Annotated in this window: 108 protein-coding genes, 1 tRNA gene and 2 pseudogenes (1 of these 111 running past the window's edge); 53 read left to right on the top strand and 58 right to left on the bottom strand. The window is 62.5% G+C overall.

The window, feature by feature from the left end; all coding sequences use genetic code 11:
* Nucleotides 1-578, bottom strand: partial view of a dihydrodipicolinate synthase family protein gene (locus tag CQ12_RS19415; protein WP_057836902.1) — the 5' portion only. Its footprint begins 298 nt before the window's first position; 578 of the gene's 876 nt are visible here — the first part of the coding sequence; the start codon lies at nt 576-578; its stop codon lies off the left edge, out of view.
* Between the two features lie 381 nt (nt 579-959).
* Here CQ12_RS19415 and CQ12_RS19405 point away from each other — a divergent pair, with 381 nt between their 5' ends.
* Together CQ12_RS19405 and CQ12_RS19400 are read left to right on the top strand one after the other, a co-directional pair.
* The gene (locus CQ12_RS19405) at nt 960-2,702 is read left to right on the top strand and encodes a peroxidase family protein (RefSeq protein WP_057836900.1); all 1,743 of its coding nucleotides are present in this window, start codon (nt 960-962) and stop codon (nt 2,700-2,702) included.
* A 43-nt stretch (nt 2,703-2,745) separates the two neighbouring features.
* Complete coding sequence (locus CQ12_RS19400; RefSeq protein ID WP_157088338.1) at nt 2,746-3,156, top strand: hypothetical protein; 411 nt, start codon at nt 2,746-2,748, stop codon at nt 3,154-3,156.
* A gap of 11 nt (nt 3,157-3,167) precedes the next feature.
* Here CQ12_RS19400 and CQ12_RS19395 read toward each other — a convergent pair whose 3' ends face one another.
* On the bottom strand, nt 3,168-5,276 hold the full coding sequence (locus CQ12_RS19395) for a BTAD domain-containing putative transcriptional regulator (protein WP_083519373.1): 2,109 nt from the start codon (nt 5,274-5,276) through the stop codon (nt 3,168-3,170).
* A gap of 40 nt (nt 5,277-5,316) precedes the next feature.
* Nucleotides 5,317-6,657, bottom strand: coding sequence for a YcaO-like family protein (locus CQ12_RS19390; protein ID WP_057836898.1), 1,341 nt, complete (start codon nt 6,655-6,657; stop codon nt 5,317-5,319).
* Between the two features lie 90 nt (nt 6,658-6,747).
* On the opposite strand from CQ12_RS19390, the gene CQ12_RS19385 reads away from it, so the two are divergent.
* On the top strand, nt 6,748-7,302 hold the full coding sequence (locus tag CQ12_RS19385) for a hypothetical protein (protein WP_157088337.1): 555 nt from the start codon (nt 6,748-6,750) through the stop codon (nt 7,300-7,302).
* Nucleotides 7,303-7,358: 56 nt separating this feature from the next.
* Here CQ12_RS19385 and CQ12_RS19380 read toward each other — a convergent pair whose 3' ends face one another.
* From CQ12_RS19380 to CQ12_RS19365, 5 genes are all read right to left on the bottom strand, one after another.
* Nucleotides 7,359-7,808: a helix-turn-helix domain-containing protein gene (locus CQ12_RS19380; RefSeq protein WP_057836896.1), complete on the bottom strand. Its 450-nt coding sequence runs from the start codon at nt 7,806-7,808 to the stop codon at nt 7,359-7,361.
* A 66-nt stretch (nt 7,809-7,874) separates the two neighbouring features.
* Complete coding sequence (locus CQ12_RS19375; protein WP_057836895.1) at nt 7,875-8,201, bottom strand: hypothetical protein; 327 nt, start codon at nt 8,199-8,201, stop codon at nt 7,875-7,877.
* A gap of 237 nt (nt 8,202-8,438) precedes the next feature.
* Nucleotides 8,439-10,079 carry a phosphoglucomutase (alpha-D-glucose-1,6-bisphosphate-dependent) gene (gene pgm, locus CQ12_RS19370; RefSeq protein WP_057836894.1) on the bottom strand — a complete coding sequence of 547 codons (1,641 nt, stop codon included), beginning with the start codon at nt 10,077-10,079 and terminating at the stop codon, nt 8,439-8,441.
* Between the two features lie 92 nt (nt 10,080-10,171).
* The gene (locus CQ12_RS42505; RefSeq protein ID WP_083519372.1) at nt 10,172-10,426 is read right to left on the bottom strand and encodes a DUF3551 domain-containing protein; all 255 of its coding nucleotides are present in this window, start codon (nt 10,424-10,426) and stop codon (nt 10,172-10,174) included.
* A 67-nt stretch (nt 10,427-10,493) separates the two neighbouring features.
* Nucleotides 10,494-11,012: an acyl-CoA thioesterase gene (locus CQ12_RS19365; RefSeq protein WP_057836893.1), complete on the bottom strand. Its 519-nt coding sequence runs from the start codon at nt 11,010-11,012 to the stop codon at nt 10,494-10,496.
* A 275-nt stretch (nt 11,013-11,287) separates the two neighbouring features.
* Here CQ12_RS19365 and CQ12_RS19360 point away from each other — a divergent pair, with 275 nt between their 5' ends.
* Nucleotides 11,288-11,797: a MarR family winged helix-turn-helix transcriptional regulator gene (locus tag CQ12_RS19360; protein WP_057836892.1), complete on the top strand. Its 510-nt coding sequence runs from the start codon at nt 11,288-11,290 to the stop codon at nt 11,795-11,797.
* Here the strand turns inward: CQ12_RS19360 and CQ12_RS19355 are convergent.
* Nucleotides 11,794-13,428, bottom strand: a complete 1,635-nt coding sequence (locus tag CQ12_RS19355; RefSeq protein ID WP_057836891.1) for an ATP-dependent acyl-CoA ligase — start codon at nt 13,426-13,428, stop codon at nt 11,794-11,796. The two genes, CQ12_RS19360 and CQ12_RS19355, sit on opposite strands and share 4 nt — an antisense overlap.
* Before the next feature lie 160 nt (nt 13,429-13,588).
* On the opposite strand from CQ12_RS19355, the gene CQ12_RS19350 reads away from it, so the two are divergent.
* A complete protein-coding gene (locus tag CQ12_RS19350; protein WP_057836890.1) occupies nt 13,589-15,211 on the top strand; it encodes an AMP-binding protein in 1,623 nt (540 codons plus the stop codon).
* A gap of 20 nt (nt 15,212-15,231) precedes the next feature.
* Here CQ12_RS19350 and CQ12_RS19345 read toward each other — a convergent pair whose 3' ends face one another.
* The 7 genes from CQ12_RS19345 to CQ12_RS19315 form a co-directional block, all read right to left on the bottom strand.
* The gene (locus CQ12_RS19345) at nt 15,232-16,389 is read right to left on the bottom strand and encodes an ABC transporter substrate-binding protein (protein WP_057836889.1); all 1,158 of its coding nucleotides are present in this window, start codon (nt 16,387-16,389) and stop codon (nt 15,232-15,234) included.
* Between the two features lie 27 nt (nt 16,390-16,416).
* Nucleotides 16,417-17,202, bottom strand: a complete 786-nt coding sequence (locus CQ12_RS19340; RefSeq protein WP_057836888.1) for a cyclase family protein — start codon at nt 17,200-17,202, stop codon at nt 16,417-16,419.
* 29 nt (nt 17,203-17,231) lie between these two features.
* On the bottom strand, nt 17,232-18,473 hold the full coding sequence (locus CQ12_RS19335) for an SDR family NAD(P)-dependent oxidoreductase (protein ID WP_083519371.1): 1,242 nt from the start codon (nt 18,471-18,473) through the stop codon (nt 17,232-17,234).
* Nucleotides 18,470-19,648, bottom strand: coding sequence for a thiolase family protein (locus CQ12_RS19330; RefSeq protein ID WP_057836887.1), 1,179 nt, complete (start codon nt 19,646-19,648; stop codon nt 18,470-18,472). The genes CQ12_RS19335 and CQ12_RS19330 overlap by 4 nt, the downstream gene beginning before the upstream one ends.
* Before the next feature lie 25 nt (nt 19,649-19,673).
* Nucleotides 19,674-20,102: an organic hydroperoxide resistance protein gene (locus CQ12_RS19325; RefSeq protein ID WP_057836886.1), complete on the bottom strand. Its 429-nt coding sequence runs from the start codon at nt 20,100-20,102 to the stop codon at nt 19,674-19,676.
* A 3-nt stretch (nt 20,103-20,105) separates the two neighbouring features.
* Nucleotides 20,106-20,903: an aspartate/glutamate racemase family protein gene (locus CQ12_RS19320; RefSeq protein ID WP_057836931.1), complete on the bottom strand. Its 798-nt coding sequence runs from the start codon at nt 20,901-20,903 to the stop codon at nt 20,106-20,108.
* 541 nt (nt 20,904-21,444) lie between these two features.
* Nucleotides 21,445-22,269 carry an alpha/beta fold hydrolase gene (locus CQ12_RS19315; RefSeq protein WP_057836885.1) on the bottom strand — a complete coding sequence of 275 codons (825 nt, stop codon included), beginning with the start codon at nt 22,267-22,269 and terminating at the stop codon, nt 21,445-21,447.
* A 140-nt stretch (nt 22,270-22,409) separates the two neighbouring features.
* Between CQ12_RS19315 and CQ12_RS19310 the strand changes: the two genes are divergently transcribed.
* The 4 genes from CQ12_RS19310 to CQ12_RS19295 are packed head-to-tail and all read left to right on the top strand — an operon-like array spanning nt 22,410 to nt 27,116.
* On the top strand, nt 22,410-23,558 hold the full coding sequence (locus tag CQ12_RS19310; protein ID WP_057836884.1) for an ABC transporter substrate-binding protein: 1,149 nt from the start codon (nt 22,410-22,412) through the stop codon (nt 23,556-23,558).
* 38 nt (nt 23,559-23,596) lie between these two features.
* Nucleotides 23,597-24,640 carry a branched-chain amino acid ABC transporter permease gene (locus CQ12_RS19305; RefSeq protein ID WP_057836883.1) on the top strand — a complete coding sequence of 348 codons (1,044 nt, stop codon included), beginning with the start codon at nt 23,597-23,599 and terminating at the stop codon, nt 24,638-24,640.
* Nucleotides 24,637-26,406, top strand: a complete 1,770-nt coding sequence (locus CQ12_RS19300; RefSeq protein ID WP_057836882.1) for a branched-chain amino acid ABC transporter ATP-binding protein/permease — start codon at nt 24,637-24,639, stop codon at nt 26,404-26,406. The genes CQ12_RS19305 and CQ12_RS19300 overlap by 4 nt, the downstream gene beginning before the upstream one ends.
* Nucleotides 26,403-27,116 carry an ABC transporter ATP-binding protein gene (locus CQ12_RS19295; protein WP_156434967.1) on the top strand — a complete coding sequence of 238 codons (714 nt, stop codon included), beginning with the start codon at nt 26,403-26,405 and terminating at the stop codon, nt 27,114-27,116. Before CQ12_RS19300 ends, CQ12_RS19295 begins: the two co-directional genes overlap by 4 nt.
* Before the next feature lie 105 nt (nt 27,117-27,221).
* Here CQ12_RS19295 and CQ12_RS19290 read toward each other — a convergent pair.
* The 7 genes and pseudogenes from CQ12_RS19290 to CQ12_RS19260 all read right to left on the bottom strand — a co-directional run bounded on the left by CQ12_RS19290 (nt 27,222) and on the right by CQ12_RS19260 (nt 33,697).
* Nucleotides 27,222-28,161 (bottom strand): annotated as a pseudogene (locus tag CQ12_RS19290) (3-hydroxybutyryl-CoA dehydrogenase).
* A gap of 32 nt (nt 28,162-28,193) precedes the next feature.
* Entirely contained in the window at nt 28,194-29,285 is a 1,092-nt protein-coding gene (locus CQ12_RS19285) for an NAD/NADP-dependent octopine/nopaline dehydrogenase family protein (protein ID WP_057836930.1), read from the bottom strand.
* Nucleotides 29,286-29,325: 40 nt separating this feature from the next.
* Nucleotides 29,326-29,973 carry a flavin reductase family protein gene (locus CQ12_RS19280; RefSeq protein WP_057836880.1) on the bottom strand — a complete coding sequence of 216 codons (648 nt, stop codon included), beginning with the start codon at nt 29,971-29,973 and terminating at the stop codon, nt 29,326-29,328.
* 9 nt (nt 29,974-29,982) lie between these two features.
* Nucleotides 29,983-30,894: a fumarylacetoacetate hydrolase family protein gene (locus CQ12_RS19275; RefSeq protein ID WP_057836879.1), complete on the bottom strand. Its 912-nt coding sequence runs from the start codon at nt 30,892-30,894 to the stop codon at nt 29,983-29,985.
* Nucleotides 30,895-30,904: 10 nt separating this feature from the next.
* Nucleotides 30,905-32,032, bottom strand: a complete 1,128-nt coding sequence (locus CQ12_RS19270) for a cupin domain-containing protein (RefSeq protein WP_057836929.1) — start codon at nt 32,030-32,032, stop codon at nt 30,905-30,907.
* A 50-nt stretch (nt 32,033-32,082) separates the two neighbouring features.
* Nucleotides 32,083-32,478, bottom strand: a complete 396-nt coding sequence (locus CQ12_RS19265) for a RidA family protein (RefSeq protein ID WP_057836878.1) — start codon at nt 32,476-32,478, stop codon at nt 32,083-32,085.
* Between the two features lie 43 nt (nt 32,479-32,521).
* Nucleotides 32,522-33,697 carry an acyl-CoA dehydrogenase family protein gene (locus CQ12_RS19260; RefSeq protein WP_057836877.1) on the bottom strand — a complete coding sequence of 392 codons (1,176 nt, stop codon included), beginning with the start codon at nt 33,695-33,697 and terminating at the stop codon, nt 32,522-32,524.
* 281 nt (nt 33,698-33,978) lie between these two features.
* On the opposite strand from CQ12_RS19260, the gene CQ12_RS19255 reads away from it, so the two are divergent.
* The 7 genes from CQ12_RS19255 to CQ12_RS19225 are packed head-to-tail and all read left to right on the top strand — an operon-like array spanning nt 33,979 to nt 41,774.
* Nucleotides 33,979-36,141, top strand: coding sequence for a thiamine pyrophosphate-dependent enzyme (locus tag CQ12_RS19255; RefSeq protein ID WP_057836928.1), 2,163 nt, complete (start codon nt 33,979-33,981; stop codon nt 36,139-36,141).
* On the top strand, nt 36,138-37,682 hold the full coding sequence (locus CQ12_RS19250) for an indolepyruvate oxidoreductase subunit beta family protein (protein WP_057836876.1): 1,545 nt from the start codon (nt 36,138-36,140) through the stop codon (nt 37,680-37,682). Before CQ12_RS19255 ends, CQ12_RS19250 begins: the two co-directional genes overlap by 4 nt.
* Nucleotides 37,683-37,684: 2 nt before the next feature.
* Nucleotides 37,685-38,647 (top strand): PDR/VanB family oxidoreductase, encoded by a 963-nt coding sequence (locus CQ12_RS19245; protein WP_057836875.1) that lies wholly within the window; start codon nt 37,685-37,687, stop codon nt 38,645-38,647.
* An 11-nt stretch (nt 38,648-38,658) separates the two neighbouring features.
* A complete protein-coding gene (locus CQ12_RS19240; RefSeq protein WP_057836927.1) occupies nt 38,659-39,972 on the top strand; it encodes an aromatic ring-hydroxylating dioxygenase subunit alpha in 1,314 nt (437 codons plus the stop codon).
* Nucleotide 39,973: 1 nt separating this feature from the next.
* Complete coding sequence (locus CQ12_RS19235) at nt 39,974-40,486, top strand: aromatic-ring-hydroxylating dioxygenase subunit beta (RefSeq protein WP_083519370.1); 513 nt, start codon at nt 39,974-39,976, stop codon at nt 40,484-40,486.
* Nucleotides 40,487-40,492: 6 nt separating this feature from the next.
* Nucleotides 40,493-41,227, top strand: a complete 735-nt coding sequence (locus CQ12_RS19230; protein WP_198164199.1) for an SDR family NAD(P)-dependent oxidoreductase — start codon at nt 40,493-40,495, stop codon at nt 41,225-41,227.
* A gap of 19 nt (nt 41,228-41,246) precedes the next feature.
* Entirely contained in the window at nt 41,247-41,774 is a 528-nt protein-coding gene (locus tag CQ12_RS19225; RefSeq protein WP_057836873.1) for a MarR family winged helix-turn-helix transcriptional regulator, read from the top strand.
* 17 nt (nt 41,775-41,791) lie between these two features.
* On the opposite strand, the gene CQ12_RS19220 is transcribed toward CQ12_RS19225, so the two are convergent.
* Complete coding sequence (locus tag CQ12_RS19220) at nt 41,792-42,631, bottom strand: dienelactone hydrolase family protein (protein ID WP_057836925.1); 840 nt, start codon at nt 42,629-42,631, stop codon at nt 41,792-41,794.
* A gap of 97 nt (nt 42,632-42,728) precedes the next feature.
* On the opposite strand from CQ12_RS19220, the gene CQ12_RS19215 reads away from it, so the two are divergent.
* Nucleotides 42,729-43,658 carry a GlxA family transcriptional regulator gene (locus CQ12_RS19215; protein ID WP_057836872.1) on the top strand — a complete coding sequence of 310 codons (930 nt, stop codon included), beginning with the start codon at nt 42,729-42,731 and terminating at the stop codon, nt 43,656-43,658.
* A gap of 2 nt (nt 43,659-43,660) precedes the next feature.
* Here CQ12_RS19215 and CQ12_RS19210 read toward each other — a convergent pair whose 3' ends face one another.
* The 7 genes from CQ12_RS19210 to CQ12_RS19180 all read right to left on the bottom strand — a co-directional run bounded on the left by CQ12_RS19210 (nt 43,661) and on the right by CQ12_RS19180 (nt 50,757).
* The gene (locus CQ12_RS19210; protein WP_057836871.1) at nt 43,661-45,079 is read right to left on the bottom strand and encodes an aldehyde dehydrogenase family protein; all 1,419 of its coding nucleotides are present in this window, start codon (nt 45,077-45,079) and stop codon (nt 43,661-43,663) included.
* Between the two features lie 31 nt (nt 45,080-45,110).
* Entirely contained in the window at nt 45,111-45,872 is a 762-nt protein-coding gene (locus CQ12_RS19205; RefSeq protein ID WP_057836870.1) for an SDR family NAD(P)-dependent oxidoreductase, read from the bottom strand.
* Between the two features lie 16 nt (nt 45,873-45,888).
* The gene (locus CQ12_RS19200) at nt 45,889-46,860 is read right to left on the bottom strand and encodes a Bug family tripartite tricarboxylate transporter substrate binding protein (RefSeq protein WP_063799775.1); all 972 of its coding nucleotides are present in this window, start codon (nt 46,858-46,860) and stop codon (nt 45,889-45,891) included.
* Between the two features lie 33 nt (nt 46,861-46,893).
* On the bottom strand, nt 46,894-47,925 hold the full coding sequence (locus tag CQ12_RS19195; protein WP_198164198.1) for an alpha/beta hydrolase: 1,032 nt from the start codon (nt 47,923-47,925) through the stop codon (nt 46,894-46,896).
* 97 nt (nt 47,926-48,022) lie between these two features.
* Nucleotides 48,023-48,994 (bottom strand): DUF6282 family protein, encoded by a 972-nt coding sequence (locus tag CQ12_RS19190; protein WP_057836867.1) that lies wholly within the window; start codon nt 48,992-48,994, stop codon nt 48,023-48,025.
* 28 nt (nt 48,995-49,022) lie between these two features.
* Complete coding sequence (locus tag CQ12_RS19185) at nt 49,023-49,955, bottom strand: cupin domain-containing protein (protein ID WP_057836866.1); 933 nt, start codon at nt 49,953-49,955, stop codon at nt 49,023-49,025.
* Nucleotides 49,939-50,757 (bottom strand): HpcH/HpaI aldolase family protein, encoded by an 819-nt coding sequence (locus tag CQ12_RS19180; RefSeq protein ID WP_245310004.1) that lies wholly within the window; start codon nt 50,755-50,757, stop codon nt 49,939-49,941. The genes CQ12_RS19185 and CQ12_RS19180 overlap by 17 nt, the downstream gene beginning before the upstream one ends.
* 142 nt (nt 50,758-50,899) lie before the next feature.
* On the opposite strand from CQ12_RS19180, the gene CQ12_RS19175 reads away from it, so the two are divergent.
* Nucleotides 50,900-51,679: a DNA-binding transcriptional regulator gene (locus CQ12_RS19175; protein WP_057836865.1), complete on the top strand. Its 780-nt coding sequence runs from the start codon at nt 50,900-50,902 to the stop codon at nt 51,677-51,679.
* Between the two features lie 53 nt (nt 51,680-51,732).
* Here CQ12_RS19175 and CQ12_RS19170 read toward each other — a convergent pair whose 3' ends face one another.
* On the bottom strand, nt 51,733-52,665 hold the full coding sequence (locus CQ12_RS19170) for a CobW family GTP-binding protein (RefSeq protein ID WP_057836864.1): 933 nt from the start codon (nt 52,663-52,665) through the stop codon (nt 51,733-51,735).
* A 2-nt stretch (nt 52,666-52,667) separates the two neighbouring features.
* Nucleotides 52,668-54,158, bottom strand: coding sequence for an amidohydrolase family protein (locus tag CQ12_RS19165; RefSeq protein ID WP_057836863.1), 1,491 nt, complete (start codon nt 54,156-54,158; stop codon nt 52,668-52,670).
* A gap of 470 nt (nt 54,159-54,628) precedes the next feature.
* On the opposite strand from CQ12_RS19165, the gene CQ12_RS43955 reads away from it, so the two are divergent.
* On the top strand, nt 54,629-54,814 hold the full coding sequence (locus tag CQ12_RS43955) for a hypothetical protein (RefSeq protein WP_157088336.1): 186 nt from the start codon (nt 54,629-54,631) through the stop codon (nt 54,812-54,814).
* Nucleotides 54,815-54,993: 179 nt separating this feature from the next.
* The gene (locus CQ12_RS19160; RefSeq protein ID WP_057836862.1) at nt 54,994-55,902 is read left to right on the top strand and encodes a PaaI family thioesterase; all 909 of its coding nucleotides are present in this window, start codon (nt 54,994-54,996) and stop codon (nt 55,900-55,902) included.
* A gap of 66 nt (nt 55,903-55,968) precedes the next feature.
* On the opposite strand, the gene CQ12_RS19155 is transcribed toward CQ12_RS19160, so the two are convergent.
* From CQ12_RS19155 to CQ12_RS19135, 5 genes are all read right to left on the bottom strand, one after another.
* Nucleotides 55,969-56,937 (bottom strand): Bug family tripartite tricarboxylate transporter substrate binding protein, encoded by a 969-nt coding sequence (locus tag CQ12_RS19155; protein WP_057836861.1) that lies wholly within the window; start codon nt 56,935-56,937, stop codon nt 55,969-55,971.
* 61 nt (nt 56,938-56,998) lie between these two features.
* Nucleotides 56,999-58,204, bottom strand: coding sequence for a CaiB/BaiF CoA transferase family protein (locus tag CQ12_RS19150; RefSeq protein ID WP_057836860.1), 1,206 nt, complete (start codon nt 58,202-58,204; stop codon nt 56,999-57,001).
* Between the two features lie 11 nt (nt 58,205-58,215).
* Nucleotides 58,216-60,447, bottom strand: coding sequence for an acyl-CoA dehydrogenase family protein (locus tag CQ12_RS19145; RefSeq protein WP_057836859.1), 2,232 nt, complete (start codon nt 60,445-60,447; stop codon nt 58,216-58,218).
* Nucleotides 60,448-60,453: 6 nt separating this feature from the next.
* Nucleotides 60,454-61,263, bottom strand: coding sequence for an enoyl-CoA hydratase/isomerase family protein (locus tag CQ12_RS19140; RefSeq protein WP_245310002.1), 810 nt, complete (start codon nt 61,261-61,263; stop codon nt 60,454-60,456).
* Between the two features lie 50 nt (nt 61,264-61,313).
* Nucleotides 61,314-62,180 carry a FadR/GntR family transcriptional regulator gene (locus tag CQ12_RS19135; RefSeq protein WP_057836857.1) on the bottom strand — a complete coding sequence of 289 codons (867 nt, stop codon included), beginning with the start codon at nt 62,178-62,180 and terminating at the stop codon, nt 61,314-61,316.
* Nucleotides 62,181-62,263: 83 nt separating this feature from the next.
* Here CQ12_RS19135 and CQ12_RS19130 point away from each other — a divergent pair, with 83 nt between their 5' ends.
* Nucleotides 62,264-63,403: an acyl-CoA dehydrogenase family protein gene (locus CQ12_RS19130; protein ID WP_057836856.1), complete on the top strand. Its 1,140-nt coding sequence runs from the start codon at nt 62,264-62,266 to the stop codon at nt 63,401-63,403.
* A 172-nt stretch (nt 63,404-63,575) separates the two neighbouring features.
* Here CQ12_RS19130 and CQ12_RS19125 read toward each other — a convergent pair whose 3' ends face one another.
* The 3 genes and pseudogenes from CQ12_RS19125 to CQ12_RS46450 all read right to left on the bottom strand — a co-directional run.
* Nucleotides 63,576-63,974 (bottom strand): hypothetical protein, encoded by a 399-nt coding sequence (locus tag CQ12_RS19125; RefSeq protein WP_157088335.1) that lies wholly within the window; start codon nt 63,972-63,974, stop codon nt 63,576-63,578.
* Nucleotides 63,975-63,994: 20 nt separating this feature from the next.
* Entirely contained in the window at nt 63,995-65,497 is a 1,503-nt protein-coding gene (locus CQ12_RS19120; protein ID WP_245310000.1) for a DEAD/DEAH box helicase, read from the bottom strand.
* An 83-nt stretch (nt 65,498-65,580) separates the two neighbouring features.
* Nucleotides 65,581-65,811 (bottom strand): annotated as a pseudogene (locus CQ12_RS46450) (nuclease-related domain-containing protein); the annotation flags it as partial.
* A 271-nt stretch (nt 65,812-66,082) separates the two neighbouring features.
* Here CQ12_RS46450 and CQ12_RS19115 point away from each other — a divergent pair.
* The 5 genes from CQ12_RS19115 to CQ12_RS19095 all read left to right on the top strand — a co-directional run bounded on the left by CQ12_RS19115 (nt 66,083) and on the right by CQ12_RS19095 (nt 70,564).
* Entirely contained in the window at nt 66,083-66,304 is a 222-nt protein-coding gene (locus CQ12_RS19115; RefSeq protein ID WP_057836854.1) for a hypothetical protein, read from the top strand.
* Between the two features lie 156 nt (nt 66,305-66,460).
* Nucleotides 66,461-67,531 (top strand): YeiH family protein, encoded by a 1,071-nt coding sequence (locus CQ12_RS19110; RefSeq protein ID WP_057836853.1) that lies wholly within the window; start codon nt 66,461-66,463, stop codon nt 67,529-67,531.
* Between the two features lie 310 nt (nt 67,532-67,841).
* On the top strand, nt 67,842-68,504 hold the full coding sequence (locus CQ12_RS19105; protein ID WP_057836852.1) for a hypothetical protein: 663 nt from the start codon (nt 67,842-67,844) through the stop codon (nt 68,502-68,504).
* Complete coding sequence (locus CQ12_RS19100; protein ID WP_057836851.1) at nt 68,501-68,767, top strand: HGGxSTG domain-containing protein; 267 nt, start codon at nt 68,501-68,503, stop codon at nt 68,765-68,767. Before CQ12_RS19105 ends, CQ12_RS19100 begins: the two co-directional genes overlap by 4 nt.
* A gap of 243 nt (nt 68,768-69,010) precedes the next feature.
* The gene (locus tag CQ12_RS19095) at nt 69,011-70,564 is read left to right on the top strand and encodes a winged helix-turn-helix domain-containing tetratricopeptide repeat protein (protein WP_057836850.1); all 1,554 of its coding nucleotides are present in this window, start codon (nt 69,011-69,013) and stop codon (nt 70,562-70,564) included.
* Between the two features lie 324 nt (nt 70,565-70,888).
* Here the strand turns inward: CQ12_RS19095 and CQ12_RS19090 are convergent, their stop codons facing one another.
* The gene (locus CQ12_RS19090) at nt 70,889-72,754 is read right to left on the bottom strand and encodes an adenylate/guanylate cyclase domain-containing protein (protein WP_057836849.1); all 1,866 of its coding nucleotides are present in this window, start codon (nt 72,752-72,754) and stop codon (nt 70,889-70,891) included.
* Nucleotides 72,755-73,685: 931 nt separating this feature from the next.
* Between CQ12_RS19090 and CQ12_RS19080 the strand changes: the two genes are divergently transcribed.
* The 13 genes from CQ12_RS19080 to CQ12_RS19010 all read left to right on the top strand — a co-directional run bounded on the left by CQ12_RS19080 (nt 73,686) and on the right by CQ12_RS19010 (nt 85,721).
* Nucleotides 73,686-74,540 (top strand): hypothetical protein, encoded by an 855-nt coding sequence (locus tag CQ12_RS19080; protein ID WP_157088334.1) that lies wholly within the window; start codon nt 73,686-73,688, stop codon nt 74,538-74,540.
* Nucleotides 74,541-74,803: 263 nt separating this feature from the next.
* A complete protein-coding gene (locus tag CQ12_RS19075) occupies nt 74,804-76,105 on the top strand; it encodes a DUF3754 domain-containing protein (RefSeq protein ID WP_057836847.1) in 1,302 nt (433 codons plus the stop codon).
* Nucleotides 76,106-77,093: 988 nt separating this feature from the next.
* Complete coding sequence (locus CQ12_RS19065) at nt 77,094-78,359, top strand: tyrosine-type recombinase/integrase (protein ID WP_057836845.1); 1,266 nt, start codon at nt 77,094-77,096, stop codon at nt 78,357-78,359.
* Between the two features lie 91 nt (nt 78,360-78,450).
* Nucleotides 78,451-79,299: a hypothetical protein gene (locus CQ12_RS19060; protein WP_057836844.1), complete on the top strand. Its 849-nt coding sequence runs from the start codon at nt 78,451-78,453 to the stop codon at nt 79,297-79,299.
* Nucleotides 79,300-79,447: 148 nt separating this feature from the next.
* A complete protein-coding gene (locus CQ12_RS19055; protein ID WP_057836843.1) occupies nt 79,448-79,699 on the top strand; it encodes a hypothetical protein in 252 nt (83 codons plus the stop codon).
* Between the two features lie 274 nt (nt 79,700-79,973).
* Nucleotides 79,974-80,246 (top strand): winged helix domain-containing protein, encoded by a 273-nt coding sequence (locus CQ12_RS19050; protein WP_057836842.1) that lies wholly within the window; start codon nt 79,974-79,976, stop codon nt 80,244-80,246.
* Nucleotides 80,246-81,844 carry an AAA family ATPase gene (locus tag CQ12_RS19045; RefSeq protein WP_057836841.1) on the top strand — a complete coding sequence of 533 codons (1,599 nt, stop codon included), beginning with the start codon at nt 80,246-80,248 and terminating at the stop codon, nt 81,842-81,844. The genes CQ12_RS19050 and CQ12_RS19045 overlap by 1 nt, the downstream gene beginning before the upstream one ends.
* A gap of 292 nt (nt 81,845-82,136) precedes the next feature.
* The gene (locus tag CQ12_RS19035) at nt 82,137-82,445 is read left to right on the top strand and encodes a hypothetical protein (RefSeq protein ID WP_057836839.1); all 309 of its coding nucleotides are present in this window, start codon (nt 82,137-82,139) and stop codon (nt 82,443-82,445) included.
* Between the two features lie 223 nt (nt 82,446-82,668).
* Nucleotides 82,669-83,322: a DUF1353 domain-containing protein gene (locus CQ12_RS41460; RefSeq protein ID WP_063799772.1), complete on the top strand. Its 654-nt coding sequence runs from the start codon at nt 82,669-82,671 to the stop codon at nt 83,320-83,322.
* Nucleotides 83,323-83,354: 32 nt separating this feature from the next.
* Nucleotides 83,355-84,458, top strand: coding sequence for an NfeD family protein (locus CQ12_RS19025; protein ID WP_157088333.1), 1,104 nt, complete (start codon nt 83,355-83,357; stop codon nt 84,456-84,458).
* Nucleotides 84,459-84,673: 215 nt separating this feature from the next.
* Entirely contained in the window at nt 84,674-85,120 is a 447-nt protein-coding gene (locus tag CQ12_RS19020; RefSeq protein ID WP_057836836.1) for a DUF5681 domain-containing protein, read from the top strand.
* Nucleotides 85,117-85,335 carry a hypothetical protein gene (locus CQ12_RS19015; RefSeq protein WP_057836835.1) on the top strand — a complete coding sequence of 73 codons (219 nt, stop codon included), beginning with the start codon at nt 85,117-85,119 and terminating at the stop codon, nt 85,333-85,335. The genes CQ12_RS19020 and CQ12_RS19015 overlap by 4 nt, the downstream gene beginning before the upstream one ends.
* Nucleotides 85,332-85,721 (top strand): hypothetical protein, encoded by a 390-nt coding sequence (locus CQ12_RS19010; RefSeq protein ID WP_057836834.1) that lies wholly within the window; start codon nt 85,332-85,334, stop codon nt 85,719-85,721. The genes CQ12_RS19015 and CQ12_RS19010 overlap by 4 nt, the downstream gene beginning before the upstream one ends.
* Before the next feature lie 395 nt (nt 85,722-86,116).
* Here CQ12_RS19010 and CQ12_RS19005 read toward each other — a convergent pair whose 3' ends face one another.
* On the bottom strand, nt 86,117-88,450 hold the full coding sequence (locus CQ12_RS19005) for a hypothetical protein (protein WP_057836833.1): 2,334 nt from the start codon (nt 88,448-88,450) through the stop codon (nt 86,117-86,119).
* Nucleotides 88,451-89,106: 656 nt separating this feature from the next.
* On the opposite strand from CQ12_RS19005, the gene CQ12_RS19000 reads away from it, so the two are divergent.
* From CQ12_RS19000 to CQ12_RS18970, 7 genes are all read left to right on the top strand, one after another.
* Nucleotides 89,107-89,607 (top strand): hypothetical protein, encoded by a 501-nt coding sequence (locus tag CQ12_RS19000; protein WP_157088332.1) that lies wholly within the window; start codon nt 89,107-89,109, stop codon nt 89,605-89,607.
* Nucleotides 89,608-89,627: 20 nt separating this feature from the next.
* Complete coding sequence (locus CQ12_RS18995) at nt 89,628-90,545, top strand: hypothetical protein (protein ID WP_057836831.1); 918 nt, start codon at nt 89,628-89,630, stop codon at nt 90,543-90,545.
* A gap of 163 nt (nt 90,546-90,708) precedes the next feature.
* Complete coding sequence (locus tag CQ12_RS43950; RefSeq protein ID WP_157088331.1) at nt 90,709-91,005, top strand: hypothetical protein; 297 nt, start codon at nt 90,709-90,711, stop codon at nt 91,003-91,005.
* Nucleotides 91,006-91,174: 169 nt separating this feature from the next.
* Complete coding sequence (locus tag CQ12_RS18985) at nt 91,175-91,909, top strand: DUF2569 domain-containing protein (protein WP_057836829.1); 735 nt, start codon at nt 91,175-91,177, stop codon at nt 91,907-91,909.
* An 85-nt stretch (nt 91,910-91,994) separates the two neighbouring features.
* Nucleotides 91,995-92,759: a hypothetical protein gene (locus CQ12_RS18980; protein WP_057836828.1), complete on the top strand. Its 765-nt coding sequence runs from the start codon at nt 91,995-91,997 to the stop codon at nt 92,757-92,759.
* Nucleotides 92,760-92,891: 132 nt separating this feature from the next.
* Complete coding sequence (locus CQ12_RS18975; RefSeq protein ID WP_157088330.1) at nt 92,892-93,341, top strand: hypothetical protein; 450 nt, start codon at nt 92,892-92,894, stop codon at nt 93,339-93,341.
* Between the two features lie 124 nt (nt 93,342-93,465).
* On the top strand, nt 93,466-94,023 hold the full coding sequence (locus tag CQ12_RS18970) for a thermonuclease family protein (RefSeq protein ID WP_347337437.1): 558 nt from the start codon (nt 93,466-93,468) through the stop codon (nt 94,021-94,023).
* On the opposite strand, the gene CQ12_RS18965 is transcribed toward CQ12_RS18970, so the two are convergent.
* From CQ12_RS18965 to CQ12_RS18955, 3 genes are all read right to left on the bottom strand, one after another.
* Nucleotides 93,995-94,570 (bottom strand): hypothetical protein, encoded by a 576-nt coding sequence (locus CQ12_RS18965; RefSeq protein WP_057836826.1) that lies wholly within the window; start codon nt 94,568-94,570, stop codon nt 93,995-93,997. The two genes, CQ12_RS18970 and CQ12_RS18965, sit on opposite strands and share 29 nt — an antisense overlap.
* A 222-nt stretch (nt 94,571-94,792) precedes the next feature.
* Nucleotides 94,793-94,867 (bottom strand) — tRNA-Glu (locus CQ12_RS18960).
* 131 nt (nt 94,868-94,998) lie between these two features.
* Nucleotides 94,999-95,337 carry a hypothetical protein gene (locus CQ12_RS18955; protein ID WP_057836825.1) on the bottom strand — a complete coding sequence of 113 codons (339 nt, stop codon included), beginning with the start codon at nt 95,335-95,337 and terminating at the stop codon, nt 94,999-95,001.
* A gap of 58 nt (nt 95,338-95,395) precedes the next feature.
* Here CQ12_RS18955 and CQ12_RS18950 point away from each other — a divergent pair, with 58 nt between their 5' ends.
* Both CQ12_RS18950 and rpoH read left to right on the top strand, forming a co-directional pair.
* Entirely contained in the window at nt 95,396-96,376 is a 981-nt protein-coding gene (locus CQ12_RS18950) for an RluA family pseudouridine synthase (RefSeq protein WP_057836922.1), read from the top strand.
* A 214-nt stretch (nt 96,377-96,590) separates the two neighbouring features.
* A complete protein-coding gene (gene rpoH / locus CQ12_RS18945; protein ID WP_057836824.1) occupies nt 96,591-97,487 on the top strand; it encodes an RNA polymerase sigma factor RpoH in 897 nt (298 codons plus the stop codon).
* Between the two features lie 15 nt (nt 97,488-97,502).
* On the opposite strand, the gene CQ12_RS18940 is transcribed toward rpoH, so the two are convergent.
* From CQ12_RS18940 to CQ12_RS18920, 5 genes are all read right to left on the bottom strand, one after another.
* The gene (locus tag CQ12_RS18940; protein ID WP_057836823.1) at nt 97,503-97,694 is read right to left on the bottom strand and encodes a hypothetical protein; all 192 of its coding nucleotides are present in this window, start codon (nt 97,692-97,694) and stop codon (nt 97,503-97,505) included.
* Nucleotide 97,695: 1 nt separating this feature from the next.
* On the bottom strand, nt 97,696-98,319 hold the full coding sequence (locus CQ12_RS18935) for a peptidoglycan recognition protein family protein (protein WP_057836822.1): 624 nt from the start codon (nt 98,317-98,319) through the stop codon (nt 97,696-97,698).
* Complete coding sequence (locus CQ12_RS18930; protein ID WP_083519368.1) at nt 98,316-99,578, bottom strand: GGDEF domain-containing protein; 1,263 nt, start codon at nt 99,576-99,578, stop codon at nt 98,316-98,318. The genes CQ12_RS18935 and CQ12_RS18930 overlap by 4 nt, the downstream gene beginning before the upstream one ends.
* Before the next feature lie 712 nt (nt 99,579-100,290).
* Nucleotides 100,291-100,908, bottom strand: coding sequence for a LysE family translocator (locus CQ12_RS18925; RefSeq protein WP_057836821.1), 618 nt, complete (start codon nt 100,906-100,908; stop codon nt 100,291-100,293).
* 47 nt (nt 100,909-100,955) lie between these two features.
* Nucleotides 100,956-101,381, bottom strand: a complete 426-nt coding sequence (locus CQ12_RS18920) for a response regulator (RefSeq protein WP_057836820.1) — start codon at nt 101,379-101,381, stop codon at nt 100,956-100,958.
* A 149-nt stretch (nt 101,382-101,530) separates the two neighbouring features.
* Here CQ12_RS18920 and CQ12_RS18915 point away from each other — a divergent pair, with 149 nt between their 5' ends.
* On the top strand, nt 101,531-102,379 hold the full coding sequence (locus CQ12_RS18915; RefSeq protein WP_057836819.1) for an SDR family NAD(P)-dependent oxidoreductase: 849 nt from the start codon (nt 101,531-101,533) through the stop codon (nt 102,377-102,379).
* Nucleotides 102,380-102,607: 228 nt separating this feature from the next.
* Nucleotides 102,608-103,531: a YwqG family protein gene (locus CQ12_RS18910; RefSeq protein WP_057836818.1), complete on the top strand. Its 924-nt coding sequence runs from the start codon at nt 102,608-102,610 to the stop codon at nt 103,529-103,531.
* A gap of 98 nt (nt 103,532-103,629) precedes the next feature.
* Here the strand turns inward: CQ12_RS18910 and CQ12_RS18905 are convergent, their stop codons facing one another.
* Both CQ12_RS18905 and CQ12_RS18900 read right to left on the bottom strand, forming a co-directional pair.
* The gene (locus CQ12_RS18905; protein ID WP_057836817.1) at nt 103,630-104,436 is read right to left on the bottom strand and encodes a lytic murein transglycosylase; all 807 of its coding nucleotides are present in this window, start codon (nt 104,434-104,436) and stop codon (nt 103,630-103,632) included.
* A gap of 189 nt (nt 104,437-104,625) precedes the next feature.
* Nucleotides 104,626-105,378, bottom strand: coding sequence for a lytic murein transglycosylase (locus CQ12_RS18900; protein WP_245310013.1), 753 nt, complete (start codon nt 105,376-105,378; stop codon nt 104,626-104,628).
* A 258-nt stretch (nt 105,379-105,636) separates the two neighbouring features.
* Between CQ12_RS18900 and CQ12_RS18895 the strand changes: the two genes are divergently transcribed.
* Both CQ12_RS18895 and CQ12_RS18890 read left to right on the top strand, forming a co-directional pair.
* Nucleotides 105,637-106,581, top strand: coding sequence for an OmpA family protein (locus CQ12_RS18895; RefSeq protein WP_057836815.1), 945 nt, complete (start codon nt 105,637-105,639; stop codon nt 106,579-106,581).
* A gap of 48 nt (nt 106,582-106,629) precedes the next feature.
* The gene (locus tag CQ12_RS18890; RefSeq protein WP_057836814.1) at nt 106,630-108,204 is read left to right on the top strand and encodes a glycosyl hydrolase family 79 N-terminal domain-containing protein; all 1,575 of its coding nucleotides are present in this window, start codon (nt 106,630-106,632) and stop codon (nt 108,202-108,204) included.
* A 71-nt stretch (nt 108,205-108,275) separates the two neighbouring features.
* On the opposite strand, the gene CQ12_RS18885 is transcribed toward CQ12_RS18890, so the two are convergent.
* From CQ12_RS18885 to CQ12_RS18870, 4 genes are all read right to left on the bottom strand, one after another.
* Nucleotides 108,276-108,584, bottom strand: a complete 309-nt coding sequence (locus CQ12_RS18885) for a hypothetical protein (protein WP_157088328.1) — start codon at nt 108,582-108,584, stop codon at nt 108,276-108,278.
* A 92-nt stretch (nt 108,585-108,676) separates the two neighbouring features.
* Nucleotides 108,677-109,705, bottom strand: a complete 1,029-nt coding sequence (locus CQ12_RS18880) for a DUF817 domain-containing protein (protein ID WP_245309999.1) — start codon at nt 109,703-109,705, stop codon at nt 108,677-108,679.
* A gap of 75 nt (nt 109,706-109,780) precedes the next feature.
* Nucleotides 109,781-111,127, bottom strand: a complete 1,347-nt coding sequence (locus CQ12_RS18875; protein ID WP_057836812.1) for an MFS transporter — start codon at nt 111,125-111,127, stop codon at nt 109,781-109,783.
* Nucleotides 111,127-111,504 (bottom strand): thiol-disulfide oxidoreductase DCC family protein, encoded by a 378-nt coding sequence (locus tag CQ12_RS18870; RefSeq protein WP_057836811.1) that lies wholly within the window; start codon nt 111,502-111,504, stop codon nt 111,127-111,129. The genes CQ12_RS18875 and CQ12_RS18870 overlap by 1 nt, the downstream gene beginning before the upstream one ends.
* A 162-nt stretch (nt 111,505-111,666) precedes the next feature.
* On the opposite strand from CQ12_RS18870, the gene CQ12_RS18865 reads away from it, so the two are divergent.
* Nucleotides 111,667-111,903, top strand: a complete 237-nt coding sequence (locus CQ12_RS18865) for a hypothetical protein (RefSeq protein WP_057836810.1) — start codon at nt 111,667-111,669, stop codon at nt 111,901-111,903.
* 98 nt (nt 111,904-112,001) lie between these two features.
* On the opposite strand, the gene rpoD is transcribed toward CQ12_RS18865, so the two are convergent.
* On the bottom strand, nt 112,002-113,411 hold a 1,410-nt coding region (gene rpoD / locus CQ12_RS18860; RefSeq protein WP_057836809.1), incomplete at its 5' end, for an RNA polymerase sigma factor RpoD.

The raw sequence follows: 113,411 nt of genomic DNA, 5'->3' as shown, positions 1-113,411 counted from the left end.
GGAATATGGGCGGATGCGGAGAAGACCTTGATGCTGTCGCCGGAGCGATTCATGATCGACAGCAAGCGGCCGGTATTGGTGGAGGCATCCTTGATGTAGCCGATGCGCGGATGTGTCGCGAGCCGTTCGATGACGTCGAGCGTGAGATCGGATCGCTGGAATTGCGGATTGGTGTAGATCACGACGGGAATGTCGACGGCGTCGGCAATGGCGCGGAAATAGGACTCGACCTGCGGATCGGCGACCGGGAAGTACGCCTCCATGATCGCGAGGATGCCGTCGGCGCCGAGCTTTTGGTGCGCCCTCGCCTGCGCCACCGCGTCCGCCGTCGACGTCGAGGCGACGCCGGCGATGACAGGTACGCGGCCCTTGGCGGCCTCGATCGTGGCTCGCACCACGCTCGCGCGCTGCGCCTGATCGAGATATGCGAACTCGCCGGTCGAGCCGAGCGGCGTCAGCCCGTGCACGCCTGCCTTGATGAGATCGTCGCACAGCCGGCCCAGCACATTCGTGCGAACTTCGCCTGACGCATCGAGAGGTGACACCAGATAGGGGAAGACGCCGTGGAAATCAGCCATGAAAGGAAAACGCCTCAAGCGGGAAGTTGCATGCCATGTCTACTCGCCATCATCAGCCGTAACGCACGCGGCGTGGCGTCGAATGAGAAAACCGGCTTGGCTCGCGCGGCCTCGGATACTAGTCATCACCGCGAGCATCGCGCCGAAACGACGCGCCAAGGGTGCCGTCTCAATAAGCTCCACACGCGCTCCTATGTCAGCCGCCGTTACGAGATGGCAAATCATACCGCCGTGTCGCCAATCGTGAAATAGCCGTGAGCGGCCCTGACAATGACTAAAAGATGTCCACAGATGTTCACAGGTTCTAACGATTTAACTCACGATTATTTCACGACTTTCTTCCCAATCTCGCCGCCTTGACCAAGCGCGAGAGCAGTTTTGATGGCTGTGCAGAAGGTCGCCGACGCATCCCCCTTCCGAATTTCAGAACTCAATCCGCGCGACTCTATTTCGGCAACACCGACTCCGGGCTTTCGTCACTTCCTCGGCACGCCAACTCACTCGCAGCGCTTCCGCGCGTTCGGCGTCGATCCGCTCGCTTCGTCGTCGGATCATGCAAAGCTGCGCGGATTGATGCAGCGCCTGTCGCGGCGAATGGATGCTGACATCAAATGGCCGCCGCACCAGGTTCGCTCGGCGGAACGCTGGGAAAATCCTTTCATCCCCTCAGGTTACACCTATCTGCTGCAGTTCATTGCGCATGACTTGGTGCACTCGGCGATTCCGCTTTCGGTGGCGGGAGGGCTCGGCCGCGGAACGAGCAACGCGCGGCGCACGCCGCTTCGGCTCGAGACACTATACGGCAGCGGCCCTGTCGGCTCCCCGCACATCTATGCGCTCGACGCGCCGAACGACGACCGCCGTACCAAGCTTCGGCTCGGCCGCATGCGCTGGAAGGAGAACGAGGCCGCGACCGGTTGCCCGTTCCGCGACATCGCCCGCGCGCAGGCGGAGAACGTGACGGGGATCGACCGCAGCATCGCAGGTGTTCGCGTTGCCCTCACCGAAGCCCTGGTCGCTGATCCGCGCAACGACGACCATGCCGTCATGTCGCAGCTCACGGCGCTATTCGCGCTGCTGCACAACGGACTCGTCGACATCATTCGCCGCCATGAAGGCCACGCCGGACCAAACGCCCGGTTCGGCGCCGCCTACAAGCGCTTTCTGTGCGCCCGCGGCGCATTGACGGCGATCTATCACAATATCATCCGCAACGACTTGATGCGGCGGGTGCTCCATCCGGCGATTCATGCAAGCTACTGCAGCCTTGGCCCGCAGTTCATCGACCGCGCCGAACCCGCTGGGAATGCAGCGAGCGGCGACTGGGAAATTCCACTCGAGTTCTCGCATGGCGCATTCCGCTTCGGTCACGCCATGGTGCGTCCGGAGTACCAGATCAACGACCAATCGCTCCACGATCTCAACAACACGCTCGAAAAGAGCTCGATGAACGATCCTGCGAACATGCCGCTCGACGAGACCTGGATGGTGCAATGGTCGCGTTTCTTCGAGATCCACGGCTCGACCCCGAACTTCAGCCGCCGCATTGGACCCCATCTCAGCGACGGGCTCGGCAATGACCAGATCTTCCCGGCGTTCGACGAAACGCAACGCGTCGGCCTGCTCTATCGCGACCTGCTCGGCGCGAGTCTCGCCGGCATGTGGTCGGTAGACGCCTTGATCGCCGAGATCGCCAGCAGGCGACCAGATTTCATCGCCATGTCGCGCCTGCTTTCCGACCGCGCCTACCGTGTCGAGCAGCTTCGTGGATGGCTCGTCTCCGGACGGGCCTACGGCGCCCTGACGGACGAGGACATCGAAACGCTTTCCAACGATCCGCCGCTGCCGTTCTTCATCCTGTTCGAGGCAATGCAGCAGACGGAGGGCCTGCGACTTGGGCTGCTCGGATCGATCATCGTCTCGGAAGTGATATTCGGAGCGCTCGCGAGCGCCCCGCAATCGGTCTCCGGCAGCTCGCTCGCCGATCAGCTGGATCTTGTGTCCCGCGAATTTTACCTGGCGAACGTACTTCAGGACATTCCAGACATCTCAAGCATGGCGCAGCTGGTGGAGTTCACCACCGAAATTGCCGAGCTGCGGCAGGCCGTACCGGCATTTCTGTGAAAGCGGGATAATCCGCTTCACGCAACGCGGAGGAGTAACGACGATGGCACTCGAGAGAATGCAAGTCACCAATCATGAGCGCTGGGGCAACCTGGTGAAGACCTGGTCGACGGGCAAGAACTATCTCGATGACGACAACGAGTATCCGATCCCGACCAGCATCGACGAATTCAAGGAGCAACTCGCCAAGGCGCAGGTGTTCATGACGGTGCCGGATCGCTACACGAAGGTCCAGTTCGTCGAGCAGCATCTGGATACGATCGTGGTGCGCTTGCCACCCGCCTTCGCAATCGCCGATTCCGAAGAGAAGCTCAGCAAGCCGGGCGCAACCTATCCGCTTCCGCCCTTCTACAAGCGCCTGTTCAACGGCATGGACCCGGTGATCCCGGAAGCCGACAAGTTCAAGGTGCACGCCGAGCGCATCGGCGACTACACGCTCAGCCTTTGTGCCTGAACCAATCCAGCTCAAGCGGATAGCTGGACGATACCGTCGACTGGAAGCCCTGCGCCGCGCAAGCCGTGGCGGAGGGCGTCCCATCGCTCACCGACGCTGATCGGATGGGCCTGCAGGACCCAGCGCGTTACCGCCTCGTCGGTGGGGACCAATTCACTGACCCAGAACGAACGCAGTCCGTTCACGAAGCGCTGCGCCTGCTCCTGCGCCATTTGCCGCTCTCCCAGATAGTACAGCGCCGCTGCCCGCCACGCGGGCAGGATCGGCACGACGCCATGCGCTCTGTCAAAGGCCTCCAGCGCGCCCGCATAGTCGCCGGCCAGGAAGCGGATGATGCAGTGGTAACTCCATTCGAGATAGGAAGGCGCCGGCGAGAGACTCAGCGACTGCTCGGCCCGCAGCCGGGCCTGCTCGATCGATCCGCAGAAAGCTTCATAGTGGGCGCTGGAGAGCAAGGTCCACGGATCGTTGTCGTTAAGCTCGCAGGCAAGCTGCATGTGTGGCGCGGCTTCGGCTTCCCGCAGCGCCATCATATACGACCATCCGCAGCAAAGATGTGCCCTTGAATCGACGGGATCGAGTTGAACAGCGGTCTTTGCCAGTTCGAGCGTGGCCCGCGCCTTGCCCAAATCCCGAAAAAGTCCCGGATGCACGAAATGCTCGATGTTGTTGATCTGCACGAGGCTGCTGTAGCAGGGCGAGAATCCCGGATTGTCGCGGATCGCGTCACGGAAAATCGCGACCGCCCGCCGCCAGCTTTCCGGGTCGAATTTCGACATGAGATTCTGTCCGCGCAGCCAGCGGTCGTGCAGATCGAGCGACACGTCCGGCTCGCCGGCGAGCCGCATCAGCCGTTCCGTCGACAACTGCACGTTCAACGAAGTCGCGATCCGGCGGATGATGCGCTGCTGGGTTTCGAACCAGTTGCCGAGGCCGAGGCGGAAGCTCTCGCTCCAGATATAGATGCCCGTGGTGTCGTCCCGGAGCACCATCACGATATTGATCTCGGCGCCGGCCTGATAGGCTGTGGTCTCGATGCAGTATTGGGGCGCGGAGTCCGGCGCAGGAAGCACCACCGTGGCCGGCGGACGGTCGACCACGCTCCATTCGCGGAAGCGTACGAGACAGGCAGCGAGATGCTGGGAGAACCCCTGCACCAGATGGCTGTGATCCTCATCGACGCCGTGCATCGCAAAGGGCCGCAGCACGAGGCGCGTCTTGGCGGATGCGTTGACCGCTGATGACATCGGGACTGCCGGCTGAACGGCGGTCCCTCTGATCATTCTGACGGCGAATTCGTCGTTCGCCGCCGACGCGGCCCGATCGGCCGGCGCGCGTTCCAGAATGCCGAGCTTGATGTTGGCGACGAGTTCTTCGGTGGCCGACGACGGCTCCATCGCGTAGTCGCGATCCAGGAGATCCCACAGCGCCTTGTAGATGCGCAACGCTCCGGCCGTATCGCCTTCCTCCGCATGCGCCCGCATCAGATAGCGGCAGGCATATTCATGGGTCGGATCGAGATTGACGATCGCGGCCGCGATCCTCTTTTTGGCATCGGCGGGTACGCTCGCGGAGGTCAGGCCTTCGTCGAGACTGCGCATCAACCGTTCATGGATGGTCTGTCGCTTGGCCAGCACCCAGACCCGGAACGAGGGGTCGAGATCGTCCATCCCTTCGAGCAACTGGCCGTCGAGCTGCGGCGTATCGAGCAGCAGCGGGTGAACGCGCCCGGTTTCGGCGAGCCGAATCACGCTTTCGATGTCGACTTCAATTCGCCTGGTGTCGAGGCCGACCAGCAGCCGCTCCGCGACGAAGCCGTCATAGCCGGCCTGCTCGAGCGTGGACCGCAGTTCACGCACGACCTGACGCAGCGAGGCACGCGCCTTTTCCTCGTCCGAACGGCTCCAGAGCAGACCGACCAGCCGCTCGCGGCTCTCCTTCTTCGCCTCCGATAGCGCCAGGTAACTCAAAACGGCGCCGGCCTTGCGAGTTCGCAGTTCAATCGCACGGCCGTTGAACCGGACGCCGAACCGACCGACCAGAGATACCGACAGACGCGGCGCGCTTTCGGGCGCCGCCGCTGCGGCGTCTGATGTCATGGCGTTGGCAATGGCCGGCATGCAACGGTTTTCCGGAACCGGTTCGTTAATACCTGCCACTCTATATCAAAGCGACGCCTCCGGTATAGGTTGCGCCGCCGCCGGTTCGGGCCATCGCATCCTGCAGCCTCGCCGTGACGATTTCGGATGGCTCGAGTTGCAGGCCGGGAGCAATCACGCGGATCACCGGAACGGCAAAGCGCCCGCGCGTGAGGTCGATACAAAACGTCTCGATTCCCAGCTTTTCCAAACGCTCAACGATCAATCCAAATATAACGCTCGCTTCAGTTGCCGGAAGGGGCAGATGGGCTGCGTGCTCGGCCACCGGCTGCAGCAGTTTGCACTGGCCGGCATCGACGGCCGCACGCTGCAAGTGGATGCGGTCCTGGGCGTTGAGCGCGCCGTCACCACGCTCATTGCGTTTGGTTGCGACGACGGCGTCGGCCAGTTCGAGCTGGCACATTTCTACAATCGCGGATCGGACCGCAGCCTCGAGCGCCGGCCGCGCGGCGAGGCCGAAGGCAAAACCCGAACCATCCGACCGGCAGGAGACCGCCGCAACGCAGGGCACGCCGATATCCGTCGTGATATCGAGCAGCCATGTCCGGCGCTGCGCTGCTGCGCCGTGGCGAAGCCTCTGCAACAACTCTTCCGCCACGCGGCCGGCTTCATGCCGCACCGGAATCGATCGCGGCAACTGCCCGCCCCTCCACCACAGGCTGGCCGCGTCGCGTTCGATCAATTCCAGCAGACCGTGCAGCGCCGCAGCGTCCCGCGAGGGGCCCGCGGCCGAGCCGATGCTCAAGGGATATGGCGGCGCAAAGTCGCGGTGTGCCGGCGGACGCCGCAGGCAGATATCCGCCGGAAGCAACACTTCGCCGCCATCGGTTACGCGCGTTGCACGACACCAGGAGTACACCCGCTGCGGTTGCAAGCTTCGTTCTGAAAGCACGGCGACCAATTCCAACGCCTTCGGACCGAGTTTCGCAGTCCAATCGTCGATGCCGGGCTTGAGCAGCAGGTCGGTACCGGCCTGCAATTGAGAGAGATATTCTATTCCCTCGCCGATGCAGCCCTGGAATGCTTCCTGCAACGTCAGACCGACGCCGGAAACGCCGACCATCGGGCTGCCGTCATGCAAGGGATCGGCAAGTGCCGGATCGAATTGTGCACCAAAGCTGATCAAACCAGGCGCATCGGGCGCGGCCAATTCGAACACACGCGAAAATCGCGACGCGGCGAGAAGCAAACGCGCGCGATTCGCGGTCTCCGAATCAATCTGGTCACTGGATTTGACGCCGTATTCAAGCGCCTGCAGCACAAGTTCGGCATCGTGATCGCGGCCTGCGTCCGATTCGTTGCCAAGAAGCAACGCTGCCGCGCGTGCAAACAATTCTTGCATCGAATTTTCGGTACCGCTCACGGTGACCTCACGACTTGACGGGCACACTCCAAGCGTAAGGCAAGTCCCGCCTTCGCCCTGGAGGAACTTATGCTCGCGAAAGCCTTAGTCATAGCCATGGCAGCAGATATTGCCCGATCGGACTATGCCAAGCCGACCTTGGTTCGTGGCCGTAGCCGCGAATGGCTGATCGCCTGCCGCTGGGGACCTGAGGGCGAATATCTTTCGATTGCGACGGCCGGCCCGATCACGGAGCCTCTCGCGTTGGTTGCACCACAGTCGATTACACCAATTCACAGCCTTGTCGGCGTATTGGTCTCCGAATCGGAAAAGCAATCCACCAGCACATTCCTGTTGGTCCGCCAGTTACCCGGTGCGATCGAACTTGCCGGCACGTTTTTTCCGGCCGATGGCTACGTCCTGCTGCAGGACCACGGCGATATCCACCTCCTCTGCAACGCGCGCTACTCGCATAGTTGCGGCTGGCTCGACGGCAAGGAGATCCGCAAGGACATTCCTGATCCGGCGCCCTATTCGGCCGAGGCAATGTCCTGGCATATCGAGGCGACGCGCCGCGACTGGATCGGCGAGTTCATTCCCGGCGTCAGGCCGCCGGAGCGGCTCGCGATTCGCGCGACCGGCTGACGCGGCGATCGGACGACCCAATCCAGTGAAGAGGCATGAGATTGTCGCTTGTCTTTCTATCCCCGCGAAGGAAACCTCCGCCGCTCATCGCGATCGACAGTATTCAGCAGCGCAACCGTGGTCTTCGCCACGGGCGTTCGATCGGCGATGCTTTCAACCAGCTTCGCGATGCAAAGCCGTACGCGCGGACTCGTCGTTCGCGCGTAGGCCTTGAGAACGCGCAAGGCGCCCGGCTCGGCGAGCAGGCGAGCCGCTGAATTCAAGCCGGAAGATTCAGGTCCGACAGATTCGAACAATTCGCCCACCGATATGCCCAGCACGGAAGCGATATGGGACAACCGGCTGGCGCCAACCCGATTGACGCCCCGCTCATATTTTTGCAGTTGCTGAAAGGTGATGCCAATTCGTTCCGCGAGCATGGCTTGGCTCATGCCGCGGTTGATCCGAAACATCCGAATCCTGACGCCCACCATCGCATCGAGCGGGCCAGACTTCCTCGTCGCCATCGGCAGGCTCCCCCGGGGCTGTTTCAAGCTGGGGGACCCTATCACAACCTCAGGGAGATGCAGATGCTAATTTGCGATCCCAGGCAGCAGTTTCACCCGCTGCTCGTCAGTGACGTGCTCGATCGTCAACCGTCCCTTCGGGTCGATCTCCGCTTTCATGGCCGGCGGGTGGCCGGTTTCGAGAAAATGCTGCAGGGCAGCACGGCTCTCGTCCGAGAGCGCAAACAGCCCACGCATGAGTTCAAAGAAGCCGGGCTCCTCCGCCACATAGAGCAGTTCGCGCAGTTCCGCGCCGGTATATTGCGCCAACGCCGTCACAAGCCATTCGGTTTGGTCATTCGGATCGCTCTCAGGCACGCGATTCAGATAGTAGACGACCGATTCAGCACTCATTTCATCCCCCGGTACCTCGCGATAGCTGACAGACCGCCTGTTCGGGACGGACTTTCTGGCCAGCTAACTCCCGAGCCTAACACTGCTCGGCCCTTCGTGATTTCAGCGTGATCGCAAGCGGCATGCACCGAAGGCTCGGTTCCGCAGCTCCCTGGACGAGACTGTGCCGAACTGATGCACCGGGGACGCAAATCGGGCGTTTCCCGTTGTCGACCTCCCGGCCATCTCAACGCCAACTCAGAAAGCCTTCGCGATGGCGCGCTGGGCGTCCTGCTGAATCGTTTTCAGGTGATTCTGGTCCCGGAAGCTTTCGGCGTAGATCTTGTAGACGTCTTCGGTGCCAGATGGCCGCGCGGCAAACCAACCCGCTTCGGACTCAACCTTGATGCCGCCGAAGGACTGGTCGTTACCGGGCGCGCGGGTCCGTATCGCACTGACCGGCTCGCCGGCAAGCTGTCGCATGTCGAGCTGGTCCGGCCCGAGCGCCTTCAACGCGTTCTTCTGCTTCGGCGTCGCCGGAACGTCGATCCGCTCATAGAAGGGGACGCCGAGTTCGGCCGTCAGTCCGGCAAACAACTGGCTCGGATCGCGACCGGTACGGCCGAGGATTTCGGCAGCAAGCAGCCCCATCACCATGCCGTCCTTGTCGGTCGTCCAGACCGAGCCATCGCGCTTGAGGAACGAGGCGCCGGCGCTTTCCTCGCCCGCGAAACCGAACGCGCCGGTACCGAGGCCTTCGACGAACCATTTGAAACCGACCGGCGTCTCGACCAGCTTGCGGTTCAGCTTTTTGGCGACACGGTCGATGATCGAGCTGGAAACGATGGTCTTGCCGATCGCGGCCTCCTTGTCCCATTGCGGCCGATGCTCGAACAGATAGGCGATCGCGGCCGCAAGAAAGTGGTTCGGATTCATCAGGCCGCCCGTGCGCGTGACGATGCCATGCCGGTCGGCATCAGTATCGTTGGCAAAGGCAACGTCGAACCTGTCGCGCATCTGGATCAGGCTCGCCATCGCGAATGGAGAGGAACAATCCATCCGGATTTTTCCATCCCAGTCCGCGGTCATAAAACGGAACGTCGGGTCAACGGCGTCATTCACGATGGTCGCGTTGATCCCGTAGTGCTCGATCAGCGGCTGCCAGTAATGCACGGCGGCGCCGCCGAGCGGATCGATCCCGATTTTTACGCCGGATGATTTGATTAGCGCCATGTCCACGGCATTGCCGAGATCGGCGACGTAGGGACGGATGTAGTCGTGCATATGCGTCGTGGGCGCCTTGCGGGCGCGCGCATACGGCATCCGCGCGACGCCCTTCATGCCGGATTCCATGTAGGCGTTGGCGGTCTTTTCGACCTTGGCCGTCACATCGGTATCGGCCGGGCCGCCATGCGGCGGGTTGTATTTGTAACCGCCGTCCTCCGGCGGATTGTGCGAGGGGGTGATGACGACGCCGTCGGCAAGCCCGCTCGTTCGGCCCTTGTCGTAGCTCAGGATCGCATGCGAGATGACGGGCGTCGGCGTGTAGCCACCGCGCTCGTCGATCATGATGTCGACGCCGTTGGCAGCAAACACCTCCACCGCGCTCGCCAGCGCCGGCTCCGCCAGCGCATGAGTATCGATGCCGATGAACAGCGGGCCCGTGAGCCCGGTCTCGCGGCGGTGATCACAGATCGCCTGTGTCGTCGACAGGATATGGTTTTCGTTGAACGAGTTCTTCAGCGACGTCCCGCGATGCCCCGAAGTTCCGAACGCAACGCGCTGGGTGGGATCGGAGGGATCCGGCTTCGACGCAAAATAGGCCGTGACCAATTGGGGTACGTTGACGAGGGAAGCGGGATCAACCGGCTTGCCGGCGGCGGGATTGGGGGCAGTCACATGACCTCACGGGGTGGATGGTTTCGCTGCTTTATACGTGGAACCAACGGCGCGGGCAAAACTGCGCGCGACGCGAGCCAAGCCGGCCGTCTCTAGTAAACGCCGCGTTGCCGGGGCGGTTTCCCGTCACGTTGCGCGAAGTACGGGTTATTATAGCACTGTGCCGCACGGCCCGATGCTGATGCGGCGCACTGCGACAGCGACGTGAAACTGCAGTCGATGCTGCCGCCACCAATAGAATAGGTTTGGATGCAAACCGGGTAGTTCGGGTCATAGGTCTGGGCGCGCGCGGGCGCGAATATCAATACCGTTGCGATCGTCAAAATGGTGCAAGCCAATAGGTGCATGGGGGCTCCTTCCGAAAAGGAGCTTACCACACGCGTGGGGCCGTCGCGCGCCGCCGGGGAACGGCAATCACGCCGGCAGGCCGCTGCTCGATCCGTATCCCAGGTCTGCTGACGCAAGGCTGGCCGACGCGTCGCAACCTGCCTGATAATTCTTCAGCGCGAGGCGCACGTCGTCGGGCAACGCCATCGATTTGTGATCCACCAGCGATGTGGTCACGGTCACGAAGGTAGCGCGTACGCACTCGGCGCCATCGTTGAACGCGTGAACCGTGAGCTTCACCGAGGTGCGTCCGATCTCGCGCACGATAACCACAACATCGAGCACGTCGCCCATCCTGCTGGGCGTGGCGAAATCCGCCGAGACGTGGGCGTAGCCAAGGCCGGTCCGCCGCGTTCCGACCAGCTCGTGATAGGGAAGTCCCAGCGCTTCGCCGTACCAATCCTCGATCACGCCGTTGAACAGATTGAGATATTCCGGCGTGTAGACGATTCCGGCCGGATCGCAGGAGCCGAAGCGCACCGGCAGCCGCGTGCGCCAGATGCCCGCAGGCAGTTCGGAGAGCGTCAGAGGTTCAAAACGGGCCATGGACCGGCTCATTTAGTTTAGGCATAAAGTATATCTTCCACAGCCGGGCTGGCCTGTAAAGTCGCGTATTGAAGTCGCCATACGTCGCGCCCAGCTTACCCCGCTGCAGCATCATTCTTTACGGTCGCGAACGAACACTACAACCTGCCGGCTCGAGAACGGTATCGTTCGGCTTTCTTGTGCCGAGAGTTGATTTGGTCCTAAAGTAATTGCACGTCTGGAACCTTCGCCGGTTCGCACGGCTGCACAACGGCGATTTCGGGAGACATGGATTGATGGCCGGCAAGGAGTTCGCGCTGATCGACGAAGAGAACATCACCGGTGAGGACGCGGATAACCGCGCGCAGGTCAGGGTATGGCTTCGCCTGCTGGCCTGTACGTCGTTGATCGGCGCCGAGCTTCGGCGCCAGTTCCGCGAAGAGTTCGACTTCACGATGCCGCGTTTCGACGTGCTGGCACAGCTCGATCGCGAACCTGTCGGGCTGGTGCTGGGTGAATTGCCGAAGCGGCTGATGGTCACGGCGGGAAATCTGACACCGATCGTGGACCGACTGGTCGAAGACGGCCTTATCACGCGGTCGCCGTCGCCGCTCGACCGCCGCGTGCAGATCGTCTGCATGACGGCCGAAGGCAGGAGGGCGTTCAGACGGATGGCGAAGAAACACAGCCTGTGGCTGGCTTCGCTGCTTGCCGAATTTCCGAAAGCGCGGCTCGACGGACTGGTCAGGGAACTCGATGATCTCAAGAACGCCGTGAAGCGCGCAACGGAAGAAGCCCGAGCCTAGCGGCGCAGCTTGTATCCCGCGGCATCGCGGTCCCAGGTATCGGGCGTCCTCCCCGCCTCGCGCAGCGCGACCTTTCGGATCTTGCCGTTTTCGGTGAGCGGCATCTCGGTGACGAAGCGGACAAATCGCGGAACCGCGAAATAGGCCATTTTGCCTTCACAATGCCTGACGACATCGATTGGCTCCAGCGCCTGGCCGGCTTCGAGCTGGATGGCCGCCGCGACCTCGTCTTCGCCGAGTTCGGACGGCAGCGGATAGATCGCGCAGGCCGCGATCGCCGGATGCTTCAGCAGCACCTGCTCCACCTCCCACGATGAAACGTTCTCGCCGCGCCGGCGGATGGAATCCTTCATCCGGTCGACGAAACGATAGTGGCCGTCCGCATCGCGCACGACACGGTCGCCGGTGTGAAACCACCGGTTTCGCCAAGCCTCTGCCGTCTTGTCCGGCATTTCGAAATAGCCCGTCGCGAAGGCGAGCGGTTCGTGAGCGCGCAACAGCAACTCGCCCGCCTCACCATCAGGCAGAGGCTCGTCCTCGGGACCGGCGATGCAGGCCTCCACACCCTCGACGAGATAGCCCATGGTGCCAGGGCGATCGGCCGGGATCGTGCCCGCGAATACGAAATTCGTTTCGGTCGAGCCGTAGCCGTCGAGCAGCGGCACGCCGAAGCGCTCGAGAAACGGACCATGACACTGGCCGGGGACGCCGCCACCGAGCGCTACCCGCACGAAATGCGCGGTGTCATTCGCTGACGGGGGTTGCGCCAGCAGCATCACGGCCATCGCGCCGAGGAGATAGCCGACGGTCGCCTGATGCCGCCGGGCTGCGGCCCAGAAGCCGGAGGCGGAGAATTTCGGCTCCAGCACATAGGTGCAGCCGTTCAGGAGCGCCTGATAAAACGCATTCAGCGCATTGGTGTGGAACAGCGGAAGCGTCGTGAACAGCACGTCGCCTTCGACGATCCCGAGCGCGCGCGCCGAATAGACGCCCCACCAGAACATCTGCGCCTGCGGGCAGCAGACGCCCTTGGAAGGCCCTGTGGTGCCCGACGTATAGAGGATCGCAACCGTATCGTCCTGCCGCACCGGCGCGGGCGGAGCTCCCTCGCCGGGCGCAGGCAATGGCGAGGTCGAGCCCGACAGCGCGCCGCCGTCGCCAATTGTCCAGACAATATCCGGCGGCGCGACATCGCTTTCCAGCGTTTCGATCGCCGGCATGAAGCACGCCTCGATCGCCAGCAGCTTCGGCGCCGAGTTGCGCAGGATGTGGCTGAGCTGGATGCCGCGCAGCGCCGTATTGATCGGCACCGTCACGGCGCCCATCCAGGCGCAGCCGAGATAGACCTCCAGAAACTCGGGCCGGTTCGAGCACATCAGCGCGACGCGATCGCCCGGGCGAATTCCGGCTCTTGTCAGGCGGCCAGCTGATGCAGCAGCGATCGACGCCGTTTCAGCGTAACTCCATCGCGTTTCGCCGAAGACAAACAGCGTGCGATCGCGGTATTGCGCAGCCTGGCGCGTCAAAATGGTCGAGAGAATTCGGTCCGCCGGTGGAAAACGCTCGGCCGCCTGGGGCCAGATCGACCCGCCCCGCCGCTGCCCGGCCGTGCTGCTGTTACCTGCCTGCATAGACACCTCCAAGGCCGGGCAGGTCTGCGATAGATCGCACTTGGCCAGCCAGATAGTTTAGGCTTAAAGTATTCGCCGAAAACCGCCGCGGCAAGCGCCGCGTGCATACTTCCGGCCAGCGCCGTGTGGCAGCAGGATATGAACAGGAGCGACGTCCGCAATGAGCCTCGACACTCCCTATCGATCGCCATCCGACGCCTTCGCGGCCACCGCCACGAGACGGCCGGACGCGCCATTCCTGCTGGCGCCCGCGAGTGCGCAACTGCCCTACGCGCCGGCAGGATTCAAGATCGAATATGGCGCGTTCAAGACCGAGGTCGACCGGCTTCGTGCGGAATATGCAGCCGCCGGCTATGGACGCGGCGCGCGGGTTGCCTTGCTGCTGGAAAATCGCCCGGTCTTCTTCCTGCATTGGCTCGCGCTCAACGCACTCGGGGTTTCGATCGTTCCGATCAACCCGGACGTCCGCCCCGACGAACTGTCGTTCCAGCTTGAGCTCTCACAGGGCGACCTTCTGGTCGCGACGCCGGATCGCATCCATGTGACGAAAGACGCGGTGCTCGGGCGCGCCCGCCTGATCGATACCGATAGCCGCATTCCGCCGTGCCAGACCGAAGTCAGCGCCCAAAGTCCCGAATTCAACGGCGAATGCGCGCTCCTGTTCACGTCAGGCAGCACCGGCAAGCCGAAGGGCTGCATGCTCTCGAATCGCTATTTCCTGCAGGTCGCCGACTGGTACCTCGGGCAGGGCGGCGTGGCCGAACTGCAGCCCGACCGCGAGATCAACCTGACGCCGCTGCCGATGTTTCACATGAACGCGCTCGGCTGCAGCGCGGTCGGCATGATGGTGCTCGGCGGCGCCGTGGTGCCGCTCGACCGCTTCCACGCCAACCGTTGGTGGCAGTGCGTGGCCGACAGCGGCGCGACCGTCGTGCATTGTCTCGGCGTCATCCCGGCCATCCTGCTGCAATTGCCGGTGACCGAGGTCGAACGGCAGCATCGCGTGCGCTTCGCCTTCGCGCCCGGCGTCGATGTCCGCCACCGCGCTACCTTCGAGGAGCGCTACCGCATCCCGATCGTCGAGGCCTGGGCGATGACCGAGACCGGGGGTGCGGCGGCCACCACCACCTCACGCGAACCGGCGGGCTTTGGCGCGCGCTGCGTCGGCCGACCATCGGAAAGCACGGAATATCGCCTCGTTGACGATCAGGGCGCGGATGTCGCGCCTGGGAAACCCGGCGAACTGCTGGTCCGCGCCAAGGGCAACGACGCTCGCGCCGGCTTTTTCAGCGGCTACCTGAAGGATGAGGAAGCCACTGCAGCGGCGTGGCAGGACGGCTGGTTCCACACCGGAGACCTCGTCTTCGCCGACGAAGACGGGCTGATGTATTTCTTCGATCGCAAGAAGACCATCGTGCGGCGCAGCGGCGAGAACATCGGCGTGCTCGAGGTCGAAAGTGCGCTGTACATGGACGCGCGCATCGGCGGCTGCGCAGTGACGCCGGTTCCCGACGACATCCGTGGTGAAGAGGTTTTCGCCTTCATCGTGCCGAATGAAAAGATCGACGGCGCAGAAGCGCTCGCGGCCTCGATCGTCAAGACCTGCGCCGAGCGCCTCGCCTACCACAAGGTGCCCGGCTACATCGCCATCGTCGATGAACTGCCACTGTCGTCGACGCGCAAGCTCGCCCGGGGCGAGATCAAGACGCTCGCGGCAGAAGCAGTCAGCGCCAACCGCGCCATCGACATGCGCACGCTGAAAGCGAAGCTACGACACGGCTGAGCGCCCGCTGGCTGCTGCTGTCATGGCAGCAGCTTGTACTTCCCGTTCTCGATCTGGACCAGTATTCGCGCGCGGTCATCGACGCCGTGGCGATCGGCCGGCGTGTAGCTGTAGATGCCGTGCGCGCCGACGACATCCTTGGTCGTGAACAGCGCCTCGCGCAGCGCGTTGCGGAACGCCGGCGTCCCGGGCGCTGCACCCGTCGCCTTGGCGCGCTTGGCGGCATCCATGAACACCAGCCAGCCGTCGAAGGCATAGGGCGAAAACGCATCGGCCGGCGCCTCGCCATTGGCCTTCTCATAGGCGGCGCGGAATGCAAGCACGACCTTTCGGATAGGATTGTTCTCGGGAAGCTGTTCGCCCGCGGTCACCGGCCCGGTCGGGCAGATGATGCCCTCGGCCGATTTACCAGCCAGCCGCAGGAAATCGGCGCTGATCATGCCGTGATTGCCGTAGAGCGGCCCCTTGTATCCGCGTTCCGCCAGCGCGATCACGGGCAGCGCGCCGGGCGTTCCGGTGCCGCCCAGCATGATCGCATCGGGACGCAGGGAGACCGCGCGCAGCACCTGCGCGGTGACCGAGTTGTCGGAGCGCGCATAGCGTTCGTTCGCGATCACCTTGATCTCGGCCTTCTCGGCGCTTTGCATCAGCGAATTGTACATCAGGTCGCCGAAAGCGTCGGAGAAGCCGATGAAGGCCACGGTCTTCACGTTGCGGCTCTTCATGTGGTCGACGATGCCCCGCACGAGCAGCGGGGTCGGCTGCGGTGTCTGCACCACCCATGGCCCGCCCTCACCGGCCGGCACCGGTGCGATCGGCGAAACCGCCACCATCGGCACCTTCATCTCGATCGCAGCGGTTGCCATCGCCAGCGTCTGCGGCGCGCCTGATGTGCCGATCAGGAAATCAACCTTCTCCTGCTCGACCAGCTTGCGCGCGTTGCGCGTCGATGCGGCCGGATCCGAGCCGTCGTCGAGCTGGATGACGCGAACTTTCTCGCCATCGACCTCGCCAACATAGGCCTGGCCCGCAGCCAGCCCCTTGGCGTTCGGCACCCCGATCGAGGATACGGGGCCGCTCAGGCCGGTGACGAAACCGACGAGAATCTCGGCCCGCGCCGGCGCAGAAGCGCCGAGCAGAAGCGCGGCGCCAATCAACAAGATGTTTTTCTTTTTCATGATGTCACTCGATGTCGACGAAAAGGTTCAACCCTGCCCAGGTACCAGCGCAAGAACACGCAACGGACTGCCGGAGCCGTTCTGGATTTTTAGCGGTGCAGCCACGATCACCGCGCCGGTCGGAGGAAGCTGATCGAGATTGCACAGGCATTGCAGGCCGTAACGCCCGCCACCATGCAGGAAGTGGTGCGCCGGATAGGGCGGATCGAGATGACCGGCCTGACCGGCATCGGTCCCGATTGTCTCGGTGCCGAAGCCGATGACGCCGCGCTCCTCGACCAGCCAGCGCATCACGGCAGCATCCGGCCCTGGCGTGTGCGCGCCGTCGTCCTTCAGATTGGCATAGTCGCGCCAACCTTTCTTCGACCAATCGGTGCGCAGCAGCACCCAATGGCGCTCGGGAATCCGCCCGTGGCTTTTTTCCCAGGCCTCGACGATGGGTATCGTCAAAAGGAAATCCGCATCCTTTGCGGCCTGCGCCGAGCAATCGATCACGCAGGCCGGCGCGATCATGTCGCGCACCGGCAGGGTATCGACCGAATTGTTCGGCAGGTCCTTGCCGGTGAACCAGTGGATCGGCGCGTCGAAATGCGTGCCGGTGTGCTCGCCGAAAGTGAGATTGTTCCAGTACCAGGCAGGGCCGCTCGCATCATAACGCGAAATCTGCTGGATGCGGACCGGTGCGGCCTGGCCGAACTCGGGCGGCAGCACGATAACCGGAAAATCGGGACTGAGCGTAAAGGTCAGATCGACGACGCGCACCGCGCCGGATGCAACCGCGCCGGCAAATTGCATGAGACTGTTGCTGTCCATTGCGCTTCTCCCGCTTTCAGCAAACCCACTTAAGCCCCAAGTTCACGCTCGACAGCCTTTGGATTGGCCGCCAGGCGCTGGCGAATATCTTCGGCGACATCGCCCACGAACACATCTTCGAGTCCGCGCTTGAGCGCCGACACGATCGAATTCGCCACCACGCGCGGCGCCACCTTAGGCGGCGGCACCGTCTGGAACCACTCGATGTCCAGCGGCCCTGTGAACACGTTTACCACCTTGACGCCGCCAGGCCGAAGCTCCGCGCGCAAGCTGTGCGAAAGCGAGAGCGCAGCTGCCTGCGACGCTGAATACGCGCCGAACATCGGCCAGTTCGCCAGCGCATAGACCGACAGGATGTTGACCCAGGCGGCGGCGCTATTGACGCCGTCGGAGCCCCGCATCCGCATCGCCGGCCCGAACGCCTGCGCCAGATGAACGAAGCCGAGATAGGTCTGGTCGATCTCGTCGCGTACGACGCTGGTGCCTTGCCGGTCGAGCAGCCCGCCGGAACGGACATGCTCGGTGGTATTGACGAGTATATCGACCTTGCCGCCGATATCGGCCGCCAGATCGGCGACGGATTTCTCATCGCCGATATCCAGCGGCACGATCTCGACGCCTTCCAGCGCCCGCAACGTATCCTCTCCGCGGAACGGCTTCCACGGCTCGGCGACGCCGACGAACACGATCGAGGCGCCGGCCGCCTTCAGCGCGGCGACCACTTCCTGACCGACGATGCTGCGCCCGTTCGTCACCAAAGCGCGCCGGAATTTCGGATCGGCCGTCATCTCACGCCACTGCCTGTCATCCGCCATGTTGGAGGTCTCCCGTTCGGGATGGGCGAAGGCCACGGCCTGCCCGCTCTTGTCCAGTTGAAACGACATCACGACCGACTTGCCCTCTTCGCAATCGGCATGCAGGTGCGTCACCAGTTTCGGCCCGCAGTCCATCGCGACCAGCCCGACCCGCCACGGCGCTCGCTCGCGAAAGTGCACATCGGCCGGGATATGCAGCGTGGTTTCGGAGAGCAGCGTGCCGCGCCGCGGCGCGTCGGTGAAGACGAGATCGGCGGAAAGGCACGTCGGACAGGCGTCGCGCGCCGGATAGCAGAATGTTTCGCAGGCGCCGCAGCGCTGCAGCATGAAGCGGCCCTCGGCGGCGGCCCGCGTAAAGCCATGCGAGGCGCGGCTGCGTGCGCGCGGCGGCGAGGTCGGCAGCCGCGTGCGTAGCAGCGGATTCTTCCGGCGCGGCTTTGCGATCGGTTCGATCATGCGCCCGCTCCCGCGAGGATCGCCGCGCCCGAGGCGAGGCCGCGATCATAATTGATCATTCCAAAGCCCGATGCCAACCCGATGCGTGCACCCTTGACCTGCGTAGGACCGGCCTGCCCGAGCACCTGGCGCATCGCCTCGACCACACCGAGATAGGCGCCGCCGGCGCCGGCCTGCCCGACCGACAATTGCCCGCCGGAAGTGTTGTGCGGGAAACTGCCGTCGATCGTGAGATCATGCTGCCGCACGAAATCCGGCCCCTCGCCTTTCCGGCAAAAGCCGAGGTCCTCGAATTGCATCATCGAGATCACGGGGTAATCGTCGTAGGTCTGGACGAAATCGAGATCGTCAGGCTTCACGCCGGCCATCGCATAGAGTTCGTCGACGTCCATCGCCCAGCCACCCCGTACCTGAACCGGATCGTCGCCGAACGCATTGTGGCGCTCGATGGTGGCGAGGATTTTGACGGCGGGCAATTTCAGCGATGCCGCGACGTCTTCGCTCATGACGAGGAATGCCTCCGCGCCGGCGCACGGCATCACGCAGTCGAACAGATGGATCGGGTCGGCAATCGGCCGCGCCGACATGTATTGCTCGATGGTCAGCGGCGCCTTCATCAGGGCATGGGGATTGTGGAGCGCATTGCTGCGCTGGGCAACCGCAATCTTGCCAAAATCCTCGCGCTTTGCGCCGAACGTCCGCATGTAGTTGCGCGCGATCAGCGCGAAGCTCGCATTGGCGCCGCCGGCGCCATAGGGATAGACGGCGTCCTGGTTGAAGCGCGAGAAATTCTCCAGCGTGTAGCGAAAGGAATCGACGTGGTTGGTGTCACCGGCGACGCAGGCCACGATGCGGGCGTCGCCCGCCTGTACCGCCCGCGCCGCGCGGCGCAGCGCGGCAATCGCACTGGCGCCGCCGAGCGGAATGGTGTCAATCCAGCGTACGCAGAGGCCGAAATGCTGGGTGAGACCGATCCCGCTATCGAGTCCCGCCGTGAAACTCGAAACGCAGAATCCGTCGATGTCGCGCGGCTTGATCCCGGCGCCATCGACCAACGCCTTCAGCGCGCGCCCCATCCACCATTGCGCGCTCTCGATCGAGTAGCGCACGTAAGGGATCGTCACCGGAACTGCCATCACGACCCGGTCGTAAGGTGTGCGGATGGAGTTCTGCATCGGACCGCCGGTTCCTGTGAGCCGCTTAGAGCACGGTCAGCTTGACGTCGATATTGCCGCGCGTTGCGTTGGAATAAGGGCAGCGCTCATGCGCGCCGGCCACGACTTCCTCGGCGACGGATTTTTCCAGCCCGGGAAGTTCCACCTTGAGTTCGACCGTGAGCGCGTAGCCGACCGCGACCGGCCCCATGCCGACCCTGGCGGTGACGGTCGGTTCCGCCGACGGCGTGATCTTGCGCGTGCGTGCGACCAGTTTCACCGCACCGAGGAAGCACGCGGCATAGCCCGCGGCAAAAAGCTGCTCAGGATTGGTTCCTGGCCCGCCCGGACCGCCAAGCGATTTCGGCAGCGACAGCGCCACCGACAACAGTCCGTCGTCGCTCGCGGCCTTGCCGTCGCGCCCGCCAGTTGCCGTCACCTCGGCTTCATACAGAATCTTGTCTGGCTGCAGCATGTCCTATCCTTGGGGTTTGTCGGCTTGCGTGCGCGCGACGATGGCGCGGAAATCCTGACGGGCCCGGTCATTGGCCAGCGCAAAACTCGGCCCGCGGCTCGGCTCGGTGCCGTTGAGGCGCTGCAACTGCACCCACATCTCGGCGCTCTTCAACGCGACCGCCGCGCAGTTGACCACGGGCGCATGACCGACCTTGAAACCGTGCTCGCTCGCAATCAGGAGACCGGGCAACACGCCGGCCGGGATGACGACATCGGCGCCGCGATCGACCAGCGGCTGCGCGCAGGCCGCAAAGTCGCTCAGCATGCGCGCCTTCGCCGCGGCATCGCCTGCAAACGCGGCGCTGAAATCTTCAGGACGGCAACCCATGCCGGTGACATGCACCACGCGGCCGGAAAGTCCGTAGCGATCGGCCTGCTCGTAATGCCAAACCTCGAAAGCGCTATCGAGCGTGACAAGGCCGAGGCGGCGGCCAAGCTGCGAGGCCGCCAGCAGTGTGGCCTCGCCGGCGCCGACCACCGGGATCGTCAGCGCCGAACGCAGTTCGTATAAGCCGGGATCCTGGAAGTGGCCCATGACATAGGCGTCGAAGCCGCTCTCCTGCGCCGCGAGGCCGTTGTCGACGGCCTGGATCGCACAGCGGAATTCGGCCAATCGGCCGAAGTCGCGATCGGCGGGCGTGATGCCCTCGACATGCACGCTGGTGCCGGGCGCTGCGATCTCGTTCAGATAGGCCGCGAGCCGCGCCATGTAGGGCGCGCTCGTAGCCTGGTCGACGAAGCTCTGCCAGAAGATGCGCACAGCGATATCCTGTTTCACAGGCGGAGAGCATGCGGGCCTCGTCCCCGCGGTCACGAGGGTAACGACACGCACGAGCCTGTCGTTGTGGAGGCGCGTTGGAGAGCGACGCCATCCCATCGACCGAAATATTTCAACCACAAAATAATTTTGGCGTCAATTGAACCACGCGCAGGCGTGCGCTGCGCACGACAGGATCGGTTTGCCGAAAGGACGGGCAGGTTGCGCCTTACCCTTTTGCACAAGCGAATTCAGCTTTCTGGGACGCTCGCAGTGCCGCAAATTTTTTCCGCGAAGCGCGAATCTGGCGTATTGACCTGCGACCGAGAAATACTTTAGGCTTTAAACAATTGACAGGGAGTGGGCGCCGCCGTGCACAGATGCACGCCGCGCTGATGGTTGCGTTGATAAAGGCTCTTCAATCGTGGCTGAGATCATCGACCTCGGGACAGCGCGTGCTACGGGCGGGTTCGCATTCGCCGCGGCTGATCGCGCCGTTTCAGGTCTTTGCCGTCTGCGTCTTGGCCACCTGCGTCTTGGCCGTCTAAGTCTTGGCCACCTGCGCGGCAATGAAGTCACGGACCATTCCGGCAAAAGCCTCCGGCATCTGATCGGGAAGCGGCACCATGCCTCCTGAGAGCTCGCGCAAGATACTGCCCTCGATAGCTCCAGCGACCTTTGGAGCCACCGGATGAACGTGCGGATCGCCTGTCGGAGCAATGACCAGCGTGGGGCATTGGATGCTTCCCAGACGATCCTCCATTCGATAGCGATTCACTACCCGGTGGCCTTCCGCCGCCATCTCGCCGGCCCGCAGGGCGTCGATCATGAAGCGCTGCAGCAGATCGGTATCATCGGCGGGATAGAACGGCTGCCGGCGCGCCCAGAGCTCGGTGAGATGGGAGCCGTCGGTACGCGTCTCGACATCGTCGATCACCCGCATGCCATGGTGTTTGGCGCGGCGCGCCGCATCGACGAAGGGGCAGGCCGAGAGCACCAGCGCGCTCACCCGCGCAGGCGCCGAAGCGGCCATCTCCACCGCGATCGCCGCACCGGTGTGATGGCCAACGACGGCGGCGCGGGGCGCTTCCAGCGCATCAAGGACCGCGAATGCGCCCTCGGCCCACAATTCGATCGAGGGTTCGCCGGCAGGGGAATCGGAATCTCCGAAGCCAAGCGTATCCATCGCGATGGCGCGGAAGTCGCAGCCGAGCAGCGGCAGCACGTCGCGGTATTCATCCCACGAACGCGGCGTCTGGTGCAGCAGGAGAACGGGAAAGCCGGTTCCCGCCGTGGCGACATGGATGCGCCCAAGAGGCGTCGTAACAAAGCGACGCTCGACGCTGGAACCGGGTTTTGTAGCGCTCATTTCGTAACTCCCATCCGGATGCAGGCACCAGGCCCACGCCCGCTTTCGGCGATAATCACGGCATCGATCGTGCTGGTCCGACCTCGATCCATGCTGACATCTCGCTCAGGTCGCGGCTGATTTCAACCAAGGGGAATGCAATGCGCAAGATGTTAGGTTTGACTGCACTCATCGGCGGCCTCGTCGCGGCCTCGACCGCACAGGCTGATATCACGATCGGATTCGTGACATCGCTGAGTGGACCCGGCTCATCGATCGGCATCCCGTATGGCCGCGGTATCCAGGCCGCGATGGAATACAAGAACGAGGTCAACGGCGAGAAGATCAAGCTGATCCAGCTCGACGACGGCTCCGATCCTTCCGCCGCGACCCGCAACGCGCGCAAGCTGATCGAGGAAGAAAAGGTCGACCTCCTGATCGGCACCGCAACGGCACCTTCGACCATCGCGATGCTGGCGGTCGCGACCGAATTGAAGGTGCCGATGATCGCCGTCTCCCCGGTGATCGGACAGCCGAATCCGGCCGATCAATGGGGCATTTCCGTTCCGCAGCCCGCTTCGCTGCTGGTCAAGGTCGTCGCCGACCGCATGAAGCGCGATGCGATGAAGAACATCGGCTATATCGGCTTCTCCGACGCCTGGGGCGATCTCGTCTATAACGGCGCCAAGGCGGTCGAAACCGAAGACGGCATCAAGGTGCTGACCAACGAGCGCTATGCCCGCGTCGATACCTCGGTCACGGGACAGATTCTCAAGGTTCTCGCCGTGCGTCCGGATGCCGTGCTGATCGGCGGATCGGGCACGCAGGGCGCACTGCCGCTGCTGGCGCTCGGCGAACGCGGCTTCAAGGGCAAGACCTACGGCACGGTCGCGCTGGTCAATCCCGATTTCGTGCGCGTCGGCGGCAAGGCCGCGGAAGGCATTCAGGTCTCTGCCGGTCCTGTCATCGTGGCCGAGCAGCTTCCCGACAGCCACTTTGCCAAGACGCTGGCGCTCGAGTTCCGCGCCGCGTTCCTGAAGGCCAACAATGTCCCGACCACGGACGGGTTCTCGGCCTATTCCTTCGACGGCTGGAGGATCTTCACCTCTGCCGCCGAGCGCGCGCTGAAGACCGCGAAACCCGGCACCGTCGAATTCCGAAAAGCCCTGCGCGACGAGATCCTCGCCACCAAGGAGCTCTCGGGCGTGCACGCGGTCTACAACTTCAAGCCCGGCGCCTATCACGGCGTGGACGAGCGCGCGCTGGTGATCGTCCGCCTCAACAACGGCGCCTGGACCTACGAGCCCTGAGCGATATCGAGACGTAATACGGAAGGACGGCCGACGGCATGACGGCAGACATCGCAGCGATCCTTGCGATCGACGGAATAGCGACCGGGGCGGTCTACGCCCTGGTCGCGATCGGCACCGTGCTGATCTTCACCGTGACGCGGGTGATTTTCATTCCGTTCGGCGACATTGCCGCCTTCACGGCGCTGACGCTGGCGGCGCTCGACGCCAAGCAGCTTCCTGGCACGGTCGGGCTGGTTGTCGTGCTGGCGTGCATGGCCTGCGCGATGGAAGTCGTCGCGCTGGCACGCGCCGGCGAGCTTCGTGCGGTGCCGAAGGCCGTCTTCGGCTATCTCATGTTGCCCCTGATTGTTGTCGGGATTGTCTGGCTGACAATGCGATTCAATCCGCCGATGCCGGTCCGGATCGTGCTGGCGCTGCTCCTGATCATGCCGATCGCACCGCTGCTGGACCGGATCGTGTTCCGTCCGATCGCCGATGCCTCGGTTCTGTTGTTGCTCACCGTCTCGGTCGCGCTTCACTTCGCGCTGGTCGGGCTTGGCCTGCTGTTCTTCGGCCCCGAAGGCGTCCGGACTGAGCCACTGACATCGATGGCGATAGAGATCGCAGGCGTTCACGTTTCCGGACAAACGGTGCTGATCCTCACGGCGGCGCTGGTGTTCAGCGGCCTGCTGTTTGCCTTCTTCGACTTCACGCTGATCGGCAAGGCGCTGCGCGCCACCGCCCTGAACCGCACCGGCGCCCGGCTGATGGGAATCAGGCCGGCACGGGCGGGAACCATCGCCTATCTCCTGGGGTCGCTGATGGCCGGCGTCTCCGGCGTCCTGATCGCGCCGGTCAACACCATCTTCTACGACTCCGGCTTCCTGCTCGGCCTGAAAGCCTTTGTCGGCGCCATCGTCGGTGGCATGGCCAGCTATCCCGGCGCGGCGCTCGGCGCATTCGGCGTCGGCATTATCGAGAGCTTCGCCTCGTTCCAGAGCAGTACGTTAAAGGACGTCATCGTCTTCTCGCTGCTGATCCCTATCCTGCTCTGGCGCTCGCTCGCCTCGCAGCATTCCGAAGAGGAAGTCGAGGAATGACACTGCAGCAGATCCGTCTCATCATTGCCGCTGTTATCGCCTGCCTCGTCGCGGCGCCGTTCGTGCTCAATCCGTTCAGCATCACCCTGCTGAATTACATCGGCATCTACTCGCTAGCAGCTATCGGGCTTGCGCTGTTGACCGGCGTCGGCGGCATTGTCTCGTTCGGCCAGGCGGCTTTCGTCGGCGTCGCAGCTTACTCAACCGCCTGGGTCACGGCGGTGAACGGTTATTCGCCATGGCTCGGACTGGTGCTGGCCGTCGTTCTGACCTGCAGCATCGCCGCGATCCTTGGATTCGTGACGCTGCGTCTGGGCGGCCACTTCCTGTCGCTGAGCACGGTCGCCTGGGGACTGGCGATCGCGTTCCTGTTCGGCAACATCGATGGCCTCGGTCAACATAACGGCATCTCGGGCATTCCGCCGATTTCGATCGGTCCGCTCGCCCTGGTCGAGAGCCGGCAGATCTATTTCCTGATCTGGGCCATAGTCGTGGCGGTTCTTTTCGTCTGCTACAACCTGCTCGACTCCCGCATCGGCCGCGCGATGCGCGCGCTCCGCGGCGGCAATACGCTGGTCGAAAGCCTCGGCATCAGCGCGTTCCAGATCAAGCTGGCGACATTCGTCATCGCTGCGTTCCTTGGCTCGCTGTCTGGATGGCTCTATGCCCATCTCGGCCGTTTCGTCAGCCCCGGACCGTTCGAAGCCGGCATGGGTATCGAATATCTGATGATGGCGATGGTCGGCGGCGCCGGCAGCATTCTGGGTGGCGTGGTCGGTGCTGCGATCGTCACGCTGCTGAAGAACACCGTGCAGGACTACCTTCCGCTGATCGCCAAGGGCGCCTCCGGCCAGCTCGAGATCGTGGCGTTCTCGGCGCTGTTCATCCTGTTCCTGCAGCGGGCCCGGCAGGGCATCGTCCCGTTCCTCGCAAGTTTCCTGCCTGATCTGAAGCAGTCGCGTCCACAAGCGGCTGATCCGTTGCCGCTCCGTGACAAACCGGAGCCCGGCACGCTCCTCCTCAAGGTGCGCGAGGCGCAGCGGCGGTTTGGCGGCCTCGTCGCCGTCAACAACGTCAGCTTCGAAGTGAAATCCGGCGAGATCCTCGGGCTGATCGGGCCGAACGGCGCCGGCAAGACCACGATGTTCAACCTGCTGACGGGCGCGCTGCGCGCGAACAGCGGCGAGATCGCCTTCGCGGGCCGCTCGATCACCCACGACCAGCAATTCCACATCGCCCGCGCCGGCATCTCCCGCACCTTCCAGCACGTCAAGCTGCGCCCGCGCATGACGCTGCTCGACAACGTGCTGCTGGGCACCTATTCCCGCACCAGGACGGGTCTGCTCGCCGGTGCCTTCCGCCTGAACCAGGCGGAAGAAGCCAGCGCCCGCTACGAGGCGCTGAAGCAGCTCGAGCGGGTCGGGCTCGGCGACAAGCCGTTCGAGCTTGCCGGCAACCTGCCGCTTGGCAATCAGCGCGTGCTCGAAATCGCTCGCGCCCTCGCCGCCGATCCGACGCTGCTCGTGCTCGACGAGCCGGCCGCCGGCCTGCGCCGCCAGGAGAAGCTCAAGCTCGCCGAACTGCTGCGGTCGCTGCGCGCGGAACACCTGACCATCCTGCTGGTCGAGCACGACATGGAGTTCGTGATGTCGCTGGTCGACCGCATCGTCGTGCTCGATTTCGGCTCAAAGCTCTGCGAAGGCGAACCGGCGGCGATACGCAGCGACGCCCGCGTCCAGGAAGCCTATCTCGGAGGTGTCGCGTGACACAGATGCTCTCGGTCGAGAATGTGTCGGTCGCCTACGGCAAGGTGGAAGCGGTACGGAATGTCTCATTGTCCGTCGAGCAAGGCCAGATCGTGACCGTGATCGGCCCCAACGGCGCCGGCAAGACCACGCTGCTGATGGCCGCCATTGGTCTGCTGAAGTCGACGGGACGCATGGTGTTTCAGGGCGCCGATCTCGCGAGGATCGACGTCGAGGGCCGCGTCGAGCGCGGCCTGTGCCTCGTGCCGGAAAAGCGTGAGCTGTTCGCCGACATGTCGGTTGCCGACAATCTGCTGCTCGGCACCTACAGCCTGCGCGATCGCTCGACGACGCGCAAAAGCCTCGACGACGTGTTCGACCGTTTTCCGCGGCTGAAGGAACGCAGCAAGCAGGCCGCCGGCACCTTGTCGGGCGGCGAGCGGCAGATGCTGGCGCTGGGCCGCGCGCTGATGGCGAAGCCGAAACTCCTGGTGCTGGATGAACCGAGCCTCGGGCTGGCTCCGCTGATCGTCCGCGAAATCTTCCGCACCATCGCCTCGCTGCGGAGCCTTGGCGTATCGGTCCTTCTCGTTGAGCAGAACGCCCGCGCCGCGCTGGAGACCGCGGATTACGGCTATGTGCTGGAAACCGGCGAGATCATCCAATCCGGCCCAGCGGACACGCTGATCCACGACCCGAAGCTGATCGCGGCCTATCTCGGCGGGCATTAGAGCGACCAAGGGCGGACCAAAATTGCGAAAACAACCCCATGCAAGGTAGAAATGGGGCCTCGCATCGTCCTAATACACCAGACCTAGTCGCGAGGACAGCGCGCGTTACCCGACGGGTTCGCGCGCAAGGCCCATGGCCCGAAGCGCCGACGCAAAGGCCGCAAGGCGCTGCTCGCGGTAGGCCGCCTGGTCGACGCCTTCATAGTTCATGAAGCCCTGTCCGGTCTTCATGCCGATGCGCCCCTCCCGCATATTGGTCTCGATAATCGGCGGTGCGGCGTAACGATTGTCGCCCAGCGCGTCGGCCAGATAGCGGCTGGCATGATACAGGATATCGCCGCCGCCCCAGTCGATGAATTCGAGCAGGCCCAGCACCGCGAAGCGGAATCCGAAGCCGTAGATCACGGCCTTGTCGATATCTTCCGCCGAGGCAACACCCTCCTCCACCATGCGGGCCGCTTCGTTCATCGCCAGCGACTGAATTCTGGGAACGATAAAGCCCGGCCGCGCCGCGCAGACCACCGGCACCTTGCCGATGCCTTCGAGCAGCGTCTTCATCCGCGTCGTCGTCTCCGGCGCGGTGAGCCGCCCGGGGGACAATTCGATCAGTGGCACGAGATAGGCCGGATTGAGCCAATGAGCATTGAGGAAGCGGCCGGGGCGCTCGATCGATCCCGCGAGATCGTCGACGAGTATCGTCGAGGTGGTTGAGGCAATGATCGGGCCCTCGCCCGCCAGCTGCGAAGCCTCGGCCAAAGCCTCGCGCTTCAGTTCAAGGATCTCCGGCATTCCTTCGAAGATCACATCGCAACGCGGCAACGCCGCAGCCGCCTCCTGCCGAGGCACGATCGTGACTCGCTCGGCAATTCTGGACACAAGCTCCGGCGGCAGCAGACCGATCCGCGAAAGAATTTCGAGCGTCGAGCGGATCTCAGCCTTGGCCTCCGCCGCTAACGCCTCGAATCGACGCTTCCCGTTCCTTGAAATCGATGACGACAACCTCGTGTCCGGCGAACGCGAACACGACGGCAATGCCGCGCCCCATGCGGCCGGCGCCGAGGCATCCGATGACCGGCTTCATCGAAAGCCCTCAGTCAGAAGAGTCTGCAATGCAGCCCGGTCAAGCTCGCCGAGACCGAGCGATGAGAGGCTGCGGCCCGTCACCGCAAAATCCTCGCCGGTGATGGCGGAACCGATCGCGAGGAACGCCTTGACGAGCGGCGTCCGCACGCCCATGAGACCTGCTACGGAAGCGAGGAACGACAGGCCGAGACGCAGATCTTCCAGCATGTAGCGGTGCTCAACAAGAATGAGCCGCTCGGACCAGTCGCCGGAATCCGTAAGCTGGTCGTGCGCGTCGCGCGCATACATCCAGGGTTCGCCATCCTTGGAATAATGGTTGGCGAGGGGGAAATGCGGCGCTCCGTAACCAAGCGCCTCGCGGATGGCAATGCGTTCGGCATCGAGCGCGTCGGTGACGCGGCGGATCGCCGGCTGCGTTCCTTCCTTGTGGATGTCCCACTTCTCGAAATGTTCGATCGGGCCGGCATTCATGGTGATCAGCGGCGGATGGATGATCGGGCCGGCATTCATCAGCGCGCCCGACAGCGCGTCGCCGCAGGGCTCGATGGCATTCGGAAACGCGCGCTCGATCACATCAAGCGCGTGCGGGGCAAGCCGCAGCGGAAATACTCCGGTCGGCAGCCGTGCGCCCCTGCCCGAGATGCGGACCGCATAGGGACCTTGCTTCCGCGCCAGCCACGGCAACGTCCCCGTCTCGGCGGTTGCGATCTCCGCGCGATTACCCGCGTCGTTCGCGGCGCGGGCGAAGACGTAGGAGCCGAACGTGCCGGGCGGCAGAAACACGACCTGGCCGTCGCGCAAATGCGGCGCGGCCAATTCCGCAATGGCAGGCTGCGCGAATGCAGGCGCCGGACACAGGATGAGATCGGCGGCTTCGATGGCTTCCGCGATCGAAGACGTGATCGCCGCGAGCTTGGCATCACGGCGCCCCGATCGATCGATGACCGTTATCGTGCCGCCCTGCGCGCGATGCGCCTCGACGTCTTTCGAATCTCGACGCCACAGCCGGACCTCGTGGCCGGCCAACGCAAAGTCACCAGCGGCCGCGAACGAACCGTTTCCTCCACCCAACACTGCGATCTTCACGATATCCTCCGCTTCGTCGGCCAACGCATCGGAAATCCTGTCACGCAGGTTCCGCCTTGGCGCTCTTGCTCTGCCAGGCCGCCCAGGTCGGCCGATCAATCTGGAACAGGTCGCTGGAGCGCGCATACCAGCCGCTGCCGTGCATACGCGCGATCAGGTGCAGCGCCTGCGTATCGATGTGACAGCGCTCCTTATCCAGAATCACGGCATCGTCGACATGGGCGCGGAGCACGCGGCCGATGACGGCGGTCTGCCGCGGCCCCGTCACCAGCGACGTGAGCACCCGGCATTCGAACGACACCGGCGATTCCGCGATGCGCGGCGGACGCACCGCCTGCGAGGCAGCCGGCGTCAGTCCGGCCAGCTTCAGTTCGTCGATCTCCGGCGGCGCATCGATACAGGTGATGTTCATCGCCTCGGCGTTACTCTCGGCGACGAGATTCACGACGAATTCCCCGGTATCGAGGATGTTCGCTGCCGTGTCCTTGAACCGTTCCGAGCCGGCCAGCAGCCCGATCGCAACGGTAGGCGGCTCATGCCCCATCACGTTGAAGAAGCTGAAAGGCGCGGCATTGATCACGCCGCTCGCGGAGAGCGTTGTGATCCAGGCGATCGGCCGCGGCGTCACCGTGGCCGTCAGGATCTTGTAGCGGTTCTGCGCTTCCAGCGTCTCCATGTCGAAGATCATGGCAGCCTCTCAGATCGCCACCACCGGGTGACGCAGCCGGCCGATGCCGGTTACTTCGGCTTCCACCACATCGCCCGGCCACAGCCATTCCTGCGGGCTCCGCCCGGCGCCAACGCCCTCCGGGGTACCTGTCGCAATGATGTCGCCCGGCTCCAGCGTCATCGCGGCTGAGATGTCCGCGATCAGCAGCGGCACCTTGAACAGCATGTGGCGTGTGTTGGAGCGCTGCTTCTCGACGCCGTTCACCGTCAGCCAGAGATCGAGCACGTGCGGATCGGTAATTTCGTCTGCGGTGACGATGCACGGCCCGAACGGCGCGTAGGTGTCCTGCCCCTTGGAATAGATCCACTGGCCGGCGCGGCGATTGTCGCGAGCGCTGACGTCGATCATCACGCTGTAGCCGAACACGAAGCCGAGCGCGTCCGCCTCCGACACCCGCCGCGCGGTCCGTCCCATCACGACCGCAAGCTCGACTTCCCAGTCGAGTTGCTGCGTGATCGCCTTGTTGTGATGAATGGCTTCGTCCGGCCCGATGACGCTGGTCGGCGGCTTCGAGAAGATGATGGGCTGTTTCGGCAGGTCCTTCGCGGTATCGAGGGCGCGCGACGATTCCGCGACGTGCTCGACGTAGTTCAGGCCGATGCCAAAGATGTTCTTGCGCGGACGCGGGATCGGCGCCAACAGCCTGACATTCGCCAGCGGCAATGCGGCGCCCACCGGCCAGCCATCCTTGCCCTCGTTCAATATCTTCTTGAGCGCCGCCAGCGCGGGCGACCCAAGATCGATGAAATCGAGCATCGATGACGGAAGCGAAATCCCGGCATGCTGACCGGCGTCCTCGACGTCCACAACGAGATCATCGACAACCGCGCCAAGACGGGCTGCAGCCTCAACGGTGCTGCGATAAGTGACCAGACGCACTGCTGCTCTCCTAGGATACGAGCGGCTGGCGGCCGCCATTGTCGCCGAACGCTTCCTCGCGATAGAGGCCGAGCGCCTGCATCACCGGCAGATCGTTAAAGGTGAACAGGCAGGCGTCCTCACTGGCGGAAGCGTTGACATGCTCGTGCCAGGCCCAGGAGGGCACACAGAAAATGTCGCGCTCCTTCCAGTCGAAGCGCTTGCCGTCGATGATCGAGTAGCCGCTTCCCTTGGCGACCTGATAGATGAAGCTGCCGGTGTGCCGATGCGCGCGCGTGCTCTCGCCCGGCCGCAGCATCTGCATCGACGCGCCGATCGTCTGCATCACCGGCCCGCCGGTCACGGGATTCACATAGTTCATGAGAACGCCGTCATACGGCGAACCGTCGGTGGCCTTGCCGTAGCGCTGCAGCGCCTCGTAGGTCGGGCCCCACTCATACTTGAGCAAGGGTGAATATCCCTTGGACCATTCGGCGCCGGCAGGTCGCAGGCCGGGGCTTCCCCAGGTGTGCGTCATGTCGTCGACGGGATAGCCGACGCTCTGCTGCAGGTCGGGATGAACCACGTAGAAATTGGCTTCGAGCGTGTTGACCAGGGGAATGTCGAGGCCGTCCTGCCAGATGCAGGGCGTGCCGTCGCTGGAGACGCCGTGTTCGTGCCAGGTGCCGTTCGGCGTCAGCACAAAATCGTTGGCGCCGAGCGTCATCTTGTGACCGTCGACGATGGTGTAGGCGCCCTCACCTTCCATGATGAAGCGAAGGGCGGAAGCCGAATGGGCGTGGGCGGAAGCGACCTCGCCCGGATGCATCACCTGAAGGCCGGAATAGAGCCAGCCGACGGCGGCAGCGTGGTCGCGGCGGCCAGGATTGTTCAGATAGATGACGCGGCGTCCCGCCTTTTCGGGCGACACCAATTCGACGGAGCGCAGCACATGCGCGCGGAGATCTTCGTAGCGCCACAGCACCGGAACGGAGGATGATTTGGGCTGCCAGGGCTCGATCTTGTTCGCCACCGTCCAGAGCGCGCCGGCTTCCAGCCGTTCGAGTTCGTCGTAATAGGCGAGCAGTTCCGGCGTATCCTCGACATTGGCCCGTCCGGCCACGTCCTCCCGGTGGTTTTCACGAGCTTTCGTTGCCATGCCGCCCTCCTGTGAGTTGGCGCCGTTCCCGGCATCGCCTGTCAATTCATCTAGTCAGGTATCATCGCAATCGCCTGGATCTCGACCTTGGCGCGATCCTCGACCAGCCCCGAAACCTGCAGCGCCGTCATGGTCGGAAAGTGGCGGCCCATCACGCTGCGGTAGGCGACGCCGATTTCCTTCAGGCGCGCCGAGTATTCCTTGCGGTCGAGCAGGAACCAGGTCATCGACACGATATGCTCGGGCGCAGCACCGCCGGCGCGCACGACCGCATCGACATTCCTGAGCGTCTGGCCGATCTGCTCCACCAGATCGTCCGACTCGAATTGGCATTGTTCGTTCCAGCCGATCTGGCCGGCGATGAAAATCATCTTGCCGCGGGCGGCGATGCCGTTCGCATAACCGCTCGGCGTGGCCCAACCGGGCGGCTGCAAGACTTCGAACATTTCTTAAACTCCCGTAGCAGAACGCGACTGGACGGCCGTACGGCTAGATCGCCTTCAGGACGTCGCGTCCGATGATCAGTTTCTGGACTTCGGTCGCGCCTTCATAGATGCGCAACGCGCGAATTTCGCGATAGAGCTGTTCGACGATCTCGCCCGAGCGCACGCCGCGGCCGCCGAACATCTGGACGGCGCGGTCGATCACCGCCTGGGCGGCTTCCGTCGCAACCATCTTGGCCATCGCCGCTTCGCGCGTCGTGGAAGCCTTCTGCACGTCGCGCCGCCAGGCTGCCCGATAGGTCAGAAGCGCGCTGGCATCGACATCGGCGGCCATGTCGCCGAGGGTAGCTTGCGTCAATTGCTGGTCACCCAGCACCCCGCCGAACATCCGCCGCGTCTGGGCATGCACGACGGCCTCATCCAGCGCGCGGCGGGCAAAACCCAGCGCGGCGGCTGCGACCGATGCACGGAAGATGTCGAGCGTGCGCATCGCGATCTTGAACCCTTCGCCCGGCGAGCCCAGCAACCGGCCCGCCGGAATCCGGCAGCCCTCGAAACGCAGCGTCGCCAGCGGGTGCGGCGCCATCACGTCAATGCGGTCGGCAATCGAAAAGCCGGGATCATCAGGCAGCACCACAAAGGCCGAAATGCCGCGCGCACCCGGCGCCTCGCCGGTTCGCGCGAACAGCGTATAGACGTCGGCAATGCCGCCGTTGGAGATCCAGGTCTTCTCGCCGTCCAGGATGTAGTGGTCGCCTTCGCGCCGGGCGCTGCAGGCCATGGCGGCAACGTCGGAACCGGCTTCCTTTTCCGACAGGGCAAAGGCCGAGACCCATTCGCCGCGCCGCGCCTTCGGCAGCACGAGCGCGCGCAGTTCGGGCGAACCGGCAATCGCCACCGCACCGGTGCCGAGCCCCTGCATCGCAAAGGCGAAGTCGGCAAGCCCGCTGTGCCAGGCCAGCGTTTCGCGGGCGATGCAAATCAGCCGGGAGTCGATCACCGCATCGGGCTGGTCGCCCGCAACGGATGCCTCCAGCAATCCGGCGGCACCCAGCTTGCGGACCAGCGAACGGCAGGTTCCGTCGACGTCATGGCCATGCGTATCGCCGAGGTCGGCGGCAAATGCATCGAGCGCGGCAGCGTATTCGCTGTGGCGGGAATCGAAGAACGGCCACGCGAGGTGTTCGCGCGACGGCCCGCGTAATGGCGAAACCGGGGTCATGCTAGTCTCCCGCAAAGGCCGCTTTTGACGCACGCCGCCAAGGGCAGCGCACCTCAATAATGTTTCATGGCTAAAATATCCTGTCAAGCGAGCCGCACGCCCGTCTGAAGCGCGGCGGCTGCGCACCAAGCCTACGAAATAGGCTAAAACATGCGCACAAATGCGCGAGCGTCGGTTTTGCGGCCTGTGAATGCGCAAGCCCGATTGACATCATTTTTGTTTGATGTCTAAAATTATATTCGGTCAGCCGGGAGTTCCGGACCGGGGCCTTGGAGGCGAGCATGGCAGAACGCTCTTTCGCGCGCGAGGTCGAGGACCTCAAGCTCGGCGCCGGCCAGGAATTTCGCGGCGAAGGCATCCTTGCCATCACAAAAGCCCTGCTTGAATGCGGCGTCAGCTATGTCGCCGGCTACCAGGGCGCGCCGATCTCGCATCTGATGGACGTGCTTTCGGACGCGCAGGATATCCTGTCCGACCTCGGCGTGCATTTCGAATCCAGCGCCAGCGAGGCCACCGCTGCTGCGACGCTCGCGGCGTCGGTGATGTATCCGGTCCGCGGCGCCGTCACCTTCAAGGCCCCGGTCGGCATCAACGTCGCGTCCGACGCGCTTGCCAACCTCACTTCAGGCGGCGTGACCGGCGGCGCGCTCATCATCATCGGTGAGGATTACGGCGAAGGCTCCTCCATCATGCAGGAGCGTTCGCACGCGTTTGCGATGAAGTCGCAGCTCTGGCTGGTCGATCCGCGGCCGAATGTGACCTCCATCGTCAAGGCCGTGCACGATTCCTTCGAACTGTCGGAGGCATCGAACACGCCCGTGATGCTGGAGGTGCGGATACGCGCCTGCCATGTCCACGGCCGCTTCGCCACCCGCGACAACGTCCGCCCCGCCTTTCCGCTTTCCCGCGCGCTGGACCAGCCCTCGCGCGACACCAACCGCATCGTGCTGCCGCCGGCCTCGTTCCTGCACGAGAAGGAGAAGATCGAGCAGCGCTGGCCCGCGGCGGTCGAATTCATCCACGCCCGCGGCATGAACGAGACGTTTAGCGGCGATATCGACGATATCGGCATCATCATGCAGGGCGGCATGTATAACGGCGTCATCACGGCGCTGCGCGAGGCCGGCCTTGCCGACATCTGGGGCGAAACGCGGGTGCCGCTCTATGTGATGAACGTGACCTACCCGATCGTTGACCGCGAGGTGATCGAGTTCTGCCGCGGCAAGAAGGCCGTGCTGATGGTCGAGGAGGGTCAGCCCGAATTCATCGAGCAGGCGCTGCACAAGATCCTGCGCAACGCCGACATTCCGGCCAAGCTGCACGGCAAGGACCTGTTTCCGATGGCCGGCGAGTACACCGCGCAGGTGATGGGCGAGGCGATCGGCGCCTTCATCCGCCGCTGGCGTCCGGACGCGCTGTCGGATGCCGCGCGCGCACCGAACATCGATCGCACCGAGGTCGATGAGAAAATCCGCGCACTCGCGACCGTCGTGCCGCCGCGGCCGCCGGGCTTCTGCACCGGCTGTCCGGAGCGGCCGATCTTTTCCGCGATGAAGCTGGTGGAGAAGGAGCTCGGCCCGCATCACATCGCCGCCGATATCGGCTGCCATCTGTTCTCGATCCTGCCGCCGTTCAATATCGGCGCCACCACCATGGGCTACGGGCTCGGCCCGGCCTCGGCTTCCGCCTTCAACGTTCCCGCGAGCAAACGCTCGATCTCGATGATGGGCGACGGCGGTTTCTGGCACAACGGGCTGACCAGCGGCGTCGGCAACGCCGTCTTCAACCAGCACGACGGCGTGATCGTCGTGGTCGACAATTATTACTCCGCCGCGACCGGCGGCCAGGACATCCCCTCCTCGCGCGCCGACAACCGTTCGCGCTCGACCAAGCATCCGATCGTCGAGGCGGTGAAGGGTGTCGGCGCCAAATGGGTACGCCAGATCGATCGCACCTACGACGTCTCGCGGATGCGCGACACGCTGCGCGAGGCGCTGACGACCGAGGAGAAGGGGCCGAAGATCATCGTCGCCTCATCGGAGTGCATGCTGAACAAGCAGCGGCGCGTGAAGCCGCTGGTGGCGGCTGCCGCCAAGCGAGGCGAGCGCATCGTGCGCGAGCGCTTCGGCGTCGATGAGGACGTATGTTCCGGCGACCATGCCTGTATCCGCCTGTCCGGCTGCCCGTCGCTGTCGGTGAAGCCGACCAGTGATCCGCTGAAGGACAATCCGGTCGCCGCCGTCGACAATAGTTGCGTCGGCTGCGGCCATTGCGGCGAGGTCGCGGACGCCGCCGTGCTGTGTCCCTCCTTCTATCGCGCCGACGTCGTTTCCAACCCGACCGCGTTCGAAGCGCGTCTCGACCGCTTCTGGCAACGGATGATCGGCGCGTTGCAGCGCTGGCGCGCAGGACGTCGCGTCATGTTCGAGCAGGAGGCGGCATGAACGTCTCTGTAGCCCCCTCTTCCGTTGGACTGAGCCAGGCACGGCCCATCACAGTTGCGGTGCTGGCAATGGGCGGCCAGGGCGGCGGCGTGCTGGTCGACTGGATCGTGGCGCTCGCCGAACGGCGCGGCTGGTTCGCGCAGTCGACCTCGGTGCCCGGCGTCGCCCAGCGCACGGGCGCCACGATCTATTACATCGAGATGATCGCGCCCGACGCGAGCAAGCCGGAGCGGCACCCCGTGCTGTCGCTGATGCCGGCGCCCGGCAAGGTCGACATCGTGATCGGCGCCGAATTGATGGAAGCCGGCCGCGCCATCCTGCGCGGGCTGGTCTCGCCCGATCGCACGCTGCTGATCGGTTCTTCGCATCGCTCATTGGCCGTGATCGAGAAAACCGCGCCCGGCGACGGCACCGCCGACGCGTCGCAGGTCTATGAAGCGGCGAACGTCGCCGCCAACCGCTTCATCGCGTTCGACATGGCCGAGATCGCCGAAGCCACCGGCAGCGTTGTCTCCTCGGTGCTGTTCGGCGCGCTCGCGGGCTCCGGCGCCCTGCCCTTTGCGACCGAGGATTTCGAGGAAACGATCCGGGCCGCCGGTGTCGGCGTCGATGCCAGCCTGCGCGCCTTCACCGCCGGCCGCGAGCGCGCCGTCGCTACGCTCAAGCAGGATCCGAAGATCAAGCCCGCCGCGAAGCCGCCGCTTGCAAAGCGCTTTCCGCGTCTCGAACCGATCGGCCATGCCGGCTATGATGCACTGGTCGCGCGGGCGCGGCAGTTGCCGGAAGAGGTGCACGGTATCGTCGCCGCCGGCCTGCAACGCGTCGTCGACTATCAGGATGTCGCCTATGGCGGCGAATATCTCGCCCGGCTGGAAGCGATGCCGCGCGAGGCCCCCGGCCTGATGCAGGCCTTTGCCAAATATCTCGCTGTCGCGATGGCCTATGACGACGTCATCCGCGTCGCGGATCTCAAGACGCGCGCGGGACGGTTCGACCGGGTGCGCCGCGAGGTGCGGGCCGGCGATAACCAGGTTCTCGCCATCACCGAGTTCTTCCATCCGCGGATCGAGGAAATGGCGGGGCTGCTGCCGCCGCGTCTCGGCGAAAAGGTCGAGCGCAGCGAACGGCTCGCGCGGCTGATCGACCGCGGACGGAAACTGCGCACGACCTCGCCGTTGGCGTTCCTGATGCTGTACGGCGTCGCCGGCCTGCGCCGCTTCCGCCGCCGCACGCTGCGCCACGCCCGCGAGATGCGTCATCTCGACCAATGGGCGCAGCGTATCCGGAAATTCGCAGCGAGCGATGTCGCGCTCGCGACCGCGGTGTGCGAGGCCCGCCGTCTCGTCGGCGGCTATTCGGACACGCATTCGCGCGGCGAATCGAAATTCGACAAGGTCATGCTTGCGTCAGAACGCCTGGCCGGCCGGCCCGATGCCGCAGAATGGGTGCAGCGGTTGATCAAGGTCGCGCTGAAGGACGCCGAGGGCACTGAGCTCGACGGCGCGTTGCGCACCGTCGAGACATTGTTTGAGGACGCCTGAGGATGGACCAATTCGAAGTCGTGGTGTCGAAGGCCGAGGCGCTCACGCCGCGCATCCGTGAGTTCGTGCTGGCGCGCGCCAATGGCGCGCCGATGCCGGGCTGGGCCGCCGGCGCCCATATCGACATCCATCTGCCCGACGTCGGCCGGCGCTCCTATTCGCTGATCGAAACGGCGTCACCGCGCGCGACCGAACATCCGACCGCCTATCGCATCGCCGTGCTGCAGGAAGGCAAGAGCCAGGGCGGTTCCACCTTCATGCACGGCCTCAAGACCGGCGACCGCCTGACGATCTCGCCGCCGGCGAACAATTTTCCGCTGCATGCGAGCGCCGGCGAAGTCGCCCTCGTCGCGGGCGGCATCGGCGTGACGCCGCTGCTCACCATGGCCTGCGAACTGAGCGCGGCGAAACGCCCGTTCTCGTTCTATTACGCCGGACGCAGCCGCAGCGAACTCGCCTTTCTCAGCGAGATCGAGCGGCTGACCGATGCCGGCGCGACCATCCATGCCGACGAGGAAGCCGGCGGCTTTTTCGATCTCGAAGGCCTGATAAACCGGCTCGCGCCCGAGGTGCCGCTCTATCTCTGCGGCCCGCTGCCGATGATCGAAGCGGCCATCGCGCTGGCGAAACGAATGAACTGGCCGGCGGGACGACTGCATTTCGAAATCTTCAGCGCGCCGGAAGAAAAATCCGGCGACGCCAGTTTCGAGGTCGAACTCAAGAGCAGCGGCCGCGTCTACGAAATTCCGGCCGGCAAGACCATCCTCGATGTGCTGATCGAGGCCGGCGAAGACCCGATGCATGACTGCAAGCGCGGCGATTGCGGCATCTGCCAGACCACTGTCATCGAGGGCATCCCCGATCATCGCGACTACATCCTGAGCGACAGCGAGAAGGCGTCGAACAAGGTGATGCAGATCTGTATTTCGCGCGCGAAGACCAAGCGACTCGTGCTCGACCTGTGAAGGAGGAACGCATGACCCGATATGCCGGCAATGCCGCGGCGCTCCGCGGCCTGGTCCGCGACCAGGAGGTTCACCGCGACGTCTATGTCAGCGAGGAGGTGTTCCAGCTCGAGATGGAGCACATGTTCCCAAACAGCTGGGTCTATGTCGGCCACGACAGCCAGGTCCCCAACGCGGGCGACTATTACGGCACCACGATCGGCACGCAGCCGATCCTGCTGGTCCGCCATACCGACGGCACGGTGAAGGTGCTGCACAACCGCTGTCCGCACAAAGGCACACGCATCACCTCCGAGACCTGCGGCAACACCGGAAAGTTCTTCCGCTGCCCCTACCATGCCTGGAGCTTCAAGACCGACGGCTCGCTGCTCGCGATCCCCCTGAAGAAGGGCTACGAGAACACCGGCTTCGAGCAGAGCCACGCCGCGACCGGAATGGCGCCCGTGCGCCATGTCAGAAACTATCGCGGCTTCGTGTTCGCCAAGATCAACGACGGCGGCCTCGATTTCGAGGAGTTCTTCGGCGAAAGCCTGTCGAGCTTCGACAACATGATCGACCGTTCGCCTGTCGGCCAGCTCAAGGTCGCCGGCGGCGTGCTGCGCTACATGCATAATTGCAATTGGAAGATGCTGGTCGAGAACCAGACCGACACCTGCCATCCGATGGTGGCGCACGAATCCTCCGCCGGCACCGTTGTCGAGGTCTGGAAGAAGGCGCCGCCCGGCACCAGGAAGCCGATGGCGGTCGAGATCATCGCGCCCTTCATGAGCCCGTACGAGTTCTTCGAGAACATGGGTATTCGGATCTGGGACAACGGCCACGGTCACACCGGCGTGCACCACTCGATCCATTCCGACTATTCGGCAATACCGGGCTATTTCGAGAAGATGACGGCGGCCTATGGCGAGGAACGCGCCAAGGCGATCCTCGGCGAAAACCGGCACAACACCGTCTATTTCCCCAACATCATGATCAAGGGCCCGATCCAATTGTTGCGGCACTTCAAGCCGATCGCGGCCAACAAGACCTTGGTCGAATCCTGGACCTTCCAGCTCGTCGATGCGCCGGACATGCTGCTGGAGCGCACGCTGATGTACAACCGGCTGATCAACGCGCCGACTTCCATCGTCGGCCATGACGATCTCGAAATGTATGAACGCGCGCAAGAGGGCCTGCACTCGAATGCCAATGAGTGGGTGAATCTCCAGCGCCTCTACAGCCCCGATGAAGCCGGGCAGACCAACGTGGCGGTCAACGGCACCAGTGAGTGGCCGATGCGCCACCAGTTCCGGGCCTGGACCAAGTTCATGACGATGGGGATGTGACATGAGCATGGTCGCTGAAGCTCCCCTGAAGAATGCAGTCCCCACCGACCAGGAATTGATCGACTTCGTGGTCCGCGAGGCGCGGCTGATCGACCAGCAGCGCTTCGACGAATGGCTCGATCTCTACGCCGACGACGCCTTCTACTGGATGCCGCTGGAATGGAATCAAACCGATCCGCGGCTGACCTGCTCGCTGATGTATGAGGACAAGCTGTTGCTCTCGATCCGGGTCGAACGGCTCAAGGGCGCGCGCACCTTCAGCCAGAAGCCGAAGAGCCGCTGCCATCACGTGCTGCAGACGCCGCAGGTCGATTCGCGCGACGCCGCCGCCAACAGCTACGTCACCTGGACCCCGATGCATTATGTCGAGACCCGGCTGGAAGAGCAGACACTCTATGCCGCCTGGGCCACGCATCATATCAGCGTCGAGAACGGCAGGCTGAAGATCAAGCTCAAGCGCGTCGACCTGATCAATTGCGATGCTGCCTTCGGCAACATCCAACTCTTCATGTGAGGAATGATGGGTGCTCTCCACCATACGGCGATCGTGAGCGGCGGCAATACCGGGATTGGCGCCGCGATCGCGCGCGGTCTCCTCGACGAGGGCTATGACGTGATCTCGCTGTCACGGCGCAAGCCCGACTGGAGCCATCCAAAGCTCACCTCGCGCGAGGTCGATCTGCTCGATGCGACGGCGACGCGGCAGGCAGCGGCGGAACTCGCCGCCAATTTTGCCATCACCCATGTCGTGCATAATGCCGGCGCTATCAGAGCCAAGCTGCTGGAAGAGGTCGACGACGAGGACGTCGGCGCTTTGGCGCAGCTCCATTTCGGCGCAGGGATCGCGCTGGCACAGGCGGCGCTGCCGAACATGAAGCAGGCCCGCTTCGGCCGAATCGTGCTGCTGTCTTCGCGCGCCGCGCTTGGCGCCGCCACGCGCACGGTCTATTCCGCCACCAAAGCCGGCATCATCGGCATGGCGCGAACCTGGGCGCTGGAGCTCGCGCCCTTCGGCATCACCGTCAATGTCGTCGCGCCCGGCCCGATCGGCGATACCGAGATGTTCGAGAGCGTGATGTCGCCGGAATCCGAACGCGCCAAGAAGCTGGCGCAATCGATTCCGCTCGGCCGCCTTGGCAAATCCAGCGACGTCGCCCGCGCGGTTACCTTCTTCAGTTCACCGGATGCCGACTTCATCACCGGACAGACGCTGTATGTCTGCGGCGGAGCCAGCATCGGGTCGATTTCCATCTAGCATCGCGAGACGCCAGCCCATGGATGCCACAGTCAAACGAAAGGCCCGGTCGGCAAAGGGCGCTCGCGTGCCGCCGCTGCGGCCGGTCGAGCCGGCGCATGAATCCGACGGCGCGCATCTCGAACTGCGCATCTGGCTGCGGCTGCTCTCCTGCGCCACCCGGATCGAGAAGGCGCTGAACGCGCGACTGCGCAAGGAGTTCAACACCACGCTGGCCCGCTTCGACTTGCTGGCGCAGCTCACGCGCAAGCCCGAAGGCGCGACCATGTCCGAGGTCTCAGAACTGTTGATGGTCTCGAACGGCGCCATCACCGCGCTGGTGCAGAAGCTGGAAGCCGACGGCCTGATCCATCGCGAGGTCGATTCCGAGGACCGCCGCACGTTCCGTTTGCGCCTGTCGCAGGAAGGCGCCAGGGAATTCGGCCGGATGGCGCGACGGCACGAGGAATGGGTGATTGCGCTGATCGGCGAGCTGTCACCGGTCGCACAGTCGGACCTGCTGCAACATCTGACCCTGCTGAAGCGTCGCCTCGACAAGCACACCTAATGCCCGCCCTTCTGGCACTATGAGCCGAGTCCACCTCGCAGCGTTGCGAGCCTGTGTTTGAAGAACGCCAGGATCTCGTCGCGCGCGGCGATCGTCGGCTGGCCGGCCTCGTCGATCAGGTGCGCGGTGACGACGCTGTGCGGCGTCGTCACGTGGCGCGCGAAGAACGGCGCTAGATCGGTATTCGCCGCATTGTCCGGCAGCACACGGCCGATGAAGCGGTCACCGAGCGCTTCCGTGTAGGCCGCAAAGCGTTGCGCCATGCAGAACTTGTCGCCCTCGAAGCGATAGGCCATCACCGTCAGATCTTCCCGTTCGAGCCGCTCGCGGACGCGCCTAACTTCGTCAGGCGCGATTTCGATGCCGGCCGGATCGTTCAGCGGCAACGACGGCTGCGATAGCACCGGCGCCAGCATCGATGGCTCGAGCATCATGGTCAGCGCGAAATTTCCGGTAAAGCACATGCCGATGGCGCCGACACCGGGACCGCCGCACTCGCCATGCGCCAATCGCGCCAGCGACCGCAACCACTTCGTCACCGGACTGGATTGGTTCGCGGACAAGGCGCGAAACTCCGCGCTCACACAGGCGCGCTGAAACGCCGCAGCGCCCTCCTCGGCGCCTGGAACGGCGCCGTCGCGGCCGAACAGCGACGGCATGTAGACGGTGAAGCCGGCATCGCGAACCCAGCGGGCAAACCGCGCGACATGCGGGCTGATGCCCGGCATCTCCGTCATCACAATCACGGCTGGCCCCGCGCCTGCGACATAGACGACCTTGGTGACATCGTCGAGCGAGATGTCGCGGCGCGTGAAATCCTCGAGCGGATCGTCGTGTTTCATGGACCGTTTCGACATCGGCGCATTTCCCTGATTGATGGTCTGGAGGGCATCGTTGCGATTTCGCGGCCGACGGTATAGTGTCAAAAATGACATTTATCGGGTATCTTTTGACATGACAAAAGTCGCCGTCGTAGAGATCGAGGGCTGCATGGCGTCGAGTGCGGCGATCACCCACGACGTCATGGCGACTGCCAACCAGATCAGCGGTACGAAACGCGTTCGGCCATTCAAGGTGACGACCGTGCGCTGCGGCGCCCGCCGCAGCGATGTCAATCTGCGAGGGATAGAACTCGTGATCGTCCCTGGTCTCGGCACGCCGTCGGCGGACGAACTCGAGAGCAAGTTGAAGAGCCCGGCATGCCGGCGCGCGGGCGACATGCTGACCCGCGCGTTCAACAACGGCGCCATGCTCGCCGCGCCCTGTGCCAGCACCTTCCTGCTGGCGGAGACGGGCTTGCTCGATGGCCGGCGGGCGACCACGACGTGGTGGTTCGCGCCGCTGTTTCGCCAGCGCTATCCCCGCGTCGAACTCATGACGGAGCAGATGGTCGTCGCCGATTGGCCGATCGCGACCGCCGGCGCGGCCATGGCGCAGATGGACCTGATGCTCGCCGTCGTCAGCCGGTTCGCCGGACCGCGCCTAGCGAAAGCCTGCGCCAACTTTCTGCTGCTGGATGAGCGGCGCTCCCAGGCGCCATTCATGGCGATGACCTATCTGGCGGGCCAGGACCCCAAAATTGCCAGGGCCGAGCAATGGGTGCGTGACAACATCGCGCGCGACTTTGCGATCGAGGAACTGGCCGCAGCCGTCGCGCTGGCGCCGCGGACATTTGCCCGGCGAATGGCGGCGATCTGCGGCGTTTCACCGATTCAGTTTGTCCAGCGGATCAGGCTGGAGACCGCGCGATTGCTGCTGGAGACCACGCGGCTGCCGGTAGATGAGATCGCCCGGCGGGTCGGATATGCGGAGCCGTCCACGCTGCGCCGGCTGATCCGGCGCGATACCAAACATCCGCCCGGACATTTCCGTCCCGTCGCCTGATCCTAGTTGCCAAGGATGGCCTTTACTTCGAGATATTCTTCAAACCCGAACACCCCGAACTCGCGCCCATTGCCGGATTGCTTGTAGCCGCCGAACGGCAGGCTGCGGTCGAAGGGAGCACCATTGAGATAGACGCGCCCAGTGCGGATGCGATTGGCGACGCTGCGAGCGCGATCCGCGTTCCTGGACTGCACGAAGCCCGCCAAGCCGAACGGCGTGTCATTCGCGATCTCGATCGCTTCGTCCTCGCTGTCATAGCTCATGATCGACAGCACCGGACCGAAGATCTCCTCCCGCGCAATCTTCATCTGCGGCGTCACGTCGCCGAAGACGGTCGGGCGAACAAAGTATCCGCGATTGACTTCGGCAGGCCGCCCGGTGCCGCCGGCCACCAGCGTCGCCCCCTCGTCCACGCCCGACTGAATCAGGTTCTGAACTTTCTGAACCTGCGCCTGGCTCACCAGCGGCCCCATGTTGGATGCGGGATCGAGCGGGTCTCCCAGGCGAATCGCATCGACCGCCTCGCGCGCCGCAGCGAACGCCGCTTCCCGCTGCGCACGCGGGATCAGCATGCGCGTGGGAGACTGGCAGTTCTGGCCGGCGTTCGTGTAGCAGGCGTGAACGCCCTGAATCACGGCGGTCTTCAGGTCGGCATCTGCCAGGATGATGTTGGCGGATTTTCCACCCAGTTCCTGCGCGACGCGCTTGACCGTATCTGCCGCAAGCTTGGCCACCCTGACGCCGGCCGCCGTCGATCCGGTGAAAGACACCATGTCGATCGCGGGGTGGGCGGCGATCGCCTCGCCCACCGTGGGCCCGTCGCCATTGACGAGATTGAAGACGCCCGCCGGCACGCCGGCGGCATCAACGATCTCGGCGAACAACATCGCGCTGAGCGGCGCGATCTCACTGGGTTTCAGGACGACGGTGCAGCCGGTCGCCAGTGCCGGCGCGACTTTTGACGCAACCTGGTTCAGCGGCCAGTTCCACGGCGTAATCAGTCCGCAGACACCGATCGGCTCGCGGCGGACGATGCCGCTCCCCATCCGCTCCTCAAACTTGTATTGCGCAAGAACGCGCGCCGCTTCCTCGAAATGAAACAGCGCAACCGTTGCCTGACGCTCGGTCGCAAAGGTGATGGGCGCGCCCATTTCGAGCGTCATCATCCGCGCCAGTTCAGGCAGGCGCGCACTGAAGCCTTCGATGATCTTCTGCAGCCACGTCAGACGTTCTTCGACGCTCGTTGCCGAGTATGTCGCGAATGCGCGGCGTGCTGCCTTGACGGCGCGATCCACATCCCGCCGCGAGCCCAGGCTGATCTGCGCAAAAATCTCCTCCGTCGCGGGGTTGACTATTCCGAGTGTCGACGGAGCAGCCGGATCGACCCAGGCGCCATCGATGTAGAATTTCAGTTTTTCCATCGTTCCTTTTCCGTGGCGCAGTTCTCGCGCCCTAGAGGTGCCTGCCCTCATCCACCGGCAGCACAATTCCCGTCGAACTCGTCAGGTGAACGATGCAGGCAACCACCGCCCGTGCGACATCGTCCGGCGTGGTGACGTGTGCCAGCGGCAATCTCTCAGCGGTCTTTTGCAACTGTTCGCGCGTTCGGCCGGCGACAAAGTCCGTGTCCACGCCGGCCGGCGAGACCGAGAACACGCGGATGCGTGGCGCAAGCACTTTTGCCAGCGCGATCGTGAGCGCGTCGACACCGGCCTTTGCAGCCAGATAGGCCAGGCTGCTGCCGATGCCTGTTCGGGCCGCAATGGATGAAATGTTCACGATGGCTGCGCCGTTGCCGCGTTCGAGCAAGGGGCGGAAGGCGCGGACCATCGAGAATGGGCCGCGCAGATTGAGCCCGACGGTTTTGTCGAAGATCTCGTCCGTCAGTCCCTGGAGATCATTGCCGGGCACCGGTGTCGTGGCGTCCCCGCAATTGACCAGCACATCGAGCCGTCCGTACTGCCTATCCACCGCCGCTGCGGCCTCGGCGACGGAAACCGGATCATCGATCGCAATACGCATGGCGTGATGCCGCTCGCCCTGCAGTCCGCCGATCACCTCTTCGGCCTGATCTCGGCGGCTGTTGTAGCCGACCACGACGGCGGACCCCATGTCAGCAAGGCGTGCCGCGGTGGCCCTGCCGATGCCGCTGTTGCCGCCGGTGACGAGCGTAACCTTCGGAAGCGACAGCGCAGGAATTTCAATGCTCGTCATTGACCGCGATCTCGCTTCACTGCATCGCGATCTTTGCCGCCTCGATCACGGGACGCCATTTGTCGCGTTCGCCATCGATGAACGCCTTGAGGTCTTCCGGAGCGCCTCCGACGCCCTGCAGCGAATTCTGCTCGAGTATGGCCTTGCCCTTGTCACTGTTCAGGAAGGCGTTAACTGCCTTGTTCACCCTGCTCATGATATCGGGCGGCGTACCGGTTGGAGCCACGATCGCGTACCATGCGGTCGCCTCGAAATTCCTGAATCCGGCTTCCTGCACAGTCGGCACGTCCGGCAGTTGCGCCACGCGCCGGCTCGTCGTCACCGCAAGCGGGCGGATCTTGCCGTCGGCCACCAGCGGCAGATAGGTCGGCATGAAGTCCATGGCGACGTCGACCTGTCCCGACAGCAGGTCCGTGATCAACGGCGCCGAGCCGCGATACGGCACATGCGTCATCTCGACGCCGGCGAACTGCTGGATCAACGCCGAGGTGATATGTCCGAGCGTACCATTGCCGGGATGGCCGACATTGACCTTGCCGGGGTTCTGCCTGGCATAGGCGATCAGTTCGGGAAGCGTCTTTGCCGGAAAACCTGAAGTCGCCGTGATCATCATCGGAGATTTGGCAACGAGGATGACCGGCGTGAAATCCCGCTCGGAGTCGTAAGCCAGGCCCTTGTACATCAGCTTGTTGAGCGCGATCGGCGCCGGCGTCCCGAACAGCCATGTGTAGCCGTCAGCATTCGCCTTGGCGACTGCCGCTCCGCCGAGATTGCCGCCCGCGCCCGCACGATTGTCGACGATGAACTGCTTGCCGAAATCCTCGCTCAGCGCATGCGCGACGGCGCGCGCCAGCGTGTCGACGGCGGCGCCGGCGGGGAACGGCACGACCATGGTGACCGGACGGTTCGGCCATTCCTGCGCGACGGCGCGGGGACACGGCGCAACGGCAAGTGCAAGGCCCAGGAGACCGAAAGCCAGCAAGCGCATGTTTCCTCCAAGCTGTTTGCTTGTGCCGGGCACTTATTCTCCGGCAAATCTGTCGAGGCCTTTTCGACCCAGCCATTTGGACAGTTCGTCCGCAACGGCTTCGTTGTTGAGGTCGGCAAAGGCGATATGCGTGTTGCCGCGCAGGCCCGCATCGGGGAGCAGCAGAACCTCGCAGTCCCCGCCGTGGCGATTGACGATATCGCAGAAGGTCCGCGCCACCTTGATCGACGTCGCCCAGATCGGCCGCGTATCGGTGTAGTCGCCGAACACCATCTGGATCGGAAACTTCGTCAGCTTCTTGAACTCGGCCAGCGGCACGGCATTGGGACCGTATGGCGCATCCGGCTTGGGCTCGGGCCCCTCGCCTTCCGGGAAGACGAAGCCCGGGGTTTCATAGGCAACGATGCCTTTCATGTTGTCGCTCTTTGCCTTGAGCGCCGACAAGAGCGCGCGCCACCCGCCCGCGGAATTGGTGACGGCAATGACGGGACCGATCCTGTCGATGGCCTGGCCGCCGGCCTCCGCCTGCAGCAAGGCATTCTCGAGCGTATCGAACTCGTCGTAACGGGCACGCGTCGCCTGATTCCAGGCTTCCTTGTCCGCCATCGGAAACTGCAGGCCCGGATGCCAGCTGAGATAGTTCACACCGAAACGCCAGGCGGCAAAGTTGCGCTGGTCGAAATAATCAGGCGTGTAGGTGATCGGCTCGCAGCTCCAGTTCGCGCGGCCGACGCGCGGGCCGTCCCACAGGTAAACCGGATATCCCCGCCGCAGGAAAATGCTCTTGTAGCCCTCGCCGCCGTCCCAGCGGTTCTCCCACACCTTGGTGCTGGAACTGTGCCACATGATCAGGCCGACGCTGCGCCGTTTCGCGGGGATGAAGTATTCGACGTACCCATGATCGCAGGAGAGCGTCTGGCTGGGATCGCCAGGTTTTGCAATGACCTTGCCGCCCACTTCATACGCCCCGATCGATTCCAGGATGATCGGCGGCTTGCGATTCTCTTGGGCGAAGGCCGTATGGCCTGCTGCAGCGAACAGCAATGCTACCATCGTCCGCGACATGAGGTGCATCCGCGCGCGTCCGTCGCAATCTCCCCGACCCATGATGACCTCCTCCCCCTGAGCGCGCCGCCAATCGCGGTCTTTGCGCTTGTCCTCGCTAGGCGGCGTCCTGCGCGGCCGACTGCACCACCGGAAGATTCAGGAACCGCGCGGCGTTGTCGCTGATGAGCTTTCTGATCGCCGGCCGCGGCATCTGCAGATCGAGCAGGATCTGCGTGATGCTGCGGAAACCATCGACCGGGCGCTGCGAGCCCTGCAGGCCGAGATCGGACGACAGGATCGTATTGTCGACACCGGCCACCTCGATCAGGTGCGCGAGATCATCCGGGCTGTACTTCAAGGATTTGCCCTCGATGAACATGCAGATCGAGTGCTCCATCTTGACGCCGATCGCGACGAGCTGGCGGATATCAGTATCACTACAACCGACGATATAGGTCGGATGGTTCACCATCATCTTCCTGACGCCGCGCCGCGTCGCCTCGTCGAACAGGATGTGCAGCTCGCTGGCCGGCAGGTGGCCGCCGGCCAGGATGATATCAGCCTCGGCGATGAGATCGATCACCTTCCGGGTGTCGTCCGTCAGCTTGCCGTTGGCGTCGAGCGCCGACAGCGGGATCGGATCGAGCATCTTCTGCGAGGTCTTCGGAAAGGTCTTGTTTCCGGCCGCCATCGCCTTGATGTGGTTCGCTGCCGACAGCGTCGGCATCCAGACGATCTTGCCGCCGAGCTTGATCGTGTGGTCGACGGCATGCGGGTTGATGCCACCGGACGCATTGTTCAGCACGATGCCCGAGAACAGTTTTACGTTGGTCTCGGGAAACAGCTTCTCCAGCAGGATCGCATGCGGCATGCCGGCATAGAAATGATCCTTGAACAGCACGGCCCGAAATTTCGCTTCCGCCGCATCGAGCAGTTCTTCGTGATGATCGAGAATGCGCGGCATGGCGGCCGGACCGCTATGGCAGTGCAGATCGATCGCGCCGACCAGGAGTTCGGCGACTTCTGCCGCCCGCGACAGCGGCGGCAGCGGAACGGTGGTCGGATAGGATGCTTGCGTGTCGGCCATGGTCAGGGCCCTCTTTTACGTGAACGTGTCAGGCAGCGGATTTGCCGGCGGCGGCTTGCGTGGGCATCGGATAATCGTCCTCGTTCAGCACCCAGCCCGGCTTGGCCGAGAAATCCAGCCGCGGCGGGCAGAAGATGTCGACGAGAACGTTGAGCTTCGGATCGACGGCCTGCGAGGTGTGAATGGAGGGCGGCGGAATTACCGCGATGGAAGGTGACCCGCAGCTTTCGTGATCGTCGGCGCGCCACTGCGCCATGTCAGTCGTCCATGGCCAGCGCAGGTGATGGATGAAGGTGCCGGCAAGCGCCAGCGAGCATTGCTCGAAATCGTCATGGTGATGCGGTGACATCTTGCTCGGATCGCGCGGCCCGTTTTTCGGCTCGAGAAAATTCACCATGAAGGTCGAGCAGCGGAAGATCCGGCCGAACCGGCCCGGCGTCGCCGCGACGTCGAGACTGTAGGTCCGGATCTTCGCCCCGCCCGCAGCTTCCGGCCACGGCTCGAACGGCGGCAGATTGGGATGCGGCGTCGCGTAGGACGCAGCGTTGGAGCAGCGCTTTGCGAGATCTTCCGATCGCGTCGTCACCATGCGCACCACCTTGGCAGCGCCCTTCAGCGTGACGGAGCTTGCGCCCGCCGGCACGAAGCTGATGGAGTGACCAGTGACGACCTTGCGCTCGTTCCCCCACGCGATCTCGGCGCCGGCGCCGGGATCGGGAAGCAGCACGACATATTCATCGGGCTGGTTGGTGCGGCTCAGCACCGCGCCCTCGTCGGCATCGCTATAGGCGATGATGAAATTCTGGCCGCGGGCGTACCAGGTGCGCGCGCCATTTTGATTTTCGGCCGGCGGCGTTTCGTAGAATTTCGCGTACTCAGCACCGGCAAAGTGAGTGGCTGCGGGCTTTGTGCCGGCCGGCGCGGCGGCGAGCGCCGCGCGGGGATCAGAGCTGTGATACATGCGAACCATCCGTGGTTTTGACGAGGGTCTTGAATTCGGTGAGCGTTTGCGCCGCGGCCCGGCGCATCTGGCCCTGATCCGACGAGATGATGAAGGCGCTGGCGCCGAGTTCGGCGAACTCCTTGGCTTCCGCCGCGCCCGCGACCATCACGCAGACCGGCTTGGCGGCCTTCTTCGCCGCGGCGATGATCCTGATAACCGCGTCCTTGACGGAGGCGTCGGCCGACGATTTGGCGCCGAGGGCGACGGTGAGGTCGCCGCGGCCGATGAAGAAGCCGTGGATTCCGTCGACGGCGGCGATGGCGTCGATCTGGTCCAGCGCTTCCGGGTCCTCGATCATCGCGATCGCGCAGACCGATGCATCCTGGTCATCGACGAGCGACCACATCGGCGTGCCGCCATAGGCGCCGGCGCGGGATGAGCCTGAGTAACCGCGCCGTCCGCCGCGGTATCGCGCGGCGGCGGCAACCGCGCGCGCCTTCTCGACCGTCGCGACATGGGGCACCAGCACACCGGCAGCGCCGCAGTCGAGGCACGACAGGATCTTGGCCGGATCGTCCGACGACACCCGCACGATGCCGGCGAGGTTGCCGGCGCGCGCGGCCAGCAGCATGAGGTCGGTCATCGCGCGATCGATCGGCGCGTGCTCCTCATCGATGACGACGAAATCATAGCCGAGTGCGCCGAAAATCTCGGTCGCATGCGTGGTCGGCGTCTTGATGAACGAGCCGACGACGGTCTGCCGCGCCGAGAAGCGACGGCGGAACGACGAAAAATGCGGCCTGACGATTTCTCCGGACACGGTTGTTTCCTCCACGGCCATCTGCACGGGACTGCCTTCAGGAGGCAGGCCCCGGCGCGGCGCTTGGCGAAAACCATTGCAGGGAGGACGCCGGTCGGCCATAGCTATTCGGCCTCGTTCCACCAGGTGGAATTCCCAGGAAATGCCGCTGAAGTCCGACACCGTCGAAGCCGCCTCGCGCAGCCTTCTCTTGCTGGAAGAGCTCAACCGCCACCGCGTCACCTCGATCGATCGCCTGCACAAGGCTACCGGCTTGCCGAAATCGACGGTGGTGCGATTGATGAAGTCGCTATGCGCGATGGGCTATGCCGCGAACGACCGGCGGCAAGGCGGTTACGCGGTTGCCTCGCGGGTCAAATCGCTGAGCAACGGCTTTCACGGCGATCCGCTGGTGGTGGAGGCCGCGCGCCCCTGGGCGATCGCCTTCACGCGACAATATCACTGGCCGATCGCCATCGCCGTGCTCGACAGGAGTTCGGTCGTGGTCCGCTTCAGCACGATTCCCGACAGCCCGGTCTCGCCGTTTCACGGCACCCTCAACACCCATCTCAGCCTGCTCGGGCGGGCGCTGGGGCGCGCCTATCTGGCGTTCTGTTCCATCAGCGAGCGCTCGATGCTGCTCGACATGCTGGCGCGGTCGCAGGAAGCGGAAGACAAGCTCGCCATCGAGCGCAAACGCGCGCTGGCGCTGCTGACCGCGATCCGCAAGCAAGGCTTTGCCGAACGCGATCCAATGGTTGAACCGCGCTCATCGAACACGATCGCAGTTCCCATCCTCGTCAACAGCCGCGTGCTCGCCACCGTCGGCATGACCTACTTCACCTCGGCGCTTGATCGCGGCGACATCGTCCAGCGCTACGTACCGCTGGTAAAGTCGCTCGCCGACAATATTGCTACAAGCGTCTCGTCGTTGCAGGAGTAGAGGCTGCAGGCGCGAGCCGCCGCGTTCAATCAGTCATCGGGCAAGATGCCGCTTCACCCGGCTTCGACGCACGCTTCCATGATCCCATCGATCTCGGCCTTCGAGAGAACCCCGATTTCGGCAATGAATACGATCCGTGTCCGCGGCACCCCGGCCGCGGGCGCTTCGCCCGGCGCCAGCGTCGCGCGTCCGCCGGCGAACTGAAACACCATCAACCGCCCGGGCTGCTCCACCGTCTCGAACAATCCCTTCGCCCGAACGAGCTTCGGTGCCAGCCGGCCGATCGCTTGCTGCAAGCGCGGGAGCGACACTGGCCGCTCCGATGTCCAGCTCAGCGTCTCGAACCGGTCTGCCGTCGGCCGTCGCGGCCCTGGCTCGCGCGGCGCCGGGACGCGGTCGACATCAACAGGGAACAGCAGCGCAGCCGGCACTTCACCATGCACGGCATCGACCACCACTGCTGCCGGATGCAGCGCGCGGATGGCCTCGCGCAGTTGCTGACTACCAGCTGCGTCCACCAGGTCCACCTTGCTAAACGCGACGATGTCGGCCGCGCGCACCTGGGACCGCAACAGCGCTTCACCGTTCAGTTTCTCCGGCGTTGTCGTCGCGTCCACCACGCACAGCACCGTTTCCAGCGGTGCCTCCCGCCAGATCAGGGGGTCCATCAGGTTGCGGACGATATCGGCGGGATCGGCGACCCCGCTGGTTTCGATCACGATGAACTCCGGCCGCGGATCACGGCGCAGCAGCGTGGCGAGCGTGCGCAGGAGATCACCTTCCAGCGAGCAGCAGATGCAGCCGTTGCTCAGGCTGACCACCCCGTCGCTGGCGCCCGCGATCAGCTCCGCGTCGATGTTAACAGCGCCGAAATCGTTGACCACGGCGGCGATGCGCCGCCCCGCCGCGTGCGCCAGCAGATGGTTCACGACCGTGGTCTTGCCCGCCCCGAGGAAGCCGGTGATCAGCAGGACCGGGACCGGCACGATCAGCTCTCGAGAACAGGCCGGCGCACCGGCCGGCCGGGCCTTGCCGCCACATCCAGCACGCCATCTGATATCAGCGGCTGGCCGCTGACTACCAGATGCCGCACGCCCTCCGACGGGCGGTTCATCGCCGAGAATGTCGCGCGGTCGGTCAGCGCATCGAAATCGAACACGACAATGTCGGCATCCGCGCCCGCCTCCAGCCTTCCCTTGGCGCGCATGGCGGGCGTGCTGCGGGACAGGATCTCCGCCGGGATCAGCGCGCATTTGCGGATGCCCTCGAGGAGCGACACCGCCCGGCGCTCACGCACCCACTCGCGGATGAAACGGGTGAAGCAGCCGGCTGAGCGCGGATGCGAGGTGGCGTCCTTTGGCAGCGGCCAGGCGTCGCCGGTGTAGACGCTGCCGTCCGACAGCGTCCACGGCATCGCGTCGGACGCGATCGCGCCGCCGGGATACAGCACCGATATGTCCAGGAGGTCGCGATGGTGCGGATTGTTCTCGGTATCGAGGATATGCCACAGCACCAGCGTGGAGGGCTCCTCCGCCTGCGCCGCCAGCAATTCCTTGCGGTCGCGGAAGCGCCGCCCGTCGGTCACCCGCTGCACCGAATCGTAGCCGGTGCCGTTGCGCTCCACGAATTCGGGGTCGCTGAAGAACGCCGCCGCCAGCACCGTCGAACCGGTGCCGTATGGATAGGCCTCCACCGTGATCGGCAGGCCCTGCGCCTGCGCCTTGGCCACCAGCACGGCGCAACGCTCCACGTCGGTCTTGCTGGAAGAGTTGAAGTGGCAGATGTGCATGTGCGCGCCGGTGGCGCCGGCATAGCCGATCAGGCGGATATAGGCTTCCGCAGCGCTTTCCGGATCGATACGGGACATGTAGGCGATGTGGGTGAAGGTCGCGACATCGTGCGCCGCCGCCAGTTGGCACACCGCGGTGAGCTCCTGCACTCCGGCACCCGGAGCATAGGCGTTGAGAATGCCGATGCCGATGCCGCCCTCGTTCAGTCCGTTTGCCAGCCGGTCGAGGATGCCGGCCACCTCCGTCTCGCTGGCGACGTTGTCGATCCAGCGGCGATCGCGCATGGCATTGCCGAACGCCTCCAGCGAGCTTTCCGTGTTGGAGCCGGTCATCGCGCCGATGCGCGCAAACGCCCAGTTGGCGGCGGCGCCGTAGTTCAGCACGCGTCCCTTATCGGCCTGGCGCCGATACCAGGATGCGACCGGCAATACGCCCGCCTCGAGGTCGAGCGTCGTCGTCACCCCGTCGAACGCCTGCATGCGATCGGCCGGGATCGACTGGCCATGCGCATGCAGGTCGATGAAGCCGGGCGCCACCACCAGCCCGGTCGCGTCGATCACCCGTTCGGCGCTGCCGAGCCCGGTGCCGACAGCGGAGATCTGGCCATCCTTAACCGCTACATCGCCAATGGCATCCATCCCGCTGGCCGGATCCACCACCCGGCCGCCACTGATCACCAAACCGCCCATGTCGTCACTCCCGCACGTAAAGAGGCCGGCCCGGCAACAGCTCGGAAGGCATCTGCCCCGCCCTCATGCGAGCCGCCTCGACTTCAATAGAGGCAGATTTTCGGACCGACGGCTACCTCCGCTGACGCTGGCGCATCATGCGTATTGCTCCATATCCTTGGCATTCCTCCCTCTCCAGATCGGTCGCCGAGATTGCAGCATCGCCTCGCCAAGAGCGGGACGGGAAGATTTTGGAAGTGGAATGACTGTAACTTCGTTACCACATCGACGAGTTCAGTGTTGCTGTGTTGGCCGCGCTACAGACTCTGCGCCAAACATCGGTAAGTGTGCCTGCGGGGGTAGTTAAAGCGGCGCGGTGGTTGCGGACTCGTAGAGGGCCACGGGGCTTAGCCTCCACGAGTCCGCACGCTCCGTTTCTTTCGAGCGCACGCGCCAGGATTTATGTATTTCTAGAGAGCGGAGAAATTGAAATGCGCAAACGTCCCGCTACGGCCAGTTCTGCAAATTGCGACTTCATCAAAGCGTATTTCGAGCTGCAGAAATTACGCGAAGACATCGAGTGCATCGAACGGGCGTCGAGGCCGCCCCAGGGCCAAGCGACAGCAGCGCGTCGCGATACAGCCAAGGCAGGTCTACCGACCAATCAATCGGCGTGAAGCGAAGTCGGCCTTTGTCCATTTGTTCGCGAAGCTTGTCCGCGTAGGCGCCGATCTGGCCAGCCAGCACCGCCACTTGGCGATGGCGCCCATCCCAACAGATTTACCACCTCCGGCGATACGGGCATTTCGCGCGTATTGCTGCACCATTCATCGCGGCGACGTGCTAAACCTCCGGCATGTCAGAAATCTCAACATATGACGGGCAGCCGCTGCCGTTCGATCAGCTCGCAAAGGCGATCGCGGAACGCCGGTCTACCTATGGCCGCGCCAGCGGACTTCGCATCGATCGCGCCGAGCGCGGCGAAGCCTGGTCCAGCCTGCCCTACCAATCCGTCTTCGCCGGCGATACAGAGTCCGGCGTAATCCACGGAGGGGTGGTCACCGCCATGCTCGACGAAAGCTGCGGCATGGCCGTCCAGCTAGCGCTCGACGGCAGCCGCGCGATCGCAACGCTCGACCTGCGCATCGATTACCAGAAGCCTGCCAAGCCCGGCCTCGACATCAAGGCGCATTCGATCTGCTACCATGTCACGCGTTCGATCGCCTTCGTGCGCTCGACCGCCTATCAGGAGACCGAACAGGATCCTGTCGCGACCGCCGCCGCCTGCTTCATGATCGGCGCCAACCGCACGAACATGCTGCAAGACAGGGAGGCGTATGAGGTGCCGATCCTCGACGCGCCTGAGGACGTCTCAGGCCCATTCGCCCAAAGCCCGTTCGCCCGCTGCCTCGGCATCCGCGTCGCCGAGGACGGCGTGCTGCACATGCCGTTCTCGCCGAAGATCATCGGCAATCCCGTCCTGCCCGCCATCCACGGCGGCATCACCGGCGCCTTCCTGGAAACAACAGCGGTCGTCGGCGTGGCGCGCGAGCTCGGCATTGCATTGCCGCCCAAGCCGATCGGCCTGACCATCAACTATCTGCGTTCGGGTCGGGCGCTCGACAGCTTCGCGAATGTATCGATCGTCAGGCAGGGCCAGCGCATCGTCGCCTTCCAGGCCCAGGCGTGGCAGGAGGATGCGTCAAAGCCGATCGCGACGGCGTTCGGGCATTTCAAGCTGCGGCGAGCGGCGGGCAAGGACTAGCATCGCGCGCCATTAAGGCGCACCACCGACTTGCTTGGCCAAGCCCGATTTGCTGTCTTCCAGCACCTACTCGGGCTTGACGTTACGTTCCTCGATTACCTTGCGCCACGAGGGAATCTCTTCCTTGATGATGGCCGCGAGTTCGGCAGGGGTACTGGCCATCGCCTCCACGCCAAAGGTCAAGAAGCGATCGCGCAGTTGCGGCATAGCCAGCGTCGTATTGATTGCGGCGTTCAGCTTGTCGATGACATCGGACGGCGTGCCGGTGGGGGCAAGAATCCCGAACCAGGTTTCGACCGAATACCCCTTCAAGACACCGCCAATGGGCGCGGCACCCGGGGCAACCGGCGAAGCCCCGGGCGACGAAACGCCAAGCAGCTTCACCTTGCCGGCGCGAATATGTTCGTTGAGCGTGTCCGACGTCGTCGTGAGCAAAATGTCGACCTCGCCTGCGAAGATCGCAAGCGTCGTCGGCGCCTGACCACGGTAAGGAACGTGGACCATCTGCAGTCCGGCCTGATTGAGAAAGCGCTCCGTGCTCAGGTGTCCGAGCGAGCCGGGTCCGGCGGTCGCATACAGCATCGGCTTGTTCTGCGCCTTCGCGTAAGCGATCAAGCCGGCGGCATCGTTCACCGGCACCTTTTCGCTCGCAACCAGAACCAGTGGCGCCCTGGAGACGAGCGAGACCGGTGCAAAGCTCTTCAGCGGATCGAAATCGACGCCCTTCTGGAGCAATGGAGCGATCGAGATCGGCCCGTTATTCGCAAACAAAAGCGTGTAGCCGTCCGCATCCGCCCGCGCAGCCTCATTGGCGCCGGTCGTGCCCGCCGCGCCCCCGCGATTGTCGATGATCAGCGGCTGACCGAGGATCTTCGCCATCGGCTCCTGCAGCGCGCGGGCCATGATATCGGTCGAACCGCCAGCGGGATAGGGCACGATAAGCCGGATCGGCCGCGACGGATAATTGTCCGCGGCGGCAGGCCCGGCAAGGATCACGAGCGAGAATGCAAGAGCAAGAAAATGAAATCGTTTCATGTCAATCCTCCCATCAAGTCGTCTTTTCTCATTTTTGACGTAGCCCTTGTTTCTCAGGCTGTTATTTCACCGCCGTCATCGCCACCTTTCCGAATGCGCCGGAGGCGGCTGCTGTCGCGATTTCTTCCGGGGACAGGCCAAGCACGCGTCCGAGCACGTCGTCGCGGTGCGACCCGATGGACGGAATTTCCCGCCCGATCGCGCTACGCGCACCTGACATCCGCCACGGAGCGTTGACGCCCTTGAATTCGCCGGCGGCGTCGGCGATTGGCGCGAATGTTCCGCGAGCAGCGAGATCGGGATTGTCCAGCGCCTCGGCCGGCTCGCAAAAGCGCGCGCTCGGAATGCCGGCGCGATCGAGCACCGCAAGGCATTCGTCCATCGTGTGTTGCATGGTCCATTTTTCGATGACCTGCATCATCGCCGCCCAGTTCGCGCCGCGCGTCGGCACCGATGCGAACCGCGGATCGGATGAAAGCTCCGGCAGGCCTGTGAGATCACGAAGCGCCGCGAAGTTGCGCGCCGACACCGGCGCGATCAGGATGTCGCCGTCTTTTGTGCGCACCGGGCCGTAGGTCGGCCGCGCCATCGGCTTGGAGAACTGCGCCTCCTGCAGCTCATACACCAGAAGGTTCAGCATGCAATCCATCAGGGCCACATCGATGCGTTGCCCTTCGCCGGTGCGGGCGCGCTGCACCATCGCCGTCTGAATCGCCGAGAAGCCGAAAATGCCGCCGAGAACATCAGCGACGAACACCGCACCCGCTGCCGGCCGGTCGCGGTCGCCGGCATACCGCATCAGCGCCCGATCGAAGCCGCTTTCGGCATGAACGATCATCGCATAGGCGGCGCGCTCGGCCTGCGGACCGGTCTGACCGTAGCCGGAGATCGAACAGTAAATCAGCCTCGGATTGATCTTTCGCAGCGCCTCATAGCCGAGCCCCAGACGCTCCATCACCCCGGGGCGAAAATTCTCGACCAGGATGTCGGTGCTCTCGACCATGCGATGCACGAGCTTGATCGCATCCCGCGATTTCAGGTCGAGAGCGATGCTCTGCTTGCCGGCATTGAGCTGGCCGAAATAGGCGCTATGGCCGTCACGCACCGGCGCACGCAGGCGCATCTCGTCGCCCTCAGGCGGTTCGATCTTGATCACCTCGGCACCGACATCGGCCAGCAGCCGTGCGCAATAGGGGCCGGCCAGCATGATGGAGAAATCCAGCACGCGCACGCCCTCGAGCGGCGAAGTCGATGTCTGGTCCTGCATGCCGTCGGCTCCTATCTCGGCAATCCGAGCGCGCGTTGCGCGATCAGGCTGCGCTGAATCTCGTTGGTTCCGATGCTGATCACCCACATCAGCGAATGACGCAGGTTCTGCTCGAACCGGCCGTTGTCGATTGCGCCCGGCATCTGCTCGGAAACGGCGGCACGCATGCCGAGGATGTCGAGCGCCGCTTCACCAAAGCGTTCCATCAGTTCGCCGGAATAGACCTTGCTGATCGCGCCATATTCCGGCGGCGTTACACCATCGGCCGCGAGTTCGGCGCAATGCATCATCAGCTGCCGGCCAACCTCGATTTCGCAGGCGAGCATCGCGATCTTGTCGCGAACGATCGGATCCCGCCCGGGCGGCGCTCGATCGCCCTCGGCCGTCATCACACGCTGGCGCAGTTGCTCGAAGGCGTGGGCCACCTTCAGCACGATGCCGCCGCCAACCAGGCCGCGCTCGAAGGCGAGCGCGCCGGTCAGCACCTTCCAGCCCCCATTGACCTCGCCGACGATGTTTTCCAGGGGAATGCGAACATCGTCATAGAAGATGTTGGCAAACGTGCCGTCATACATCGTGCTTGCCGGCTGGATCGTGATGCCCGGCGCATTCATCGGGACGATGAACATGCTGATACCCGCGTGCGGCGGCCTCGCGTCCTTGTCGGTCCGCGCCGCAAGAAACATGTATTTGCCCCACCACGTCGTGGTCCAGATCTTCTGGCCGTTGATGACCCAGTGGTCGCCGTCCCGCACCGCGCTGGTACGGAGCGCCGCAAGATCGGAGCCGGCCTGCGGCTCGCTGTAACCCATGCCGTGCATGGCTTCACCGCGCAGGATTTCCGGCAGGTATTCTTGTTGCTGTGCCGGCGTGCCGAACATCATCAAGGCGTTGGCCTGGATCGACGCGCCGATCCGCGGTGCCTCGCTTTGCTCCATCGTCTCCATGAATGCGATCTGCTCCAGCGGCGTACGCGCCTGCCCGCCGAATTCCTTCGGCCACCCAAGGCCGATCCATCCGGTCTGGCCGATATCGCGGGCGAAGTCGGCATCGAACTCACGCTTGGCGAATGGCCTGGCATCGAAGGCGGCCTTCCTCCCGCCCGACCAGTTCTGATCGAGCCACCGCCGCACCTGCTCGCGCAGCGCGTTGCCGGCCGGACCAAGATCGTATTGCGGTAGCGGCGCGCCACCGCTATCCAGCAGGTACGAAGCGAGCCTCCGCCGCGCATGAGATGCTCCGCCGAGCGCGATCGTATCCAGATGCACGCGCTTGAAATGTTGAGCGGCCTCGTGTTCCTCGGCATAGCCGATGGCGCCGAACGTGTGCTGGGTCTCGAGCGACACACGCCGCAGCGCATCGCCCGCAAAGGCGACCGCGCAATCGGCGAAATAGCGCCAGTTGCGGTCATCTATGTCATGCAGGCTTGCCGCATGATCCAGAATGAGGCTGACGCCTTCGAGCACGATCAAGGCGTTCGCGAGCTTGTGCTGGATCGCCTGAAACTTTCCGATCGGTTGCCCGAACTGATGGCGCTCCTTGGCGTAGTCCACCGCCAGCTCGAACGCCCGCCGGGTCGCGCCGTAGGCACGTGCCAGCAATGCGACCTGGGCCTTGAGACGGAGATCGTCGGCACCGTCAAGCGGAAGAAGCGTCAACGGCGCCGAATTCAGCCGCACCTCGCAGAGTGCCCGGGCGCCCATCGCGCGCGTCGGCGCGACGACGATGCCGGGAGCATCCAGTGGAACGAGGGCAAGGTGGGATTCATCGACGGCCACGAGAAGATGTGTGGCGCCGGCCGCCTCGACGAAGCGAAGCACGCCCGTTCCATGCCGGTCCTCAATCCGGACCGATCCCGCGCCTGCGTCCGGATCGCAGGCACCGAAAGAGAAAGCGGCCACTACCGTGCCGGCATGCAGCTTCTCCAGCAGTTCCGCCGCGGCGTCGCCTTGCGAGCCCGCGAGCGCCAGATTTGTCAGCGCGGCAGACCACATCGGCGCGGGACAAGCGGCGCGGCCGAGCTCCGCCATCACCACCAGGATTTCGCGAAGGCCGCCTTCGTCGCGGCAGGACCCCAGCGCAGCGACGCCCTGCCCGATAAGCTTGCGCCAGACCGCAGAGATATCGTCCGGGGATAGACCTTCCTTCCCGCCGCCTGCGGCCCAATGCGCTTCGAGAAACCCGCGCAGGGAATCCCGAAGCATCTTGGCGATGTCGTCGCTCGGAAGCCCGGTCGCATCCATGAGAGGCTATGCCTGGCCGAATTTCGGCTTGCGCTTCTCCTTGAACGACATCGTCGCCTCTTTGTGATCGGCGGTTTCGAACGTCACCTGTTCGAGCGCCATGGAGGCTTCGAGCAGCATATTGACACGATCCTTGACGATCTGGTTGATCGACAGCTTCGTCCAGCGAATGGCCCAGGTCGGGCCATTGGCGAGTTCGACTGCGATCTCGCGAGCCTTGGCGAGCACTTCCGCGCGCGGCGCAACGTGATTGACCAACCCGATCCGCTCGGCCTCCTTGCCTTTCAGAAGGGTGCCGCGGATCAGGTACTCCTTGGCCTTGTTGATGCCGATCAGCAGCGGCCAGATCACGGTGCCGCCGTCGCCGGCAACCAGTCCGACGCGCGAGACGTGGGTGTCGCCGATGCGGGCGTCCTCCGCCATCACCGTGATGTCGCAGAGCAGCGCGTGGGTCGCGGCGAGGCCGATGGCATCGCCATTGATGGCGGCGATGATCGGCTTGTCGAGTTCGAGCTGCCGCGTCACGGCGCGCCGGCTGATCATGGGATCGTGGACTTCCCCCTCTTCGAGAACGTCGCCGCCCGGCCGTTCCGACATCGCCTTGACGTCGCCGCCGACGCTGAAAAAGTCGCCCGCGCCGGTCAGCACCACGACATTGACAGCGTGATCGTCGGCCAGATCGTCCCAGATCGTCCGCAGCTCGCGGATCAGCTTCTGATTGATGGCGTTGCGTGCTTGCGGCCGGTTCAAGGTTACGGTCGCGACCTTGTCTGCGACCTCGACCATCAGGCATTCATATCTGGCGTAGTGCGACACATTTTCCTCCGTTGTTATCGTTGTTCGAGCGTGGATCGCGCCGCGCTCCGCTATCTGCGCAAGCCGGGCTGCACCTCCGCCAATGCGACGTGAAGCGACATCGCGCCCGGGTCCTGCTCCAGCATCCGCTGTACGGATTCCAGATGGGTACGCATCAGGCGGGTTGCGGACGTAACGTTTCGCTCACCCAGTGCGGCCAGGAACTGCCGTCGCTTTTCCGCCAGCCGCGCCATCGCAACCCCGCTCGACGAGACCTTGGCGTAGACGAACCGCATGTGAATCTCGGTGACCGAATCCATGATCATGGCGATCACCTTGTTGCCGGTCGCCGCCGCAAGCAGCTTGTAGAACTCGCGGGAGCATTCGACGCGATCCAGCAAGCGCCCTTCCCGCGTCGCATCTTCCGTGCGCTCGATATTGGCTTCAAGTGCATCGAGATCGGCCCGCCGCGCGTTAGCGCAGGCCAGCCGTACCACCAGGTCGAGAACGTGAACGCGCGCTTCCGACAGTTCACGGACTGAAATCGTGCCGAGGCTCAGCATGTCCCGCATGACGCCGTTCATGCGGCTGGTATCTCCCTCCTGGATGAAGGCTCCGCCTTTGACGCCCTTCTGCAGCCGAAGCACGCCGGCCATTTCAAGGCTGCGCAAGGCCTCACGCAGCACGTTGCGGCTCACGCCGAGCTGCTGGGCCAGATCGCGTTCTGGGGGCAGCTTGTCGCCCGGCTTGAGCACGCCGAGCGCAAGCTGCTCGCGGATGCGCTCACATATTTCCTCGAACGCCCGCCTTGTGTGGATCGGGCGAAATTTCGGCGCGGCCGGCGTTCCGGCAGCGCGGTGATCAGGGATGCGCTCGCGCCGAATGGGCGACGGCGACCTGGGGCGGCCGGGTGCGCGGGGGCTTGACTTGGTGCTCATACAATGGATTGTTAAATGGATCACCCATTCAATGGAAGCCCCTTTTTGGGCTTCCCGGCAAAAAAGATGACCCGGGGATCAGCATGAGTTTCACCGAGGAGCAGATCGCCTTTCGCGACACCGTGCGGAAAATGGTCGCAAGGCACGTCGCACCGATCGCGGCCGAGATCGACGAGACCGACCGCTTTCCGATCGAGCTCGTGAAACTGTTCGGCGAGATGGGACTGATGCAACTCTGGGTGCCGGAACGCTATGGCGGCCCGAACGGCAATCTGACCATGGCCTGTCTCGCCAGGGAGGAGATCTCGCGAGTCTCGCCGGCCTGCGCCTCGATCGCGGCACTCAACACCATGTTCATCATGCCGCTGCTTCACTTCGGCTCCGAGGAGCAGCGGACCAAATACTTGCCGATCATCGCCAAGGGCGGCGTCGTTACGGCGATCGCGATATCCGAACCTCAGGCCGGCTCGGACGTCACCGCGATCAACACCCGCGCCCGGAAGGATGGTGACAGCTACGTCCTCAACGGCCGCAAGCAATGGTGCAGCTATGGTGTCGTCGCCGACTATATCGTGGTGATGGCGCGGACCAGCGACGCGCCAGGCGCCGACGGGATCAGCGCCTTCATCGTCGAACCGAAGGCGATGTCGGGCATCTCGTTCGGCCGCCACGAGCGCAAGATGGGCTTTCGTGGCGCGCCGAACACGCCGATCTTCTTCGACAATGTCCGCGTGCCCGCGGAGAATCTGGTCGGGGAGGAAGGCAAGGGTTTCCGGGCATCGATGCGCGCGCTCGATCTCAACCGCCCAACCATCGGCGCCCAGTCCGTCGGGCTGGCCCAGGGCGCGCTCGACGCGTGTGTCGCCTACGCCAAGGAGCGCAAGCAATTCAAGAAGTCGATCTCGGAATTTCAGGGCGTGCAGTTCATGCTGGCCGACATGGCCATGCAGATCGAAGCCGCGCGCGCCCTCGTCTACGAATGCGCCCGCGCCGGCGACGCCGGCGACTGGAAACGCCTCAACGTGCTCGCCAGCATGGCCAAATGCATCGGCAGCGACATGGCCATGAAGGTGACGACGGACGCCGTCCAGATTTTCGGCGGCTACGGCTACACCATGGACTACCCGGTCGAGCGCATGATGCGCGACGCCAAGCTGACCCAGATCTTCGAAGGCACCAACCAGATCCAGCGCGTCGTCATTGCGCGTGAGCTGCTACGATAATGAAATCATGATTGCGATCTCTGGTCAGGGCGAGGCGCGGCACCGATCAGGCCTTGGGCCGAGCAGCCTTGATCCCCGCGAGGCAGTCCGCATGAACGCAGCGATATGCGGGGATGGACCATCCCCCGGATGTCGCTGTGCTCATCCGCCTGCGGCTCCTCGCATCTCTCAACTATTTGGCGCTTCGCCGTTCGCGCAGCAGGTTATCATATTGAGCCCGGTCGTGGCGTTCCAGGCGATCGAGCGCGTCATTCGCCGCCCCGACGGCGGAGACGCCAACCTGCTCCTTGATTACGGCGATGTCTCTCGCGGCCTTTTCCAGACGGCCCAACGTTTCCGCGGGCACTGGCTGCGTCCTGGCCAACGCGATCGCGATCTCCGTAAGCCAGCCAAGCTGTTTTCCAAAGCTTGCAACCTCCGCAACGACCCGGTCCTCTACCGCGGGATCGCCGGCATAATTGACCGTAAGCGATGGCGAGAACCACGACGTTATAATGCGCTGAGCTACGTCGCCGGACAACGGCGCCCGAAACATCCACCACGGATCAAAGCTCAAAGTTTTTTTCGTCACAGGATTCCTCCTATCGCAGTCTACGCGATCAACCGCTGCACCAGCGCCGACTCACTCGAGTAGGTCAAAAGCGCCTCGTGAGTAGCCCGAGTAACCCCGACATATGTCAGTCGAACACATTCCTCGATCGCCTCGCCGTGGCGGCCGAGCAAGCCCAATCCTGCAATCGCGACGCACGGAAACTCGAGCCCCTTCGCGGTGTGCATGCTCAACAACCGCACGGCTACACGCTTCGTCGACACTCTGTTCTTGTTGTTCCTGGCCAGATCGATCGGCACTTCATGTCTGGTGAGTACCTGAGCGACCCGCTCGCCAATCCAGTGTTCCGGATAAAGGCAAGCCATTTGCGGCCACTCGTACCCCGCCTTTTTCCGCCCGAGAAACCACTCGGCAATGCAGTGAATTTCTGCGTCGATGCTCACACACTGCCGCACGTCTGGCGCCAGTCCCTGCCGACCCGCATCTTCGGGCAACAGGATGGGGTGCTCGTCATCGGCCGTCGTGCCCGGAGCGCCGATCACGTCCGAAGCGAAGCGTCGCGCAAAGGCAACGATCTGGGCCGTGTTGCGGTAGTTGACTTTCAGTACGGTCGTTCTGCCCGTCGCTTCAATTCCGAGCTGTTTCCATACCGGACGCTCACGTCCCTTGTAGATGGCTTGAATATCGTCATAGACGACCATCAGCGCTTTCGTGCGCGGGTTCACCATCTTGGCCGCAAGCGCGAGCCATTGCGGCTCGAAGTCGTGTGCCTCGTCGATCAGGACCGCGTCGTACTGTTCCGCCGGGATATGCCCCTGGTCTACGGCCTTCATGACCTCTGAGACGCTCGCAGCCAGTCGTTCTGCGTAGTCCGGGTAGTCACGCTCGGAGGGGGCGGGAATCCCGTAAGTCCGCAGCATCCGGTAACACCAGCCATGAAAGGTAAGGACCTGAACACGGTGCTCCACGCCGCGATCCTGCATGGCATCTTCAAGTCGCCCGGCGATGCCGTTGGCGTAGCACAGGACGAGCACCGGCCTTGTCGCCCCACGCGCCAGATATTCGGCTCGAAAGGCAAGGATCAGCGTCTTGCCCGATCCGGCGACGCCGCGAATGATTCGATGCCCCTCGCCCAAGCTGCGCGCGATCTGCTCCTGGTGCATGTCCATGACCGCGAGCGTCCGGTCGGATGGATCGGGCGCGGGCGCTTCGTCCAGAGGCAGGGCAATCTGCCGGATGCGGATTTCGGGAAACAGCAGCGCGCGCAGCCGGTCGAACTGCGGCATCGACAGAGGCTCTCCGAGACGCGGATAAACCATGCGCCACAATCTGGATCGGAATTCCTCGGGGTCCGCGCTCTCAGTCATTTCATCCTTGAACACACTGAGATGCTCGGCGAATACCTCCTTGAGATTGGTCTGATCGAACTGCCTGCGCGTGATATTGGTGAACACGGCCCCGTAGCCGAACGGAACGATGGATTTGCCCATGAAGTGGTGACCGGCCGGAAACAGCAGTTGCCCATCCCGCTCCAGCGTTCGCACGACATCGAACGTGTATCTGCGAGCCTGCTCAGGGGATTGCTCTCGCGCACGATGCCGCGACTCGTCAGCAATTCGACCTTTGTCTTGTCGGCGGCCACGATCGATTCCAGGCGCCAGTCCTTCACCTCAAGCACGAGCAGGCCGTTGGCCGGGTGAGCGATGATAAAGTCCGGATGCCGGCTGCGAGGGCCAACCGGGAGGTTGTGCCAAACGACGGCGTTCTCCTCGAGGAAGTCCTTGAGGCGCTCCGCGAGCCGCAGCTCGCCGCGGGTGTCGAAGCGTGCGAAGCCCAGGCTCGGGATCAGGATTGCCATGTAACGGCCAGGAGGTTGCCAGTCAGCTCAGAGCTTAACGCGACCTCAACACGCTTTGGAAGGGGACTGGACCTTCGGCCGGAGCAGCCCGAGCCATGGATGATGGCCTCTCGCGGGCTGAAGGGGGTATTTCGGGCCGATAGAAGAAAACCCTCTCCTAGGACGGCGACATAAAACGGGCTTCCACGGCGCTGCCGCAAAACGCATTCCTCTACCCTTGCTTCCGCACGGTTATTCGCGACATTAGGTCTCAGCGAAAACGGAAGCCACCATGAGCCAACCCGCATTCGATCCCTTTGGAGAGCCGGTCCCGGCGGTCGATACCTCGGCCGCGCCGATTCGCGCGTCCAGATGGCTGAAGTCGGGCGGCGTCGGCCTGTTCTGGGGGCTTGTCGGCATTATCGTGCTGGCGCGCGCGGTCTTTTTCGAGCCGGGCGACCTCAGCTTCGAGCGCGCCGTGGCGTGGGCGCAAGGCCTGCTCGCCTCGCTTTAGCATCTTGCCGGCATGCGGTGTCCCGGCGGGATTGCCGGGGCGGCCTCACCTGCAAATGCAGGTTGAGGGACATAACTTCTCTGTATGGGCACAATCCGAAAATGGACTAGCGAGCCTGCGTGGTCCGGCGCATAAATTATTCTCCAAGGAGGATAAGTGCCGCCACCCCAGAGCAATTCCGACGAAACAAAGCCACGACCCGGCCTGTTCGGCCGCGGCCTGGCCCTCATTCCAGGAATCGTGCTCTGCGGCATCATCACCGCGGTTTCGCTCGGGGCGCAGCACCTCGAAGAGCACGTCTTCGTCCACCCCTACGTCGAGGCGCTGGTGATCGCGATCCTGCTCGGGATGGCGATCCGTACCATCTGGCAGCCATCCGAGCGCTGGCGTTCCGGCATTGCGTTCAGCGCCAAGCAATTGCTCGAGGTCGCCGTCATGCTGCTGGGCGCGTCCGTCAGCTTTGCCGCAATCGTTGCCTCCGGCTATCTCCTGATGGGCGCGATCGTCGCCACCGTCGTGGTGATGCTCGCGGTGAGCTATGGCCTCAGCCGCATGCTCGGGCTTCCGACAAAAATGTCGATCCTGATCGCCTGCGGCAATTCGATCTGCGGCAATTCGGCCATTGCCGCCGTGGCGCCGGTCATTGAGGCCAGCAGCGACGATGTCGCCTCGTCAATCTCGTTCACCGCAATCCTCGGCGTGTTGATGGTGCTGGGCCTGCCGCTCCTGATCCCCTTGCTTGGTCTAACGGCGACGCAATACGGCATTCTGGCGGGCCTCACCGTCTATGCCGTTCCGCAGGTTCTGGCGGCGACCGTGCCCGCCGGCATTGTCAGCACGCAAATCGGCACGCTGGTCAAGCTTGTGCGGGTGCTGATGCTGGGGCCGATCGTGGTAGCCCTTTCGCTGGTCGCGGCGCGCCGCCGCAAGCGCCACGCCGATCAAACCAAGGTCGCCGCCATCAGCCCGTTCAAGCTGGTGCCCTGGTTCATCATCGGCTTTCTGGTGCTCGCCGCCCTGCGCTCGCTTCACCTCGTGCCGGATCTTGTGGTCGCACCGGTGACGAAGACGGCGACCATCCTGACCGTCCTCTCGATGGCAGCGCTTGGCCTTGGCGTCGACGTGCGCGTGCTCTCGACTGTGGGCGGAAGGGTCACCGCTGCCGTCACGCTGTCGCTGCTCCTCCTGCTGGGCCTCAGCATCGGGCTCGTCCACCAGTTCCGGTGACCGGGAGGGACGCCGAACACGGGAGAAGGTGCGCGCTCCCAAAATATCGAAAACAACCCCATGCAAAGTAGCAGGCGGCCGCCGGCGCTCGATCAGCAACTTGACACGTCGGGCAAATCAGGGGCATTGCTCCACCATTCCGCAATCCTGTAAACGCCCATCGCCCCGCATTAGCGGGCGCGTCGGTTGCGGTTGCGGCTCAACCCTCACCCACCATTAAAAATTGCAACGGCTCGCCTCAGCGAACGAAGCGCCCGCGCGTGGCCGAACCGTGCGCTTCGCCCGCGCGTGGCACTCAAGGAATCCCGCCATGAACAACGCTCCCGACCTCACGATGCCAACGGCGATTGCCGAAGCCGACCCAAGCAAAGCTGCTGCAGCTCCGCGGATAAAGCTTAAGTCGCACGGATTTTCCATCGACCACCCTGACCTGGCGGTCGGCGAACAGTTGATGGCTGATACGCTGGGGGTCACCGATCGCGACGCGATGGATGGCATTCTCCGGCAATTGGTGAGGGCCAGCGTGAGCGGCGGGAGCCCTGACGAAGTCAACGTCTCCTTCATGATCTCGATGGTGCAGGGCATCCGTCCCCGGGATTCCGTCGAGGCCATGCTGGTGGCGCAGATGGTGTCGGTTCATGTGATGGCGATGCGATGCGCCCATCACCTCGCCAACGCCGACGACATCGCCCATCACGACAGCGCCGCGCGCGCCTTGGGCAGGCTCGCCCGCACGTTTCCCGCCCAGATCGAGGCGCTGAACCGCTACCGCAGCCATGGCGAGCCCGCCATCACCGTGCAGAACGTGTCGGTGGGCGACGGCGGCAACGCCATTGTCGGCAACGTCACGCAGCATGCGCGCGTGATCGTTTCCGACAAGAAGGCGGCATCCACGGCGCGGAAGGCGCCGAAGGCCGCGGGCTCCAGGCGACGGCGCGCTCCCGCCGATGCCAGGCGGGAAGCACAGGCATGAGCGATCACATCAGAAATACCAGCCCGATGCTGGCGAGCCCGCGTTGCGGCGCCAAAACCCGCACCAGTGGCGCGTGCCGCTCGCCGGCGGTGCATGGCAGGAAGCGCTGCCGCATGCACGGTGGCGCAAAGGGCTCCGGCGCGCCAAGGGCAAACCAGAACGCGCGCAAGCACGGCCTGTTCACCAGGGATGCGATCGCCGAGCGAAGGCGGATTCAGGCGTTGTTGGGGGAAGCGCGGAAGTTACTGGAAGAGATAGAGTGATCGGGAATGCGCTTTGCCGCTGTCCCGGTCATGAAAGACCATAGCTTCACGCCATAAGGTGCTTCCAACTGCTCGCGATTGAGAACATTGCGCACTTCGCACGGCAATGCGTGCGCCGTGCGGCAGCATGGCAGGGCGCGCTTGACATTCGGCTTACATTTTCCTCACCCGCGGCCTATCCTCGACGTTTCTGTCCGCGTTTGTGGCCCCGCTAATCGGAGGCCGCATCAGGGGGGCCGCAGTTTGCGCTATCTCTTCGAGGAGTATGCGTTGGACACCGCCCGTCGCGAACTCTGTCGCGGAACGGGTGTCGTTGCTGTCACCCCACAGGTGTTTGATCTCCTTGATTATCTGATCCGTCACCGGGAGCGTGTAGTCACCAAGGACGATCTCATCGGCGCCATCTGGAATGGACGCGTCGTGTCCGATGCGGCACTGACGACCCGCCTGAACGCCGCCCGCTGCGCCATCGGCGATTCCGGCGCGGAGCAACGCCTGATCAAGACGTTGCCGCGTAAGGGATTCCGTTTCGTCGGACAGGTGCGGGAGGCGCGAGAAGTTGCGAGCCCAAATCCGGGCGATGCGCCCGAGAGCGCTCCTGCACTTCCCGACAAGCCCTCCATCGCCGTGCTGCCGTTCGCGAACATGTCTGGCGATCCCGAGCAGGAGTATTTCGCGGACGGGATGGTTGAGGAAATCACCACCGCGCTTTCGCGGTTCAAATGGCTGTTCGTGATCGCCCGCAATTCGAGCTTCGCCTTCAAAGGCAAAGCCGTCGATGTCAAGGAAGTCGGACGCAGGCTTGGCGTGCGCTATGTCCTCGAGGGGGCGGTGCGCAAGGCGTCGGGGAAAGTTCGCATCACGGGCCAGTTGATTGAAGCGGCTACGGGTACGCACATTTGGGCAGACAGGTTCGAGCGTGACCTGACAGACATTTTTGCTCTTCAGGACGAAGTGACTGTCGCTGTTGTCTCAGCTATTCAGCCAAAGTTGCTTCAAACAGAAATTTCAATAGCGGCGCGGCGGCGACCGGAAGACCTCACCGCATATGATTTTTATCTCCGGGCTATACAGCAGGCCGGCCCATCGACCCGCGAAGGGTTGGCCGAGGCACTCCGACTGGTCCAACGCGCCTTGGAGCTTGACCCTGGATTTGCTGCGGCCGCTGGTCTGGCAGGTGCTTGTCACGCGGAAAATGTGGTTAGGGGCTATGCCATCGACCCCCAATTCGAACGCAGGGAAGCCGTTCGGCTTATGCGCGTGGCATTGAACCGCGACGATGGTGATCCCAGCACGTTGGCGACTGCTGCGTTGATCTCGGCACTTATGGTCGGCGATTGTGAGACTGAGATCGAGATGTCCGACCGGGCGGTTGCTCTCAACCCAAATTCATATCGCGCATGGAACTGCAGAGGTTGGGTCTACAAGATTGCGGGGCAGCCAGAGGAAGCGATCCGGAGCTTTGAACGTGCCGTGCGAATGAGCCCGTTAGACCCGCAACAATACACAGCCTTAACCGGGATGGGATTTGCCCTTATTGAGCTTCGTCGCTTCGACGAGGCCATCAGTGCAGGGAAGAAAGCCCAGCGTCACAACCCCCGCTATCCAGGACCATACCGCTGCCTCGCATCCGCTTTCGCCCATCTCGGACGCGACGCCGAGGCCCGTGAGGCGGCGGCTCGTATGCTTGAGGTCGACCCCGCTTTCACAATATCGGCGTGGATCGCTCGGAGCCAGCTACCAGAAAATGCGAAGCTGATGATTGAGGGTTTTCGGAAAGCGGGATTGCCCGAATGAGCCGTGCTCGTCCGCATCGACGGGCTGATCTATAGGGCGCGATTTGACGCGCGCTCCTTGCTGACAACGCCTCGTTCAGAACTACAAGCTTCATCGGCCGATGCTCAGACCGCAACCGACTTGCAAGTCCTCCAACAGAAAGCGAGTAGCTCGCATGAGCGCAGCGATATGCGGGGATGGACCATCCCCCGGATGTCGCTGCGCTCATCCGGGCTGCGCTTGCTGCTCGCGATTGACAGTGCGCACTTCGCACGGCAATGGCGCGCCGGACGAGATGAAACTGAGAACTGCTATCTCATTGAATTCAAGCTACAAAAAATCCTGTTACGCAGTCCGCGGTGCCTTCGCCCGCGTCAGGTCCTTTAGAAACTGATCCATGAGCGGCTTGTTGCCAAACCGGCGATAAGAGCGCTCTGACTCTAACGAAAATGTCGGTTGGGCCCCTACCAAGTTTGCCATCGTCAGCTGCGCCGCTTCTATGTCACCGCGCCCCCCTTGCAGCGCAGCCTGGATTAGCAGGCAGTTGGCATCGCGCGGCGCCCTTACAAGGCATTCGGCGATCACGGTTGCCGACTCATCGCGACGATCAGCGGCGTAAAGCGCCTGGCCATGCACATAGGCGTAATATTCCGGCGCCATGGGATGAAGGCGACGTGCCCGCTCGGCATTGGCAACGGCGTCCGCGTAGTCCCCGAAACGGACTTGCGCTTTTGCCAATGCCATCATGCTATCCGGGTCATTGGGATTCAGTTCGACGGCGCGCTTGGCGGCCTGCAGGCCGCCTGCATAATCGCCCTGCACCGCGAGCCCGAAGCTGATCACCTGATAGCCGAGCGAGAGATTGGGATCGAGGCGCACAGCCTGGCGCGCTTCGCTAAGACCTAGTTCCAGCTCGTGCGCTGTCGCCCGACCATTCGACCTCCTGGCCACATCCGCGATGTAAGTGAGGGCCAAGCCCGCACGGGCGGCGGCATAGGCCGGGTCCATTTCCAGCGCGCGCTGATATATGCCGCGTGCCTCCATAAGTGCTTCCGCATCCTGGGCGCCATGCCGGTATCGATGACGAGCCCGCAGGACAAGATCGTAAGCCTGAAGGTTGTCGGTCGGACGTTGCGCGGCAGCGGTGGCTTCACTTCGGCCGATATACGGCGCGAGCTGGGCGACGATTTCCGTGGTCAGCTCGCTTTGTACGGTGAAGACGTCGGCAACCTGCCTGTCGAAGCTGCGCGACCAAAGGTGCGCGCCCGATTTCACGTCGATCAGCTGCGCCGAGACGCGAAGCCGGTCCCCCTCGCGGCGCGCGCTGCCTTCCACCACGTAGGAAACGCCCAGCTTTACCCCGAGCTTGCGCACATCGCTTTCCTGCCCGCGCACGGCATATGTGGAGTCGCGCGCGATGATCTGAAGTTCGGAATTCCTTGCAAGCGCCGTGGTCACATCCTCGGTCAGCCCGTCTGCAAAGTACGACTGGTCGCCGCTCATGGTCGCAAAGGGCATGACCGCAACTGACGGCCGCGGGTCGGCGCGGGTCTGGTCGAAAGACAGCGCGGCCGGGAGCCGGCTGACCATCGCCGCCAGGGAAAGCGGTTGGATTTGGGTGCCGATGAGGACAAGGGCTACGGCGGCGACGCCATACGACCAGCGCGCAGCGGTACCGCGTAGAACGCTCGGGACTTTCCGCCAGCGAGGCCACGAGGATTGCGCGCGCCGTACCCGGTAGACATCAAGAAGCTCCGGAATATTTTTTGCGCGCCTGCGGCCCACACGCGCGAACACCTCGCCGCGATTGCGGTCTGCGGCCATGACGACAGCGCCGCTGACAAAAATGCTACCGGGGTCGGCCATCGCCTCTAGCCGTGTGGCGACATTAACGCCGTCGCCGTACATATCGCCATTATCCTCGATGACATCACCGAGGTTGATGCCTATGCGCAGCTCAAACGGGGCGTTGTCGAACCCTTGCTGGATAGCAGCGGCCGCATCAACGGCTTCGTTGACGCTTGGAAACATCGCAAGAAACCCGTCCCCGGTCATCTTGAAGATGCGTCCGCCATGCCGCGCGACTGTGGGTTCGATCAGATTATCGAAGACCGTGCGCAGCTCTTTATAGGTGGAGGCCTCGTTTTCGGCCATCATCAGGCTGTAGCCGACGATGTCGGCGGCCATGATCGCGGCGAGCTTGCGTTCCATCAATGGTTTCCCTGTACAGGGGCCCTGGCATTGCGGACAGTTAACGCCGCCGGCTTGAGATTAAACCTTCCAACCCGCATGCGGTTATCAACACAGCTCATATATGCGTGATTATTGAGACCCGTCCGGCGGCGCGCAGCGAGTTGTCCGCATGAGCGCAGCGATACGCGGGGATGGATCATCTGACGAATTTGTTCCGAGTTGCGAAATTCATTGCTGTGCGCGTTGCCGAGAATCCAAAGGGACCACAGTTCGCCTTGGGGGCTCTGCTTGGCGCCGGCGGATTTGTGGCAGGGCAACTCAATCAACTCATCGCAGCCTGGTGGGCTTCCCAGAGTTTCGCTACGGCACTTCTCGGGACCTAGCAGGCTCCTGATGAGAGTTTCGCGCACTGTCACCGTATTTCGATGTTTTCAGGGGGCCTCTTTCTCGCCCCCATCGTCGGCGCAAATGCGCAGGATTGTCGCCCATGTGGCGCGGCACCGGGCCGCCATTATGGCCCCACGATTTCGCCATACGCATCGTGTTGTTCACCTGTACGACCCTTCCCGTCAGGCTAGCCTTCGGAAACATGGACATGGGCGGTGATTTCATTGGCCGCCGGCGTGCGGGTGGCGGCGGGAGAACGGCACGGTCAGCGAAGCCCGGACAGTACAGCGCGAAGGCGCTTGCTTGCGGCGCATGGCTGCTCTCGTGTGTCATCGTCGCCGACATGGCGACGCAAACGGCATTGGCGGAAACAGCCGCGCCGGCCACGACACGCGTCGCTGACAACGAAAAGGAGCAGGATGGGCCTGGCGCCCCGCAAGCATCCCGCCCGCCAAAGCCGGATCCCGAAACAGTCCTGCGACAGGATGAGGTGCAGAAGCCGGCGCCGGAAGCTGCCGTTCAAATGCCGGAGGTGCGGAAATCGAGCCCCGACGCCAGGAATTTGGAGGCCAAGAGTTTAGAGGCCAAGGATTTACCTGTACCCCAGCTCGTCTTGCCGGACGATCTGGCGAAGAAGATCGGCCAGAAGATCTGGCTGAATGAAACGGGCGGAAAACGTGAGGCGATCACGTCATGGAATGCGAACGAGGAATTCGCGTCCCTGGGCATCGGTCATTTCATCTGGTTTCCTGTCGGCAAATGGCTGCCTTTCGAGGAGAGCTTCCCGGCCCTGCTCGAATCCATGCGCAAGAAGAACGTGCGTTTGCCCACCTGGCTGGACCAGACGCAAATTCCGGCCAACCCGTGGACCAGCCGGGCAGAGTTCAGGAAGCACGCCAACTCGCCGCAGATGAATGAGTTGAGGCAGTTCCTGCTCGACACCGTGGCAGAGCAGACGCAATTCATGATGGCGCGGGCGCAAGGCGCGATGGAGAAGATCCTCAAGACGACGCCCGAGGGCCCGGAGCGCGACCATATCGTCCTCCAGTTTACGCGCGTCGTTCGCGCTAGCGAGAATTTCTATCCGCTGATCGACTACATCAATTTCAAGGGCGAGGGCACCAACCCGAACGAAGCCGCCATGAACCGGGAGACCGGGCGACGGCAGGGATGGGGTCTCAAGCAGGTGCTGCTCAGGATGAACGGCGTGACCGGCGATCCGAAGGCCGTGCGCGCCGAATTCGCCGATGCGGCGCAGTTCGTCCTGCAGCAGAGGATTCGCAACCTTCCCTCCAACCGAGTCTTCGAGGTCGGCTGGCTGCGCCGCATCGCGACCTACCGCCGCCCGATCGCGGATATGGAATCGGGCCCCGAACGGGCTCCGAGGAGATCGCTGCGGGTGACGGCGGCGCGATAGCGTTGCTGTGAAGGGAACGGTTGCCGTTTTTGCGTATGCGTGAGGCGCATCAGCTTTGTCGCGCTGGCGTTTTGGTTGAAGAACCACGGGCGCGCCGCGGCATGATCTACGGTCAGGGCCGGGCTTGACGCGGCATTCCATCCATGACCTATCGATCCCCGCTATGGCATTGATACGTTGTCGGGGCCGATGAAGGTGCGGGTCGCAATCAAGTTCCGGATCCGGGTCGCGGAAGCGTTTCCGAGGCCGGCGGGCGGTTTGTGATGGATGCGCCCGCAGAGGTCGGCCCCCTGGTCGCCCCGCGCCAGCAGCGCGACCGCGTCATTCCGCTGCGCAAGTCTGACATCATCGACGGGCTGGCTGCCGAGGGCCGTCTTGACGAGGCCGACCAAGAAAAATTCACGCAGCTGGCCCGCATGCTCGGTGCCATCCTGCACTATGAATACTCCGCAGAGCTCGATCAGCTGCGCGAGACCTATTTTTACTTCGATCCCGAGGTCGACCCGCGCGAGTTCGGCTTCGCCAAGGATCTGAGCGAGCCCTACCGGCAATTGAGCGAGGAATTCGTCCGCGTATTGACCGATGCCAACTTCGTCGAGGTCTCGCATGAGGACATCACAAAGGCCTTTGCCGAGCGCGCCCGGGTACGGGTGAAGATCAAGGCGCCGATCGAGGATTATCGCGATGTCCGCATGTTCCGCCGGGGCAGCCACATAGAGACGATCGAGATTCCGGCTTGGTTCGGCCTGCGCAAGCGTCCACTCGAGGTAAAGGTCTACGACGACGTCGTGCTGATGGTCGCGACCAAGCCCGACGATATGAGCTCGGACGAAACGCGCAGGGCATTGTCGAGCGCACGACGCGGCGGACAAAAAGTCCGCAGCGGCGCGGTGCTGTTCAAGTATTTCCGGCACATTGCGCGCGCCGATCTCAAGGCACTGTTTCCCAATGTGCGAGTGGTCAGAAGCCTGCTTGACCATCTCATGCTGGGGGTGCCGGCAATTCTCGGCGGCGTTCCGATCCTGATCAAGCTGGCATCGACCCTTACAGTGCTGTTTTTGGTCGCCGGATTCTACCTCGGCCTTTCCGGCACGATGCAGGACCGGGACATGGAGCAGGCGCTGGCCGCGCTCAGCGGAATACTGGCGCTGGGCGCCTTCCTGCTGCGGCAGTGGGGAAATTTCCACCGCCAGTCGCTGATCCACCAGAAGCAGGTCACCGACAACGTCTATTACCGCAACGTCAATAATAATGCCGGCATCTTCACTTACCTGATCGGCGAGGCGGAGGATCAGGACTGGAAAGAAGTGCTGCTTGCCTATTACGGCCTGTTGATCGAAGCGAAGCCCGTCACGCGTTACGTACTCGATGCGCGGATCGAAGAGATTCTGGCGCGAGTGATCGGAGTCTCCGCCGATTTCGACGTCGATCACGCTCTGTCGCGGCTGAGACAGTTTGATCTCGTCATCGAGACCGATGGCGGCCTCACGGCGGTGCCGCTTGTCGACGCGCTCCGACGGCTCGATCGGGAGTGGAAGGGACTTTTGCGAACGGCGACGACCTGACGGCCGGTCGCCGCGACACTGTTACGGTGACAGTGTATTTAACTGCGTTGATAGTTTAGTGCACTGTCACCGTAATTTGGGCCATCAAACTTTGGAAGAGGTGGAGCGCTACACTAAGGCGGCGAGCCGAAAGAAAACGGCTGATACGGCCATGGCGAAGTTAATCGGATAAGCTAGCGGTTTGTGTGGGGCGTATTGCCGACTCGACTTTGCAATCCTTAGGCGCGAGTGCGGGAGTGGTGGGCATCCAGTAACGTTACATGTCTCTCCAAGCCTCGTCCGACACAGTGAATGAGAGTTTGGCCCCATCCTCTATTGCAACATTTTCTGCCAGCAAGATTGAGCCCATTGGCCAAGGTCCGCTCAGCTATATCGACTGAGCCACTAACGCCGATTCTTGATGATCACCAACTTCAATCGCGAGTTCTGCCCATCCCTCATCGTCAGTAACTCCGCTCGCGTCGTCACGCCAAATGCCGAAATCGACCCGTATATCCCAATTACTCGCCGGGCGACCGTTCTCACTTGCCACGTGGATTTGGAAATCCCAAGTTTGAACCATTTGCATTCCCTTGCGAGACCGGCATCGGCAGTGGGTAGCGTCTTATGCGATGGGTGTCGTGGCTGGGAGGCTCAACCGGGGGTTATATCCGTTTCATTGCCACGCAAACAGGTGCCACGACGATTTCACAGGACTGAAACGGGAACAGTAAGTATCCCACTGGAAACGTGAGTGGGATAAAAATCGGAAATTTAGCCGCAAATACACTGGCAGATTTTGCCGCTGGCGCTCCCTAGGGGAATCGAACCCCTGTTTCAGCCTTGAGAGGGCAACGTCATAGTTGTTACCTCTGCTTACCCCAAAATTCTTGAATTTGCCTATTGGTCAAAGTACCGTGTTTTCGGGCTGATTTGAGGGCTTCGACAATTTCTCGTCTTTACCCTCGTTCCCTACCTCCTGCTTACCTGGTGCTTACCCGAGGGTTTTATGCCGAAGCTCACTAAAAGGACCGTAGACGCCGCAAAGGCGGCCAAGGGTGAGCTATTCCTGTGGGATGACGAACTTCCAGGGTTCGGCCTGCGGGTCAAGGCAAGCGGCGCCAAGTCATTCCTGGTGCAATATAGGAACGCCAACGGCCGGAGCCGCCGGCTGACCGTAGGCCGATTCGGTGTCCTGACCGTCGAGGAGGCGCGGCGCCAAGCCAGGCTTCTTCTGGCTGAGGTCGTTAAGGGTGCAGATCCGGCGGAAAATAAGAAGCTCGCCCGTGGCGCCATGACAATCGAGGAGCTTTGCCAAGAATACTTGGCGAAGGCCGAAAAGGGCCTGATCATGACCAGGCGCGGAGGCACCAAGCGGTCCTCGACCCTTTATACTGACAAGGGGCGCATCAACCGGCACATCGTCCCCCTGATCGGGAAGCGGACCGTCAAGGACCTTACCTCCGCGGACGTTCGGAAGTTCATCCAAGACGTCATTGCCGGCAAGACGGCGGGCGAGTTTAAGACAGCGAAGCGTAAACGCGCCATTTCGCGAGGCGGTCCCGGAGCTGCGGCCCGCACGAAGGGGTTACTTGGCGGGATCCTCACATATGCAGTGCACGAAGGTTACCGCTCAGACAACCCGGCGACCGGTGTTGTGCGCCCCAAGGACAAGAAGAGGCAGTGGCGGCTCGATGATGCCGGCTATCGGGAACTTGGCAAATGCTTGAAGCGCGCCGATCACGATGGCGGAAACTGGCAGCCAATCTTGGCCGTGCGTGCCGCTGCGCTAACGGGCGCTCGTTTGCGAGAGATCGAAGGTCTCTTGAAGACAGACGTCGATGCGGCAGGAATGGTTCTCCGACTGCAGGAAACGAAAACCGGAAAGAGCATTCGACCGATCGGATCGACCGCCCTAGCCGTGATCCAGGAAGCCGCGGGTCGCTCCAAATCCAAATACGTGTTTCCCTCGGTCACCAGTGTGCAGAAGCACCATGCCGGGCTAACGCGATGGCTCAAGGATGCAGCAGGGAAGACCGTGCCGGGTATCACCTCACACGGGCTTCGCCACTCATTCGCATCAACGGCCGAAGACCTCGGCTACTCCCTACCCACGATCAAGGCCCTCCTGGGGCAGGCCGGACTGAGTGTGACGGAGGGTTACATTCATAAGGTGGATAGCGCGCTTGTCGCCGCCGCGACGCGCATAGCTCAGCACATCGACGAAACCATGAATGGAAGAACATCGAAGGTCGTCCCATTGAGAACGGCCTGATCTATCGGCGCGGCTAGGGTAGCTCCCGAAAAGCTGGTTCCGCACCGGCCTGCCGCGTCGTCACGATGCGGAGCACTGGCGGAGTGCGGTTGTGAAGAAAAAGAGGCCCAAGCCGGCAACGGTCAACTTTGAGCATAAGCGCATCAAAGAACACCATGAGCCAAGCGGTAGTGTCACGTACCTTGAAACGCGGGGTGCCCGAGAGGCGAGCACGGTATTCCTGTTCGAGGATTTCGAGGAGACCCTCTCGATGCCCAACCATCAAGGGCACACTGCAGCGGACACATATGCTTCATTTTTCGAGGCATCGGGGCATTGGCTAAGGGAAGTCGGAGAGAAGACGTTTTTCGAAGTGGTCGATGACGTCGAAAAGGTGAAGGCTGAATTGCCGCCTGAAGAGCGAACAGGGGAAGTTGATAGGTTCATCTTCCAGAAATGGGCTTTCGAAGTCGGTATGAAACACGGCTTCTTGTCTCCAGCCGCAATTGCCGCGGAGTTTGTTTCGTCCTCGGACTACCTCCACCGTTTGGTTGATGGAAACGAGGAGCTCCAACGCGCAATCTATCAATTCGCGGAGGCCTGGCACTGGTTCCGGTTCGAGGGAAAGGGTGAGCATGAGCTGGCCGCGATCGGACTTCAGAGCGCCAGAGCCAGAATGATGGGCCCGCAGGTCCGGCGGGAGATGGGCGATTTACGAAAGAAGATTGTCCTCAGCGCCTATGAAGCGTTCGCCGCCGACGAAAAAAACCGAACGTCCAGAGGCAGCGCCAAGGCAGCGGCCGGGGTGCTTTTGACAGAAATAAACCGGAAACTGACCGAACTGAACCGCAAGCCCATTGCGATCAAGACACTCACCGACGAGCTACGACCGATAATCGAAGAGCGCTTTCCGAAGAAGAAAAAGGGCAGCGCTCCAGGCTCGCCATCAGAAAAAGGCTGAGCAATAATTCCGGAATGGCCAATTCCGGAATTTTCGCAGTCTCAATTGGCCATTTCAGGAATCTGATAAGTATCGAATTTCTCTGAGTTTTTGCATGTTGCCTCCGGTTGCTGCGGATCGATGACCGCAGCCAAAATGCGAGGCGCTGATGACTGAACTCGATGATAACAAGGCCGACCGTCTCCTTCGACGTGCACAGGCGGCGGAATACATCGTCACGACGTACAACGTACCCTGCTCACCGAAAACTTTGGCAAAGCTCGCCTGTGTGAGTTCGGAAGGGCCGCCGTTTCACGCTGGCCGCTTCCCCCTCTATCCCGTCTCCGGGCTGGATGCTTGGGCGAAGAAAAAGATCGGCCCGCTGGTCAGATCGACGTCTCAAATCGGCCGCGCCGCTTAATCCCACAACCCAAATGAAAACCCGGCTGCACGATCCATCTTACCAGGATCAGTTCGTGCGCACCGGGCTTCCAAGGAGTCCTGAAGTTGAAAACCTGTATCAAACGACGTTCCAAATCTCAACCAGTTTCCGACCTGCCGCTGTTCGCATGGCGGGTCGTTGTCCTCCGGCCGGCCACGCCGGCTGGACAATTCGTTGCGCGCCGATACCGCGTGCACCCCGCATTCGCGGATCTCGTTGCGAACCTTGCTGGTCTCGGATCGGGGGTGGAGCGATGAGCAACATCACCATCCGTATGCCGGGCGGAACCCAGCGCACGTTCACGGGCCGGCAGGCGTGGATGCTGCGCAGGTTGATCAACGCTGGGTGCGCAGGGATCACGTTGCTCGATAACCCCGCACCCCGCGGTTCACATTACCTCTATATGTTGAGAAAGGCGGGCCTCACCATCTCGACGACGAACGAGCCACACGAGGGACCGTTCCCAGGAACGCATGGGCGCTACAGGCTCGAAACCGTGATCACCGTTGTCGAAGAGGCTGCGTAATGAACTTCCATAACGCACGCCCGCCGTTGACGGCAGCAGAGCTGAAGCGGCGCGCCGCAGCCTTGTCGGCAAACCAGCAGAAGGAGGTCATCCCCGATGACCTCCCAGGCGCACACGACGATGAAAGGCAGTACGGCGCGACCGCGGCAAAAATCCTGCGCGACGTTAAGCGTGGAGTCGCGCTGGCGTCTCAAGATGCCAAGTTTGCGCTTTTCCAAGAGGCCGCAGCGACCCTAGCAGATGCAGTCGCAAACCAATGGGTGCCGAAGACCGTAATGGTTGATCGTCTGCACGAAATCGCAATCGCACATGACTTCTTCGAGCGCGATCAAGATGAGGTCGAGCAGGTCATCGCCAGCTGTGCGGCGGAGATTTCCATCCCGGTCTCGGTTGAGCTTCCGCAGTTACCGTCTGACTCCAAGAAGGCCAAGCGACGATTGATCAGCCACCGCGCAAGTGATCTGGAGCCGGAAAAGCTTGTGTGGGTTTGGCCGGGCCGCATCCCGGAGGGCAAGCTCGTGCTACTCGGCGGCCCGCCAGGTCTCGGCAAAAGCCAGCTCACGGCGTTCATGTCAGCCACGGTTTCAAATGGGAGCCATTGGCCGTGCGGTGAAGGCCATGCGACCAAAGGCGACGTCATCTTCATGAGCGCGGAGGATGGCGTTCAAGACACCATCATCCCTCGTTTGATGGCCGCAGGCGCCGACCGAGAGCGCGTGCACATCGTGTCGGCCGCCACGAAACCCGACGGGACCGGCAGGAAGACGTTCAGCCTGAAGACGGACGTCGATCTTCTTGAGGAAATGGCCAAGAAAATTGGCGCGGTCAGACTGATCATCGTTGATCCGATCTCAGCGTATATGGGCGGCAGCGACGGAAACGGAAACGTCGAAACGCGCGAAGTCCTGGAGCCGTTGGCCGACATGGCCAATCGTCTGCGCATCGCGGTCGTAGCGGTGACGCATCTTAACAAGGGCGGCGGTGGCGGCAATCAGAGCGCATTGAACCGGTTTGCGGGCTCCATCGCGTTCGTGGCGGCAGCTCGCGCCGCCTTTGCGGTCATCGAGGATCCTGAGGACGACGAGCGACGGTTCTTGCTCCAGGCAAAAAACAACCTCGGCAAGAAGTGCAAGGGGTTGGCATTCCGGCTGGAGCAGCGCTTGGTTGGGGACGATGTAATGTCATCGAACGTCATGTTCGAGGGCGATCACGTCAGCGAGTCGATCGACGAGGCCCTGTCCGCCTCCGAGAGCCGCGGCAAAAAAAAGGGGTCGTCGGGTGGCACGGAAGACGTCATGCAGTTCCTGAAGGACATCCTGTCGAGTGGGCCGGTGGATGTTCTTGAGGTCGAGCGCCAGGCCAGGGCGGCAGCTTTGCTCGAGGACGACAAGCGGCTGAGCAAGAGCAAGGCCTTCCGCGATGCCCGAACCGAGCTTCTCGTCAAGTCAACCCGGGACGGCTTTGGGCCCGGTTCCCGCTACGTGCTGGAGCTGCCGGATGCATCATGGGCGCCCCAGAACCCCATGGGCGCCCCTTCCGAAAAGGGGGCGCCCATGGATAATTTGGGCGCCCATGGAGAGGTTGGAGGTCGGCAATGACGGGCCTCCGAACCCGCCTGACGGACCGGAGGGCCCATTGGCTCTACCGGTTCGAATGTGACGGGCAAGTCTATACCGGCGGCATCGGCCGGTTTGGGGACGGCCCGATTGCAGAGATATTCATCAACGGCTCGAAGGTCGGAACGGCGGCCGAAACGAACGCACAAGATGCCGCGATAGTCGCATGCTTGGCCCTGCAGCATGGTTGTCTCGCTATCCGGCACGCCTTGGCTCGCTCGGGCAGTGCTGGCGGTCCGGTCGCCACGCTATTGAACGTGGTGGAGGCCTGTCTATGAGACGGCATGGTGAGGCGCACTGGCAGGTCCTCATCCCCTTCGATGCACGGGAAGGCGTCAGCCTTGGTCAGGCGGCAAAGCGCGCCGGCAAATCTGAAACTACCCTTCGCAATTGGTGTGTTCAGCATGGGTTAGGTAGGCGGGTGGGCGGCGGTGTTTGGGTCGTCAGCAAGGTCGCTTTGACCATGTTCCTCGATGATGATCAGGAAGCGCTCGCCGCCTATCTGGCCGGGGATCGTTCAAGCTCAATCATGAAACATTACTTTGAGCAGGTCGGAATACCGTTGCCGAAAGTATCAGCTTAGAGTGCGACCTAAGCCATCTGCGGCACCACCTTTTTTCGGTTTCCTAGCCCCGCCGAATACCGGACACGAACAGCTTAGACGGAAGCACCTGGTCGGCCTATCCGCTCGTGCGGAGCGCATTGTTGGCTTTGTTCGAGCAGGTTGTAAGTCTTGCAACTTGGACTATGATCTTCGCTTTCTATTCTGACCGTATCGTGGAGCTTTGTGATCGGTAGGGACGCCAATGACCGTCAGGGCGGGAACGCAGAAAAGCCGGCGCGAAGTTCTTGCAACGATATTGGCGATTCCATTTCTCAGTGCAACGAGCGGGCTCGCTTATTCGGAAGGAAAGTTTGTCGGGAAGGTCGCCGCGGAATGGATTGATGACTCCCGTCGAATGCGTCTTCTCGCGCCGTTTGAGTTCATCGATGCAAATGGGCGCCGCTGGCCTGTTCCTGCGGGTACAATCATAGACGGGGCATCAATACCACGCGTCTTTTGGAGCGTGATTGGGGGCCCGTTTGAGGGGGCTTATCGCGGACCGTCAGTTATTCATGACTATTTTTGCGACGTGCGGACGCGGAAATATCCAGAAGTTCATCTCAATTTCCATGAATGCATGCTCGCAGCCGGCGTCAGCCCCAGCCTGGCATGGCTTATGTACCGAGCGGTTGCCGTCTTCGGACCAAAGTGGCCGGATCCAAAGATTCCCGCAAAGTGCGAAATCGTTGGTAAAGACTATGATTTCGACTTCTGCACACAAAATGCGGTAAGGCCGGAAGCAACAACCCCCAGCGCGACAAAAGCCGAGCTCCAGGCGTTCGCAAATGGGCTTGAAGGAAAGGTAGATCCTGCCGATTTGGCGAAGCTCCGTCAAAGCATAGACGCAACACCTTAGTTTCAATCGGCCACTTCCGAAAGGATTCGGAAATGCGCATGATCATCGCTACGCTTCGGATCGCGCTCTGCATCTCTTTGTTGTGGCTGTCGGCGTGTGCTACGAGCATATCCGCTCCGGCAGCCTCAACTAAGAATCTCCCTCAAGGATGCGACCTTACTTTGGAAGGCGAGGTGGGCGAGGGAAGTTTGAAAAGTCTTAAGTCCGACTACAGCATTGCTTCAAAAAAATTTGATGCGATTCCTAAGAAGCCTACCGAGTCTGTCACTTTTAGCCCCACCCTTTGCCTGGATAGCCCTGGAGGGAATCTTCGGGAGGCGCTCAAAATTATCGATTGGCTTCTCGAGACTACCTTCATCACGACCGTCGTCCCACAAAACGCGAAGTGTTTCTCTGCCTGCGCACTGATCTTCATGTTTGGGAATTTCAACGAGGGCCACGGGATAGTTGGGGTGCCAAGCCGCAAGCTGCACCACTTGGGTCAACTTGGTTTCCATAGTCCACATATTGCGCCGCTAGTAGATGCGAAGGATGCGCTTCTGTCGGCTCAAGCTTACCGGTCCGGGATTAAGGCGATCGGCGCGATTCTAGAGAAAGACCGAGAGGAAATCTTCTTTCCGAAAGCGCTTTTGATCGATGCTCTCAAGAAGGAACCCGAGGAACTGCTGTATGTTGACACGGTGCAACGGGCAGCATCATGGGCAATCGATGTCTTTGGCTTTGAGCCGCCTAAACAGTTGACCATGAGGATGTTGGAAGCAGCATGCCTGAACGAAGCTCGCTCCAATAAGCAAGGCGCGAAAGGGATGATGCGGTGGTGGCGTTCCAACGAATCGCCAACTGGACAAAGGGAGGAGCTTACTGCGCCTGCAGTTGTAGTTTCGTTCAAAAACGGTCACCACCGCGCGGTTTTTGATAAATTCGGTGACGAAGATGCATTCGTTTGCGTGGTCGATGCATATAGGCAACAAGACGGTAAACTAGCTATTGATGTCAATTTCGGCGATAGCGTTGGCGACAAAAACATCGGCAAACCGAGAGGTTTGGCCACGGCCAAAGAGTATGGTGGAAACTCATCGCTCTGGTTCACTTTTGTTGGAAAAACCCGACTGCAAGACCTTCCGAAGAAAAACTGAGGTCGGGTAGACGGCAGACTCGCCAGTCCTCAAGCTTCATTACATCCATAAGAGGCGCAACCTCCGCGGTCTTAGCGTAGCGACAGAGTCAAGCGTTCCGTACTTACAATCTCATGTTCAACACATGCGATTGTCAGGTCACGCGATGAGCCGAGAACGGACGAACCGCTTCGACAAACTCCTGCAGCCCCGAGGTCGAACGGACCCGAAGTCGAATGCCTGGTACTGATAATACAGTCGGGAAACAGCGAGGCCGCCCTTTTCAGAAGGGCCAGTCCGGCAATCCTGAAGGCCGTCCGAAGGGCTCGCGTAATGCCACGACGTTGGCGCTGGAAGCCCTTCTGGATGGGCAGGCGACCGCGCTCACACAGAAGGCAATTGACCTCGCCTTGACCGGCGATATCCCGGCCCTTCGGCTCTGCCTTGATCGGATCCTGCCGCCTCGCAAGGACCGACCCGTGACGTTCACGCTACCGGAGATCAAGAGTGCCCAGGATGCTTCAGCGGTCGTGTCGTCTGTGCTGGAGGCCGTGGCCGCCGGCGAGATCACACCGGCGGATGCTGCCGAGGTCGGTAAGCTGATCGATAGCTACGTGAAGGCGTATGAGACCGCCGAGCTTGCCGGGCGATTGGAGCGATTGGAAAGGATGACCAGCCAATGATAGCGCGCATCGCGGGACGGATTGCAAGGCTCGAACAATTTCGCCGGCCGCAGTCTTCCTATGTGCTGCATGTCAGCAAGCCGCCGACGTCGGAAGAGTTGACCGCGATAGAGAAGGCGAAGGCTGAGGGACGCCGATTTGCAATCCTTCCGCGCACCAGCGCCAGTGTTGAGGAATGGTTGACCAATTATGCTCCTCGGGAGGCGCTGCAATGACTGCTCGGAATGTTCAATCCCGGATTACCAAGCTGGAAGCACGCAGCGCTCGGCCAGACGAGATTCTGGTGGTCTGGCGGATGCCTGATGGCGATGTTGCCGAGGCATTGAAAGGCGCGACCTTCGCCAAAGGCGACAAGGTGATCTGTGCGGAATGGTTCGGTGACAGTCCACCTCCAGAACCTCGCTGGTACGGCGATGAACTGAGAAGGGCTATGCCACCTGGAGAGTATGAGCAAATCAATCGGACGATCGATCACGTCGCAGGCAACCATCAAGCGAAGCGAGATCCCGGCTTCGCACCGTTCCCAAGTATCACCGAGGATCGGATGAAGAGAATGACGGACAACGAACTGACCCATGCTATCCTCGGGGTTCGGACATGAAATCTCTTGCGCGGCGTATTTCATTGCTGGAGCAGCACCAAGGCGACAGCCAGCGCCGTGCTTCACGGGGATCTGGAGGCGCTCCAGGAGCTTTCCCTGTATCGACCCGACAAGGTTACTGCCAGCAAAGAACAGCGTGCCGCGGCCCTTGCCGCCGGCCTGAGGGCTGATCTATGAGCCCGCGAGAGGATCTGGCCTCGCGCATTGACGACATTCGCGCGGAAGCAGATGCGTTGTCGATGCGTAGGCCGAAGAGCCGAAGGCGCAGGCGCCGGGCGTTCGGCTAACGTGCTTCGCAACATCATCACGAACCGCAACTTAGCGGTCCCCGTGAGCCCTTTGGCGCCGCTCAAACGATTAAAACCTTGGCTCCTGTTGTCGTCTAGCGCTGATTACTACGGTGGACGCACCTCCATGGAACTGCCCCTATTGAGCTCCTTAACCAACTCGTCCATTGACGTCCGATTATAACCGCCCTCAAGAAGTGCGGTGATTTGTCGACGCGCATGGCTGGACAAAGTCCACCCAAGCGGCGACTCAAGAACGCCGGCGAGCGAGAAGTGATAATATTTATCCCCGCGGCCGATGACTTCGTTTCGAAGTTCCAGCGCAATGCGAATACCGCTCATTGAGCGTGCTTGCATTGCCACACCAAATGGCCCGGGTGCTCCTACGCGGCTAGATCCAAAAAGCGCTAGCGATTGGATGGCGTCATATCCGGTCGCTTTGAGAGAAAGCTCTTCTTGCTGTCTCTTCTTCGCGTTGCTGCATTCTGCCAGGCGACCATCATTGCCGTCGAGCAAGGCCATAGATCCACAATCCGGATCGCTAGTAATTTGGATCACGATTATTCGTGGCGCTTTATCTCCGGTGTTGGAGATTGACTTTAAGTACTTGTAGGCGTCGAGCGCCGTTGCTGCGCCGTAGTTGTCATAGAAACCACCATCGGCCACACCTATGACGTCGCTGCATGCGCTGTTGGCGGCGTCTCTCTTGACTAACCTGAACCAGCCCCATTCTTCAAGGTATGGGAAGCGAGCGCTTGCGTTGGCAGCGGCGCTCAACGGCAAATCTAGTTGCTCTGCTATATTTGGTCGACACTGGCTATGCGGTTCAATCCAATGTACATCAAGGCTGCTTATGGCGATCCTGTAGCCACCTCCAACCGATGTTGTATTTAGAGCCAGCGCTGGCTCCCATGTGTCTGGTTGACCCCGCCACAAGCTACGAAAGGAGGCGCTGAACAAATTTGGCGCCGAAGGTAGAATATCTGCCCACCGCTGCTCCCAGGTTCGCTCCAGAACTTCGCTTCTGAGGGGGAAGACTGGCACAACCAAATTAAGAAGCTGACCAGTCAATGTTGCGCCAATAATACCAGCCAGAAAGTCGTGCTTGTGAAACTCAGTAACGCACGATTGATACGAGAACTTTCCGCTTTCTCCTCGGCATGGTGGCGCCGGAAGCCCGATCAGTGCTCGGTAAAGTGCCAGCCCGACCGATCCGCCTGAGACGCCACTGGCCAAAAATAGTTTGTTGCGCATGGTTGGAGCGTTATCGGTCGCGTGCGTCAAGACCAAGGACGTCCAATAACTTGCCCTAATGCCTCCGCCTGCGGCTGCGATGATAACTAGCGTTGCACCATCGCGTGGTTGGAAAGCCATGGCGCTGGCATATGCATCATCCATTGTCGGGCTGCTTGCATGGCTAGCAGTCCCACGAATCCAATCGAGATTGTTGCCCAAGGGCAGCGTCGCCCAAGCCAAGAAGCGCAATGCCAATCCACCTATAACTAAAATCATCAATAGGTGAACTACGCTGATGTGTTTGGCGCGTCTCCATCGGGTAATCTCAGTCAACACCAACATCCAGGCTGAAATTGCGAGCCCAATCACCACAGCTGAACCCAGCTTCTCTCCCACTTCCGACGGGAAGAAACCGATTGCCAGAATCACGCCTGCACCAACAAGCCCAGCCACCCACTTAAACTTCACTAAAAAGTATGCCCCGTAAAACAGCAGCCGCATTAACCAAAGGCAGCCAAAAAGAGATAGGACGAAGAGAGGTGTCGCCGGAGACGGAGACGGAGACCAAATGAGGTAGCCGACAAGATACATGAGTATGGGAAACACAAGCTGGAACGAGCTAACGATCTTGCCGCTTACTCTGTCCGCTGTTCCCTCAAAGAAACCCAAAAGCGCATGCGCACACGCACCAAAGACCGCGAGTACGACCGCGGCGCTAAAAGCGAGCCCCATCCAAAACCATATTCCCTCTTGGCCTGACCGAGCTAGATCCCTCCCTTGACCGGAATAAAACACACCCCATGCAAAAAGGGCGACCATTGCGAGAAGGGGCCCGAGTTGAACCAGCACTCTCTCTGCTGACCGAGATACGGCAGCAAACCTTCCAGGCTTCTCGATCGCCACTTCCAGAACGGCCCCACCTTCTTCATCAATGCGCGGCTTCCCGACTAGGATGTCGTTGAGCGCGCCGACAGCCCAAGGCTTCAAGGGAACGCGGCCAGAAGGCGGATAGCTGCCCAATTGCCTATGGACCACACTAAGGAGCTCGCGGACCTCGCTCACCTCACGGCCATCGATAGGAATTACCGTCGTCGTCACCTTCTCATTAATGAGTTTGTCTACATAGAGCGTAACCTGCAACTTGGAGGTAGTTGCGGGCAACCAAGGCTGAAGTGGGGTTTCACTCGGTTTGAGCTGATCGACCATCGGTACCCTCTCTCGAGAGGTTGTCGATGGCACGATGTTAGCCGCTTCAAGCGTCGCATACCAGTTCAATAGGCCACCGAGGCCAGTCTGGCTCGGAAGTCGCCCAAGACGGACAAGCGCCGCCTGCGAGGCATCGCGTCGGAGCTGGCGAAGTTAAGCACCTGGATCGTTCCTGATCCTCCGCTTGCGGACCCGTTCGAACTGCCTAACGGTTGGAAGCTCGGCCGGCTGAAGAACGCCGCCGACTACATCACGAAAGCTGCCAAAGACCGAACAGAACCGCGACGAATGGCAAGCCGCCATTCATTGCCTGCTCGGGGCGGCTGAGAGCCCGGACGCCCTGATTTCATGCCAAGATCGGAGTGCTGAAGGCCAGTGTTGCAGGCATCGAAACGCCGGCAAGTCAAACCCGGCCGTTGCGCAGTCACGAAGAAAGCGAAGCCTAGAGGCTCTTGCCTCTCATCAAGGGATAGTAAGGTCTTACCCCAGCTAGGAGTGTTCCCGGTGTTGCCTTTTGTTGCTTGCTAGTCGGAGCGTGGGCCCAGGAAAGGGCGGGTACCTTTGATTAAAAAATCCCCTGTGCTTCGGTGGGGGCGTGCCCTGTTGCTCCCAGTGCCGTGATGGGGAATCATGAGTGGACTGCTGGGGATACCGTCATGGCGCTAAGAGTCGTAAGCGAGCAATCCGAAAAGGATATCCTCAAGAAGCGGGCTCATGATCAATTGACCCGAGACCTTCGAAGGTTCGCAGCAAACTTCCTTCGGATCACCAGTGGGTCAGGCAAGCCGCTCGATCTGTTGCGCCAAACGGAAAAACTGACGGCGTCGCTTCAGGCGTATGCTATTGCTCACGATGGCGCTCTTCCTACTCCAAGGACTGTCCACCAAATCCTCGATAGTCGCGCGGCGCTGATCGAATACCGGCCGTGGATCAAGGAGGTTGACGAGGCATCCAGGCGACGCTGGGAGGAGGATGGCACCAATGCCCGGAACGACGCTGTCGCCGGGATTATCAAAGCGGGACTAAGGATGATGGCCTCCGAACTTGTCGATCAGCTGACCCAGCACAGTACTGCCGAAAGCGAGTTTTATGAGCAAATTCGGCGCTTAGAGGACGTGAAAGAGAAAAGTAGGCGTCGGCACAATCCCAAGAAGTAGAATACCCTGCGTGAGGCCCAATGACAGTTTCAATCCGCTTTTACATCTTTGCCGATGACGGCCTTCAGCGCATCTCGCAGCGGGTGATGGAGGGCTTAGTCCACGGCTCCGACGCGATGCCTCAATTCGCCGGCACTAAGCAAAAAGTTGCAAACGTGATTGTAGATCTGGAGGAAGGCAAGCCAGCTCGGATTACAAGGGCCGATGGCAGCTTCCTGCATTTTGATGCCGCCGGCAAAGTTCACGAATCTCTCATCAACAGTGGCTTCGAGGCAATGGACACGTTCGATGCCCTGGAGCGGTCGAAGCGGATCAAGTCGAAGGTGGTCGCTCTCTCTCCAAAGCTGAACCGTGAAAAATGGGAACGCGACAATCGCTGGACGTTGTCTAAGCAAGATTTGGATTTGATTTCCGACGATATTTGGAAGCGCAATCGCGCTGCCACGCCCACAGTCCAACAGGCCAAGGGCGTTGCTCCAAAGCCACCCCCGGTAACGTTCGAGGCGAAGGAAGCCATTCGCGAAATCCAAACACATATCTGTGGCATTGACAGCAAGATGGAGTTTCTAACAGAGCCCGCGTTGAAAGGATTTGCTTTCGAAGCTCGCAGGCTTGCGAAAGATGATCTCGACAATGCCGTTTGGCTAGGCATAGCGGAGGCCGCGGATCGTCGTCGAGAAATTCTGGCTCGCTATCGCACAGGGTCTGGCGTCTGGTACGCCTCGATCGATGTGATCCGCTGGGATGCTTCCCGGCGTACTGGAAGGACCGACAGTTTTGTGCATGAACGGTGCAATTCAAAGAAGAAGGCCGAAGAGGCAGCTCGCCGGCTCCTAGCCGAGAATGCCAAGTATTTTAGCGCCGAAAGCTCGGTGGAAGCACGGGTGGTGTGCGACCTTGAATGGGCCGACGCGGCTTCTGGCGACGATGATGAGTAGCCATCGAACTATAAGGGGGTCGCCCGTCGTCGTTCGGGGCGACCCCTAGGGTAGGCTTCTGGTTGGCTCAACGGTCAGGAGTGGCGGGTTCGCCCCCCGAGTTTGCGCGAAGCTATTTTGCCGCGCGGGAGGGCCACGACTCAGAGGTGGCCCAGGTGACGCTGTGGCTCCCCAACACGTCGAATCGCTTAGTGTCGATCTTCAGGCTCTTGAGGACACTTCGCGCGCGATCTGCAAGCTTGCTCTCGTCAAAGAACGGATACTTGTGACGGCCGCTGCAACGCAGGTTTACCGCGTCGTCCTCGGCTATGTATTGCAGCGCGCAGTCCCGATCGCCGTACAGGTTCAAGCTGAGGGTTTGGAGTTCTTTCATGAGGAAGGATTGGTAGCGATAGAGCAACCTGGTGCGGGTAAGCTTGCGGCCACGCCGGAGCGCGCCAACCTTTTTTACTGGGGCTGAAGGTTTGATAGCGTTGGACGAGGCAGCCTGGGAAAACGGGGGCTGGGGTGTCGAGTTCACCCGGAGAACGGCGGTGGGCCGGGCGTAAGGATGAGGAAAAGAAAGTGATAGTTCTGGAAAATGCGCTCGGAGTGGTTGTAATCTGAGGGCGCTTGCGGCGGGGGCTTCTATGGTCGCGATTGAACCTTCTCCTCTAACCGAGGATGGCCTGTACGACAAAGTTGGGGGCTGGCTCGTGCTGCCGGCGATTGGGACGTACCTGTCGCCGCTGTTCATGGGTTATGCGGCGTACGAGAACCTTCGATTCTATTCCGATAGCCTTCCCGATCAGGCCAAGATCATCATCCTCGGCGCGGGTCTGACGTGTGTAGGATTGGCTATCGGATGGCTGTATACCTGCGTGCTGCTGTCGCGTCTCGATCCGCTATACCCAAGGCTGTTCATCGGGCTTTGCGTCCTTCAGCTGCTTTTCAATTTTGGAATTTGGATCGTGCTTATTAACTCTGGCACGACGTCTGATCCTGAGGTCTTCAAGGATGTGGCGCGCTCGTTGGTGATCGCAACCGTTTGGATACCTTATATGCTGGTGTCGAAGCGGGTGAAGGCGACCTTCTATGGCATACCCGTGAAGCGCCCAGTGCAGAGGGATAGAAAAATGGCTACCGGGCTCAGCCCCTCGGTTACTGAAGATGGGGACACTTCGGCAATCCGGCTCCGTCGCAAGGGCCACCGGTTGGGAATCTTCCTCACTGTAGTATCTGTTCCCGTGTTGCTCATTGGATTGACGAACAGCGCGTCCTATGAGCCGCCCGCTTGGGCGTCGCTCTTCACAGCCGTTGGTTTAGTTGGTCTCGTGTGTGGCTATTTGTTCGCGCGGCTTTGGTATTGGTTTCGATCTGCATAATCGAAAACAAGCCCAGCTTAGCTAGATTTACCAAGCATTCACGCTTGCGGCTGTGGTTGCAAGAATAGAAGAATATGAAAGCGACATGGCTTACGATTTGCCTGAGAACTTTCAACGATTGCATCACGCAGAGCAGGAGTTGCGAGATAAGTCATTAGAGATCATCCGACACAATGACCTAGGCTTACACCTCATGGTCGTTGAGCTGACGATGGATGTCGCTGATACCCTGAGAAAGTTTCCGACCGACGACGAAGACCTAAAGGTACCCCAGCTGCTGGGGATGAGGATATTCAACGCCTTCGCTTCATCGCTCAAACTCGCGTTGTCGGGCTATTCGCAGAATAGCACCCTTGTGATGCGCGACATACTTGAGACCATCTTTCTCCTTGATCTGTTTAGGGGCGAACCGTCGCTAATCAAGGAGTGGAGATTTTCAGACAAGCAGCAGATCAGAAAGAAATTCTCGCCGATCCGGGTGAGAGAGGCGCTGGACAAGCGGTACGGGCACAAAGCAAAAAAACGCGCGGAACTTTACCAGCTCTTTTCGGAGCTGGCCGCGCATCCGACGATGAAGTCGGCACTTATGATGCGCCCCGAAATCGGTGGCGATGCCGTTATCGGCCCGTTTGTAGAAAAGGGAGCACTTGAGGCACAACTTTCTGAAATGGGCAGGTTAGCCCTCCAAGCTGGGGAAGCGCTGATATCGTTCATCCCGAGTTGGTGGGGACCGGCAATGGAGTGCCGTCGTTCCTTTGATAAAGCCAAGCTTGAATGGCTACACCAGTTCTTTCCAAGTCCAGCCGGCGCGGAGTGCACAACCAAGAAAGGTGATGGAGCAGATGAATAGCCGCGAGGATATTGAGAGTTACAGTCTAGAGCAGCGCAATGCGCTGTTAGTGCTTTCGGTAGAGACGGCGAGATTTATAGCCCAAATTTCCACGCCAATCCTGTTGGCTGCCCTTCTTTGGAAACACTGGTCATGAATCGTCCGACGCGAAACACACTGTGGGGCTGCCTTCTTGTCCTAATCCTGGCGGAATTCTATTCGTGCGATGCGCGGGCCCAAGAAAGACCCTTTCAATTCATTACACTGGATTGTCTTTTCCGAGGTCAATTGAGTACTACCATAGAGCAAGGCAAGCTTGCTACGACAGTGCCAAAAGACACGCTGGCAATTACGCTTTCGAATTTCGACTACGACAAGCACACCGCCATGATGATCGGCAACGCCGGCTCGGATGAGGTTTCATTCATTCCATCACAGAAAAAAGCGGTCTTGGTTCAATTTTCTAAGACGGGCAACGGCTTCATGACCAGTGTTTCTGAGCCGATTGGTGGAAAAGCAATCGCCTTCCACTCACGGCACTCCTGGCTGTTTGGTGAGCCGATCATTTCTGAGTATCAGGCGGATTGTAAGGTACGCAAATAGCGTGAGTGCAAGATTCCATCCTGAGAAGCGTTGATTTTTTATTCGAAAGTACCCCCCCCCTTTTTGGGGCCCCATGGTTCCGACTAGCGAGCAACAAAACGCGAATTTCAGTGAGGGGTAGTCAATGACCGTGCGAGCGCTCCTGTTGCCTGCAATGCTGGCTGGCTCGATCGCACCGGCTTGTGCGCCTGATATTGTTGGCAAAGCTTCCGTCATCGACGGCGACACGATCGAGATACACGGCCAGCGTATTCGGCTCTGGGGCATTGACGCGCTGGAATCTGATCAGCTTTGCCGGGGCGACGATAGCAAGCATTACCAATGCGGCCGGTTGGCTGCGAATGCACTGGCCACACTTTTCATCGGCATCCCTCACCCCGTTGCGTGCTCCCCGACCGGACGTGATCAGTACGGGCGCACGGTGGCCGTCTGCTTTCTCGGGGAGCCCGGGCCGGATATCGGAAAGTGGCTTGTCACGAATGGCTTCGCGCTCGACTGGCCCCAGTATTCGAAGGGGCAGTATGCGGAAGAGCAGCGCGGCGCCGAGAAGGCCGGTCGCGAGATCTGGCGTGGAAGCTTCGTTGAACCTGGAAGTATCGCGCCTGCAGGCGACTTGGGAACACCATCAATCAGTGCAGTGATGAGGATTAGTCCTAATCCTTGTCGCGCGGTCGATGCGTGAGCTTATAGTCCGGTGCGGACAAGCCCAACGGCCTGTAAAAGCAGCCGACCATCAGCACGGGTATGCCGCGGCTTGCGATTTCAATTAAGCGGGCATGCTCCGGACTGTCTCTCAAATCCTCAGTAACGTGCGCCAGCTCTTTGTTTGCCACCTGAAAGACGGCAAGTAGCGCATTCTTTGCTTCATCGCTTGGACCGGGGTAACGGTCTGCGGCATCGTCAGGCGTGACCATCTTGAGCGGCGTACCGGCGGGTGTGCTGAAGTACTCGATACCGATGTCGGTGGAGCGGCGGCCAGTGCGGTTATCAAGTTTCCCGTTCTTTTCGCACAGCCCAAGGAACTCCAGCAGCGCGCGACAATGCATTATCCCGGCTTCAATCGCTGGATTGGTGAAACCGTGCAGAGTGCCTTCTACTACCAGCTTGTCGCCAGCGTAGAGCGTCATTGGCGCTGCGCCCAATGCGGCGCTGAGGGTGAGAGCCAGGTTGAGCGTGTCAATTGCCTGCATGCGATACGGAAGCTCACGCAACACTCTATCCCGATCCATTGCCGCGCCTCCAAATTTGCGTCATGACTTACCCTCTCCATAAAAGAGGAATTTGAATTACGGGCCAAAATTGAGAGTTGTGCCTGATTTCAACGGACAACTAATTCGTCCGAAAATGCCCGGAAATTTGAATTATTGGGCCGAAGCCGCTCCGGCTGCTTACCCGATGCTTACCCAGCTCCAAGCCGAAAATCGAGAAATCGCGCAAGTACTTGATTTTATTGGCGCTCCCTAGGGGAATCGAACCCCTGTTTCAGCCTTGAGAGGGCCGCGTCCTAACCGCTAGACGAAGGGAGCGTTGGCTTCAGGGAATAGCCGCGAAATGTGCGGTGGGCAAGGCAAGTCTGCGGGCCTTTGCACGGTTGGGTAAACCTGTTGCTTCGCCTCCTCGCACCGGGTCCGGGCATTTTCGGCCGATCGCGCAGGACTCAGGGTTCGCTCACGAATCGCAGCTTTCCGGCCGGTTTCAGCGTTTTGGCGTCAAACGTGCGGATTTCGGTGACCCCGGCGATATCAAGCGTCAGCACCAGCCGCTCGCCGGCGACCGCGGTCGCGACAATGCGGGCGCCCTTGGGCAGGGTCTCGATGATGTCGGTCGTGGCCGCCGTGGGGCTTCCCTCGCCGCGGTAAAGGCGGTACCCGACGGCGATCAGGACCACGGCCACCGCAAGCGCCGAGGTCAGGCCCGCGATCAGCATCATCCGCCGCACCCGCGCGATCAGCGCGGCCTGCTCGGGGGTCGGTTCGGGCGCAACGGTATCGGTCATGCAAGGCTCTTAACAAGGCTCGGTTTTGGAACAGGGATCAACGAACGGCGGTCAAAGGCTGGAGGTTACGGTCGGCGGCGACGAGGGATCGCCCCGCCTCGACCGCGTGCTCGCGGTGCTCCGCCCGGAACTGTCGCGCTCGCGGCTGAAAGCGCTGATCCTGGCCGGTTCCGTCTCGGCCAAAGGCGCCCCCATCCGCGACCCCGCTTATCATGTAGCGGCCGGCGATACGATCACAATCGACGTTCCCGAAGCCGCGCCGCCGGAGCCGTTGGGCGAGGATATCGCGCTCGATATCGTTTTTGAGGATGACGACATCATCGTCATCGACAAGCCGAAGGGGCTGGTCGTCCACCCGGCCGCGGGGCACGAGACCGGCACGCTGGTGAACGCGCTGATCGCCCATTGCGGCGCCAGCCTTTCAGGGATTGGTGGTGTCCGCCGGCCGGGCATCGTGCACCGGCTGGACAAGGACACGACCGGCCTGATGGTGGTCGCCAAGAACGATCACGCGCATCAATCGCTGACCGCGCAATTCGCCGATCACGGTCGCACCGGCCCAATGCAGCGCGGCTACATGGCCTTCATCTGGGGCGTGCCCAATCGCCAGCGCGGCACGGTCGATGCGCCGATCGACCGGCACCCCCATGCCCGCGAGAAGATGGCGGTGCGCGAAGGCGGCCGCGAGGCCATCACCCATTGGGAGCTGCAAGCCGCGTATCAGGGACGCAGCGGCAAGCCGATCGCCTCGCTGCTCGCCTGCCAGCTCGAGACCGGACGAACCCATCAGATCCGGGTGCACCTCGCCCATATCGGTCACCCCCTGATGGGCGATGCCGTCTATGGCCCGCACTTCAAGACCAAGGCCGGGCAGCTCGGCATCAAAGGTAAGGATACGCTCACCGCCCTCGGCCGGCAGGCCCTGCACGCCTATCTGCTCGCCCTGGAACACCCCCGAACCGGGGAATTTTTGCATTGGGAGGCGGCCCTGCCGGAGGATTTGCGTCTCCTGCAAATCGCCCTGGAAGCGGCCGTATGACGCAGCCCCTTCAGAAAAGCTTAGTTATGACAACAGGTTATAGCTGACACACGGGGACGTGACGTCAGCATTCCTTCCCTATTTGTTCGTTTTCGAGTATGTTGCACCTGCGCTGAATATCCAGCGCGGAACATCGCAGCCTGGTCGGCTTTAACACAGCGATCACCTGCCGGGCCCGCCGCTATCGGGGGCCTGAACCACTGGAGGGCGCTCAATGGCCCGTACAGCTACGTTGCCGGTTCTCAATGGAGAATCCGGTCTTTCAAGATACCTCGCCGAGATCCGCAAATTCCCAATGCTGGAGCCCCAGCAGGAATACATGCTCGCCAAGCGTTGGCGCGAGCATGACGATCGCGACGCGGCACATCACCTTGTCACCAGCCATCTCCGGCTCGTGGCCAAGATCGCCATGGGCTATCGCGGCTACGGCTTGCCGATCTCCGAAGTCGTCTCGGAAGGCAATGTCGGCCTGATGCAGGCGGTCAAGCGGTTCGAGCCCGAGAAGGGTTTTCGTCTCGCCACCTACGCCATGTGGTGGATCAAGGCCTCGATTCAAGAGTACATCCTGCGTTCCTGGTCGCTCGTGAAAATGGGAACCACCGCGAACCAGAAGAAGCTGTTCTTCAACCTGCGCAAGGCGAAGAGCAAGATCTCCGCGCTGGACGAGGGCGATCTCCGTCCCGACCAGGTGAAGCTGATTGCCAAGCGCCTCGGCGTGACGGATCAGGACGTGATCGACATGAACCGCCGCCTCGGTGGCGACGCGTCGCTCAACGCGCCGATCCGCGACGACGGTGAAGCCGGCGAATGGCAGGACTGGCTGGTCGACAACTCGCCCAACCAGGAAGCCGTGATGGCCGAGCACGAGGAGTTCGATCACCGCCGCAAGGCGTTGAACGGCGCCATCGGCGTGCTCAACCCGCGCGAACGCCGCATCTTCGAGGCGCGGCGCCTGGCGGAAGAGCCGATGACGCTGGAAGACCTCGCCGCCGAATTCGGCGTCTCGCGCGAACGCGTGCGGCAGATCGAGGTCCGCGCTTTCGAGAAGGTGCAATCGGCCGTCAAGGGCACGATCGCCCGGCAGGAAGCCGAACTCGAAGCCGCGCATTAATTCGCGGCAGAGGTATCAAGTGATGAAAGCCGGCGGCGACGCCGGCTTTTTGTTTTTGGGGACGAGCTTTGCGAGATTGTCATGGCCGGGCTTGACCCGGCCATCCATCTCCTCAGCGAGACTCTTGCGAAGCATGATGGATACGCGGGTCAAGCCCGCGTATGACACAGCGAAGTTCGCCGCGGCGGCCGGCTGCACGCCGCCCACCCTACTCCCCCCACTCCCGCGCCATCTTCGCCAACGCGCACCCCTCGCAATAGCGCGCGTCCTTGTAGTCGATCCAGTTGTGCGCGTAGACGCGATCGAGCGGGATGCCGTACCGCGCACGCAGCACCTTCAGCAGGATTTTCCACGCCGCGATTTGCGCTTCGGTGGGGCCGCGGGTCACGTCGGGATAGTTGCCGGCGAATTCGACGCCGACCGAATTGTTGCCGACCACCTGCCGATAGGTCGGCTTGTTGTCGATGTATTTATTGTCGTTGCGGTTGGCGCCGTCGCCATGGGTCGGGACGAGATGTTCGCCGACCGCCCAGTACACGGTGCCGTCGGTCTCCACCCAGACCATGACGCCGCGCCGCGTCGGGTTCTTCGACTGCGCCTGCGCGCCGCCGCGCGCCGAGCCGGCCGGGCCTTCGGTCTGGTGCACGATGATGTTGCGCCACGGATGGGCCTTGGCGAGGTCGCCCCACGGCGCCAGCCAGACCATCTTCAGGCCAGGAATGTCAGGCGTGCCGGATGCCCGCGCGATCGTGGCGAGGTCGGGCGTTTGCGCGGAGGCGCACGCGGGAAATATGAGGGCGAAGAGTAAAGCCGCGACGAGACGGAGATTCATGCGCGAGGTCCGGTGGCGGACCTCAGATAGCATGCTTCATGCCCGCTTGCGCAGGGCCATGTCGGACATCGGCGCGCTTGCCGTGCGGGCGCCAGCGGCGGCGCCGGGTCGTAGGCGGCAAAGCCGTTGCGGCCGGCCTTCTTGGCGTCGTAGAGCGCGTGGTCGGCGGCCGCAATCAGGCGGTCGGGATAGGCGCCCATCTCGCGGCTCCATTGTGCAACGCCGATCGACACCGCGATCGGAATGTCGTTGCCGCTGCATTGTTCGGCATCGGCGCGGCAGACCTCCAGCACGCGCCGCGCGATCATGGCGCCCTCGCGCAGCGTCGAGGACGGCAGCACGATGCAGAACTCGTCGCCGCCGGTCCGCGCCAGCATGTCGCCGGGCCGCAGCCGGGTTTGCGCCATCAGGGTGAAATGCTGCAGGCAGGCGTCGCCGGCCGCGTGGCCATGGGTATCGTTGATGCCCTTGAAGCCGTCGAGATCGATTACCAGGAGCGCAAACGGCTGGCCGCTGCGCTCCGAGCGCATGCACTCTTCCGTCAGCCGCTGCAGCAGATAGCGGCGGTTGCCGACCCCGGTGAGATCGTCGAGCAGCGCGAGATCGGCGACCTCGTTGCGCAGATGGTCCATCGCCATCAGCAGGAAGCCGAAATTCAGCGCCATCGACAGGAACACCAGCACCAGCACCACGACCGACTGCAACGGGCTGAAATGCATGTAGGAGAAGCCGCCGCCGGCGACCGCGCCGACCATCCTGACGGCGAGCAAGGCCATGATGAGAAGCGTGACGATGCCCGCGAGCCGGGCGCCCGGATTGACCCGGCCCTCATGCCGGCTCAGCAACAGCTTCACGCTCAGTGCCATCGGCACGGTCTGGGCGATGGTGAAGACCGTCATGCGCGCAGGCACGCTGTCGTAAACGAAGCTGAAGAACCACAGGCCGATGGTGCCGAGACCCGTAATCAGCAGCGTGTTGCGCCATGACAGCGGACGGTTGAAGAATTTCTGCACGCCCATCGAGGCAAGGCAGATCGCCAGGATCAGCGCGGTGCCGGCGAACAGCAGCGGCACCAGCGTATCGGGAAAGACCACGCGCAGCGTCGCCAGCGCCGCGCCGGCTGCCGCCGTGAATGCCGAGCCGGTCCAGAACCGCGCGGCCTCGAACGACGGATAGCAGCGCATGACGTAGGCCCAGATCAGGCCCAGCGCCAGAAAATTGATGACGAACACCGTCCACAGCGTCGGAACGCTCAGCATCGCGAACTCAGGACGCGCACGTCCCGTCTCCCCTCTTGTCTAACAACCGCCCAGGACTTCCCTCGCCGACGATCCCCGTCGTCTTGCGGAACAAGGTGCATCCGCGCCGCTTAACGGACCCTGACTGTCTTCGGGCAATCCAATCCTTGGTTTTGAATTGATGAAGATCGCGCGTGTTCGGGCATCGTTAAGCATGATGCGCGCGACGCGGATGGCGATGGCGGCGCGCATTTCGACCCAAAATCGCGTCAAATTGCATAACAACTGTGGATAACGTGATGACAACGCCATGACGGCACGCGGCATCAGCCTGCGAATCTGGTGGGATCATGATCGAGGATGTTGCGAGGCTGGCCCTCCGCCAAGCATGCCTCGGTGTCGCGTTTCAATCCATGAAAACCTTGAGAGGATACTATGGCTAAGAAAGCGAAGAAGGCGAAGGCGAAGAAGGCCAAGAAGGCCAAGAAAGCCAAGAAGAAGTGAATTCAGGCCCGGGTGGAGTGCTCAGCTCCGCCCGGGCTCCCAACTCCGGGTGAATTTTGGAGAATGGCGGGCCAAGGGTCCGCCTTTTTGATTCCGGCGATGGCTGACCTGTAGCCCGGATGAGCGCAGCGATATCCGGGGTGGTGCGAGAGTGGTCCAGGATATCGCTTCGCTCATCCGGGCTACGATCTTTGGATCGCTTCGCGCGAAAGGCGGCCGCGCGAAAAATCTACCGCTCCGCGAATGCGAGCTTGGCGCCGAGCGCGGCAAATCCCGCGGCAAAGCTGCGGCGCAGCCAGGCCATCGCCTTCGGCCGGGTGATGACGCGGTCGCGCAGGGCGGCGGCGAACAGGCCGTAGATTGCGAACACCGCAAAGGTCATCGCCATGAAGGCCGCGCTCAATTCCAGCATGCGGGCCAGCGGCTGCGGCTCGTCGGCGGCGACGAACTGCGGCAGGAAGGCGAGGAAGAAGATCGACAGTTTCGGATTGAGGATGTTGACCAGCACGGCGGTGACAATGACGCGCCGGCTGGAGCGCGCCTTCGCAGCCGCGCCCGTATCGACCGCGAGCGCACCCGTCTCGCGCAGCGCCTGCCAGGCCATGTAGAGCAGATAGAGAACGCCGCACCATTTCAGCATGGCGAACGCCAGCGCGCTGGTGTGCAGCACCGCGGCGAGCCCGAGCATGGCGGCCACCATATGCGGCACGATGCCGAGCGTGCAGCCGAACGCCGCGGCGACGCTCGGCCGCGCGCCCGATGTCAGCGCCACCGCCAGCGTGTAGAGCACGCCGGTGCCGGGCGAGGCGACCACGATCAGGGAGGTCAACAGGAACGACAGCGTCATGCCCTGCCCTTACCACGGCGGCATCCGCCGTGGAAGCGGCCGGCGGCTCACGAACGCGCGCGCGCTCCATGGTGGTTACGTCGTTCATGCACCATGCGTTCCGCCGTGCGGATCACGTCGAGCGGAGCCCATGGCTTGGCCCAGAACTGGACGCCGTCGGGCAATTCCTGATGCAGCGGCTTGCCCGAGGTGACGATGACGCCCATCTCGGGATTGTATTTCCGGGCGATGTGCGCGAGCTCGACGCCGTCCATATTGCCGGCGAGTTGCACGTCGGTCATCATCAGGACCAGGCTGCCGGCGGCGCGTTCCAGCACCAGTTCGGCTGCCTCCGCGCTTTCGCATTCGATGACGTCGACCTCGCTTTCCTCCAGCAAGAGGCAGATCATATCCCGCTGCATCGGATCGTCTTCGACGATGAGGGCGGTCGCGCGAGAAGGTTTTGATCGTTCGAAGGGCTTCGATTGTCCCATGTCAGCCTCCTGCAAAGGTCGCGTCGGTCGAAAAGCATCACTCTGTCGGGTACTCGACACTAAGAGCGGAAACCGCTTTATGGTTCGGTTCCAATTTGCAAAAGTTGCGGGAACCCGCGATTTTTTTCATTTGATGGAGTGAGATACCGATGACTGCGATATCCGGAAGCGCGGCCGCGATAACCGGCGCCGCCAGCGGCATCGGCCGCGCGCTCGCCTTCGAGTTCGCCGCGCGCGGCTGCGACCTCGCCCTCGCCGACCGCGACGAGGCCGGCTTGCTCGAGGTTGCCGCCGAGATCGGCAAGGCCGGCAAGCGCAACATCACGACCCATCGCGTCGATGTCGGCGAGCCCGCCCAGATCCAGGAATTTGCCGACGCGGCGATCGCAGCGCATCCCTCGCTCAACATCGTCATCAACAATGCCGGCGTCGCACTGATGGGCAGCTTCAACGAGGTCGACCAGGCGCAGATGGAATGGCTGATCAACATCAATTTCTGGGGCGTGGTGCACGGCACCCGCGCGTTCCTGCCGCATCTGTCGAAACAGCGCGAGGCGCATATTGTCAACCTGTCCTCGATCTTCGGCATCATCGCCCCGCCCGGCCAGACCGCCTATGCGGCCGCGAAATTCGCGGTGCGCGGTTTTTCGGAAAGCCTGCGGCATGAGCTTTCGATGGCGAACAGTCCAGTAAAACTGTCGGTGGTGCATCCCGGCGGCGTGCTGACCAACATCGTGCGCAACTCCCGCACCGGATCTGGCATCACCGACAATGCGCGCCGCGCGGAATCGATCGACCGTTTCGATACGATCGCCAAAACCACCCCGCCGATCGCCGCGCAGCGCATCATCGCCGGCATCGAGAAGAACCAGCCGCGGATTCTGATCGGCAACGACGCGTGGTTCATGGACCTGCTGCAGCGGTTTCGGCCGGCGACGTATTGGGCGGTGCTCGCCAAGCGGATCGAGAAGATGTCGCGGCAAGGATCCCGCCCGTAGGATGGGTGGAGCGACTTGTCCGCCGTTGCTCGCTAGAGCGAAGGCGGAAGCGATACCCATCATGCCGGTGTGCGTGGCGATGGGTTTCGCTTCGCTCTACCCATCCTACGGTTATCTCCGGCCCGCCCCATTCAGTATGCCCGCCGGTCTGTACTGATCGGCTGTTGCAGGAGGCGCCATGGCGGTGGCACAGTCGATTACGCGAACAGGGACCGCGGGAGTGCCGGAATGGAGACTGAAAGCTTGCCGGCGCGCTTGACCGCCGCCGGGCTCGGGCGCGTTGCGAATGACATCATCCAGCTCTCCATGCCCTCGATCCGGCTGCACTGCAGGCAAACAAGCGATCAAGCAGAGCTGCCGCTCGGCAACTCCAAGCTCGGAGGAAGACCGGATCTGCCGTCCGGCAAGAACTGGCCGGCCTGGCAGGGCTCTCCCATGGCCTTCGTGGGTCAGGTAAACCTTGCTGATATTGCTGCCCATGACGAGGAAGGGCATCTCCCGCACTCGGGCTTGCTCTCGTTCTTTTGCGCGATCAACGAGATGGGGCTCATACAATTGCTCGGAGATCCGTCCTGCTGGACGGTGTCGCACTTCGACGGCGATCCGGCCACGCTCGTCCAGCTTCCCTTCCCACCTGATTTGCCCAAGCGACTGCAATTCCCCGGCTGTGACGCAAGCTTCTCACGGGAGCCGACGCTGCCTGATGCGCGGTCCCCGGGGATTCTGAGCCTTGGGCTCTCCGAGCCGGAGCGGAATGCCTACATCGACGTCATGACAGGCGTGGATGTGAACTTCCAGGGCGTGTTTAATCATCATCTGCTCGGCTATCCATACACTCTCAATGATTCACCGTTCGTCGGAGGATACCTGAAGGCTCACGGCGTCGCCGACCCGTATGCGATTTTCCTCGGCCTCTCGAATGAGGAGTTGCAGCGTCGCCTGGAGCTGCTGAACCTGCCGCACAAGTGGGAGGATGACCAGGATTTGCGGGACAAGGCGGATATGGAGTGGCGGCTGCTGCTGCAGGTATATAGCAACGAGGAGGCACAGATGATCTGGGCGGCGAGCGGCGTCCTTCATTTTTGCATTCCCAAAGAGGCGCTCTCCCGGCGGGATTTTGATCGTGTCTGGGTTGAGATGCAATTTGTCTGATGACGAAACCATGAGCGCAGCGTAATCCGCCGCCGTCGCGGAGGATGGTGGGTTACGCTTCGCTAACCCACCCTACGAAGCTGCCTGTGCGGCGATGACTAGCGCCCGACCAGCCGATCCGCAAAATACCCGATCGTCTTGCGATAGATCGTGGCCCTGTTCCACTCGCGCATCGCTTCGAAGTTCGCGGTGCCCTCGCCGTAGGGTGCGCCGTTCTTGAAGCCGGAGACATGCAGCAAATTCGCGGTGGAGGCGAGCACGTCAGGCACGCTGTGGCGCAGATCGACGTGGCCGTTGCCGTCGAAATCGACGCCGTATTTGATGTAGGACGACGGCAGGAATTGCGTCTGGCCGATTTCGCCGGCGTAGGCGCCGATCAAATCACGCAACGGCAGATCGCCGCGCTGCACGATCTTGAGCGCGGCGAGCAGTTCGCCCTGGAACAGCTCGGTGCGACGGCAATCATGCGCCATGGTGGCGAGCGTGCGAATGACAGGCATCTTGCCGACATCGCCCTTGCCGAAATCGCTCTCCAGCCCCCAGATCGCGACCACGATCTCCGGCGGCACGCCGAACTTCTGTTCGATGCGCGAAAGCAGCGAGCCGTGCCGCTGCAGCATCTGCCGGCCGATATTGATGCGCCCGGGGCCGACGCGGGTCGAGACATATTGCTCGAACGACTTGTTGAAGGTGCCGCGCTGCCGGCGGTCGAAGGCGAGCACCGCCGGATCCTGCGTGACGCCGGCAAAGGCCTGGCTGATCACGGCCTGCGAGACGCCGGCCGCGGCCGCCTCCTGCGACATCGCAGAAACGAAGGTGTTGAAATCGCCGCCGCAGCGGGCGGCGTAGGTGGGGGTGGCGAAGACAGCGGCGCCGAGACAAATGGCCCAACGAAATATGCGCATGCGAATCCCTTGTTCATTCCCGCTTTTGGTTATGCCATGGGAAGACGCGGTGCGGCAGAGGCTATGAAACTCTCCCTCCGTCATTGCCGGGCTTGACCCGGCAATCCATCCCCTTCGAAGGAACCTTGCGAAGATGATGGATGCCCGGGTCAAGCCCGGGCATGACGCCGAGAGAGGAGTGTGCAGCCCCTACTCTCCGCCGTCGATCTGCCGGCCCATCAGCGCGATCGCCTTCTGATAAACGCCGGCCGCATTCCAGGCCTGGATGGCGGCAAAGTTCGGCTCGCCCGGCTGATAACCCGCGCCGGCGCGCCAGCCATGCGCCTTCAGGAAGTTCGCGGTCGACATCAGCGCATTGGCCGAGTTTTCGAGATTGCCGGTGCCGTAGGCGAGAATGGCCTTTGGCATGAACTGGGTCTGCCCGACCTCGCCATGCATCGAGCCGCGCTGGCTGGCCGAGAGCGCGCCGCGATCGATCAACTGCAGCGCCGCGTAAAGATGCTCGGTGAAATAGGCCGAGCGCCGGCAGTCATAGGCCAAGGTCGCGATCGAGGCGAGCATGTTCTGATTGCCGCGCTGGGTGCCGAACCCGGTCTCCATCCCCCAGATCGCCAGCAGCGGCCCCGGCGGCACGCCATAGCGTTCCTGGATCGATGCGAACAGCGCGCCCTGCGAGCGCTTGAGCTGCCGCCCCTTGGCGACGATGGTCGTCGCGCCGCGCTTGGCGAGAAACTGATCGAGCGAGAGACTGAAGCTGCGCTGGCCGCGATCGGCATTGATGGTGGCCTGCGCGTAGTTCGTCGCCATCAGCGCCTGGATGGTCGAAGCGCTGACGCCCTTGGCGCGGGCTTCGCCGGCGAATTGCTGCTTCCAGGATTCGTAACCGCCGGACGAGCTGCCGCATTGGGCGGCGTGGGATTGGGAGTTGAAGCATGCGAACATGGCCAGGGTGGCACTGAAAGCAAATGCGATGCGGAGCATGGAAAAGCCATTCCTGAGAGAGCACAGCAAATAAGCATCGGCTTCTAGCACGTCCTTGGCCGCGCTTCGAGGGTTACGGCAAAACGCAGGGGCGGAATCTCCCTGAAAACGGCCATGATTGCGACTAATTTGAACCGGTTGATTTACCGGCGCGACCGTTACAAGTCATACTTCGTCCCGCCCCTTCCCCCGATCGTTTCTCGAACAAATGGATTTCGCATGGGCTTACCGCACACACTGTTCAGGACGGTCCTCCTGCTGCTCGCTCTGCCGCTCGGCGCGATGGCGAACGCCGCCGCGCAGACGCGCGACGTGGTCGGCGCGAAGGATTATCCCGGCATCGGCCGTTTCGGCGGCAGCGTCATCACGGGATACGAAGTGAAGGATTTCGATGCGGCGCGGATGCAAGGGGCCGCGTTTAGGGACGGCCAGCCCACGGACGCGCGGCGGCTGGAAGGCCGCATCACCCGCATCGCCTATCGCACCAATCCCGGCCCTTCGATTTTGGAGGTGTCGCGCAATTTCGAGACGCAACTGGCGAAGGCCGGCTTTGAGACGCTGCTTGCGTGTGACGTCGATGCCTGCGGCGGAATTCCGTTCTCGGAAGCCGTCGATGCGCTGCCGATCCCGCAGATGTGGGTGGACGGCTTCAACTACCGCTATTTTGCCGGACGCAAGGTGGACGGCGGCCGCGAGACTTTTGTCAGCCTCATCGTCAGCGAGAGCAACCGCGATATCTACGCGCAGCTCGTCGTCGCCGTCCCGGTCGCGATCGAGAACAAGATGGTGGACGCTGCCGTCATGGCCAAGGGCCTCCGCGAGACCGGCCGCATCGCGCTCTACGGAATCTATTTCGATACCGACAGGGCCGAGGTGAAGCCCGAAAGCCGCCCCACCCTCGAGCAGATCGCAAAACTGCTGAACGCCCAGGTCGGGCTCAGCGTCTTCATCGTCGGCCACACCGACAACCAGGGGCCATACGCCTACAACCTCGATCTGTCGCGACGCCGCGCCGAAGCGATCGCCGCTGAGCTGGTGAAGAACTACGGCATCGGCGCGCCGCGGCTGCGCACCGCGGGTGTCGGACTGCTGGCGCCGGCCGGCTCCAATGCCACCGAGGCCGGGCGTGCGCTCAATCGCCGGGTGGAGCTGGTGGCGCCGTAGCTTCAACGCGTGGGCTTGGGCCCGCTTTGGCTGCCAAGGACAATGGCTATGACCAGGTCCAGTGGTCTCAAGGTCGGAATGGGAATTGCGATCGCTGCGCTTGCGGCAATCCCGAAGTCGGCGGCGCAGGCGCCGACGCTTTCCGTCGACCCTTCACGATTGCCCCGCCTCGGCACCGTCGACGCGCGCTTTCAATCGTATAACGTGGAAATGGTCGAGGTCACCGGCGGACGGTTCTGGAAGCCTTACAAGGCAAGTAGCCCAGCGCCATCGGATCGCGGCGCCGTCAACGTCGGAAACATGCCAAGGGACGGCAATCCCGACCTCTACGAATATCGGAGCCCGATCGACCTATCGAATCCCCGGCTGCGCATATTGGCTGCGGCGCTGGCTCCGGCTTACGTGCGCGTCAGCGGTACCTGGGCCAACACCACATATTTTGCCGAGAACGATGAGGCGCCCGCAACGCCGCCCGACGGCTTCCGCGCGGTGCTGAGCCGCGAGCGCTGGAAGGGTGTTGTCGAATTTGCCCGCGCTGTCAGCGCAGAGATCGTAACCTCGATGGCGACAAGCCCCGGCGTCCGCGACGCGGCGGGTCTATGGCAGAGCGACCAGGCGCGTCGCTTGTTCGCCTATACCAGATCCGTCGGCGGCAGAATTGCCGCTGCCGAGTTCATGAACGAGCCGACGCTGGCCGCGATGGGCGGTGCACCCAGGGGATACGACGCGGCGGCTTACGGGCGGGACTTCAAGGCCTTTGTTGCGTTCATCAAGGCTAGCGAACCGGATGCGATCATTCTCGGCCCCGGTTCGATCGGCGAGACAGCAGAGGCGCCATCCAGTTCCGACTTCATCAACACGCGCGACTTGCTTAGCGCCTCAGGACCCGGCATCGACGCGTTTTCCTATCACCACTACGGTGCGCTCTCGCAACGATGCTCCGGCATTCCCGGCCAGACCACGCCGGAGGCCGCGCTTTCGGAAGACTGGCTCGATAGCACGGAGCGAACGCGCGCGTTCTACCGGTCGCTCAGGGACGAGTTTGCGGCCAGTAAGCCGATGTGGCTGACCGAAACCGCCGAGGCCGCCTGCGGCGGCAACCCCTGGGCCTCCACTTTCCTCGATACGTTCCGGTATCTCGATCAACTCGGCCGGCTGGCCCGAGCCGGCGTCCAGGTGGTGGCGCACAACACGCTGGCTGCGAGCGATTACGGCCTGCTGGACGAGGGGACGTTCCGCCCGCGGCCGAACTACTGGGCGGCGCTGCTGTGGCGCAGGCTGATGGGCACGATTGTTCTCGACGCCGGCGTGCGCAAGGGGATGCATCTCTACGCGCATTGCCGGCGCGGCGTGCGCGGGGCCGTCACGCTGCTTGCCATCAATACGAGCAGGACAAATGCGATAGCGCTGCGATTGCCTGAGGCCAGCGAGCGCTACACGCTGTCGGCGGAAGATCTGCAAAGCGAAGCCGTGAAGCTGAATGGGGCGGCCCTGGAGCTTGGCCCGAATGACGAACTTCCGCAGCTCGCCGCGGCGACAGCGCCACCCGATACGGTCGAGCTGCTGCCTGCCACGATCACCTTCCTCACGATCGCGGATGCGAAAAATCCGGCGTGCGATTGAATCTTTCCCGAACACCGTCTCGGGCTGACGTCATTGCGCGTCTCCCTGCGCGGCTTCCCTGACAGCCGCAACTACCGAGACCACGTCCCCATCTGCAGGCACGTCAGCAAGCTGACGTAACTTGGTGTCCCTCCAATGCTTTCCTGGGGGATGCAGTTCGCCTTGCCCGCGGCAGGAAAACTGGACCATTGGCTCGTGAGCTGCTGTCGAGCCTTGTTCTCATCGTCCACGCAGCTCTTCATGGACTGATCAAGGACCAGGCCAGTCGTGGCGGCAGCGTCGAGTTTACAGCTTCGGTTGATATCGAACGTCGGCACCCGATCGGCTACCGCAACGACGAGCTGAGAACTTAAAGCGATCATCGAAATTGAAAGCGGCATCTTGCCCTCCTCGACTTTTTGCTCGAATCGAACGCAGCACTATCCTGCGCACAGAGGACAAAGCGACGCAGGAATCCTTTTCTTGATCTAGATCAAGAGAGGCCCACCTTGGCTCCATTTTCGGATGTCGCCGTCGATATCAGCTGCTTTCGCTTTAACGCCTTGAGTCGACATAAATTGTCGACGCCCGCCATCGACCGCGCGCTCAATCGCCCGCCTGGATCCGACCTCTGCCGCGGCTTGTTGATCAGGCTGACCAGCGTGTAGCTGATGATCAACAGCAGAAACCACGAGCCGATCTTGTCGACGGATACCATCGACCAGCCATGCCGCTGCGACGGATAGATCCAGATTTTCGTGAACGTGCCGATATTCTCCGAAAACCAGATGAACAGCGTCACCAGCACGAGGCCGAGCAGCAGCGGCATCGAACGGTGCGCGTGCCAGACCCTGAAATGGACGCGGGTGCGGAACAACAGCCAGCCGGCGAGCGCGAACAGCAGCCAGCGCAGGTCGACGATGTAGTGATGGCTGAAGAAGTTGACGTAGATCGCGACGCTGAGCACGGCCAGCGCGAGGCGGCGCGGGTGCGCGGTGAACTCGAAATCGAACAGCCGCCAGGCGCGGCAGATATAGCTGCCGATGCAGGAATACATGAAGCCGGAGAACAGCGGCACGCCGCCGATGCGGAAGAAATTCGGCTCCGGGTAGATCCAGGAGCCGACCTGTGTCTTGAAGAGCTCCATCGCGGTGCCGACGAGATGATAAATCAGGATCACCTTGGCTTCTTCAAGCGTCTCCAGCCTACCGGCGAGCAGTGCGGCCTGAACGGCGATCATGCAGAGAAACAGGAAGTCGTAGCGGGGAAGCGGCGCGGCCGGCGGATAGAACTGCCAGGTGGCGATCATCAGGAAGATTGCGATGCCGCCGAACAGACAGGCCCACGCCTGCTTCACGCCGAAGCGAAAGAATTCGTAAGCCGCGCTAGTCGCGCGGCGCCGCGCCATGAAGCGGCCGAAGCGGCGCTCGCCGGCGATGAAACGGCGCAGCGGCGGCCAGATGGCGGCGGCGCTTGGGGCGGGATGCGGGGAAGCGGTCGGTGATTTTACGAAGTCATGCACGCGGCGAAGCGTGGTTGATAATCGCGATCAATGCTGGGCAGAGATTTGCAGATTTCCCTCAGATACAGCGCAGTTTCAATGCGTCCGCAACCGAAGGCAGAGCGCAGCACTTGCCAGCGCCGAAATTCCCAGCAGCACAAGCACGCCGGGCAATCCGCTCAGCGCGAACACTATGCCTCCGAAGGTCACCCCGACGGTGCCGCCGAGAAAACTGCACGAATTGAGCATGCCGGAGCCCTTCCCCGCCTGCAGTTGCGGCAGCGTCGCCAGCCCGAGCCGCGGCGCCGAGGCGTAGATGAGCGCGATACCAACGCCGGCGACAAACAGGCCGGGCATCAGGGCTGCGAACTTCGCATTCGTCTGGAACGACAACCAGATGATGGCGCAGCCGACGGCGAGCAAAAGCGATCCGCCCGTCAGCATGCGCCGCGCACCGATCCTCATTCCAATGGCAGGCGCCGCACGCGCAAACACAAACAGCGCGACCGAGAGCGGCAGCAGGGAAAGGCCGGCCGCAATGGCTGACATGCCGAGGCCGTCGGCGGATTGCGCAAAGAGGTTGTAGTAAAGCAGCAGCGTCATGATGTCGAACATCACAAGAAACAACAGGCCTGCGGCAATCGCGAAACTGCGGTTCGCGAACAGGCTGAAATCGACCAGCGGCTGCGTGCGCCGCGTCTCCGTCCGGATCAGGGCCGCAAACGCAATCCCGGCCAGCGCGAGCGGGACGATGGCGGCCAGCGGGTTGGTGCGGACATGCGCCAGCGCCTGCAATCCCGATATCAGCGTCACCATGAAGATGGCGAGAATGCCGAGGCCGACCCAGTCCATCGACATCGCGCGTCGACCGCCGGCACCGGGATGCCGCAGCAGCATCAGCGCGGCCGGCACCATGGCGGCGACGTTGAGCCAGAAGATAAAGCGCCAGCCCGCATAATGCGTCACGGCCCCGCCGACGAGCGGGCCGATGCTGAAGCCGAGCATCAGAAAGCCGGTCCAGGCGCCGATCGCCTCCGCCCGTTTTGCATCAGGCGCGGCTTCGGACACCGCCGCGAGCGTGCCGGCTACCGCGAACGCGGCTCCCAGTCCTTGCAGCGCGCGTGCGGCGACCACGACGAGGCCTGCCGGCGCCAGCGCAATAAGCAGCGAAGCGAGCGCGAACAGGGCGATGCCGGCGATTGACGATCGTCGCGCGCCGAGCTGGTCCGCCGCGTCGCCGCCGACGACGATGAAGATCGCGGCGGTCAAGAGATAGGCATTGACCACCCATTCGATCTCCGCCGGACCAAGCTGCAGGCTGCCCTTCATGTCGGGGAGCGCCGCCATGATCGCCGTGCTGTTGTCGCCCACGGCCAGCATGGCCAGGCAGCAGGCCGTCAGCACGGGTGCGAGATCGCTCTTCGTGTTGGAGGCTGCCGGCATCACCACCGCCCCTTCCGCCTGTTCCAGGCAAACAGCACGTCGGCGAATCTATCATACGCGAACCGCGTCAGCGGCAACATCAGGCGATTGCCGAAGAGCGCGGCCAACCAGCCTTCGCCCGGGGTTATCTGCCAGATCGCGATCGCGACATCGGCGCCGACGATCAGGCGGCCGGCCTCGTCCGTTGCATGCAGGCGGCGACGCACGTCGTCGAGCGACGCGCCGTAGGATGAAAGCGCATCGGGCTGCTCGTTGATGTCCTTGAAGGAGATGCGGCCGGCGCGGACGGCGGCCAGCAGCCTGTTGCGCTGCCAGTCGATGCCGGCGTCGCAGACCGGGCAGCGCGTGTTGTACCAGATGGTGAGATGGGCCGGCATGGCGTTTCGAAGCGTAATCGCGTGCTGTCGCCGCGTCGAGACACTCCTGCCGTCGGCTCCACTTTCGCAAGAGCCTTGTCCGCCAGAGCGCGCAGGGCAGCCCGGCGCGTAGCGCGCGTGTTTTGCTTTGACAGCGATGTCCTAATCGAGGACAAGCCGCGCATGCCGAAAAAACCCGGAACCAATCCCAAAGGCGAATTCGCCTTTTTCAACGTCGTTTATGAAGACGACTCCCAGCGCTCCAACCGCCGCGTGCCTGCCGAACTGCTCGGCGGGCTCGACGGCGACGAACCTGCCCGCGCGTTCATCCGCGAGCAGGATCGCGAAATCGCCGAGAAATCCGGCCGGCCACCGCTCGAGATCAAGAGCATCAGCCGGGTGGGCGCGAAGAAGAAATAGACCTCAGAAACAAAAACGGCGGGCCTCGGCCCGCCGTTTCTTTTTCGATGGATTGCCGGGTCAAGCCCGGCAATGACAGTCGATACTGACTTACAAAATCAGTTGTCGAGGAAGCTCCGCAGCTTCCGCGACCTTGACGGATGCTTCAGCTTGCGCAGCGCCTTGGCTTCGATCTGGCGGATGCGTTCGCGGGTAACACTGAACTGCTGGCCGACTTCTTCCAGCGTGTGGTCGGTGTTCATGCCGATGCCGAAGCGCATGCGGAGCACGCGTTCCTCGCGCGGCGTGAGCGAGGCCAGAACCCGCGTGGTGGTCTCACGCAGGTTGGACTGGATCGCCGCATCGATCGGCAGGATCGCGTTCTTGTCCTCGATGAAATCGCCGAGGTGTGAATCTTCCTCGTCGCCAACAGGCGTTTCCAGCGACAGCGGCTCTTTCGCGATCTTGAGAACCTTGCGGACCTTCTCAAGCGGCATGCCGAGCTTTTCGGCGAGCTCTTCCGGGGTCGGCTCGCGGCCGATCTCGTTGAGCATCTGGCGCGAGGTGCGCACGATCTTGTTGATCGTTTCGATCATGTGCACGGGGATGCGGATGGTGCGTGCCTGATCTGCAATGCTGCGCGTGATCGCCTGCCGGATCCACCACGTAGCGTAGGTCGAGAACTTGTAGCCGCGGCGATATTCGAATTTATCAACCGCCTTCATCAGGCCGATATTGCCTTCCTGGATCAGGTCGAGGAATTGCAGGCCGCGGTTGGTGTATTTCTTGGCGATCGAGATCACCAGACGCAGGTTGGCCTCGACCATTTCCTTCTTGGCCTGGCGTGCCTCGCGCTCGCCCTTCTGCACGCCGTGCACGATCTTGCGGAATTCGCCGATCTCGAGCCCGGTGAGCGCTGCCAGCGACTGGATCTCGTGGCGCAGCTCCTTGATGCGGTCCTTCTCGTGATGGACGAAATTCTTCCAGCCCTTGGCGGAGAGTTTCGAGACACGGTTGAGCCAGCGCGGATCGAGTTCCGAGCCCTGGTAGTTGCGCAAAAAGTCTTCGCGCGCGACGCCGTGGCTGTCGCCGAGGCGCAGCAGGCGGCCCTCGAACGAGACCAGCTTCTTGTTGATGTCGTAGAGCTGCTCGACGAGCGAGTCGATACGGGCCTGATTCAGGCGCAGCGACTTCACCTCGACGATGATCTCATCCTTCAGCTTCTTGTACTTGCGCTCCTGCGAGGGCGAGAGCGACTCGCTCTGCAGCTGGTTGGCGATGTCCTGCTCCTGAAGACGGCGCAGCTTCTTGTACTCGGAAGCGATCTTGTCGAAGGTCTCGACCACCTTCGGCTTCAGCTCGGCCTCGATCGCAGCCAGCGACATCTGGTTTTCGAACTCGTCGTCATCCATGTCGCCTTCGGCGGCGGCTTCGGCCGGATCCTTCTCCTCGGCGTCCGCATCGCCCGCGGGGGCTGCGCGGAACGGGGTCGGCGACGGCGGAGCGGCCGGCGGCGCGACATGCGCGGG

It is taken from the genome of Bradyrhizobium jicamae, assembly GCF_001440395.1.
In the GTDB taxonomy this organism is placed as follows: domain Bacteria; phylum Pseudomonadota; class Alphaproteobacteria; order Rhizobiales; family Xanthobacteraceae; genus Bradyrhizobium; species Bradyrhizobium jicamae.
Note: the sequence above shows the minus strand (reverse complement) of the source record. Positions and strands in the feature narration are given on the sequence as shown.

Excerpts from the sequence above, each read along its gene's own strand:
- CQ12_RS19045 (WP_057836841.1), top strand. The coding sequence starts at position 80,246 with ATGAACTTCCATAACGCACGCCCGCCGTTGACGGCAGCAGAGCTGAAG.
- CQ12_RS19165 (WP_057836863.1), bottom strand. The coding sequence starts at position 54,158 with ATGGGCGGTTTGGTGATCAGTGGCGGCCGGGTGGTGGATCCGGCCAGC.
- CQ12_RS19240 (WP_057836927.1), top strand. The coding sequence starts at position 38,659 with ATGACCCGATATGCCGGCAATGCCGCGGCGCTCCGCGGCCTGGTCCGC.
- CQ12_RS19035 (WP_057836839.1), top strand. The coding sequence starts at position 82,137 with ATGAGACGGCATGGTGAGGCGCACTGGCAGGTCCTCATCCCCTTCGAT.
- CQ12_RS19195 (WP_198164198.1), bottom strand. The coding sequence starts at position 47,925 with ATGTCGCGGACGATGGTAGCATTGCTGTTCGCTGCAGCAGGCCATACG.
- CQ12_RS19135 (WP_057836857.1), bottom strand. The coding sequence starts at position 62,180 with ATGAGCACCAAGTCAAGCCCCCGCGCACCCGGCCGCCCCAGGTCGCCG.
- CQ12_RS19185 (WP_057836866.1), bottom strand. The coding sequence starts at position 49,955 with ATGTATCACAGCTCTGATCCCCGCGCGGCGCTCGCCGCCGCGCCGGCC.
- CQ12_RS19075 (WP_057836847.1), top strand. The coding sequence starts at position 74,804 with ATGGATGCGCCCGCAGAGGTCGGCCCCCTGGTCGCCCCGCGCCAGCAG.
- CQ12_RS18865 (WP_057836810.1), top strand. The coding sequence starts at position 111,667 with ATGCCGAAAAAACCCGGAACCAATCCCAAAGGCGAATTCGCCTTTTTC.
- CQ12_RS18885 (WP_157088328.1), bottom strand. The coding sequence starts at position 108,584 with ATGCCGCTTTCAATTTCGATGATCGCTTTAAGTTCTCAGCTCGTCGTT.
- CQ12_RS19390 (WP_057836898.1), bottom strand. The coding sequence starts at position 6,657 with ATGCAAGAATTGTTTGCACGCGCGGCAGCGTTGCTTCTTGGCAACGAA.
- CQ12_RS19100 (WP_057836851.1), top strand. The coding sequence starts at position 68,501 with ATGAGCGATCACATCAGAAATACCAGCCCGATGCTGGCGAGCCCGCGT.
- CQ12_RS19400 (WP_157088338.1), top strand. The coding sequence starts at position 2,746 with ATGGCACTCGAGAGAATGCAAGTCACCAATCATGAGCGCTGGGGCAAC.
- CQ12_RS18930 (WP_083519368.1), bottom strand. The coding sequence starts at position 99,578 with ATGCTGAGCGTTCCGACGCTGTGGACGGTGTTCGTCATCAATTTTCTG.
- CQ12_RS19190 (WP_057836867.1), bottom strand. The coding sequence starts at position 48,994 with ATGGCCGACACGCAAGCATCCTATCCGACCACCGTTCCGCTGCCGCCG.
- CQ12_RS19175 (WP_057836865.1), top strand. The coding sequence starts at position 50,900 with ATGCCGCTGAAGTCCGACACCGTCGAAGCCGCCTCGCGCAGCCTTCTC.
- CQ12_RS19105 (WP_057836852.1), top strand. The coding sequence starts at position 67,842 with ATGAACAACGCTCCCGACCTCACGATGCCAACGGCGATTGCCGAAGCC.
- CQ12_RS19230 (WP_198164199.1), top strand. The coding sequence starts at position 40,493 with ATGGGTGCTCTCCACCATACGGCGATCGTGAGCGGCGGCAATACCGGG.
- CQ12_RS18955 (WP_057836825.1), bottom strand. The coding sequence starts at position 95,337 with ATGACCGATACCGTTGCGCCCGAACCGACCCCCGAGCAGGCCGCGCTG.
- CQ12_RS19315 (WP_057836885.1), bottom strand. The coding sequence starts at position 22,269 with ATGAGCGCTACAAAACCCGGTTCCAGCGTCGAGCGTCGCTTTGTTACG.
- CQ12_RS43955 (WP_157088336.1), top strand. The coding sequence starts at position 54,629 with ATGCGCAAACGTCCCGCTACGGCCAGTTCTGCAAATTGCGACTTCATC.
- CQ12_RS19340 (WP_057836888.1), bottom strand. The coding sequence starts at position 17,202 with ATGGACAGCAACAGTCTCATGCAATTTGCCGGCGCGGTTGCATCCGGC.
- CQ12_RS19365 (WP_057836893.1), bottom strand. The coding sequence starts at position 11,012 with ATGGCCCGTTTTGAACCTCTGACGCTCTCCGAACTGCCTGCGGGCATC.
- CQ12_RS19335 (WP_083519371.1), bottom strand. The coding sequence starts at position 18,473 with ATGATCGAACCGATCGCAAAGCCGCGCCGGAAGAATCCGCTGCTACGC.
- CQ12_RS19205 (WP_057836870.1), bottom strand. The coding sequence starts at position 45,872 with ATGACGAGCATTGAAATTCCTGCGCTGTCGCTTCCGAAGGTTACGCTC.
- CQ12_RS18870 (WP_057836811.1), bottom strand. The coding sequence starts at position 111,504 with ATGCCGGCCCATCTCACCATCTGGTACAACACGCGCTGCCCGGTCTGC.
- CQ12_RS18935 (WP_057836822.1), bottom strand. The coding sequence starts at position 98,319 with ATGAATCTCCGTCTCGTCGCGGCTTTACTCTTCGCCCTCATATTTCCC.
- CQ12_RS19380 (WP_057836896.1), bottom strand. The coding sequence starts at position 7,808 with ATGGCGACGAGGAAGTCTGGCCCGCTCGATGCGATGGTGGGCGTCAGG.
- CQ12_RS18980 (WP_057836828.1), top strand. The coding sequence starts at position 91,995 with ATGGCTTACGATTTGCCTGAGAACTTTCAACGATTGCATCACGCAGAG.
- CQ12_RS19375 (WP_057836895.1), bottom strand. The coding sequence starts at position 8,201 with ATGAGTGCTGAATCGGTCGTCTACTATCTGAATCGCGTGCCTGAGAGC.
- CQ12_RS19270 (WP_057836929.1), bottom strand. The coding sequence starts at position 32,032 with ATGGCAACGAAAGCTCGTGAAAACCACCGGGAGGACGTGGCCGGACGG.
- CQ12_RS18890 (WP_057836814.1), top strand. The coding sequence starts at position 106,630 with ATGACCAGGTCCAGTGGTCTCAAGGTCGGAATGGGAATTGCGATCGCT.
- CQ12_RS19225 (WP_057836873.1), top strand. The coding sequence starts at position 41,247 with ATGGATGCCACAGTCAAACGAAAGGCCCGGTCGGCAAAGGGCGCTCGC.
- CQ12_RS19115 (WP_057836854.1), top strand. The coding sequence starts at position 66,083 with ATGAGCCAACCCGCATTCGATCCCTTTGGAGAGCCGGTCCCGGCGGTC.
- CQ12_RS19385 (WP_157088337.1), top strand. The coding sequence starts at position 6,748 with ATGCTCGCGAAAGCCTTAGTCATAGCCATGGCAGCAGATATTGCCCGA.
- CQ12_RS19245 (WP_057836875.1), top strand. The coding sequence starts at position 37,685 with ATGGACCAATTCGAAGTCGTGGTGTCGAAGGCCGAGGCGCTCACGCCG.
- CQ12_RS18985 (WP_057836829.1), top strand. The coding sequence starts at position 91,175 with ATGGTCGCGATTGAACCTTCTCCTCTAACCGAGGATGGCCTGTACGAC.
- CQ12_RS18910 (WP_057836818.1), top strand. The coding sequence starts at position 102,608 with ATGGAGACTGAAAGCTTGCCGGCGCGCTTGACCGCCGCCGGGCTCGGG.
- CQ12_RS19310 (WP_057836884.1), top strand. The coding sequence starts at position 22,410 with ATGCGCAAGATGTTAGGTTTGACTGCACTCATCGGCGGCCTCGTCGCG.
- CQ12_RS19050 (WP_057836842.1), top strand. The coding sequence starts at position 79,974 with ATGAGCAACATCACCATCCGTATGCCGGGCGGAACCCAGCGCACGTTC.
- rpoH (WP_057836824.1), top strand. The coding sequence starts at position 96,591 with ATGGCCCGTACAGCTACGTTGCCGGTTCTCAATGGAGAATCCGGTCTT.
- CQ12_RS19020 (WP_057836836.1), top strand. The coding sequence starts at position 84,674 with ATGCCTGGTACTGATAATACAGTCGGGAAACAGCGAGGCCGCCCTTTT.
- CQ12_RS19005 (WP_057836833.1), bottom strand. The coding sequence starts at position 88,450 with ATGGTCGATCAGCTCAAACCGAGTGAAACCCCACTTCAGCCTTGGTTG.
- CQ12_RS19010 (WP_057836834.1), top strand. The coding sequence starts at position 85,332 with ATGACTGCTCGGAATGTTCAATCCCGGATTACCAAGCTGGAAGCACGC.
- CQ12_RS19350 (WP_057836890.1), top strand. The coding sequence starts at position 13,589 with ATGAGCCTCGACACTCCCTATCGATCGCCATCCGACGCCTTCGCGGCC.
- CQ12_RS19265 (WP_057836878.1), bottom strand. The coding sequence starts at position 32,478 with ATGTTCGAAGTCTTGCAGCCGCCCGGTTGGGCCACGCCGAGCGGTTAT.
- CQ12_RS19280 (WP_057836880.1), bottom strand. The coding sequence starts at position 29,973 with ATGATCTTCGACATGGAGACGCTGGAAGCGCAGAACCGCTACAAGATC.
- CQ12_RS19260 (WP_057836877.1), bottom strand. The coding sequence starts at position 33,697 with ATGACCCCGGTTTCGCCATTACGCGGGCCGTCGCGCGAACACCTCGCG.
- CQ12_RS19090 (WP_057836849.1), bottom strand. The coding sequence starts at position 72,754 with ATGGAACGCAAGCTCGCCGCGATCATGGCCGCCGACATCGTCGGCTAC.
- CQ12_RS19345 (WP_057836889.1), bottom strand. The coding sequence starts at position 16,389 with ATGAAAAAGAAAAACATCTTGTTGATTGGCGCCGCGCTTCTGCTCGGC.
- CQ12_RS19200 (WP_063799775.1), bottom strand. The coding sequence starts at position 46,860 with ATGCGCTTGCTGGCTTTCGGTCTCCTGGGCCTTGCACTTGCCGTTGCG.
- CQ12_RS18965 (WP_057836826.1), bottom strand. The coding sequence starts at position 94,570 with ATGGATCGGGATAGAGTGTTGCGTGAGCTTCCGTATCGCATGCAGGCA.
- CQ12_RS19325 (WP_057836886.1), bottom strand. The coding sequence starts at position 20,102 with ATGCTGCAGCCAGACAAGATTCTGTATGAAGCCGAGGTGACGGCAACT.
- CQ12_RS19025 (WP_157088333.1), top strand. The coding sequence starts at position 83,355 with ATGCGCATGATCATCGCTACGCTTCGGATCGCGCTCTGCATCTCTTTG.
- CQ12_RS19055 (WP_057836843.1), top strand. The coding sequence starts at position 79,448 with ATGACTGAACTCGATGATAACAAGGCCGACCGTCTCCTTCGACGTGCA.
- CQ12_RS18905 (WP_057836817.1), bottom strand. The coding sequence starts at position 104,436 with ATGCGCATATTTCGTTGGGCCATTTGTCTCGGCGCCGCTGTCTTCGCC.
- CQ12_RS18895 (WP_057836815.1), top strand. The coding sequence starts at position 105,637 with ATGGGCTTACCGCACACACTGTTCAGGACGGTCCTCCTGCTGCTCGCT.
- CQ12_RS19000 (WP_157088332.1), top strand. The coding sequence starts at position 89,107 with ATGGCGCTAAGAGTCGTAAGCGAGCAATCCGAAAAGGATATCCTCAAG.
- CQ12_RS18875 (WP_057836812.1), bottom strand. The coding sequence starts at position 111,127 with ATGCCGGCAGCCTCCAACACGAAGAGCGATCTCGCACCCGTGCTGACG.
- CQ12_RS19235 (WP_083519370.1), top strand. The coding sequence starts at position 39,974 with ATGAGCATGGTCGCTGAAGCTCCCCTGAAGAATGCAGTCCCCACCGAC.
- CQ12_RS19160 (WP_057836862.1), top strand. The coding sequence starts at position 54,994 with ATGTCAGAAATCTCAACATATGACGGGCAGCCGCTGCCGTTCGATCAG.
- CQ12_RS19015 (WP_057836835.1), top strand. The coding sequence starts at position 85,117 with ATGATAGCGCGCATCGCGGGACGGATTGCAAGGCTCGAACAATTTCGC.
- CQ12_RS41460 (WP_063799772.1), top strand. The coding sequence starts at position 82,669 with ATGACCGTCAGGGCGGGAACGCAGAAAAGCCGGCGCGAAGTTCTTGCA.
- CQ12_RS18995 (WP_057836831.1), top strand. The coding sequence starts at position 89,628 with ATGACAGTTTCAATCCGCTTTTACATCTTTGCCGATGACGGCCTTCAG.
- CQ12_RS19355 (WP_057836891.1), bottom strand. The coding sequence starts at position 13,428 with ATGCAGGCAGGTAACAGCAGCACGGCCGGGCAGCGGCGGGGCGGGTCG.
- CQ12_RS19065 (WP_057836845.1), top strand. The coding sequence starts at position 77,094 with ATGCCGAAGCTCACTAAAAGGACCGTAGACGCCGCAAAGGCGGCCAAG.
- CQ12_RS19360 (WP_057836892.1), top strand. The coding sequence starts at position 11,288 with ATGGCCGGCAAGGAGTTCGCGCTGATCGACGAAGAGAACATCACCGGT.
- CQ12_RS19130 (WP_057836856.1), top strand. The coding sequence starts at position 62,264 with ATGAGTTTCACCGAGGAGCAGATCGCCTTTCGCGACACCGTGCGGAAA.
- CQ12_RS19145 (WP_057836859.1), bottom strand. The coding sequence starts at position 60,447 with ATGGATGCGACCGGGCTTCCGAGCGACGACATCGCCAAGATGCTTCGG.
- CQ12_RS18920 (WP_057836820.1), bottom strand. The coding sequence starts at position 101,381 with ATGGGACAATCGAAGCCCTTCGAACGATCAAAACCTTCTCGCGCGACC.
- CQ12_RS19155 (WP_057836861.1), bottom strand. The coding sequence starts at position 56,937 with ATGAAACGATTTCATTTTCTTGCTCTTGCATTCTCGCTCGTGATCCTT.
- CQ12_RS18975 (WP_157088330.1), top strand. The coding sequence starts at position 92,892 with ATGAATCGTCCGACGCGAAACACACTGTGGGGCTGCCTTCTTGTCCTA.
- CQ12_RS19300 (WP_057836882.1), top strand. The coding sequence starts at position 24,637 with ATGACACTGCAGCAGATCCGTCTCATCATTGCCGCTGTTATCGCCTGC.
- CQ12_RS19330 (WP_057836887.1), bottom strand. The coding sequence starts at position 19,648 with ATGCAGAACTCCATCCGCACACCTTACGACCGGGTCGTGATGGCAGTT.
- CQ12_RS42505 (WP_083519372.1), bottom strand. The coding sequence starts at position 10,426 with ATGCACCTATTGGCTTGCACCATTTTGACGATCGCAACGGTATTGATA.
- CQ12_RS18925 (WP_057836821.1), bottom strand. The coding sequence starts at position 100,908 with ATGACGCTGTCGTTCCTGTTGACCTCCCTGATCGTGGTCGCCTCGCCC.
- CQ12_RS19395 (WP_083519373.1), bottom strand. The coding sequence starts at position 5,276 with ATGCCGGCCATTGCCAACGCCATGACATCAGACGCCGCAGCGGCGGCG.
- CQ12_RS19405 (WP_057836900.1), top strand. The coding sequence starts at position 960 with ATGGCTGTGCAGAAGGTCGCCGACGCATCCCCCTTCCGAATTTCAGAA.
- CQ12_RS18900 (WP_245310013.1), bottom strand. The coding sequence starts at position 105,378 with ATGTTCGCATGCTTCAACTCCCAATCCCACGCCGCCCAATGCGGCAGC.
- CQ12_RS18915 (WP_057836819.1), top strand. The coding sequence starts at position 101,531 with ATGACTGCGATATCCGGAAGCGCGGCCGCGATAACCGGCGCCGCCAGC.
- CQ12_RS19250 (WP_057836876.1), top strand. The coding sequence starts at position 36,138 with ATGAACGTCTCTGTAGCCCCCTCTTCCGTTGGACTGAGCCAGGCACGG.
- CQ12_RS19210 (WP_057836871.1), bottom strand. The coding sequence starts at position 45,079 with ATGGAAAAACTGAAATTCTACATCGATGGCGCCTGGGTCGATCCGGCT.
- CQ12_RS19215 (WP_057836872.1), top strand. The coding sequence starts at position 42,729 with ATGACAAAAGTCGCCGTCGTAGAGATCGAGGGCTGCATGGCGTCGAGT.
- CQ12_RS19220 (WP_057836925.1), bottom strand. The coding sequence starts at position 42,631 with ATGTCGAAACGGTCCATGAAACACGACGATCCGCTCGAGGATTTCACG.
- CQ12_RS19150 (WP_057836860.1), bottom strand. The coding sequence starts at position 58,204 with ATGCAGGACCAGACATCGACTTCGCCGCTCGAGGGCGTGCGCGTGCTG.
- CQ12_RS19255 (WP_057836928.1), top strand. The coding sequence starts at position 33,979 with ATGGCAGAACGCTCTTTCGCGCGCGAGGTCGAGGACCTCAAGCTCGGC.
- CQ12_RS19305 (WP_057836883.1), top strand. The coding sequence starts at position 23,597 with ATGACGGCAGACATCGCAGCGATCCTTGCGATCGACGGAATAGCGACC.
- CQ12_RS18970 (WP_347337437.1), top strand. The coding sequence starts at position 93,466 with ATGACCGTGCGAGCGCTCCTGTTGCCTGCAATGCTGGCTGGCTCGATC.